Genomic DNA, 98591 nt, shown 5'->3' with positions numbered 1-98591 from the left:
GAAGGGGCCCGACCACCTGGTGGTCGGGCCCCTTCTGCGTCCCGTGCTACGCCGAGCCGGACTTGCGCTGGAAGCGTCGCTGCGACGGTCCGGCGGTCTCCGAGCCGTGCACCTGTCCGGTGTTGGCCGAGCCGTCCGCGGTGCGGTGCTGGTTCGTCTTCTTACGCTCCAGCGCCTCGCGGAACTTCGCCTTCGTGTCGTCGGTCACCGCCGCCTCCGTGGTCGCCTTGTCGTCGTCCTTGGCCATGGGCGTCTCCTTACGATGCTCCGTGTCGGCGGACGTCTGCGCCCGCGACCTGCACAGCCTTGCCGACTCGGGCGCGCGGCGCCACCTCTTCTCACGCCCGGTAGCGTCGCCCTCGTGAGCGCACCAGGTTCCGGCCCGCCCCACCGCCGCGCCGGCGGCCTGTCGTGGCCGACCGTGTCGCTCGGTCTCTGGCAGAACTTCGGCGCGACGACGCCCTTCGAGGACCAGCGCCGCCTCGTCCTGCACGCCGTCGACCGTGGCGTCGTGCACCTGGACCTCGCGAACAACTACGGCCCGCCGCCTTTCGCCGCCGAGGAGTCCGTCGGCCGACTCCTGGCCCGTGACCTGCGAGGGCGTCGCGACGAGTTGCTCGTCACGACGAAGGCCGGATACCGCGCGTGGCCCGGGCCGTACGGCGAGCACGGATCGGCGAAGTACCTGCGCGCCTCCCTGGACGAGTCGCTGCGCCGGCTCGGGCTCGAGAGCGTCGACGTGTTCTACAGCCACCGGTTCGACCCCGCGACGCCGCTCGAGGAGACGCTCGGCGCCCTCGACCGAGCCGTCCGAGCGGGCAAGGCGCGCCACGCCGGGATCTCGTCGTACTCGGCGGACCGCACGGTCGAGGCCCTCGAGGTCGCGCGCACGCTCGGCCTGCGCCTCGCCGTGCACCAGCCCGCCTACTCGCTGCTCAACCGGTGGGTGGAGCAGCCCGGCCAGGACGGCCGGTCCCTGCTCGACGTCGCCGGGGACGCGGGCATGGCCGTCGTCGCGTTCTCCCCGCTCGCGCAGGGGATGCTCAGCTCGCGCTACCTGCACGGCGTCCCGGCCGACTCGCGGGCCGCGCGCGGAGGGCCGCTGCGCACCGAGTGGCTGACCGACGAGGCGCTCGACCACGTGCGGGCGCTCGACGCGATCGCCCGCGCCGGCGGCCGGACGCTGCCCCAGCTGGCGCTCGCGTGGGTGCTGCGTGACCCACGCGTCTCGTCCGTGCTGGTCGGCGCCCGCACCACCGCGCAGCTGGACGAGAACCTCGCGGCCGTGGCGCTGCCGCCACTCACCGCCGACGAGCTCGCCGCGGTCGAGCCGCACGCCGTCGACGCCGGGATCAACCTCTGGGGCGTGCGCTCGAGCGACCGCTGACTCAGCCGCCCACGGGCAGGTGCGCGGCCCACCAGCGCAGCACGTGCTCGAACCGCACCTGCCGGTGGCGGGGGTTCCCCGAGCGTGTGAGCTCGTGCCCCTCGCCCGGGAAGAGCAGCAGCTCCGCCTCGACTCCCCGCCGCTTCAGCTCGACGAACCAGCGCTGGCCCTGCTCGACCGGGCACCGCCAGTCCTGCTCCGAGTGGATGACCAGCGTCGGCGTGCGCACCCGTCCCACGTGCGCCATCGGCGACTGGGCCGCCAGCGCCGTCGCGCCCTCCCCGTCGGCGTCGTCCCCGAGGTACTCCAGACCGAAGAACCAGCCGATGTCGCTCGACCCGACGAAGCTCACCGGGTCGAGGAACCCGCGCTCGACGATCGCCGCCACGAACCGGTCCGTGCGCGTGGTCAGCCAGGCGGTGAGGTATCCCCCGTACGAGCCACCCATGACACCCACGCGCTCCCCGTCCAGCGCAGGGTCCACCATGGCGGCACCCAGCAGGGCGAGCACGTCGTCCGTGTCCACCGTCCCGAACCCGTGCCGGATGGCGAGCCCGTGCTCCCGTCCGTAGCCCGACGACCCGCGCGGGTTCCCGAGCACGACCGCGTAGCCGGCCTCCGCCAGCACCTGCACCTCGTCGAAGAGCGCGTGCGTGTACTGCGCGAACGGGCCGCCGTGGATCATCAGGATCGTCGGGTGCGGTCCGGCGCCGTAGCGACCCTCGTCCGGAGTCACCACCCAGCCGTGCACCGCGTAGCCGTCGGGGGCCGTCGCCTCCAGCTCGGTCGGCACCCGGACTCGGCCGGTCGAGCGCAGCGAGGCACCGAGGTCCGTGCGCGACCGGGTCGCACCCGAGGCTGTGTCGACGAGAAGCACCTCGCCCGACGACTCCGGGGTCGCTGCGGTGACGGCGACGCGTCCGGTGCCCGCCGCCACGGCAGCACCGCCGACCACCTTCGTCCCGCCGACCACCGTCGCCTGCGTGCCGTCGGGCGCCACCCGGACCAGGTGCGCGGCACCGCGGCGCTCGACCACCACCAGCGGATCGCCGTCGAGCTCCACGACGACGCCGGCGAGCTGGTCCCGGTCCGGATCCGTGAGCCGCACGACCCCACCACCGGCGACGTCGCCGTCCAGCGGCAGGCGGAACAGGCCGACCTGCGCGGCGACGAAGTCGCGGCCCGCAGGGCCGAGGTCGCTGGCCAGCAGCCAGAGGCAGGAACCGTCCGAGGAGGGCAGGACGGCGTCGACGCCGAGGACGCTCCCCGCGTCCGCGTCCGTGAGCGGCACCGGTGCCACCGGATCCCCGTCCGGGGAGGCGTCGATGCGCACCACGTCGCTGCGCAGGTCCGCCTCGCGCGACGCGTGCCGGGACGAGACGCCCACGAGAGCCTCACCCGAGGGCAGCCACCGCACGCCGGCGACACCGATGTCGCCGGAGGTCAGAGGCACCGGGTCGGGCACGGTCGCCGGTCGCTCGCCGTCGGCGGGCACGTCGACCACGAACGCGTGCTGGGGGCGGTCGCGGAAGAACCCGATCCCGTCGGAGCGGTACTTCAGCTCCGTGATGTGCCGCGGGTCCTCGGAGCCCGGCTTGCCGTCAGGCTCGTACCGCCCCTCCTCGGGCACGCGTGCCAGGTAGGCGATCCGCGTGCCGTCGGGCGAGAAGCGCGGCTCGGAGGCGCCCAGAGGCGCGTCGGTCAGCCGGATCGGTTCTCCCCCGGCGGCCTCGACCACATGCACCTGCGGCTTGCCCTCAGGCTCGGCACGGACGAAGGCGACCCACCGACCGTCCGGGCTGACGTCCGGCGACGTGTCGCGGTGCCCGCGGGTGAGCGGACGGGGCGGGCTGTCGCCGTCGAGGTCGACGGACCAGAGGTGCCCGACGTACTCGTCGGCGGTCAGGTCCGGTCGGACGACCGAGACGACGGCGCGGGAACCGTCCGGAAGGATGGCGGGGGCACCGGGGACGTGGAGGAGCTCGAGATCGGTAGGAAGCACCCGACGAACCTACGTGGTGTCACCGACAGACGAGGATGCAGCGGGCGGCGTGCCGCTCAGCTGGTCCGGACGTCCTCGCCCGAGGGCTCGACCGGCTCGTCGGCGTCGCCGTCGGTCTCGGACTCGTGCTCCGCGCGCAGGACCGTGATCGCCGCCTCGAAGTCCTCCAGGGAGTCGAACGCCTGGTAGACGCTGGCGAAGCGCAGGTAGGCCACCTCGTCCAGCTCACGGAGCGGGCCGAGGATGGCGAGCCCGATCTCGTACGCGTCGATCTCGGCCGAGCCGGCGCTGCGCAGCGTCTCCTCGACCTTCTGCGCGAGCAGGGCGAGGTCGTCCTCGCTCACCGGGCGGCCCTGGCAGGCCTTGCGGACCCCGCCGGCGATCTTCTCGCGGCTGAAGGGCTCGGTGGCCCCGGAGCGCTTCACGACCGAGAGGCTGGCGGTCTCGACCGTGGTGAACCTGCGGTTGCAGTGGGGGCACTGGCGGCGCCGCCGGATGGTCGACCCGTCGTCCGACGTCCGCGAGTCGACGACCCGCGAGTCCGGGTGGCGGCAGAACGGACAGTGCACCGTGATCCCCTTCGAGCCTGACGCGTGGCGGCCGGGCGACTGCCGGCGGCGATCGCGTCGTGAACGCCTGCGTGACGCTAGGCCACGCGTCCCGGCGTCGCAAGATCGGTGCCGGGCACGCCGCGAGCGTAGTGCCGATGCGGCTGAGCGCGGGGATGCGCGAGGGGGGTCATCCACGGATGACCCCCCTCGTGGGGACGCGCCGTGCCGAGCGTGGCACCAGCGCGTCCGGCCTGCGAGCGTCTGCGCCTGACGGTGAACTTCCCCTCCGCCGCCGGGCGCCGAGCGCGCTCGCCGTCGCTCAGTCGGCCGGGAGCACGATGACCTGACCGGCCATCAGTCCGGCGTCCGGGAGCTCGTTGAGGCGGACGAGATCGAACACCACGTCGCGCACGTCCTGCGTGGGCGCCGCGATGGACTCCGCGATCTGCCAGAGCGTCTCCCCGGGCGCCACGACGTGGCGCACGACCTCCTGCGCCCCCGTGGGACCGTCGGCCGCCGCCTGCGTGCCGAGCAGGGTGATCGCCGCGATGACCACGGCGGCGAGCGCCCACAGGACGGCCCGTCCCCGCGTGGTCAACCGGAGGTGGGACGCCGACGGCACCGCGGCACGCGCGACGCGGGCAGTCGCCACGCGGCGGCTCGCCCCGTGTCCGGGCACCCGAGCCGGCACCAGGTTCGGCATCGCCGGTCCCATCACCATCGCGCTCATCACGTCTCTCGTTCCTGCTCGGCCCGGTCTCCCGGGGTACTGCCTCGGTCGATCTCGCCCGTCGAACGCCTGTTCGTCGAACGCTTGTACGATGTCTACCAGCATCCGGCGACACTGTCGAGACACGATCGAACAGATGTTTGATCTTCGGTCCCGACATCCCTAGGCTGGCGGTGCAGCACAAGCGGACCACGAGGCACTGACACGCACGCCGGGACCACCCGTCGTCGCAGGTCAGGACACCGCGACCGTGAGCTGGACGAGGCGGAGAAGGCTGAGCGTGCTGCGAGGCGGCCGCCGGACGGAGGAGGAGCGCAGTGACGGACTCACGGGACACGTCCCAGCCCGAGAAGGACCTGGCGACGATCCACACGCTCCCGGACGGGGCGCCCGGACCGGACGGTCTCACCGCGCGCCAGCGGCTCGTGCTCGACACCATCCGGTCGTCGGTCGAGTCCCGCGGCTACCCCCCGAGCATGCGCGAGATCGGGGAGGCCGTCGGCCTCACCAGCCCGTCCAGCGTGAAGCACCAGCTCATGGCCCTCGAGCGCAAGGGCTACCTGCGACGGGACCCCAACCGCCCGCGGGCCATCGAGGTCGTGCACGCGGACGACTCGCGGGGCGTCGGCACCTGGACGGCACCGGACGGCAGCCGCTCGAGCTTCCCCGACCAGGGCGACGGCGAGCGCCTGCCCGCCCCGTCCTACGTACCGGTGGTCGGCCGGATCGCGGCCGGCGGGCCGATCCTCGCCGAGCAGGTGGTGGAGGACGTGTTCCCGCTCCCCCGCCAGCTCGTCGGCGACGGCGACCTCTTCCTGCTCAAGGTCGTCGGCGACTCCATGATCGACGCCGCCATCTGCGACGGCGACTGGGTCGTGGTGCGCCGTCAGCCCGTGGCGGAGAACGGCGAGATCGTGGCCGCCATGATCGACGGCGAGGCCACGGTCAAGACCCTCAAGCGCATCGACGGCCACGTCTGGCTCATGCCGCACAACCCCGCCTACTCCCCGATCCCGGGCGACGAGTCGACGATCCTCGGCCGCGTCGTGAGCGTGCTGCGCAGCCTCTGACACGCAGATCGGGCCGCACCTCGTGGGAGGTGCGGCCCGACGCGCGTGCGGGTATCGGGTGGCGCCGGTCAGAAGCCGAACTGGCGGGCGACGGAGCGCACCGCGTCCGCCGAGCTGCGCAGCCCCGCGAGCTCCTCGTCGGAGAGCGGGACCGGGAGTCGCTCGCCGACACCGTTCGCACCGACGATCGCCGGCACCGACAGGCACACGTCGCTGATCCCGTAGTAGTCGTCGAGCAGCGACGAGACGGGCAGCACCCGGCCCTCGTCCTTCACGATCGCCTCGATGATCCGCGAGCCCGCCAGGGCGACCGCGTAGTTCGTCGCACCCTTGCCCTCGATGATCCGGTACGCGGACTCGACGACCTCCCGGGCGATCCCGTCGCGGACCTCGGCGGTGAGCGGTCCGCTGCCCCCCGTGCCCGTCCACTCGAGCAACGGGACGGACCCGATGCTCGCGGACCCCCAGAGCGGCAGCTCGGTGTCCCCGTGCTCCCCGGCGATGTACGCGTGCACGTTCTGCACCGCGACACCGGTGTGCTGGGCGATGAGGTACCGCAGCCGCGACGAGTCCAGGACGGTGCCGGACCCGAACAGCTGCGACGGTGGCAGGCCCGAGATCTGCAGCGCGGCGTACGTGACCACGTCGACGGGGTTCGTGACCATGACGTAGACCGCGTCGGGCGCCACCTCGACGACCGCCGGCAGGACCTTGCGGACGAGCCCGATGGTCGCCTCCGCGAGGTCCAGCCGCGTCTGGCCGGGCTTCTGCTTGGCGCCCGCCGTGAACATCACCACGTCCGCGTCCGCGCACACCGCGAGGTCGTCGGACCCGACCACCTGCGCCATGGGCATGAACTGGATCCCGTGGCCGAGGTCGAGGGCCTCCGCCTCGGCCTTCGCGGCGTTGATGTCGTACAGCGCGACGGAGCGAGCGGCCCCCCGCATCAACGCGGCGTAGGCCATCGTCGACCCGACGGCACCGGCTCCCACGATCGCGAGCTTCGACGTACGGCGGCCGCTCCGGGACGGGGCCATGCCGACGTCTTCCATGTCCAGGCTCTCGGTCATCTCACACACCTCTGGGTCGGGGACGGGTCGAGGCTAGCCGGACGTGGCGAGCCGCCGCAGCGCCGAGATGGCCACCGAACGGTCCGTCGTCCGCCAGAAGTCGGGCAGCGAGCGCGTCAGGAAGCTGCCGTAGCCCGCGGTCGCCAGCCGGGGGTCGAGCACGGCGACCACCCCCCGGTCCTCGCTGGTGCGGATCAGGCGGCCGGCGCCCTGGGCCAGGAGCAGCGCGGCGTGCGTGGCGGAGACGGCCAGGAAGCCGTTCCCGCCGGCCTTCTCGATCGCGTCGGACCGTGCGGAGCTGACGGGGTCGTCCGGGCGCGGGAACGGGATGCGGTCGATGATCACCAGCCGGCACGTCGCTCCGGGGACGTCGACGCCCTGCCAGAGCGACAGGGTGCCGAACAGGCAGGTCGCCTCGTCGGCGATGAACTGGGACACCAGCGTGGGCAGCTGGTCGTCGCCCTGGACGAGGATCGGGACGTCCAGGCGCTCGCGCATCGCGGCCGCAGCCGCGTTCGCCGCGCGACGCGAGGAGAAGAGCCCGAGCGTGCGCCCCCCGGCGGCCGTGACCAGGTCGGCGATCTCGTCGAGCTGGGCGTCGGTGGCGGGCTCGCGGCCGGGCTTGGGCAGGTGCCGTGCGAGGTAGAGGATCCCCTGCCTCGGGTAGTCGAACGGGCTGCCGACGTCGAGCCCGCGCCACGGCGCGCTGGACGGCGCGGGCGTCGGCTCCCYGGCCAGCGACGTGGGACCGACGGGCTCGGCGTCCGGTCGGACCTCGAGCCCCACGGCACGGGCGATGGGGTCGAACGAGCCGCCCAGCTCCAGGGTCGCGGACGTGAGCACGCCCGACCGGCCCGCCAGGAGGTGCGTCCGGATCAGCCCGTTGACGGCCAGCGGCGCCGCGTAGAGCCGGGTGAGCATGCCGCCACGGCGGTCCTCCGTCCGGGCGCACCACAGGACCGTGTGGCGGTTGTCCTCGGGGTCGGCGGCCATGCGGTCGGCCACCTCGTGCAGGGCGAGCATGGTCGCCTGGGCCATCTTGCGGCCGCCCTCCGGCGGCGCGTTCGGCCCGGTCTCGGGCTTGAGCACGCTGAGCAGGGCGCGTGTGGAGTCGCGGACGCTGGCCACCGCGTCACGGGCGGCAGGCGGCAGGCCGTCGCGGAACCGGGCCTCGGGCAGGCCGACGAGCACCGTGGCGAGCGCCTGGCTGGCGGAGTCGAGGTCGGTCGTCGGGACGCCCCCGTGCCGGCGGGCCAGGCGCGCCGCGTGCTCGATGGTCGCGACGGACAGCTCGGAGGTCGACTGGGCGGTCACCCGGTCGGTGAGCTCGTGGGCCTCGTCGACGATCAGCACCTGGTGCTCGGGCAGGACACCGGGCGATCCCGAGGCCGCGATCCCGAGCATCGCGTGGTTGGTGACGACGACGTCGGCCTCCCGTGAGGCGGCCTTCGCCTTCTCGGGGAAGCACTCGGCGAGCATCGGGCACTTGCCGCCGAGGCACTCCAGCGAGGTCACCGAGACCTGCCGCCACGCCTGTGCCGTCACACCCGGCACGAGGTCGTCACGGTCGCCCGTGCCGGTCTCGTCGGCCCACTCCCGCAGCCGGAGCACCTGCTCGCCGAGGCTCTCGGTCGGCCCGGTGACACCCTTGCGAGCGGGGGCCGGGTGCTCGGCCGCGCCCGCGTGCTCACCGAGGTCGAACAGCGTGCCGGTGTCGTCGTCGGGATACCCGCCCGCGACCTTGTGCACGCAGAGGTAGTTGTGCCAGCCCTTGAGCAGCGCGATCGACGCGGGGCGCGGCAGGTGGGGCTCGAGCGCCGTGGCGACGAGCGGCAGGTCGCGCGTGATGATCTGCCGCTGCAGCGCCAGCGTGGCGGTCGAGACCACCACGTGCTCGTTCTCCAGGACCGCGTGCCGCAGTGCCGGGACCAGGTAACCGAGGGACTTTCCCGTGCCGGTGCCGGCCTGCACCAGCAGGTGCTCGCCCTTCTCGATGGTCTCCGCCACGGCGACCGCCATCTGGTGCTGGCCGTCGCGTCGGACGCCGCCGAGCGCCTCGACCGCGAGGTCGAGGAGCTTCTCGACGGAGGGGTCGGCGTCTGGCACCGCGTCAGCCTAGTGGCGACCGCCGACGTTCAGAGACGGCTCATCGCCGTGGCTGTGCCGCAGCCTCCAGCTCCGCAGCGAGGCCGGCGTCGACCCGTGCGCGGATGGCCGTGCCCTCGCCGGTGTGATCCTCGGCCTGGATGTCGCCGTGCTCGTGCACCCGGCTGATCAGGTCGCCACGGTGGTACGGGACGACCAGGTCGACCGAGACGCCGGGGCGCGGGAGCTGGTCGGCGATCAGCGCCTGGAGCTCGTCGATGCCCTCGCCGCTGTGGGCGGAGACCACGATCGAGTGCACCTCGCGCGAGCGCAGGCGGGCGATCGCCTCGGGGGTGGCCACGTCCGCCTTGTTCAGCACGATGATCTCGGGCACGTCCATGGCACCGGGGATGTCCGCGAAGACGTGGCGCACGGCGGCGATCTGGCCCTCGGGGTCCGGGTGGGACGCGTCCACGACGTGCAGGATCAGGTCGGCGTCGGCGACCTCCTCCAGCGTGGAGCGGAAGGCCTCGACCAGCTGGTGCGGCAGCGCGCGGACGAAGCCCACGGTGTCCGCCAGCGTGTAGATCCGGCCGTCGACGGTCTCGGCCCGGCGGACCGTCGGGTCCAGCGTCGCGAACAGGGCGTTCTCCACGAGTACGCCCGCGTGCGTCAGCCGGTTGAGCAGCGAGGACTTGCCCGCGTTGGTGTAGCCGGCGATGGCGACCGACGGGATCGCGTGCTTCTTGCGCGACGCCCGCTTGGTGACCCGGCCGGGCTCCATGGCAGCGATCTCGCGGCGCAGCTTGGCCATCCGGTTGCGGATGCGCCGCCGGTCCAGCTCGATCTTCGTCTCACCGGGACCGCGGGAGCCCATGCCGGCTGCGGCGCCGCCGACCTGCCCTCCGGCCTGCCGGGACATCGAGTCGCCCCAGCCGCGCAGGCGCGGGAGCAGGTACTCCAGCTGCGCCAGCTCGACCTGTGCCTTGCCCTCCCGGGACTTGGCGTGCTGGGCGAAGATGTCGAGGATCAGCGCGGTGCGGTCGACGACCTTGACGCGGACGATGTCCTCCAGCGCGCGGCGCTGCGAGGGGGCCAGCTCGCCGTCCACGACGACGGTGTCGGCGCCGACGGCCGCGACGAGGGTGGCCAGCTCGGCGGCCTTGCCCGAGCCGAGGTAGGTACCGGGGTCCGGCTTCTGCCGGCGCTGGAGCAGCCCGTCGAGCACCTGGGAGCCGGCCGTCTCGGCCAGCTGGGCCAGCTCGCGCAGGGAGATCTCGGCGTCGGTCACGGTGCCGGAGCCCCAGACGCCGACCAGGACGACCCGCTCCAGGCGCAGCTGGCGGTACTCGACCTCGGTGACGTCCTCGAGCTCGGTGGACAGGCCGGCGACGCGGCGCAGCGACGTGCGCTCCTCGAGGTCGAGCTGGTCGCCGTCGTACGACGAGTGGACCGTGGCGCCGGCGTGCAGCGTGGACCCTGCCCGGGCGAGCACGCGGGCCACGACGTCGTCGGCCACCTCCTGCGCGGAGCGCGCCGTCGGGGTGTCCTCGGTCTGGCTGGTGGTGTGCTGCGCGTCGGTCAAGGTGCTCCTCTTCTCGTGCCGTCCTCCCAGGGTCGCACGCGGCACCGACGGCGGCCGAAGGATTTCGCTGCGGGCCGAGCCCCGCACGCTCGGTATCGTCGGCGCGTGAGCGAGCAGGACCACTACTTCACCGCGCAGCCGGCGTCCCCCGACGAGCGCAGGCTGCTGCGCGTCCACCTGGCGGGCCGGGAGGTCGAGGTGGAGACCGCGGGCGGCATCTTCTCCCCCGACCACGTCGACCTCGGGACGCGCGTGCTGCTGGACCACGTCCCCGCGCCACCGGCCACGGGCGACCTGCTGGACCTCGGCTGCGGGTGGGGGCCGGTCGCGCTCACGCTGGCGCTGGAGGCCCCCGCCGCGACGGTCTGGGCGGTGGACGTCAACGAGCGCGCGCTCGACCTCACGCGACGCAACGCCGAGCGGCTCGGTGCGACGAACGTGCGGGCCGTGCGGCCGGAGGAGTTGCCCGACGACGTGGTGTTCGCCGCCGTCTGGTCGAACCCGCCGATCCGCGTCGGCAAGGAGGCGCTGCACGCGATGCTGCGGCAGTGGCTCGGTCGCCGTGCGCAGGGTGGCGAGGCGCACCTCGTCGTCAGCAAGAACCTCGGTGCGGACTCGCTCCAGCGGTGGATCGCGGCCGAGCTCGGCGTGGACGTCGAGCGGACCGCGAGCGCCAAGGGCTTCCGCGTGCTCACCGTGCGCGACCGATGAGCGACTGGCGGTCCCTGCGCACCACCACCTGGAGCATGGTCGCGCTGATCTTCATGGTGGCGTTCGAGTCGCTCGCCGTGACCACGGTGATGCCGACCGTCTCGGACGCGCTGGACGGTGCGACCCTGTACGCGTTCGCGTTCGCCGGTCCTCTCGCCACCGGCGTCGTCGGCATGGTCGTGGCCGGTCCGTGGAGCGACCGCAGCGGACCCCGGACTCCCCTGCTGGTCGCCGTGGGGACGTTCACCGCGGGCATCCTCGTCGCGGGCGCGGCCCCCTCGATGGAGGTCCTCGTCGCGGGCCGGCTGTTCCAAGGCCTCGGTGGCGGGGCGATGACCGTCGCCGTCTACGTGGTGGTGGCTCGGCTGTACCCCGCCATGCTGCACCCGCGCGTCTTCGCCTGGTTCGCCGCGGCCTGGATCATCCCGTCGCTGGTCGGCCCCGCGGGTGCCGGTGCGGTGGCGCAGCACCTCGGGTGGCGGTGGGTGTTCCTGGGGGTCGCGCTGCTCGTGGTGCCGACCACGCTGGCTCTCGTCCCGGCGCTGCTCAAGATCGGGCCGCCCGAGACCGCCGCCGAGGTGGCGGCACGGGGTCGCTTCGCGTGGGCGGCACTCGCCGCGGCGGCCGTGCTCGGGCTCAACCTCGCGGCCCAGGTGCCCCGCCCGTGGTCGGTGGTTGTGGTGGTGGGCACCGGGGTGCTCGCCCTCGTCGCGCTCCGCGCCGTGGTGCCGGCGGGCACGATGCGCGCGGCCCGCGGGCTGCCCAGCGTCATCGCGACCCGAGGGCTCGTGTCGGGGGCGTTCCTCGGTGCGGAGGTCTACCTCCCGTACCTGCTCACCGAGCGGTACGCGTTCTCCCCGACGACCGCAGGGATCGCGTTGACGTTCGCCGGGGTGGCGTGGGCGGCGACGTCGTGGCTGCAGGGACGGCTCGGCGACCGGCTCCCGCACCGCAGGGCGGTCGTCGTCGGCTCCGCCCTGGTGGTCGTGGCCGTCGTCGGTGTCCTCTGCACCGCGGCCCTGCACCTGCCGGCGGCGGTCGCCATCTCGTTCTGGACGCTCGCCGGCGCCGGGATGGGCCTGGTGTACTCCCGGCTGACCGTGCTGGTGCTCGCGTACTCCGCCCCGGGCAGCCAGGGGGTCAACAGCTCGGCGCTCTCGATCGCGGACTCGATCGGCGCCGCCCTCGCCCTGTCGCTCACGGCGCTGGCGTTCGCCGCCGCGGACCGCAGCCCCGACGCACCGTTCACCGCCGCGCTGGCGGTCGCCGCCGTGTTCGCCGTCGGAGCTGCGCTGGTCGGCCCCCGCGTCGGTGCCGGGCGACCTCAGGCGGAGGACTCGACCGACGACGCGGCCGCCAACGCGCTGCGCAGCTGAGCGAGCGTCGGCACCCCGGAGGCGCGGCGCACCACGTCGCCACGGGCGTCCAGCACCAGGACGGTCGGCGTGACGTCGATGCCGAGCCGCTCGCCGAGCGCCAGGTGATCCGCGACGTCGAGGTCGGCGTAGGCCACCCCGTCGGTGGTCGCGACGGCGCGCTCGACGACGTACCGCGTCGAGCGGCAGGGCGCGCAGAACGTGCTCGAGAACTGGACCACGGTGGCGCGGTCGCCCAGCGGCGCACCCAGGTCGTCGGGCGTCAGGCGCACGGCGGTCAGCGTCCCGCGGTCAGCGCCGCGAGGTCCACGTCGGCCGCGGCGACGAGCACCGCCGGTCCGGCGAGCTCGACGTGCCCGTCCGGCAGGACGCTCACGCGGACCGTGCCGCCGGGCACGTCGACCAGCCACACGTCCGGGGCACCCACGCCCGCCCAGGTGCGGACGGCCAGCGCCGCGGCGCACGCACCGGTGCCGCAGGACCGGGTCTCGCCGACCCCCCGCTCGTGCACCCGCATGCGGAGCCGGCCGACGAGCGAACCGTCCACCGCCTCGTCCTCACCCAGCGGCACGACGAGCTCGACGTTGGTGCCGTGCGGAGGCACCGGGGTGACCTGAGGCGCACGCGTGAGGTCGGCGGCCGTCAGCTCGTCCTCGCCACCCAGCGCGAGGACGACGTGCGGGTTGCCGACGTCGACGCTCAGCCCGGCGCGCGCGACCTCCAGCCCGGCGACCTCGACCTCCGCGTCCGCCCCGGCGCGCACGGCCTCGGCGCCGCCGGGAAGGTGCCAGCGACCCATGTCGACGGCGTACCAGACGTCGTCGCCGATGCCGGCGGGGACCTGCACCCGCCGCACGCGCCGCACGCCCGCCCGGGTCCCCAGGGCCAGCTCGCCGTCGGCCGCGTCCCACAGGCCGAGCCGCTCGAGGTAGGCGGCGAACACGCGCACGCCGTTGCCGCACATCTCCGCGACCGACCCGTCGCCGTTGCGGTAGTCCATGAACCAGCGGGCCGACGGGTCCTCGGCCAGCGCGGCCACGCCCTCGGGCAGGAGCTCGCTGGCGACCACCCGGATGACACCGTCTCCGCCGACCCCGGCCCGCCGGTCCGCCAGCTCACGGACGAGCGTCGCGGACAGGTCGATCCGGGCCTCGCGGTCGTCGAGCAGGACGAAGTCGTTCTGCGTCCCGTGACCCTTGGTCACGTGCAGGGTCGGGGCGGCCACCACGGTCATGAGCCCAGGCTACGTCGTGGCGCCGGGTCGTCCGTGGCGAGCCCCAGCTCGCCGGCGTCGGCCGCGGCGACGAGCGCCAGCGCGTGGGCCACGAGGTCGGGATCGCGCGCGTCGAGCCAGTGCACCCGCGGGTCGCGACCGAACCAGCCCATCTGCTTGCGGGCCAGCCGGCGCGTCCCAGCAGCGATCGCGGCCTGTGCGTCGTCCGGGGTGAGCTCGCCGCGGAGCATCGCGAGCACCTCGGCATACCCCACGGCGCGCGACGCCGTCCGGCCCAGACCGTGCTCGAGCAGGTGCTCCACCTCCACCACCAGGCCGCGCCCCCACATCCGGGCGACCCGCTCGGTGATCCGCTCGTCGAGGACCGCGCGGTCGCAGTCCAGCCCGATCTGCACGGCCGGCACCTCGTAGACGTGCTGCGGCAGGCTCGCGGAGTAGGGACGGCCGGTGAGCGCGATGACCTCCAGGGCGCGCACGATCCGGCGCGCGTTGCGGGGGCCGATGCCCTCGGCGGCGACGGGGTCGGCGGCGGCGAGCTCCGCGTGCAGCGCGCGGGCGCCCTCGGCCTCCACCCGCGCCTCGAGCCGGGCACGCAGGGCCTCGTCCGTGCCGGGGAACTCCATGTGGTCGAGCAGGGCGCGGACGTAGAGGCCGGAACCGCCGACGGCGATGGCGCGATGACCGGCGCGCTCGATCGCGTCGAGCGCTGACCGCGCGCGCGCCTGGTAGTCGGCGACCGACGCGTCCTCGTGGACGTCGAGCACGTCGAGGAGGTGGTGCGGCACTCCCTGGCGCTCGTCGACGGTCAGCTTGGCCGTGCCGATGTCCATGCCGCGGTACAGCTGCATGGCGTCCGCGTTGACGATCTCGCCGCCGAGCGCGTGGGCGAGCGCGAGCCCGAGGTCGGACTTGCCCGTCGCCGTCGGGCCGACGAGCGCGACCACGAGGGTCATGCCCTCACTCCACGGTGGGTCGCGCGGGGTCGTGGTAGGCGACCGGGGTCTGCGGCTGACGGGCCACGGGCGCGGTCGGGGCGGCGTCGGGGTAGCGCTCGTCGAGCTCGGCGAAGAAGCGCAGGGCGCTGGCGATCCCGCCGGTCAGGTGCAGGTCCAGCTGCTCGTCGCTGACGCCGCTCTGGTAGTCGACGGTGTGCTCCGTGTACACGGCCACGTGCTCGTCCTCGATCCGCACGTAGATCTTGGGCCAGACCATGGTCTCGGACCACTTGTTGGCACCGAGCAGGATGGTGCCGAGCTCCGTGCCCGGCACCTGCCGCGCCCAGCGGCCACGGACCTGGAGGTACTCCTTGGTGCGGCCCATCGCGATGAACCAGAACGGGTGGCTGTCCCAGCGGCCCACCAGGTCGCCGTCGGTGTCCCGGCCGTAGACCGAGCCCCGGGCGTCGAGCCGCTGCGCGACGCGCTCGATGGTCAGCGGCGGGAGGGTGGGCTCGTGCTCGGGGGATGACATCGGGACCTCGGTGTGTCGGGGACGGACAGCGAGACCTTACCGGGCGTCCCAGAGCAGGACCGCGTGCTGCGCGCCCAGGTCCGTCGACGCCGCGAGCGTGCGCGCCCGGACGCATCCGTCGCCGGCTGCACCGACCAGGACCTGCCACGGCGCCCAGCCACGGACGGCGAGCTCGTCGGCCAGCGCKGGGTCGTCGCCGACGAGCCGGGCTCGCGCGGCCCGCCCGGCGTCGGCGAGGTCGGCCAGCACCCGCGCGTCGTGGTCGGGGGCCCGGGCGTCGTCGGCCAGCGGGGCATCCGGCCCGTGGCGTCCGCTCCCGGACCCGACGACGACCAGGCCGGTGGGCTCTGTCCCGACGAGCTCTGCGCCGAGCGCGGCGAGCCCGTCGGCGGTCGCCGTCGACGTGACCTCGACGACGCGCAGGCGGCCCGACCACCCCGTTCGCGCGAGCAGGTGGAGCGCGACGATGCCGGGGGCGCCCGGATCGTAGGACCCGACACCGTCGACCTGGACCTCGACCACCGGCCAGCGGAGCAGCCCGTCCGGGATCCCTGCGGCACCGAGCGTGGTGCGCACGGTCCCGGCGACCACCCGGTCGGTCGGACCGGGGGCCACGACGACGATCGAGCCGACCCCCGAGGCCACGACCTCGCCGACCGCACGGAGCGCCGCCTCGCGCAGCCCGGCGGCGGGGTCCGCCGAGCCGCCGGCCCCCGGTACCAGGAGCACGGTGTCCGGGACGAGCGCGGCGACGACGAGCATGCCCCGAACCTACGGGAGGTTGCACGGCACCCGAACGACGGCACCCCGGTGTGGGCCACCGCCGGTACTGTCCTGCGTATGGGGTCGCTCGGGGATCGTGCACGGCGCTGGTGGCGGGGGCGTTCCCTGCCCGCGACCGGCTCGGACACCGCGCCCGCGCTCGAGGCCGACGACGACGAGCTGCACGACCGCGTGGCGCAGCTGCTCGCCCGCGAGCTCGGTGTGGCCGAGCCTGCCGCCGACCTGCCGACGGACGTGACGCCCGCCCGCATCGCCGCCTGGATGACCAACAACCAGTTCAGCTACTTCGTGGACAACGACGGGGACCTCGGCGGCCTGTGGCGCGGTCGGCTCTTCTACTTCTTCCTGTTCGGGGAGAAGTCGGAGATCCTCCAGGTGCGCGGCCAGTGGCACCGGGAGGTCGCGATCGAGCGTCTGGAGGAGGTGCTCGACGTCTGCAACGAGTGGAACGCCGACCGCATCTGGCCCAAGGCGTACATCCGCGTCCGGGACAACGGCCGCGTGCACGTCGTCTCGGAGGTGGCCACCGACCTGGAGCACGGGGCGACCGACGCCCAGCTGAGCCAGATGCTCTTCTGCGGCCTGTCGACGGGGAGCATGTTCTTCGACGCGCTGGACGAGCGGTACCCCGACCCGGCAGGAGTCGCGCCGTGAGCGGGCCCGGGTGGCTGCTGCGGGTGCTCGGTGGCCTGCCCAAGCCCACCAAGCGACCGACGCCCGACGACGAGCCCCCGGCACCGCTGACGCGTGAGCGGATCGCGGACTACCTGGTCGGACGCGGCTACCGGTTCGTGGTCGACGACGACGGCGACCTGACCGGCACCTGGGACGGCAGCCGCTTCTGGTTCCTCCTGCTCGGCGAGCAGCAGGAGATCCTGCAGGTGCGCGGCCGGTGGCACCGCGGGCTGCAGCTCGACCAGCGTGAGGCCGCGGCCATGGCGATCAACGACTGGAACCGCGAGCGGATCTGGCCCAAGGCGTACCTGCGCGAGGAGGAAGGCGTCCTCGCCCTCTACAGCGAGGTGTCCGCCGACTTCGAGCCGGGGGTCACCGACCCGCAGCTCGCGCAGCTGCTGGCCTGCGGGCTGGGCACCGGGGTGCAGATGTTCTCGGCCATGGAGGCCGTGCTCCCGCGCGACGACGCTCCCCCGCCGGACGTGCCCGACAACTAGGCGGTCAGCGCCGCACCAGGGTCGGCAGCCCGAGCGAGACCGGACCGGTGGGACCGGGCGTGCCGCACGCGTCGGCGGCGCCGCCGTGGCTGTGCTCGTCGCCGCCGTCCTGCCGACGCTCCCACGCGTCGCCCGCGGCGGTCCGGCGGACCTCGAACGTCCCGCCGGTCACCGCGGAGTCGGCGACCAGGTGGTACGGCGCCGCGTGCGTCACCGTGACAGTCACGAGGTCGCCCGGCCGGGGTGCGTCCGCGGCCTGGACCGGCACCGCGAGGTGGACGAGCAGGTTGTCGGCGGCGCGCCCGGTGACCCGGTGCGTGGCCTCGTCCTTACGACCCTCGGCCTCGGCGACCAGCACCTGCACCGTGCGACCGACCTGCGCCTGGTTCTCCTCCTGCGAGATCCGGTCCTGCAGGGCGGTGAGGCGCAGGTAGCGCTCCTGCACCACGCTCTTCGGCAGCTGGTCCGGCAGGTCGAACGCGGCCGTGCCGGGGCGCGGCGAGTACTGGAACGTGAACGCGGACGCGAACCGCGAGGCCTCGACCACCCGGAGGGTCTCCGCGAAGTCCTCCTCGGTCTCCCCGGGGAAGCCCACGATGATGTCGGTCGTGATCGCCGCGTCGGGCATCGCGGCCCGGACGCGGTCGAGGATGCCGAGGAACTTGTCCGACCGGTACGAGCGGCGCATCGCCCGCAGGATGCGGTCGGAGCCCGACTGCAGCGGCATGTGCAGCTGCGGCATCACGGTCGGCGTCTCGGCCATCGCCGCGATGACGTCGTCCGTGAACGCCGCCGGGTGCGGGGACGTGAACCGCAGCCGTTCGAGGCCCTCGATCGCACCCGCCGCGCGCAGCAGCGAGGCGAACGCGCCTCGGTCGCCGAACTCGACGCCGTAGGAGTTCACATTCTGGCCGAGCAACGTCACCTCGATCGCGCCCTGCGAGACCAGCGCCTGGACCTCCGCCAGGATCTCGCCCGGCCGGCGGTCGCGCTCCTTGCCGCGCAGGTGCGGGACGATGCAGAAGGTGCACGTGTTGTTGCAGCCCACGCTGATGGACACCCAGCCGGCGAACACCGACTCGCGGCGGGTCGGCAGCGTGCTGGGGAAGACCTGCAGGGACTCCTCGATCTCGACCTGCGCCTCCGCGTTGTGGCGGGCGCGCTCCAGCAGGACCGGCAGCACGTCGAGGTTGTGCGTGCCGAACACCACGTCCACCCACGGCGCGCGCTCGACGATCCCGGCGCGGTCCTTCTGCGCGAGACAGCCGCCGACCGCGATCTGCATCCCCGGTCGCGCCCGCTTGGTGCCCGCGAGCCGGCCCAGGTTCCCGTACAGCTTGTCGGCGGCGTTCTCGCGGACCGCGCAGGTGTTGATCACGATGACGTCGGCATCCTCGGCGGCAGCCTCCACCGGGCTCGCGGCGACGTAGCCGGCCTGCTCGAGCATCCCCGCCATGTGCTCGGAGTCGTGCACGTTCATCTGGCAGCCGAGGGTCTTGACCAGATAGGTGCGCGGGTGCGCCGTCGGGGTCGCCGTCGACAGGTCCGGCAGGGCGGCAGGCAGGGTCGTGGACATCACCGACAAGGGTACGGCCGGTCGCGCCGAGCCCCTCACCTGGGGTTGTGCTTGACGGGTGCGTTGCCGAACCGTGACCGTCGTGGCTCGCCAGATCGGGCAAACCCCCCGTAAGTTCGTCCAATGGTGGACACCTCAGCCGCACCGCCCGCCCCGACCGACCAGACGTCCGACGCCCTCGTGGAGCTCCGGGGCGTCGACAAGCACTTCGGCCCCCTGCACGTGCTCCAGCACATCGACCTGACCGTGCGCCGCGGCGAGGTGGTCGTGATCATCGGCCCGTCCGGAAGCGGGAAGTCGACGCTCTGCCGGACGATCAACCGGCTGGAGACCATCGACTCCGGCACCATCACGCTCGACGGTCAGGCCCTGCCCGCCGAGGGTCGCGCGCTCGCCCGGCTGCGGGCCGACGTCGGGATGGTGTTCCAGTCGTTCAACCTGTTCGCGCACAAGACCGTCCTCGAGAACGTCACGCTCGGCCAGATCAAGGCCAAGGGCGTCAAGCCCGCGAAGGCCCGCGAGATCGCCTACGACCTGCTCGACCGCGTCGGGGTGCGCAACCAGGCCGACAAGCTCCCCGCGCAGCTCTCGGGCGGCCAGCAGCAGCGGGTGGCGATCGCCCGGGCGCTCGCCATGCAGCCCAAGGTCATGCTCTTCGACGAGCCGACCTCGGCACTCGACCCCGAGATGATCAACGAGGTGCTCGACGTCATGGTCGGCCTCGCCCGCGACGGCATGACGATGATCGTCGTCACCCACGAGATGGGCTTCGCCCGCAAGGCCGCCAACCGCGTGGTGTTCATGGACGGCGGCCAGATCGTCGAGGAGGCCGACCCGGAGACGTTCTTCACGGCGCCGACGAGCGATCGCGCGCGCGACTTCCTCTCGAAGATCCTCACCCACTGACCCACCCCCACCACAACCGAACCGACACCGCACACCACACGAAGGGGACACACCATGCGCAGGGGACGACTGGTACTGGCACTCGCCGCAGCGGCCACGCTCACGCTCGCAGGCTGTTCGAGCGACGGCGGCGACGACACGGACACCGACGCGGGCGCGACGAGCGAGGAGACCGAAGCCTCCGGTGGCGCCGAGGGCACCATCAAGATCGGCATCAAGTTCGACCAGCCCGGACTGGGCTTCCAGGACGGCAGCGAGTACACGGGCTTCGACGTCGACGTGGCGAAGTTCGTCGCGGGCGAGCTCGGCTACGGGGAGGACCAGATCGAGTGGGTCCAGTCCCCCTCGGCCCAGCGCGAGACGCTGCTGCAGAACGGGCAGGTGGACATGATCTTTGCCACCTACTCGATCACCGACAAGCGCAAGGAGGTCGTCTCCTTCGCAGGTCCGTACTTCGTCGCCGGCCAGGACCTGCTGGTCGCCGCGGACGACGACTCGATCACCGGCCCGCAGGACCTCGAGGGCAAGAACCTCTGCTCCGTCACCGGCTCCACGTCGGCCCAGCGCATCAAGGACGAGTACGCCGCGGGGACGAACCTGCTCGAGCAGCCGGGGTACGCCGAGTGCGTGACCGCCCTGACCGCCGGCACGGTCGACGCCGTCACCACGGACGACATCATCCTGGCCGGTCTCGCGGCCGTGCCCGCCAACGAGGGCAAGGTCAAGGTCGTCGGCAACCCGTTCTCCGAGGAGAACTACGGCGTCGGCATCCCCAAGGGGTCCGACCAGTGCGAGGCCATCAACGACGCCATCACCAAGATGATCGACGACGGCACGTGGCAGGAGCTGCTCGACAAGAACGTCGGCGCCTCCGGCTACAAGGCGAACGACGAGCTCAACCCGCCGGAGCCCGCCGCCTGCGCCTGACCCGCTGACGTTCCGGGGGCCTGCGCGGTGACCGCGCGGGCCCCCGGTCCCTCCAAGAGCTAGGAGCGTCGGTGGACGACGGTTTCCTCCAGCAGTTCCTGTCACTGTTCGATGAGTTCGACGTGCTCGCGGCGTTCTGGGTCAACATCCAGCTGACCTTCTACGCCGCGATCCTCGCGCTGATCCTGGGCACGATCCTGGCGATCATGCGGATCTCGCCCGTGCCCAGCCTGCGCTGGGCGGGCTCGACGTACGTGACGCTGCTGCGCAACACGCCCCTGACGATCATCATGGTCTTCTGCGTGCTCGGGCTCTGGGGGCAGCTGGGCCTGACGCTCTCGCCCGACTTCCAGACGAACTTCTTCCGCCTCGCCGTGCTGGGGCTGAGCGTCTACCACGCCGCCTTCGTCTGCGAGGCGCTGCGGTCCGGTGTGAACACCGTGCCCGTCGGTCAGGCGGAAGCCGCCCGGGCCATCGGGCTCTCGTTCTGGCCCGCCGCGCGGCTGATCATCCTCCCGCAGGCGTTCCGCGGGTCCGTCGCTCCCCTGGGCAACGTGCTCATCGCCCTGACCAAGAACTCCACCGTCGCGGCCGCTGCGTCGGTGGCGGAGGCGTCCGGCCTGATGAAGACCATGATCGAGTTCCGACCGGACGTGATCCTCGCGATCTTCCTGACCTTCGCGCTCGGCTTCGTCCTCATCGTCGTGCCGATCGGCCTGGCCACGACCTCGCTCTCCCGACGACTGGCGGTGTCCCGATGAGCACCCTGTTCGACGTCCCCGGTCCCGTCGCCCGGCGGCGCATGGTCTGGGTGAACATCGCCGCGACCGTCGTCGTGGCCGGCATCGGCGTCTGGGTGCTCGCGCGCCTGGGCGCGAAGGGGCAGCTCGATGCCGCCCTGTGGAAGCCGTTCCTGACCGCCAACCCGTGGGTCAACTACCTGCTGCCCGGCCTCGTCGAGACCTTGAAGGCCGCCGGCATCTCGATCGTGACCAGCGCGGTCTACGGGTTCGTGTTCGGCCTCGGGCGGTTGTCGTCCTCGAAGATCGTGCGCACCCTGAGCGGGGGCGTCGTCGAGTTCTTCCGGGCAGTGCCTGTGCTGCTCATGATGATCTTCTTCTACCTCGGTCTCGGGCAGCTGCGGATCATCGAGCCGTCCGACGTCCCCCTGGTCGCCGTCGTCCTGGGCCTCACGTTCTACAACGGCTCGGTCTTCGCGGAGCTGATCCGGTCCGGCGTGCACGGCCTGCCCAAGGGTCAGCGAGAGGCCGCGCTCGCCGTCGGGCTCYGGGACGTGCAGTCGCTGCGACTCATCGAGGTGCCTCAGGCGGTCATCGCGATGCTGCCCGCTATCGCCAGCCAGCTGGTGGTGATCCTCAAGGACACCGCGCTCGGCGTGATCATCACGTACCCGGAGCTGCTGGACGCCGCGCGCCGGTACGGGTCCGGCAACGGCAACATCCTGCAGTCGCTGGTCGTGGCGGCACTCATCTTCATCGTCATCAACTACGGGCTCACCAAGGTGGCCGAGATTCTCGCCGGACGCGTCGGCCGTCGAACCGCCGGAAAGCCGCAGGCGGAGGCACCCACCCTGGTGACCGCCCTCGGGAAGGACTAACCGGCGGTCGCGCTCGCCCGGATCTCGCGGACGACCGTCACGGTGATCTCGCCGGGGTAGGCCAGGTCGGCCTCGATGTGGCGCGCGATGGCCACGGCCAGCTGCGGCAGGGCGTAGTCGTCGACCTCGGACGGCTCGACCACGACCCGCACCTCCCGGCCTGCGGACATGGCCAGAGCGCGGCGCACCCCCGCGTGCGCGGCGACGAGCTGCTCGAGCTTGTCGATGCGCTCCACGTACTGGTCCAGCTCTTCGCGGCGGGCGCCCGGGCGGGCGGCGGAGATCGCGTCCGCCACCTGGACGAGCACGGCCTCGACCGTCTCGGTGGGGACCTCGTCGTGGTGCGCGGCGATCGCGTTGACCACGGTCGCCGACTCGCCGTGACGACGGGCGAGGTCTGCCCCGACCGCGGCGTGCGTGCCGGGCACCTCCGCGGTGAGCGCCTTGCCGAGGTCGTGCAGGAACGCGCCCCGGCGGGTCACCTCGACGTCCGCGCCGATCTCGGCGGCGAGGGCGGCGGCCAGCTGGGCGGTCTCCACGAGGTGCTCGAGGACGTTCTGCCCGTAGGACGTGCGCAGGCGCAGACGACCGAGCGTGCGGATGAGGGTCGGCGGCAGCGCGCCCACACCGGCGCGCTCGGCGGCATCGTGGCCGGCTGCGTCGGTCCGCTCGTCCGCACCGGCCAGCGCCTCGGCGTAGGCCTGCTCGATGCGCTGCGGGTGGATGCGGCCGTCCGCCATGAGCGCCTCGAGAGCCACCTGGGCGACCTCGCGGCGTTCGGTGTCGAAGCACGAGAGGACGACGGCGTCGGGCTGGTCGTCGACCAGGACGTTCACCCCGGTCAGCGCCTCGAAGGACCGGATGTTGCGGCCCTCTTTGCCGATGATCCGGCCCTTCATCTCGTCCGACGGGAGCGGCAGCACCGTGAGCGGGGACTGCGTGCTGGTCGGGACGGCGAGGCGCTGCACGGCCGTGGTGACGATCCGGCGCGCGCGCGCCTCCGCGGTCCGTCGCGCCTGGGCCTCCGCGCGGCGGACCTGGGCCGCGGCGTCGTTCTGGGCCTGCTCGACCACCCGCCGGGTCAGCTCGGCGCGGGCGTCCTCGGCCGTCAGGCCGGTGACCGACTCGAGCTCGGCGAGCGCCGCGCGCTCGGCGTCCGTCGCGCGCTGTGCGGCGGCGCGCTCGGCCTCCTCGAGAGTGCGCGTGCCGGCCCGCTTGGCCTCGGCCGCGTTCTCGGCGTCCGCACGGGCGCGCCGCTCGAGCTCGTCGACCTCGGTGCGATCGGCCGCGACGCTCTGCTCCCGCTCGGTCAGCCGCCGCTCACGGCGCTCGACGTCGGCGAGCATCGCCCGCGCGTCGTCCTTGATCGAGGCGACGTCCTCCTCGGCCCGGGCGCGCTGGACGCCGGCTTCACGCCGGGCGACCAGGACGAGCACCAGCGCGACGAGACATGCGCCGAGCAGCCCCACGATCGTGGCGATGGCGCCTGCGTCCACGTCATCCTCCTGGTCGGGCCGCGCACGACGCGCACCGGTGCCGGTGCGCGGGTCTGGGCCATTGTCGCTCACACCCGGCCGCGTCCGGGCCGTTCGCCACCCCGACGGGCGGCAGAGTGTGCGGAGTTGTGCCGGACGTCACGGACCGGGATCGAACCCGTCGAGCTCGTCCGTGCCCTCGGCGCCCTGCTGGGCGAGCTCCTCGCGCAGGAGCCGAGCCACCAGGCCCGGCGGGTACCCCTTGCGTCCCAGCGCCGCGAGCGTGCGCCGCGACCGCGTCTGCGCGTCCAGCCCGGACGTCGAGGCAAGCTTGCGCCGCACGAGCCGCCGCGCGGCCTCGTCCTCGTCGTCCGAGTCGACCTGCTCGAGCGCGTCGCCGGCGGTCTCGTCGTCGATCCCGCGGCGGCGCAGCTCCACCGCGATCGCCCGCCGGGAGAGCCCGCGCTCCGAGTGCCGCGTCCGGACGAGCATGCGCGCGTACTCGGCATCGTCGATCAGCCCGACCTCCGTGAACCGGTCGAGCACCCGGTCCGCGACCTCGTCGGGGACACCCTTGCGGGCCATCGCCTCGGCGAGCTGCCCCCGGCTGCGCGCCGAGGAGGTCAGGAGCCGCAGCGCGATCGCTCGCGCCACGGACTCCTGGTCCGGCTCGACATCTTGCGCAGCCGCACCCGTCGAGGGCGGCTCGGTCCCGAACCGCCCTCGACGTCGGTTGCTGCTGGTCATGCGACTGCTCAGAAGTCGACGACCGGCACGGCGTCGGCCGGCGCGTCGACCCGTGCGCCGATGCCGAGCTTCTCCTTGATCTTCTTGTCCAGCTCGACGGCCAGGTCCGGGTTGTCCCGCAGGAAGGCGCGGGCGTTCTCCTTGCCCTGACCCAGCTGGTCGCCCTCGTACGTGTACCAGGCGCCGGACTTGCGCACGAAGCCGTGCTCCACACCCATGTCGATCAGGCTGCCCTCGCGGGAGATGCCGACCCCGTAGAGGATGTCGAACTCCGCCTGCTTGAAGGGCGGCGCCATCTTGTTCTTGACCACCTTCACGCGGGTCCGGTTGCCGACCGCCTCGGTGCCCTCCTTGAGGGTCTCGATGCGCCGGATGTCCAGGCGCACCGACGCGTAGAACTTCAGCGCCTTGCCACCCGTGGTCGTCTCGGGCGACCCGAACATCACGCCGATCTTCTCGCGGAGCTGGTTGATGAAGATGGCCGTGGTGCCGGACGAGTTGAGCGCGCCGGTGATCTTGCGCAGCGCCTGGGACATGAGCCGAGCCTGCAGGCCGACGTGGCTGTCACCCATCTCGCCCTCGATCTCGGCCTTCGGCACGAGCGCGGCGACCGAGTCGACCACGACGATGTCGATGGCGCCGGAGCGGATCAGCATGTCCATGATCTCCAGCGCCTGCTCGCCGGTGTCCGGCTGGGAGACGAGGAGCGCGTCGGTGTCCACGCCGAGCTTCTTGGCGTACTCGGGGTCCAGCGCGTGCTCGGCGTCGATGAAGGCGGCGATGCCGCCGGCCTTCTGCGCGTTGGCGACCGCGTGCAGCGCGAGCGTGGTCTTGCCCGAGGACTCCGGACCGTAGATCTCCACGACGCGGCCCCGCGGCAGCCCTCCGATGCCGAGTGCGACGTCCAGGGCGATGGAGCCCGTGGGGATGACCTCGACGGGGGCGCGGCCGTCGTCGCCGAGCCGCATGATCGACCCCTTGCCGAACTGGCGGTCGATCTGGCTGAGCGCGGCCTCGAGGGCCTTCTCGCGATCCTTCGGTGCGGGCATGTCGACCTCGTCTGTCTCGAGCAGCTGCTGCTGCGGTACGGGGGCTGGTCTTGTTGCGAGCGACGCTATGTCCGACCACCGACATACCGACCGCGCCACCCGTGCCCCGGGGATCCGGCGTGTGCCGGAGGGGGCTGTGGGAGGCTCGGTCGCTCACCCGCAGGACCACCCTAGCCGAACAGGTGTTCGATGTGCGCGACACGCCGTCAGCGTGTCGGGGTCACCGCGAGCTGCTCCCCCGGCGCCAGGACGTGCACGCGCACCCCCGGCGCGAGACGTGCCGCCGCGTGCGCGAACGCCGGCCCGGCGCGGTCCATCCAGCCCGGCGGCAGTCGACGCGAGACGGGGGCGTGCAGCGTGCCCCAGTGGATCGGCACGGCCTCGCGGGCGCCGACGGCCCTGCACGCCCGCGCGGCCTGGGCCGGGTCCATGTGCCCGCCGGACAGGCGAGGCCCCCACCCGCCGACCGGCACGAGCGCCAGGTCGACGGGGCCGCCCGCGAGCACCGGGAGGATCGACATGCTCGCGTACGGCGCTGTGTCTCCCGCGAACCAGATCCGGACGTCGTCGGTCGCCACCACGAAGCCGTGCGTCGAGTTCGGGCGGTGCGGCATCTGCCGGTGCTCGTGCACCGCCGGGACGAGCCGCAGCCGGACGTCCGAGCCCGGCACCGTCCACCACTCGAGGTCGGTGAGCCCGTGCCCCGACGGCACCCCGTGGCCACGCAGCCAGCGGGCGTTCGCGGGCGCGGAGAGCACCGGGACGTCCCCGACCAGGCGCAACGAGCCCAGCTCGGCGTGGTCGTGGTGCAGGTGCGAGAGCAGGACCGCGTCGGCGCCCTGCCAGTACTCGGGGCGCGGGGCGGCCCCCCGGCGGCGCAGCAGCCCGGCGTGCCGGAGCAGCAGCGGGTCCGTGAGCAGCCGGACGCCGCCGACGTCGAGCACGGTGCTCGCATGGCCCAGCCACCGGACGTGCACGGTCATGGCCGCAGCCCCGCGGCGTCGGCCCAGCGGACCAGCTGCTCGTGCACCGCCTCGGCGCCCACCAGGATCTCGTGGTCACCGACGGCCTCCCGGAGCTCGTCGGCGACCGTCCAGCGCGTGGGGTGCAGCAGGAAGGCGTGGTTCTGCGCACCGCCGATCCCACCGTGCGAGCCCACCTGTCCCTCGAAGGCGTGGATGTGCCCGCGGTCCGTGACCGTGGAGACCAGCAGCAGGTCGCCGGTGTGCGGCAGCCGGGCCGCGCGCAGCAGGTCGGCACGCCCGCGCGGTCCGTACGGGGCGAGCGGGTCCTCCCCCTCCGGCTCCGCGTCGGGCTGTTCCAGCAGGACGAGGCCGCGCGGGCCGATCGCGACGAGGCCACGTGCCTGCGTGTCGACGACGACGACCCCGACGCCGGGCCGGGCGGCGAGCCCGGTCACCATGCCCGGCCAGCGCTCCTGCAGCTCCTCGAGCGACAGCCGGTGCGGCACCTGCGGGAACCAGACGAGGCCGAGGTTCCCCGAGCCCACGGTGACCACGTCGGGCACGTCGGCTCCGGTCGCGGGGTGCTTGGGACGTCCCTGGTCGGGACCCAGGACGGCCGAGCCCCGCGACAGGTTCAGCGCGCTGTTGACCAGCGCGTTCAGCTGGCCCCAGTCCTCGCCCGTGCTGCTCTCGACGCCGTCGGCGGCGGGCTCCGCCATGTGCGCGCGCACCGAGTCCAGCAGGGTCTCGCCGCCGAGCTGCTCGTAGGTGGCACCGAGGGCCTGCCCGTGGTCGGAGAGCACCACGATCTCGTAGTCGCGCGGCGCCACCGCCGCCACGCGCTCGAGGGTGCCGAGCACGCGGTCGAGACCCTCCAGCGAGCGCAGCGACTCGGGCCGGGTGGGACCGGCGTGGTGCGCGATCTCGTCGTAGTCCACGAGGTCGACGTAGATCGAGGGGTCGCCGCGGAGGAGGGCCTCGGCGACCAACGACGTGTTCAGGTCGCGCAGGAGCACGTTGGTGATCCCCCGCAGGACGACGTACCAGCCGCCGCGCGAGATCCGCGGCTCGACGTCGCGCACCCGCTGACGGTGCGCCTGGTAGAGCTCCTTGATCATCTCCCCCGCGGACACGCTCACGGCGCGGGCCAGCACGAACGGGCTGGCGAAGAAGCGCACGTACGCGGGACCCGGTCCGAGCCCGCCGTCCGGACCCTTGGTGCGGGACTTGCTCATCACCACGAAGCTGGTCGCGGCGTCGCCGGAGAACATCGTCGAGATCGCCGTCCCCCCGCCCGCGAGCAGCCCCTTGCCCGTGGTGAGCCGCTGCTCGACCAGTGCGGCGTCCTCGGGGTGGTTGGTGACGACCAGCCGACCGAGGTCCCGGTCCCACCAGCGGAACGCGGGGATCTGGGAGGAGTCGCCGTGCAGCAGGCCCGCCTGGCTCGCCGGCGTCGTCGACGGGATCCGGGCCCACCAGGACTCCAGACTGTGGCTGCCTGTGGTCATCCACCGCTGCACGGTCGGCGCCAGCCCCGCCTCGATGGCCTCGCGGAGCACGGGGGCCGCGACACCGTCCAGCTGCACCACGAGCAGCCCGGCCTCGCGCGCCTCGCCGGCCACCCGCGGACGGATCCCCTCGCGGCGCGCCTGCCGCCGCGCGCGACGCACGAGGTCGGACACGACGTAGTCGCTGTTGCTCGCGCCGATCAGCCACCGCCCGACGGCCATGACGATCGCGGTGAGCACGAGGACCGCGAGCACGGACCAGACCGTGTCCACCGTGAAGCCCGGCACCACGGTGAGCGCCAACCACAGCACGGCGACCTGCGCGAGCAGGCCGAGCCCGAGCGCGAGCACAGCGCTGCCGCGGCGGGCGAGGAACCGCAGGGGTGCCCGAAGAACGAGGTCGCCGACCGCCACGACGAGGGCCGCGAGTGCGATGGCCCCCACGTCGTCGGCGCGGACGCCGCGGCTGAGCGCGACGGCGACGGCGAGCCCGACGCCGGTGGCGACGAGGGTCAGGGCCGCCTCACCGACGTCGCGCACGCTCGGCGCCCAGGTGGTGGTGGGCGTGCCGGTCCGGGACGTCATGAGGCAGTCTCCTAGGCGCGTGGGGGCGCCGGGCGGCGCGCGTCCGCTCCCCAGCGGTCGTTCTCCGAGATCTCGAGCTCGTCGCAGAGCGCGTGCCACACGGTGCGCGGCTCGACGTCGTCGTCGAGCGCCTGCATCGCTGTGCGCTGGTCGAGCCCGCGGAGCACGAGCTCACGCGTCAGCTCGCGGCCGTGCGCGCTGCCGAGGACCTCGTCCACCAGCAGCCAGAACTCTCGAAGCCTCACGGGTGACAGCCTGCCATCCCCCGGGGTGCGCGCGTGTCGGTGCGGGCCGACACAATGGCCAGGTGGTGCTCGACCGCTTCTCCGACCCGACCAGGACCTGGTTCACGGGCGCCTTCGCCGAGCCCACCACCGCGCAGCTCGGGGCATGGACCGCAGTCGCCGGCGGGGACCACGCGCTCGTCGTCGCACCGACGGGATCCGGCAAGACGCTCGCCGCGTTCCTGTGGGCGCTCGACGGGCTCCTGACGGGCGAGCGGTCCGACGATCCCGTCGAGCGGTGCCGCGTTCTCTACGTCTCCCCGCTCAAGGCGCTCGCCACGGACGTCGAGCGCAACCTGCGCTCCCCCCTCGTCGGCATCCGGCAGGCCGCGACCCGGCTGGGCCTCGAGCTGCCGGACGTCACGGTCGGCATCCGGACCGGCGACACGCCCCCGAACGAGCGCCGGGCCTTCGCGACGAAGCCGCCGGACATCCTCATCACCACGCCCGAGTCGCTCTACCTGGTGCTCACGTCGGGCGCGCGGGCCGGGCTCGCCGGGGTGCGCACGGTGATCGTCGACGAGATCCACGCGGTCGCCGGCACCAAGCGCGGCGCGCACCTGGCCCTCTCGCTCGAACGGCTCGACGCGCTGCTGGACCACCCCGGCGGTCCTGGTCCGGTGCAGCGCATCGGCTTGTCCGCCACTGTGCGGCCGGTCGACGCGGTCGCGGAGTTCCTCGGCGGGGCGCGCTCGACCGCGGACGGGGGTCGGCCGGTCGTCGTGGTGCAGCCGCCGTCGACCAAGAAGATCGTGGTCGACGTCGTCGTGCCCGTGCCTGACCTGTCCGACCTGCGCGGCACCGAGGTGACGCCGGACGACCTCGACCTGTCCGGCGCCGCGGCCGGACCGCTGCCCCGCCCGTCGATCTGGCCGCACGTCGAGGAGCGCGTCGTCGACCTCGTGGCCCAGCACCGGTCCACCCTCGTGTTCACCAACTCGCGCCGCGGCGCCGAGCGGCTGACGGCCAGGATGAACGAGGTCTGGGCCGAGCGCTCGGGCGAGGACGTGCCGGATCCCGCGACGCTGCGGGCGGCCGCGGTGCCCGCGCAGTCCGGGACGGCGGTCGGCGTCGACACCCGGGACGCCACCACGATCCTCGCGCGAGCGCACCACGGCTCGATGAGCCGCGCCGAGCGGACCCGGACCGAGTCCGAGCTCAAGGCCGGGCTGCTGCCCGCGGTGGTCGCGACGAGCTCGCTGGAGCTCGGGATCGACATGGGCGCCATCGACCTGGTGGTGCAGGTAGGCTCGCCGCCCTCGGTGGCCAGCGGGCTGCAGCGCGTCGGCCGGGCCGGGCACCAGGTGGGTGCGGTGTCCCGGGGCATCGTCTTCCCGACGTTCCGGGGGGAGCTGGTCCCGGCGGCGGTCACCGCGCAGCGGATGCGGGACGGGTCGCTCGAGGCGATTCGGATCCCGCGCAACCCGCTCGACGTGCTCGCGCAGCAGATCGTGGCGATGGTCGCGGTCGAGGACTGGTCGCTCGAGGAGCTGGCGGTCGTGGTGCGGCGCGCGTCGCCGTTCTCCGGGCTGGGCGACGCGACGCTGCGCGCGGTGCTCGACATGCTGGCCGGGCGGTACCCGAGCGAGGAGTTCGCAGAGCTGCGCCCTCGGCTCGTGTGGGACCGGGTGCGCGACGTCCTCAGCGGCCGCCCGGGCGCGCTGCGGCTCGCGGTCACCAGCGGCGGCACCATCCCGGACCGCGGCCTGTTCGGCGTGTTCCTGGCCGGCAGCGCGACCACGAGCGACGTCCCGGTCGACGCGGAGCGTTCCGGCGGCACGGTCCGCGGCGGCAAGCGCGTCGGCGAGCTCGACGAGGAGATGGTCTACGAGTCGCGGGTCGGCGACATGTTCACCCTCGGCTCCAGCACGTGGCGGATCGACGACATCACCCCCGACCGCGTGCTGGTCACGCCGGCGCCGGGCGTCCCCGGCAGGCTCCCGTTCTGGAAGGGCGACTCCCAGGGCCGGCCCGCCGAGCTGGGGCAGGCGATGGGGGGCTGGGTCCGCGAGCTCGGCGCGCTCTCCGACGACGATGCCCGCGCGCGCGTCGAGGCGGCCGGCCTGGACCCGTGGGCCGCCGACAACCTGCTCACCTACCTGCGCGAGCAGCGCGAGGCGACGGGCGAGGTCCCCACCGACGTCGTGCTCGTGGTCGAGCGGTTCCGCGACGAGCTGGGCGACTGGCGCGTGGTGCTGCACTCCCCGTACGGCGCGCGCGTGCATGCCCCGTGGGCGATCGTCATCGGCGCGCGGCTGCGGGAGCGGTACGGCGTGGACGCGGCCGCGATGCACTCGGACGACGGGATCGTCCTGCGCCTGCCCGACATGCTGGACGGGGGCCTGGACGCGGGGTTCGGCGTCGACGACCCGTGGGCGGAGCAGACCGGCCCCGCGATCGACCTGGCGTCGCTCTTCCTCGACCCCGACGAGGTGCTCGGCTCGGTGCAGGCCGAGCTCGGCTCCTCGGCCATGTTCGGTGCGCGCTTCCGCGAGGCCGCGAGCCGAGCCCTGCTGCTCCCCCGGCGGCGCCCCGACCGCCGCCAGCCGCTCTGGCAGCAGCGGCAGCGCTCGGCGCAGCTGCTCTCGGTCGCCTCCGCGTACCCCGACTTCCCGATCCTCCTGGAGGCGGTCCGGGAGTGCCTCCAGGACGACTTCGACACCGAGGCGCTGACCACGCTCATGCGGGACGTCGCCTCCCGGAAGATCCGGGTCGTCGAGGTGACCACCACCCAGCCGTCGCCCTTCGCGCAGTCTCTGCTGTTCGGATACACCGCCCAGTTCCTGTACGACGGCGACGCGCCGCTGGCCGAGCGCCGCGCCGCCGCCCTCACGCTCGACCCCACGCTGCTGGCCGAGCTCCTGGGCCAGGGCGGGGAGTCTCAGCTGGCCGACCTGCTCGACCCGGACGCCGTCCTGCGGACCGAGGCCGAGCTCAGCGGTCGCGCGCCGGAGCGCCAGGCGGGCACGCTCGAACAGCTGGCCGACGCCGTCCGGCGGCACGGACCGCTCACCGCCGGCGAGCTGGCCGAGCGCACGAGGCCGGAGGTCCGCGAGCAGGTACCGGCCTGGTTGACCGACCTGGAGGGCGCCCGGCGGCTCATCCGGGTGCGTCTTGGTGGCGTGGCCCCCGAGCGGGCGGAGCAGTGGGCAGCCGTCGAGGATGCCGGGCGCCTGCGCGACGCCCTCGGGGTCGCCCTGCCGGTCGGGGTGCCCGAGGTGTTCACCGAGGTGGTGCCGGACCCCGTGGGCGACCTGCTGCGCCGGCACGCCCGGACGCACGGGCCCTTCACGGCGGCCCAGGCGGCCACCCGGTTCGGGTGGGGTGTCGCGGTCGTCGCCGAGACGCTGCGACGGCTCGAGGGCCTCGGCGTGCTGGTCCAGGGGCGTCTCCGACCGGACGTGCTCGGGGGCACCGGCGACGAGTTCTGCGACGCGGACGTGCTGCGGACGTTGCGGCGCCGGTCGCTCGCTGCTCTCCGGGCAGAGGTCGAGCCGGTCGACCCGCAGGCGCTCGGGGTGTTCCTGCCGCGCTGGCAGGGCGTCCAGCCGGTCGGTCGGTCCGGCCGCGGCTCGGCCACCGGCACGCTGCGGGGCGTCGACGGCGTCGCGCGCGTGGTCGAACAGCTCGCCGGCGCGGTCATGCCCGCATCCGCGCTCGAGACCCACGTCCTGCCGGCGCGCGTGATCGACTACACCCCGGCGATGCTCGACGAGCTGACCGCCGCGGGCGAGGTCGTCTGGGCGGGCCACGGGTCGCTCGCCGGGCACGACGGGCTGGTCTCGCTGCATCCCGCCGCGGTCGCGGACCTCACGCTCCCGGCGGCCGAGGCAGCGCCCGACTCCCCCCTGCACGCGGCGATCCTCGAGGCGCTGGGCGGCGGCGGAGCCTGGTTCCTCGGCGCGCTGGCCGAGCGCGTCCGCCAGCTGCGCCCCGACGAGGCGTCGCCGTCGCAGGCCGACGTGGCGACCGCGGTGTGGGACCTCGTCTGGACCGGCCACGTGACCAACGACGGACTCGCCCCCCTGCGCGCCTGGCTGGGCACGGGGAGCACCGCCCACCGCACGAGGTCGGCCGCGCCGCGCGGCCGGCCGCTGCGCCCTCGCCTGGGCCTGCGCGCAGCCGTTCAGCTGGCCGGCGACCCCGGCACCCGGTCGAGCGCGCTCGGGCTCAACGGAGCCGCGAGCGGCGGCCGTTGGTCGCTCCTGCCCGCGCGCGAGCCCGACCCGACCTTGCGCGCGCACGCCCTGGCCGCGCAGCTGCTCGACCGGCACGGCATCCTCACCCGCGCGGTCGCCCCGGCCGAGGGGATCGGCGCCCGGTTCGCCGACGTCTACCGCGTGCTCTCGGCGCTGGAGCAGGGCGGGCAGGTGCGCCGTGGCTACTTCGTCGAGCGACTCGGGGGCTCCCAGTTCGCGCTGCCGGGCGCGGTCGACCGTCTACGCGTCGACGCCCAGGTGGTCGAGCGGTCCGCCGACCAGGACGGTCCCACCGATCTGCAGGTCGTCGTGCTCGCGGCGACCGACCCCGCCAACCCGTACGGCGCGTCGCTGCCGTGGCCGGTCGCCGGACCGGACACCACCGACAACGGCGCAGGCCGGCACCGTCCCGGTCGCAAGGGAGGCGCGCTCGTCGTGCTCGTCGACGGCGCACTCGTGCTCTACCTGGAGCGTGGCGGCCGGACCGTGCTGTCGTTCACGTCCGACACGGGGGTGCTGGAGGCCGCCGCCGAGGGGCTCGCGACGACGGCCCGGACGCGGCACACCGGGCGGCTCACGATCGTGCGGGTCGACGGGGTCGACGTCCTCGAGGGTGCCCTGCACAGCCCGCTCGGCAAGGCGCTCGCCGCCGCCGGGTTCGCCACGACCCCGCGCGGTCTGCGCCTGCGGCAGTCGTGAGGGCCTGTGCCTGAGGGCGACATCCTGCGCCGCACCGCGGACCGGTTCCAGCTCGCGATCGGCGGACAGGTGCTGGTGCGGTCCGACCTGCGCTGGCCGACCGCCGCGACGGTGGACCTCGTCGGGCGGACCGTGCTGGAGACCCGGTCGTACGGGAAGCACCTGCTCACCCGGTTCGACGACGGCCGCACCCTGCGCACGCACCTGCGCATGGAGGGGTACTGGCGCATCGCCCGCACCGGCTCGCCCGAGGCGGGCGCCCGGTCCCCGCAGGTCCGCGCGGTGCTGGCCACGGCGGACTGGACCACGGTCGGGTACCACCTGGGCATGCTCGACGTGGTGCGCACCCGCGACGAGCACACCCTGATCGGGCACCTCGGGCCGGACATGCTGGCGGAGGCGTTCGACCTCGACGAGGCGCTGCGGCGGTGGGCGGCCCGTGGCTCGACGCCGGCGGCGGAGGTGCTGCTGGACCAGACGGTCACCGCGGGCATCGGCACGATCTTCGCGGCCGAGTCGCTGTTCGCCGAGCGGCTGTGGCCGTGGACGCCTGCCGACGCGGTCGCGGAGCCCGGTCGGCTGCTCTCGGTCGCTCGTCACCAGCTGCAACGGGCGGTCGCCGACGGGAGGCCACCCGGGCACGTGCACGGCAGGGCGCGACAGCCGTGCCACCGCTGCGGGAGACCGATCGCCGTGGGGCAGGCGCGCAAACCGCCGATGGAGCGCCCGATCTTCTACTGCCCGCGATGCCAGGCGAACCCGGGCTGACCCCGGAACGCGCAACGGTCCGCGGGCGGGTGCCCACGGACCGTGCAGGAGGACGAGCAGACATCGCTGTCCGTCGTCGCGGGCGCCCGGAGACGACCCGTCGACCGGACGGATCTCCCGCCCGATCATTCACGAACTACCTCAGCTGATGGCGGCGAGCTCCGACCGCGACCGCGCCCACCCGAAGTCGGTGGCACTGGCCACCGACGCCGCGAGGTCCGCAGGCACCGTGTCGGGGATCAGCAGACCCTCGGCGACGGCCACACGGTCACTGACCTCGCGCAGGACGAGCGACATCGGGACGTCGAGCGCCTCGCAGATGCTGTTGAGCAGCTCCGAGGACGCCTCCTTCTGGCCCCGCTCCACCTCGCTCAGGTACCCGAGCGACACGCGGGCTGCCGACGACACCTCGCGCAGGGTGCGCCCCTGGCGCTGTCGCGCATCCCGCAGCACATCGCCGATCTCTCGACGGAGTACAACCATCCGGGCTCCCCCTCTCGCGTCACGTGCCACATCTCCACCGGGAACCGAGGTCCGCTGGGGACCCGGAACCACTGAACCTGGAACCCCAGAGATCTTCGCCGGGAGGATTCCACCGTACCTTGCACCGCCGACACGCGACGGCATGCGCCGTGCCGGGGGTCGAGTGCTCATCACGGTCGTTCCAACGATGCGACACGTCGGAGTGTTCCCGCTCGATCGACCCATAGCCCGTCGCCGCGCCCAGGTTCACCCCGAACGGCCCACGAATTCCACCCCCAGCGCCAGCACGGCGTCCACCGTCTGCGCCCTGACGGCTGCCCGGGACCCGACGAGCTGGAGCGATCGCACGCGGGTGCCCTCCGGCGTCGCGACCGCGACGTGGACCGTCCCGGGCGGGTTCCCGTCCTGCGGGTCGGGGCCGGCGACGCCGGTGGTCGCCAGGCCGACGTCGGCGCCGAGCCGTTCCCGCACCCCGACCGCCATGGCGCGGGCGACGTCCGGGTCGACCGCACCCCTGGCCTCGAGCAGTCCGCGGTCCACGTCGAGCAGAGCACCCTTGAGGTCGGTGGCGTAGGCAACGACGGCCCCGCGCAGGACCGCCGAGGCCCCGGGCACGTCGACGAGCGCGGCCGACACGAGCCCACCGGTCAGCGACTCGGCGACGCCCAGCGACCAGCCGCGAGCGCCGAGGGCCGCGAGGAGGTCGGCCGCGAGCGACACGTCACAGCCCTGGGGCGGGCGGGTGGCTGGCGGTCCGGCGGATCTGCAGGCCCGTCCGCGCGTAGTCCAGGCCGGTCACCACGGTCACCACCAGTGCCGCGCCCATGACGATCGCCGCGACGACCTCGACGAACCCGGGCAGCACGTCGAGCGGCAGGAGGTAGAGGCCGATCGCCACGGACTGCAGCACGGTCTTCAGCTTGCCGCCGCGGGAGGCGGGCAGCACCACGTACCGCAGGAGGAAGAACCGCATCGCCGTGATGCCGAGCTCCCGCACGAGGATGACCACCGTGACCCACCACGGCAGGTCGCCGAGCCATGACAGCAGGACGAGCGCGGTGCCGATGAGCACCTTGTCCGCGATGGGATCCAGGAGCTTGCCCAGATCCGTGACCTGGCCGGAGCGGCGGGCGAGCCAGCCGTCGACCCGGTCGGTCGCGGCCGCCACCACGAAGAGAGCGGTCGCGATCAGCCGGCCGGTGGTGGTGTGCCCGCCGTCGACGAGGAGAGCCCAGGCGAAGAACGGCACCAGCGCGATGCGCAGCACCGTGACTACGTTCGCCAGGTTCCAGGCGGAGGGTACGGCGTCGACCACCCGGACAGCCTAGAGGGGCGCAGGACATGCCCCGTTCACCGATTAGAGTCCGCGTGTGACTCGCCACGCCCGCGCCGGACGTCGTTCTCCCGTCGTGGCGGGCCTCGCGCTCCTCCTGCTGCTCGTCGTGGCTCTCGGTGCGGTGGCGGCCGCGCTGCGCCCCTCGCGCCCGCCGGTCACCGCAGCGCCGTCCGCCACGTCGTCACAGAGCCCCGACGGCTCGCCGACGCCCACCCCGACGCCCACCGCCGACCCCGACGCGGAGTTCTCGATCGTCGCCGCCGGAGACGTGCTCCCCCACCTGCCGGTGCTCTCGAGCGCCCGCACCGCCGACGGCTACGACTTCGGCCCGGTGCTCGGCCCGATGAACCCGTGGATCCAGGGCGCCGACCTCGCTCTGTGCCACCTCGAGGTCGCCGTCACGCCGCCCGGCACCGCGCCCAGCGGCTACCCGCTGTTCGGCACTCCCCCCCAGATCGCGAGCTCCTTGCAGGCCCAGGGGTGGGACGGCTGCTCGACGGCGTCGAACCACTCGGTCGACCGCGGGTTCGCCGGGGTGACCGCGACCCTGGACGCGCTCGACGCGGCGGGTCTGGGCCACGTCGGTACCGCCAGGAACGCGGTCGAGCAGGCGCAGCCGCAGCTGTACCGGCTCGAGCGCGGCGGGCGCACGATCACGGTGGCCCACGTCGCCGCGACCTACGGCACCAACGGCATGCCCGTCGACGCGGACAAGCCGTGGTCGGTGAACGTCGTCGACGTCCCGGCGATGGTGGCGCAGGCGACGGCAGCGCGCGCCGCCGGCGCCGACCTGGTGATCGCCAGCGTCCACTGTTGCGTCGAGTACCAGACGGAGCCGACGCCCGAGCAGGTGGCGATCGACCAGCAGCTGGCCGACTCGGGCGTGTTCGACCTGGTCATCGGCCACCACGCGCACGTTCCGCAGCCGGTCGCGCAGCTGAGCGGCGGGCCACGCGGCGAGGGCATGTGGGTGGCGTACGGCCTCGGCAACTACGTCTCGAACCAGGACGGTGAGTGCTGCTCGCCGAAGACCTCCTCCGGCCTCCTGCTCACCGCGCACGTCGAGGCAACCGGTGCGTTCCCGGCCGAGGGACGGCCTGCCGGCCCGGCGCGGGTCACCGGTGTGGAGTGGACCCCCATCACCGTCGACCGGCTGGGCGGCCACCAGGTGCACGCCCTCGTCGACATCCCGGGTGGCACCAGCACCCTGACCGCCGCGCAGGTGGCGGACCGGACCGCGGACGTGCTCGAGGCTGCGGGCACCGAGGCGCCGGAGCGCAGGGCGCCGACCACGCCGACCGGCCGCGCGCCGGTGGTGGTCCCGCGCGTCAGCGGCTGATGTCCCCCGGCTGCGCGCTGCCGTACAGCCAGCCCTGCCCGTAGCGCCAGCCGTTGCGGTGCAGGTACTCGGCCTGCTCCTCGTGCTCGATGCCCTCGGCGATGGTCACCATCGCCAGCTCGCGCGCCAGCGCACCGAGCGCCCGGGCGACCTTGCCGGCGGTGGGGTCCTCGGGGATCCCGGAGGTGAACGACATGTCGAGCTTCACCCCGGCCACCGGCAGGTCCCGCAGGTAGGACAGCGGCGAGACGCCGGTGCCGAAGTCGTCGAGCAGGATGGGCACGCCCGCCGCGGACAGCTGCGTGAGCTCGTGCCGGATGCGGGTGCCGGACGCCACCAGCGACGACTCGGTGAGCTCGACGACGATCCGGCCCGCGGTGAGCCGGTGCCGGGAGATCTCCGCCAGCAGGGTCGTCGCGAACTCCCCGTCCCCCAGCTGGTCGGCCGAGACGTTCACCGACACCCAGCGCGTCCGGTCGTGGATGGAGGCGACGAACTCGACGACGCGCGTGGCCACCAGCTGCCCGAGCGCGACCGACATCCCCGCTTCCTGGATGAGCGACAGGAAGGAGGCCGGCAGCAGGAGACCGCGCTGCGGGTGCTCCCACCGCACGAGCGCCTCGTAGCCGACGACCCGCGCGTCGGACAGGTCGACGATCGGTTGGTAGTGGACCACCAGCTGGTCCTCGGCGATCGCCGCCGCGAGCTCGCGGTGCAGCTCGGAGGCCGACCCCATCGTCATCGAGGACTCGTAGACCTCCGTGCGACCGCGACCTGAGCCCTTGGCCCGGTAGAGCGCGGCGTCGGCGGCGGCGAGCAGACCCGGGGCGCCCCCCTCGATCGACTCGGGGTCGGCGATCGCGATGCCGATGCTCGCCGCGACGTTCAGCCGGCGCCGGCCCACCCGGACCGCCTCCTGGAGCCCGGCGTGGATGGCGGTGGCCACCTCGAACACGGCACGCGGGCCGTCGAGGTCCTGCACGACGACCACGAACTCGTCGCCCCCGAGCCGCGCGACCGTGCCGCGGCGGGCGGTCGCGGCGCGCAGCACGCCGGCCACGTGCACCAGCACCTCGTCGCCCGCCGCGTGCCCAAACCGGTCGTTGATCTCCTTGAACCCGTCCAGGTCGCAGGCCAGCACGGCCACGCGGTCGACCACCCCGGGCTGCTCCAGCACGGCCTGCAGCACCTCCTGGAGCAGCGTGCGGTTGGCCAGCCCGGTCAAGGGGTCGTGCATGGCGCGGTGCGTGAGCATCTCGGCCTGCAGCCGGGACTCGGTGGAGTCGCGCACCTGGACGACGAAGTGGTCGGGGGCACCGGTCGGTGTCCGCACCAGTGCGGCGTCGAGCGCGACCCAGACCTCATGGCCGTCGGCCCGCTGGTACCGCTTCTCGAGGGAGAACCGGTGCTGCCCGCCGCCGAGCAGCCGATCGACCTCGAGGCGCTCCGCAGGGCGACCCTCGGGGGTGCTGAGGTCCTCCATCCGGTACCCGCGCAGGGCTCCGACGCTCGTGCCCAGCAGCTCGGCGAACGCGGCGTTCGCCTCGACGATCCGCCACTCGACGTCCACGAGCGCCATGCCGATCGGCGCGTTCTCCATCGCGACCCGGAACTGCATCTCGCTGCGCGACAGGGCCGCCTCGACCTCGCGCCTGCCGGTGACGTCGACCAGCGTGGTCAGCACCGCCGCCGCGTCCCCGTCGCCGGCCGGTACCAGCTGGCTGGCCACCTGCACCATGCGCGCCTGGGTGGTGTCGGTCCCGGGCAGCGCGACGCCGACGAGCTCGGAGTCCACGGTCCACCCCGCGCGCGCGACGCCGGAGCGGTGCCCCAGGACCGCCGCGGGGTTCATGGCCAGACCCATCTCGTTGACGAGGACGACGGGCAGGTCGCCCACCGACCGGCCCACGGACGAGGCGGCATCGATGCCGAGGATCGCCGCCGCGCGCTCGGAGATGTCCAGCACGCGGCCGGACAACGACTGGACGAGGACGCCCTCCTTGGTCACGGCCTGCAGGGCGTCGTACCGGTGCCGCAGCTCCCGGGACAGCTCCAGCAGCTCGTTCGCGCGGCGGACCTGGGCGCGCTGCCGGGCCAGCAGGATGAGGACGGCGACGAGCGCCACGATCGCGACGATCGCGATCACCGTGCTGACGACCCCCCAGGGGCCGGAGAAGGGGCTGGTCACCGACCCCCGCCGGACCACTGCCCGGCGTCGTCCTCCTCCGCGCCGTCGAAGTAGTCGGTCGCCACCGGCGGCTCGCCCGGCAGGGATCCGTCCGCGCCCATCGCGTACCGGTCGTCCTCCTCCTCGCCGGGCGCGCCCCGCAGCATGGCGAGCGTCCCCGGCAGGTCGTCCGCCTGGACCAGCACCTCGCGCGCCTTGGAGCCCTCCGACGGCCCGACGATCTCGCGCGACTCGAGCAGGTCCATCAGGCGGCCCGCCTTGGCGAAGCCGACCCGCAGCTTGCGCTGGAGCATCGACGTCGACCCGAACTGCGTCGTGACCACCAGCTCGGCGGCCTGGAGCAGCAGGTCGAGGTCGTCGCCGATGTCCTCGTCGACCGTCTTCTTCACCGCCGCCACCGTCACGTCCTGGCGGTACGACGGCTTGAGCTGCTTCTTCACGTGCTCGACGACCGCGTGGATCTCCGACTCGGACACCCAGGCGCCCTGCGTACGCATCGGCTTGGCCGCACCCATCGGCAGGAACAGCGCGTCACCCTGCCCGATGAGCTTCTCGGCGCCGGGCTGGTCCAGCACCACGCGCGAGTCGGTCAGGGAGCTGGTCGCGAAGGCCAGTCGGGACGGCACGTTCGCCTTGATCAGGCCGGTCACCACGTCGACGCTCGGGCGCTGCGTGGCGAGCACCAGGTGGATGCCGGCCGCACGGGCCAGCTGCGTGATGCGCTGGATCGACGCCTCGACGTCGCGCGGGGCCACCATCATCAGGTCGGCGAGCTCGTCGACGACCACCAGCAGGTACGGGTACGTGGCGATCTTGCGCTCGGACCCCGGCAGCGGCTTGACCTTGCCCGCGCGGACGGCGGTGTTGAAGTCGTCGATGTGCTTGAACCCGAAGTTCGCGAGGTCGTCGTAGCGCGCCTCCATCTCGCGCACCACCCACTCGAGCGCCTCCGCGGCCTTCTTGGGGTTGGTGATGATCGGGGTGATCAGGTGCGGGATGCCCTCGTAGACCGTCAGCTCGACGCGCTTCGGGTCGACGAGCACCATGCGCACCTCGTCGGGCGTGGCGCGCATGAGGATCGAGACGATCATCGAGTTGACGAAGCTGGACTTGCCCGCGCCGGTGGCGCCGGCGACCAGCAGGTGGGGCATCTTGGCCAGGTTGGCCGTGACGTACCCGCCCTCGACGTCCTTGCCGACGCCGATCACCATCGGGTGCTCGGTGCGCTTGGCCGCGCTGGAGCGCAGCACGTCGCCGAGCGACACGGTCTCGCGGTCGGTGTTGGGGATCTCGATGCCGATGGCCGACTTGCCGGGGATCGGCGACAGGATGCGGACGTCCGCGCTGGCGACCGCGTAGGCGATGTTCTTGCTCAGCGCGGTGACCCGCTCGACCTTGACGGACCGGCCCAGCTCGACCTCGTACCGCGTGACGGTCGGACCGCGCGTGAAGCCCGTGACCTGGGCGTCGATCTCGAACGCCTCGAGCACGGATGTGAGCGATTCGACGACGCGGTCGTTGGCGGCCGAGCGCACCTTGTGCGGCGCGCCCTTGGCCAGGGCGTCCTCCGCGGGGAGCGTGTAGAGCACGTCGCCGCCGAGCATCGGCTGCTCGCCGCGCGGGACGGGCGTGGTCTGGGGTGCGACGAGCGGGGACTTGGCGACGACCGTCGTCGGCACCGTGTCCGGCGCGGCGTCGCGTGCGAGCTGCGCCTCGGCCTCTGCCTCGGCGGCCGCGACGATGGCCGCGCGGGCGAACGCCTCGTCGCCGTCGTAGCCGTCCAGCCGCGTGTCCTCGGGCTCGTCCACCTGGTCGGCCCGCGCGCGCTTGCGCCCGAGCAGCCCGCGCTTCTTCGCGGGCGCCTCGATCTCGGGGACGGCGGTGTGCAGGGCGTTGATGACCAGGGGTGCGTCGTCCTCGGCCTCGGTCTCCGCGGCGGGGTCGCGGTGGTTGCCGGTGAGCTTGTCGTACACGCCGCGCAGCCGCGGGATCACCTGGTGCACCGGCGTCGCGGTGACGACGAGGACCCCGAAGAACGCCAGGAGGATCAGCAGCGCGACCGCCACACCGGGGGTGATCAGGCTGGCCAGCGGTGTGCCGACCAGGAACCCGACCATGCCGCCCGCCAGGCGCAGCGCGGGGAAGTCGTCCGTGTTCGGCAGGCCGGAGGCGATCTGCACGAGCCCGCACACCGCGAGCGTGATCGCGCCGAGGCCGATCACGATGCGCCCGTTGGCCTCGACCCGCTCCGGGTGCCGCATCAGCCGGATGGCCAGCCCGAGCAGGACGAGCGGGACGACGACGCCGACCTTGCCGAAGGTCCCGGCCACGACGTTGTGCACGACCGTGCCGGCGGTGCCGGACAGGTCCCACCACTCGCGCGCGGCGATGACGATGGCCAGCCCGAGGAGCGTGAACGCGAGGCCGTCGCGGCGGTGCGAGGGGTCGAGGTCGCGAGCACCCTTGCCGACGCGGCGCGCGGTGCCGCCGACGAGGTGCGCGGTGCCCATGAACACGCCCTTGACGATGCGCACCGGCAGGGCCGGCCGGGACGGCGGCGGAGCCGGCCTGCGCCCCTGCGGGCGGGACGATCCGGCCGCCTTGCCGGTGGGCTTGCCGGTGGCGCGCGACGTCGCCGGCGCACCGGAGCGGGCGCGAGGGGTGGACGTACGAGTCGCCATGGTCCTCAAACTAGCCGGGCGACCGGCGAGACGGGCGCGCCCGGGCGCGTGTCGGCCGGACGATCACCCGAGCAGCAGCCCGACGCCCAGCGTCACGACCCCCGCGGCAAGCAGGACGGCCCCGACCCCGAGGAGCACCACGGCCCTGTTCGGCGTCTCACGTCCCCGTCCCATGGCGGAGAAGAAGAACCCGGCGGACATCACGATCGCCGCGAGCAGCACCCCCGTCTGAGCCAGCCAGCGCCAGAACCCGTCCAGGGACGTGGCCTCCCCCAGCAGCAGGCAGACCAGCCCGAGGGTGACCAGTACCCCGGCGTGCGCGTGGCCGGCCCGGTAGAAGCTCTTCTGGAACGCGGTCGCCTGCTCCTTCCCCGTGGCGACGCGCAGCAGGAAGGCGCCTCCGGACTCGATCGCGACCACCGAGAGCGCCACGGCCCCGGCGGTGATCCTCGCGGCGTCGGTGAGCTCGATCATCAGGGTCTCCTCGTTTGTGAACACTGTTATAGAACAGCGTTCTCAGACGAGCGTCAACCCCCTAGACTCGCCGGATGGCCCGCCCACGCGTGCACGACGACGCCCTGCGCACCCGCCTCCTGGAGGAGGCGTCGGCGGTCGTCGCGACCGCAGGAGCGGGTGCGCTCACCGTCCGTGAGCTCGCCGCCCGTGCCGGCACGTCGGCGTCCGCGGTCTACTCGCTGTTCGGCAGCCGGCAGGAGCTGGTGCGTGCGGTCGGCGACGAGGCGTTCGCGCGGTTCGCCGAGCGTCTCGAGGCCGTCCCCCGCACGGACGACCCGGCGGCCGACCTGCTCGGGCTCGGGCTCGCGTACCGCGCGAACGCGCTCGACGGCCCGCACTTCTACCGCGTGATGTTCGGCGCCACGGGCGCCGGGCTCCAGGACGGGACCCGGGGTCCGGCCACGGCGAGTGCGACGTTCACCGTGCTGCGCGACGCCGTCGCCCGCGTGCTGGGGGTGGAGCCCACCGCCGCGCAGGAGCCGGCGCTCGGGCTGTGGGCGCTGGTGCACGGGCTGGTCGAGCTCGAGCTGGACGGGATGCTGCCCGACGGCGCCGCCGAGCGGTACACCCGCGTGCTCCGCGCCGCCGGACCGGGGATCCTCGGCGGCTGACCTGCTCCTGTCAGTGCCTCGTGCCACGGTGGAGCCATGTCCGTGACCCGCGAGAAGGTCCTCCGGTACCGCGTGCACGCGCAGCAGCTGGACCGGCCGGTCAGCAGCCGACGCCGCCCCGACGACGCCGCGATCCTGGACCACGGCGTGCAGCACACCGGTCCGGACGGCGCGCTGTGGGCCCTGGCCGTGCGTGGTGTCCCCGTCTCGGCGCGCGACTGGCCGCACGAGCTCGCTCTGGCGTGGACGCTGCGGGGCGCACCGCACGCCTACCGTCGGTCGGACCTGAAGGCGGTCGAGAAGGCGTTGCGCCCGTACTCCGAGGCCGACGCCGCGAAGCGCGTGATCAACGCCTCGGCCCCCCTCGCGGCCGCGGACATCCCGGTGCTCGACGCGCTCGCCACCGTCTCTCGGACCATGCGCGAGGTCGTGGACGAGCCGATGGCCAAGGGAGCGCTGTCCACCCTGATGACCGCGGAGCTGCCCGACCCCTACCTGCGCTGGTGCGAGGGCTGCGGCGCCACGCACATGTACGAGATGACGTTCCGGCTCGCCGCCCTGCACGCCGGTCTCGAGCTCGAGCCCGGTACGTCTCCCCCGGTCGTGAGGCGCATCCCCCGGTGGCCGGCCGGTCAGGTGGGCGTGCTCGACAGGCCGGCCGACGGTGACGACGGTCCGCTCGACGTGCTGCGCAGCCTCCTGCACCTGCTGGGTCCACTGACCCGCAAGCAGGCCGCGGTCTACCTCGACTCGACGCTCCGGGACGTGTCCGCACGATGGCCCGACGACGCGGTCGAGGTGGACGTCGAGGGGACGCCCGCCGAGCTCCTCGAAGGAGACCTCCCGGCCCTCCAGGACCCGCCCGACGACCCGCTCGTGCGCCTGCTCGGCCCGTACGACCTCTTCCTGCAGGGCCGCGACCGCGAGCTCCTGGTCCCGGACACGGCCCGCCACAAGGCGCTCTGGCCCACCATCGGCCGGCCCGGAGCGGTCCTGGCGGACGGTGAGGTGGTCGGCACCTGGCGGCCACGCGCGAAGGGCGCGACGCTCGCGCTCCAGCTCGACGAGTGGGTGCCGTGGTCGTCGCGCACGAAGGAGGCCGTCCAGGTCGAGCACGAGCGTCTCGCGACGTTCCGTGGCGCCGCCCCGGGATGATCGGGTCCTCCTCGAGCACGCGCTCCACCTCGCCCCGGGTCGCGCTGGCGGGCCGACCTCGGGCAGGCGTGTCAGGGGTCGGTCCTACGGTGGCACCATGCGTTCCCGTTCCTGCGCGGTGCCCACGTGAGCCGCCGCGGCTGGCTCCTCCTGGTCGCCGTCGGCGTCATCTGGGGCATCCCGTACCTGCTCATCAAGATCGCCGTCACCGACGTCACGCCGGTCATGGTGGTGTTCGTGCGCACGGCTCTGGGCGCCCTGCTGCTCCTGCCCTTCGCGGTGCGCGGCGGTGGCCTGCGGGTGCTGCGCGGACACTGGCCCGCGGTCCTCGGCTTCGCGGTGCTGGAGATCGTCCTGCCGTGGATCCTGCTCTCGAACGCCGAGCGCACCCTGTCGAGCTCGACCACCGGGCTGCTCGTCGCGACCGTGCCGATCGCTGCGGTGGTGCTGGGAAGGCTGGTCGGCGACCGGCGTCCCGTGGCGCTGATCCGCTGGATCGGTCTGCTCGTGGGCCTCGGCGGCGTCGCCCTGCTGCTCGGACCCGGTGCCGCCGGGGGTGATCCGTGGGCCGTCACCCAGGTGCTGCTCGCGGCGCTCGGGTACGCCACCGCGCCGATCATCGCCGACCGGGCGCTGCGGGACGTCCCCGCGATCCCCCTGACGGCCACGTGCCTCGGCCTCACCGCGCTGGCGTACGCACCCGTGGTGCTCGTGACCGGGCCGCACCCGTGGCCGCCCGTCGACGCCGTGCTCGCCCTCGTCGGTCTCGGCGCCCTGTGCACCGCCCTCGCGTTCGTCCTGTTCTTCCGGCTGATCGTCGAGGTGGGTGCGGCCCGCTCCACGCTCGTCGCCTACCTGAACCCCGTCGTCGCCGTCGCGCTGGGCGCCCTCGTGCTCGACGAGGCGATCACGGCCGGCGTGCTCGGCGCGACCGCGCTGATCCTGCTCGGCTCGGCGGCAGCCTCGCGGCGACCGCGCGAGCCGGACGTCCTGTCGCCGCCCGACGAGAACGTCACCGCCGACGAGGTCACCCGGGTCACGCCGACCTGAGACGGGGTTGACGACGACGGCCCCGCCCTGGCGAGCAGGGCGGGGCCGTCGTGGATCGAGCAGGTCAGGCCTCGACGACCACCGGGATGATCATCGGGCGGCGGCGCAGGCGGTTGGACACCCAGCGGCCGACCACCCGACGCATCACCTGCTGCAGCACGTGCGCGTCGGAGTTCCCGTTGCGCGCCGACTCCTCGAGGGCCGCGGTCAGCTCCGGGAGGATGTCGTCGAACACGGCGTCCTGCTCGGCGAACCCGCGGGCGTGGATCTGCGGGCCGGCCAGCACCTTGCCGTCGGCCGAGCTGACCACCGCGAAGATCGAGATGAACCCCTCGTCCCCGAGGATCCGGCGGTCCTTGAGCTCGACCTCGGTGATCTCCCCGACGCTCGACCCGTCGACGTACACGTACCCGCAGGGCACGGCACCGACGATCCTGGCGCGCCCGTCGACCAGGTCGACCACCACGCCGTCCTCGGCGAGCACCACGCGGTCGGCGGGGATGCCGGTCTGCACCGCGAGCGCCGCGTTGGCCACGAGGTGCCGGATCTCGCCGTGCACGGGCATGACGTTGCGCGGCTTGAGGATGTTGTAGCAGTAGAGGAGCTCGCCGGCGCTGGCGTGCCCGGACACGTGCACCTTCGCGTTGCCGGAGTGCACGACGCGCGCGCCGAGGCGGGTCAGGCCGTTGATCACGCGGAAGACGGCGTTCTCGTTCCCCGGGATCAGCGACGACGCCATGATCACGGTGTCGCCGGGGCCGACCGAGACCTTGTGGTCGTTGTTGGCGATCCGGGACAGCGCGGCCATCGGCTCACCCTGCGACCCGGTGCACATGAGGACGATCTCGTCGTCGCGCAGGGTGTCGACCTGCTTCTGGTCGATGAGCACGCCCTCGGGCACCTTGAGGTAGCCCAGGTCCGCGGCGATGCCCATGTTGCGCACCATCGAGCGACCGACGAGCGCGACCCGGCGGTTGTGCGTGTAGGCGGCGTCGAGCACCTGCTGGACGCGGTGCACGTGCGACGCGAACGACGCGACGATGATCCGCTTGGTCGAGTCGGCGAACACCTGGTCGAGCACGGGCCCGATCCCGCGCTCCTGCGCGACGAACCCAGGCACCTCGGCGTTGGTGGAGTCGACCATGAACAGGTCGACACCCTTCTCGCCGAGCCGCGCGAACGCCCGCAGGTCGGTGATGCGGCCGTCGAGCGGCAGCTGGTCCATCTTGAAGTCGCCGGTGTGCAGCACGGTGCCGGCGGCGGTGTGCACCGCGACCGCGAGCGCGTCCGGGATCGAGTGGTTCACCGCGATGAACTCGCACTCGAACCCGCCGAACGTCGCGGTCTGGCCCTCGCGCACCTCGCGCAGGACAGGCTGGATGCGGTGCTCCTTGAGCTTGGCGTCGATGAACGCCAGCGTGAGCTTGGAGCCGACCAGCGGGATGTTCTTGCGCAGCCGCAGCAGGTACGGGACGGCGCCGATGTGGTCCTCGTGGCCGTGCGTGAGGATGATCGCCTCGATGTCGTCCAGGCGGTCCTTGATGTACTCGAAGTCCGGCAGGATCAGGTCGACGCCGGGCTGGTGGTCCTCGGGGAACAGGACGCCGCAGTCGATGACGAGCAGGCGGCCGTCGTGCTCGAGGACGGCCATGTTGCGGCCGACCTCTCCGAGCCCGCCCAGTGCGACGACGCGCAGGGCGCCGGCGGCGAGAGCCGGGGGCAGGGTGAGCTCGGGATGCGGGTGACTCATGGGGCTCCTGGTGGGATCAGATGCGGTCAGCCGACGTCAAACCGAGCAGCCCGGCGGCCCGCAGGCCGTCGCGGATCAGCGCGAGCTCGTCGTCGGACGCGGGGACGAGCGGGAGGCGCACCGAGCGCTCGGGCAGGACGCCCAGCACCTGGAGCGCGGCCTTAGCGGCGACGGCCTGGAAGCCGGCGCCGTTGAGTGCGTCGATCGCGGGGATGATCGATCGGAAGATGCGGAGGGCCTCGGCGTGGTCGCCGGCGTCGAAGGCGGCGACGATGCCGGCCAGCTGCGGGCCGACGACGTGCCCGGCGACGCTGACGATGCCCGCGGCGCCGTGCGCCAGCAGGGACAGCAGCGCGCTGTCGTCCCCGGAGTACCACCCCAGCCCCGTGGCGGCGATGGCCTTGGCGGCGGCGTAGGTGTCGCCGCCCGCGTCCTTCATGGCCACCACGCGGTCGTGTCCGGCGAGCGCCTCGATCGTGGCGGGCGCGAACCGCACACCGGTGCGGCCAGGGACGTCGTAGAGCATGACGGGCAGGTCGGTGGCGTCCGCGATGGACTCGACGTGCCGGCGCACACCCTCCTGCGAGGGGCGCGAGTAGTAGGGGCTCACGACGAGCAGCCCGTGGGCGCCCGCCTCCGCCGCCTGCTCGGCCATCCGCACGGCGTGCGCGGTGTCGTTGGACCCTGCGCCGGCGAGGATCCACGCGTCCTGGCCGACGGCCTCGACGACGGCCTGGACCAGCTCCGCCTTCTCGGGCGCGTGCGTCGTGGAGGCCTCGCCCGTGGTGCCGTTGAGCACGAGCCCGTCGTTGCCGTGCTCCACCAGGCGCGTGGCCAGCTGCACGGCCCGGGCGAGGTCGACCGCGCCGTCCGCCGTCATCGGCGTGACCATCGCGGTGAGCACGGACCCGAACGGGCGCGTGGGCGTGGAGGTGCGCGGCATGGGGCCACGGTACCGCCCCACGCCTGCCCGCCGTCGTGGGGTCCGCGCGTCAGGCGCGCAGGTACGTCTCGAAGCGGTACCGCGTGCCGCCGGCCGTCGACACGTGCCAGCCGTGGTCGGGGTCCGTGCCGGCGCGCCGCCACGTCGACGGGTCGAGCGCCGGTGCACGGGTGTCGCCGCCGACGTCGAGGGACACGACCGTGACCTCGACGCGCTGGGCCTGCGGCAGGAGCGCGGCGTACACCTCTCCCCCACCGATGACCCAGGCCTCGCGGTCGCCGACCAGCCGCAGCGCCTCGTCGATCCCGCGCACGACCAGCGCACCCGCAGGCTCGAACCCCGGGGTCCGGGACAGGACGATGTTGTCCCGGCCGGGCAGCGGGCGGAAGCGCGGCGGCAGCGAGGCCCAGGTCGCGCGGCCCATGAGCACCGGGTGGCCGCGCGTGAGCTCGCGGAAGTGGGCCATGTCCTCGGGCACGTGCCAGGGCAGGGTGCCGTCGCGGCCGATGACTCCGGTGGGTGTCTGGGCCCAGATGAGCGACAGGCTCACACGGCTACCGGGGCCTTGATCGCCGGGTGGTACTGGTAGTCGACCACCTGCACGTCGTCGAACGTGTAGTCGAACAGGGAGGCGGCCTTGCGCAGCTCGAGCCGCGGTGCGGGGTACGGGGTCCGGCTCAGCTGCTCGCGCACCTGGTCGACGTGGTTGTCGTAGATGTGGCAGTCGCCGCCGGTCCAGACGAAGTCGCCGACGTCGAGCCCGACCTGCTGGGCGACCATGTGGGTGAGCAGTGCGTACGACGCGATGTTGAAGGGCACGCCGAGGAACAGGTCGGCGGAGCGCTGGTACAGCTGGCAGCTCAGCCGGCCGTCCGCGACGTAGAACTGGAAGAACGCGTGGCACGGGGCCAGCGCCATCGAGGGGATGTCCGCGACGTTCCAGGCGGACACGATGTGCCGGCGCGAGTCGGGGTCGCGGCGCAGGTTCTCCAGCAGCTGGGAGATCTGGTCGATGTGGCCGCCGTCGGGCGTCGGCCAGCTGCGCCACTGCACGCCGTACACGGGTCCGAGCTCGCCGTCGGGGCCGGCCCACTCGTCCCAGATGGTGACGTTGTTGTCGCGCAGGTACGCGACGTTGGACTCCCCGCGCAGGAACCAGAGGAGCTCGTGGACGATCGAGCGCAGGTGCACGCGCTTCGTCGTGACCAGCGGGAACCCGGCCGACAGGTCGAACCGCATCTGGTGACCGAACACGCTGCGGGTACCGGTGCCGGTGCGGTCCGCCTTCGGGGTGCCGGTCTCGAGCACGAGCCGCAGGAGGTCCTCGTAGGGGGAAGGCACAGGCGCGTCCGTCATGGCGTCATCGTAGGTCGCGGGCGGACCGAGATCCGTGCGCCAGCGCGGCGTGGACGCGATACTCCTCGGTATGACGCCGCCGTCGCTGCCCCCCACCGTCGCCGCCCACGTCCCCACCGGGGTCCTGATCGACGGGGCCTGGCGCCCCGCGAGCACCGGTCGGACGTTCGAGGTCGCCGACCCCGCCACCACCGAGACGTTGTTCGACGTGGCCGACGGTGGCGAGCAGGACGCGCTCGACGCCCTGACCGCGGCGGACGGTGCGTTCCCCGAGTGGCGAGCGACGGCACCACGGGTGCGGGCCGAGCTGCTGCGGGCGGTCTTCGAGACCCTCACCGCGCGCACCGAGGACATCGCCGCCCTGGTGACGGCCGAGGGCGGGAAGCCGCTCGCCGAGTCCCGCGCCGAGGTGGCCTACGGCGCCGACTACGTCCGGTGGTACTCCGAGCAGGCCGTCCGCTTCGAGGGTCTCGCCCGACGCGCCCCCTCCGGCGCCAACCACCAGCTCGTCCTGCGCCGCCCGGTCGGCCCCGCCCTGCTGATCACGCCGTGGAACTTCCCGATCGCGATGATCGCGCGCAAGGTCGCCCCGGCACTGGCGGCGGGGTGCACGGTCGTCATCAAGCCCGCCCAGCTGACCCCGCTGACCACGGCGTACGTCGCCGAGATCATCCGCGAGGAGCTGGACGGCCGCGGACTGCCGACGGGCGTGATCAACGTGGTGCCGTCGGCGTCGGCCCGGACGATCTCCGGCCCTCTGCTGGCGGACCCGCGGCTGCGCAAGCTCTCGTTCACCGGGTCGACCGAGGTCGGCGCCGCGCTGCTCAAGGCGTCGGCGGACACCATCCTGCGCACCTCGATGGAGCTCGGCGGCAACGCGCCGTTCCTGGTCTTCGAGGACGCCGACATCCCGGCCGCCGTGCAGGGCGCCGTGCAGGCCAAGATGCGCAACGCCGGGCAGACCTGCGTCGCCGCCAACCGGTTCCTCGTGCACGCGTCGGTCGCCGAGGAGTTCACCGCCGGGCTCACGGAGGCGTTCGACAAGCTCGTCGTCGGGCACGGTGCCGACGAGGGCACGACGGTCGGTCCGCTGATCGAGGCCTCCGCCGTCGACCGGGTCGAGGAGGTCGTCGCCGAGGCGGTCGACGCCGGCGCGCGCGTCCGCATCGGTGGTGACCGACCGAACCGGCGGGGCTACTTCTACGCGCCGACCGTCCTCGACCGCGTGTCCGCCGACCTGCGCGTGATCACCGAGGAGACCTTCGGCCCCGTCGCCCCCGTGGTGACGTTCGGCTCGGAGGAGGAGGGCGTCGCGCTCGCCAACTCCACGCCGTTCGGACTGGTGGCGTACGCCTACACGCGGGACATCTCCCGGGTCATGCGGCTGGCGGAGTCCGTGGAGACCGGGATGCTCGGCGTCAACCGCGGCCTCGTGTCGGACGCGAGCGCGCCCTTCGGCGGCGTGAAGTCCTCCGGGCTGGGACGCGAGGGCGGCGAGGCAGGGCTCGAGGAGTATCTCGACAGCGTGTACGTGGCGATCTAGACGGCGGTCCCTGTGTCACAGTGGCCCGCGTGACACGGGACGACGAGGGACGGGCAGCCGTCCGGCAGGCCGTCTCGGTGTCGCTGGCCACCGGCCTGTACGGCGTCTCGTTCGGCGCCCTGGCCGTCGCTGCCGGGCTCTCCGTGCCGCAGGCGATGGCCCTCAGCCTGCTCATGTTCTCGGGCGGCTCGCAGTTCGCGTTCATCGGCGTCGTCGGTGCCGGCGGGCTCGCGGGCGCGGCCATCGCGACCGCCGGGCTGCTCGGCGTGCGCAACGGGCTGTACGGGCCGCAGGTCGCGCCCCTGATCGACTCCCGCGGCTGGCGCCGGCCGCTGGCCGCGCAGCTGACCATCGACGAGTCCACCGCCGTCGCGACCGCGCACAAGGCGCCGCACGCGGCTCAGTTCGGCTTCTGGTGGACCGGCGTGGGCGTGTTCGTGCTCTGGAACATCTTCACCTTCGTCGGCGCGGTGGCGGGCGACCGCATGGGCGACCCGGCGAAGTACGGCCTCGACGCGGCCGCCGCCGCCGCGTTCCTCGGCCTGGTGTGGCCACGGGTCACGGGTGCCGGGTCCGGGCTGGCGCAGACGGTGGCCGTCGGAGCCGTCGTCGTCGCGCTCGCGCTCACCCCCCTCGTGCCGGCGGGCATCCCCGTGCTGCTCGCCGCGGTGGTCGCCATCGTCGCGGGCCTCCTCGCGCGCGAGCCGGAGCCGGTCGCATGAGCTCCGTCGGGACATGGATCGCGCTCCTGGCGGCCAGCGCCGTCGTGTTCGCCCTCAAGCTGGCCGGCCACCTGGCGCCCAAGCACTGGCTCGCCGAGCCGCGCGTCGCGCGCACCGCCGCCCTGGTCACCGTGGCGTTGCTGTCCGCGCTGGTCGCCGTCCAGACCGCCACCCGCGGGAACGAGCTCGTGCTCGACGCCCGCCTGCCCGCGCTCGTCGTCGCCGCGATCGCGCTCGCCCTGAAGGCGCCGTTCATCGTCGTCGTCCTGCTCGCCGCGGTCACCGCGGCGGTGCTCCGCGCCCTGGGCATGCCGTGAGACTCGCGGGCACGATCGGCGACACTTGACCGTGGGGTGTCCGACCACCCCCGCCGGCGCAGCGGTCCGCGCGCCCGGCACGCACACGTCTCGGAGGACCCGTGGCCACTCCCGCCCAGCGCAGCTCGCTCGGCTCGCCCATGCTGATTCCCGCCCTCCCGGCCGCCGCGACCCGTGAGATGGTCACCGTCTGATGCCCCTGTTCAGTGAGAACGCCGACGTCTCCGTCCGGCCCGCGGTCCGGGGCGACGAGCACGCGATCGCCCACCTCCAGGTCGAGGCGTGGCGGGTGTCGCACGCCGAGGTCCTGGGGCTGGGCGCGCTCGACCAGCTCGACACGTCGGCGATCGAGGCGCAGTGGGCGGCCGCGGTCACCGCCCCGCCCGGCGCGGGCTACCGCGTGCTGGTCGCCTGCGACGGTCCGACGGTCGTCGGCGTCGTCTCGGTCGCGCCGGTCCCGACGACGGAGGACCGACCGTTCGACGCTCCGGGCGGCGCGATCCTCGCGCTGGAGGTCGAGCCCGCGCACCAGCGGGTGGGTCACGGGTCGAGGCTGCTCGCCGCCGCGGTCGACACGCTCCGCGAGGACGGCGCCGACCAGGTGCACACGTGGGTGCTGGACGGCGACGAGGCTCGCGCCCGGTTCTTGTCGTCGGCCGGCCTCGGACCCGACGACGTCGCGCGTGAGCTCGTCTCCGGGCGCATGCCCGACGGCTCCACGCGCACGGTGACCGAGCACCGCTGGTCGGCCTCGATCTAGCCCCGGTGCAGGCGGCTGGCCGTGCGCAACGACTCGCGCGCGCGTCGCCGGTCCCCCGCCGCGTCGTACGCGAACGCCAGGTGGTACCAGGAGCGCCAGTCGTCCGGCTCGGCCTCGGCGAGCTCGCGGGCCGGCTCGAACGCCTCGCGCGCGGCCGCGCGGTCGATGCGCCCGCCGGGTGAGCGCGGCAGGTCGTCGATCGGCAGCTCGTCGGCCGCGGCGAGCTCGTCGGCCATCCGCTGCACGTCGATAGCCAGCCGCCACTCCCGAGCCACCAGCCAGATCACCAGCGGCGGCAGGATCCAGAACGCGATCCCCAGACCGACGCCCACGGGCTCCCCGGTGCGGACCAGGGCCGTCGCCCGGGTGGCGACCAGCCACACGTACAGGCCCAGCAGGCCGGTGAGGGCCACGGCGCCGGCGAGGGACGCCCAGCGGAGCCGGCTCGAGCGCGCTGCCACGATCAGGCCAGGTCGAGCAGGTGGTCGAGCCCGACGGTGAGCCCCGGCCGCGAGCCCACCTGGCGGACGGCCAGCAGGACACCGGGCATGAAGCTCACGCGGTCGAACGAGTCGTGCCGGATGGTCAGCTGCTCGCCCGCGTTGCCCAGCAGGATCTCCTCGTGCGCGACCAGCCCCCGGAGGCGCACGGCGTGCACCCGGACACCGTCGACGTCCGCGCCCCGCGCCCCCTCGAGCGTCTGCGTGGTGGCGTCCGGCACGGGCCCGAGACCCGCGGCCGCGCGGGCCGCCGCGATCGCCGTCGCGGTGTGCCGCGCGGTGCCCGAGGGCGCGTCGACCTTGTCCGGGTGGTGCAGCTCGATCACCTCGACGGACTCGAACCAGCGCGCCGCCTTCGCCGCGAACGCCATGGCCAGGACGGCGCCGAGCGCGAAGTTCGGGGCGACCAGCACACCGACGCCGGGGCGGTCGGCCAGATGGTCCCGCACGCGCGAGAGCGACTCATCGTCCCACCCGGTGGTGCCGACGACCAGGTGCACCCCGGCATCGACGAGCGCGTGCACGTTGCCCTCGGTGACGGCGGGGACCGTGAAGTCGACGGCGACCTGCGCGCCCGCGTCGACGACTGCGGACAGGTCCCCGTCGGCGTCGACGGTGGCGACGAGGTCGAGGTCAGGGGCGTCCTCGACGGCCCGGACGACGGTCGCTCCCATGCGTCCCGCCGCGCCCAGCACGGCCACCCTGATGCGCTCGCTCACGAGGAGAAACCCTAACGTCAGGCGGCGACCCCGAGCGCCGCGGCGATGCCCTCCTCCAGGCGTCGCAGCTCCACGTGCGTCAGCCCCGTGAACCGCTCCACCTCCCGCGGCGGGTAGCCGGCGCGCAGATACCACCGCAGGACGGCCAGCGCGTCGCCCGGTCGCACCGGACCAGGACCGACCGCATCCCGCACGAACGCCGAGAACCGGACCGCGGCCAGGAACGCCTCCGGGGTGATGCCGAGCGTCTGCTCCACCTCCCGGTAGAGGACCCCGACCGCGAGGTCGGCCTCGCGCGCGAGGTCCGACGCCCGGACGAGGCCGCGCTGGGCGATCACGCTGCGCAGCACCGGCGCGATCGCGTCGAGCGGCGAGCCGAGGAGGGGAACCACCGCGTGGGCCGCCACCGCAGCGCCCAGCAGAGCAGCTGCGTCGGCGTCGCGCCCCTGCTCGAGGGCGGCGACGCACTCGTCCTGCACGTGGGCGCCCAGCACGGAGGACACCGAGACGGGATCGTGGGCCGGTGCGCGCACGCCCATCCGTGCGAGCGCGACCGGGTCCAGCTGCGCACCGAGCCGGACGGCGGGGCCGACCTGCTCGCGGACGAACGCCCGGTCGGCGAGCCCGCGGATGCCGCTGCTGTCGGGCGTGCGCGCGAGCGTGTGGGGGTCGATGTGCTCACCGGGCGTGCCGACTGCCACCGTGACGAGCCCGTGCCCGTCGGGCAGCAGCACCTCCCGCTCGACGGCGCCCTCGGCGAGGCGCACCACCCAGAGGTGCTCGACGATCCCGTGCGCGCTCGGCGGAGGCGGGTACCGGTGGTAGACGACCTGGTCGGGGGCCATGCCTCATCATCGCGCGTCAGGGCTCGCGCCACGCGGGTCGGGCGCACTCAAGTGCGGCGACGCGGATCCCGATGACCTTGCACGTGCCTCTCATGCCCTTCCCTGGTCCTGGGCGTCACGTCGCCGTCCGGACGCTGGGGATGGTCGGTGCGGGAGTCCTCGCCACCGCCCTCGCCCTGCTCCGGTGGTACGACGCGCTGGATCAGGCGGCCTACGACGGGACGTGGCCTCCGCTGACGCTGGCGGAGCTCCTCGGCAGCTCGGCGCGGTGGGCGCTGTCGGTGACGATCTGGTGCGCGGTCTGCTGGGTCGCGGTCGTCGCCACCCGGCCACCCCGACGCGGGCTCACCACCACGGTCGCGGTCTCGGTCGTCGTCGCCTGGACCGCGCTCGGTGCCCGCTCCGCGTTCGGCGACGGTTCCGGCTGGTGGTTGCCGTGGTGGCCGGGACCGGTCAGTCCGACGCGCACGATCCCCGATCTCGCACGACCCGCAATCGACGCGGTCGTCGTCGCCCCCGGCGTCCTCATGCCGGTCGTCCTGCTCGCGGCCGTCGCGGCGACGTGCATGGTCGCCGCCCGGCAGCCCGGCCCGGCGGTGGTGCGCCCACGGCGGCCCGCCCGGGCGTGGGGCCTCGCCGCCTTCGCCCTGGGACTGCCCGCGACGAGCATCGTCGCTCTGAGCCTGTATCCCACGATCGCGACGGACGACGGCCTGCCGCTGTCGCAGCGGGTCGGCTCCGCGGTCATCGACCCTGGCGCCGCACTGCTCGTGGCGGCGGTCGCGGCCGCTCTGCTCGTCGGGCGGGGGCCTGGCGGGACCCTGGTCGCGGTCGCCGTCGGGCTGTCGGTGACGGCACCACGCGCGGTCGACTGGTACAGAGGCGGCGACGACTATCTGCTGGCGACCGCGGCGCTCGGGGCGTTGGCGATCGCCGTGGCCGGGCTCGTCGGCCCGACGGCCGCGGCGCTCACCCGGCTCGACGCCGGGCGACGACCGACCGTCCCGGCGTACGGCGGGTCAGTCGCCGAAGGGGCCGACGCGGACGATCGAGCGCGGACGTGACGCCAGCTCGGCGGCCAGCTCCTGCACGTCCTGGACGGTGACCGAGCGGATCAGGTCGAGCGACTCGTCGATGCTCAGCAGCGACCCGTGCACCAGCTCGGACTTGCCGAGCCGGCTCATGCGCGAGCCCGAGTCCTCCATGCCGAGCACCAGCCCGCCGGAGAGCTGGCCCATGGACCGCTCCAGCTCGGCCTGCGTGATCGGCGCGTCGGCCATCCGCTCCCACTCCGCGACCATGAGGGCGACGACCTCGTCGACCTTGCCGGGCGTGCACCCGGCGTAGAGGCCGAAGACACCAGTGTCGGCGTGCCCGGAGGCGAAGGAGTACGTGGAGTAGGCCAGCCCGCGGCGCTCGCGGATCTCCTGGAACAGCCGCGACGACATGCCGCCGCCGAGCACCGCGTTGAGCACCGACAGGGTGAACCGCTTCGGGTCCGTGGCCGTGAGCGACGTCCCGCCGATGATGACGTTGGCCTGCTCGGTCTGCCGGCGGATCGTCAGCTCGACGCCCTCCGCCGGGATGCCGTCGTGCCCGGCCTGCACGGCGACGTCGGTGAGGACGCGCCGGCTGCGCGGCTCGGCACCGGCGTCGAGCGGCCAGCCACCGGTGGTCAGCGCCTCCTCGACCTGCGCGCACAGCACGTCGTGGTCGACTCCCCCGGCGGCCGTGACGACCAGCGTCGAGGGGCGGTAGTGCTCGCGGTAGTGCTCCCACACCGCGTCGCGCGGGACGGCGCGGATGGTCTCGGGGGTGCCGCCGATGGGCCGGCCGAGCGCGTGGGCGCCCAGCACCGCGGCGGCGAACTGCTCGTGCACGACGTCGCTGGGGTCGTCGTCGTTCATGGCGAGCTCTTCGAGGATCACGCCGCGCTCGGTCTCGAGCTCGTCGGTGTCCAGGCGCGCGGAGGTGACCATGTCCGCGATGACGTCGACCGCCATCGGGAGGTCCGTGTCGAGCACCCGTGCGTAGTAGCAGGTGTGCTCCTTGCCGGTGGCGGCGTTGGCCTCACCACCGACGGCGTCGAACGCCTCCGCGATGTCCATCGCGGTGCGGCGCGCGGTGCCCTTGAACAGCAGGTGCTCGAGGAAGTGCGTCGAGCCGTGGTGACCGTCGGACTCGTCGCGCGAGCCGACCCCCACCCACGCGCCCACGGTCGCCGAGCGCAGGCCCGGCATGTGCTCCGTGAGCACGCGGACCCCGCCGGGCAGGACGGAACGACGCACGATGGCGTCGCCGTCCTGCCCGACGGACTGCTCGGCCCCGGGCTGACCCGGGCGGACGAGCGGGAGGTCCAGGGGCATCGTCAGGCGTCGACCGGCTCGGAGGCGTCCTCGGCCGGAGCGTCGGCCTGCTCACCCTCGATGACCGCGTGCAGCGACAGCTTGCCGCGCGGGTCGATCTCGCCGATCTCGACCTGGACCTTCTGGCCCACGGCCAGGACGTCCTCGACGTTCTCGACGCGACGACCACCGACGAGCTTGCGGATCTGCGAGATGTGCAGCAGACCGTCCTTGCCCGGCGAGAGCGAGATGAACGCGCCGAACGTCGTGGTCTTGACGACCGTGCCGACGAAGCGCTCCCCGATCTCGGGCATGTGCGGGTTGGCGATCGCGTTGATCGCCGCACGCGCGGCCTCCGCCGACGGACCGTCGGTGGCGCCGATGTAGACCGTGCCGTCGTCCTCGATGGAGATGTCGGCGCCGGTCTCCTCCTGGATCTGGTTGATCATCTTGCCCTTCGGCCCGATGACCTCGCCGATCTTGTCGACCGGGACCTTCACCGTGATGACGCGAGGAGCGAACGGGCTCATCTCGTCGGGCACGTCGATCGCCTCGGCGATGACGTCGAGGATCGCCAGGCGAGCCTCCTTCGCCTGCGTCAGCGCGCCGGCCAGCACCGAGGCGGGGATGCCCTCGAGCTTGGTGTCGAGCTGGATGGCCGTGACGAACTCGCGGGTACCGGCGACCTTGAAGTCCATGTCACCGAACGCGTCCTCCGCACCGAGGATGTCCGTGAGGGCGGCATAGCGCGTCTCACCGTTCACCGTGTCGGAGACGAGGCCCATCGCGATGCCGGCGACCGGGGCGCGCAGCGGCACACCGGCGTTGAGCAGCGACAGGGTCGACGCGCAGACCGAGCCCATCGACGTCGACCCGTTGGAGCTCAGCGCCTCGGAGACCTGGCGGATGGCGTAGGGGAACTCCTCGCGGCTGGGCAGGACCGGCATGAGCGCGCGCTCGGCGAGCGCCCCGTGGCCGATCTCGCGACGCTTCGGCGAACCGACGCGACCCGTCTCGCCCGTGGAGTAGGGCGGGAAGTTGTAGTTGTGCATGTAGCGCTTGCGCGTCTCCGGGGAGAGCGTGTCGAGCTGCTGCTCCATCCGGAGCATGTTCAGCGTGGTGACGCCCAGGATCTGGGTCTCGCCGCGCTCGAAGATCGCCGAGCCGTGCACGCGAGGCAGGACCTCGACCTCGGCCGAGAGCGTGCGGATGTCCCGCAGGCCACGGCCGTCGATGCGGAAGCCGTCCGTGAGGATGCGCTGGCGGATGAGCTTCTTCTGCACCGAGCGGTACGCGGCGGAGAGCTCCTTCTCGCGACCCTCGAACTGCTCGGAGAGCTGCGCGACGACCTCGGCCTTGATCTCGTCGAGGCGGTTCTCGCGGTTCTGCTTGTCCGCGATGCCCAGCGCGTCGCTCAGCGACTGCGTCGAGGCAGCCTCGACGGCTGCGTAGGCGTCGTCCTGGTAGTCCGGGAACGTCGGGAACGCCTGGGTCTCCTTGGCGGCCTTCGACGCCAGCTCCTGCTGGGCCTGGACGAGCACCTTGATGAAGGGCTTCGCCGCCTCGATGCCCTGCGACACGATCTCCTCCGTGGGGGCGGTGCCACCCTCGAACTTGATGATGTTCCAGGACTTCTCGGGCGCCTCGGCCTCGATCATGGCGATCGCGACGTCGTCACCCACGACGCGGCCGGCGACGACCATGTCGAACGTCGCGCGCTCGCGCTCGGAGTACCGCGGGAACGCGACCCACTGGCCCTCGACGAGCGCGACGCGCACACCGGCGACCGGGCCGGAGAACGGCAGGCCCGACAGCTGCGTCGAGATGGACGCGGCGTTGATGGCGAGCGTGTCGTACGAGTCGTCCGGGTGGATCGACAGGACGGTGATGACGACCTGGACCTCGTTGCGCAGGCCCTTGACGAACAGGGGACGCAGCGGGCGGTCGATCAGACGGCACGCGAGGATGGCCTCGGTGCTCGGGCGACCCTCACGGCGGAAGAACGAGCCGGGGATCTTGCCGGCGGCGTACGACCGCTCCTCGACGTCGATCGTCAGCGGGAAGAAGTCGAACTGCTCCTTCGGGTGCTTGCCGGCCGTGGTGGCGGCGAGCAGCGTCGTCTCGCCGTCCAGGTAGGCGACGGCGGCACCGGCGGCCTGCTTGGCGATGCGGCCGGTCTCGAAGCGGACGGTGCGGGTGCCGAAGCGACCGTTGTCGATCAGTGCCTCAGCGAACTGGATCTCGGGACCCTCCATGGGTGCCCTCCTCTTTCTAGAAGGCGCCGGCCGTCCGCGAGCGATCTTCGATCGAGGCCACCGGACGCGCCGTGCGGAGCTTCCGGAAGCCACTACCGAGGACCGGACCGAGCGGACCGACGCGGTGTGTACTGCTGGTCGTGCGGGTCGTGCCGTGGGGCAGCGTGCCGTGACGACACACCAGCCCGGACCCATCAGCGGGTCCGGGCTGGTGCGAGGCGTTATCGGCGCAGGCCGAGCTTCTCGATGAGGCTGCGGTAGCGGTTGATGTCGACCTTCTGGAGGTAACCCAGCAGGCGACGACGCTTGCCGACGAGAAGCAGCAGGCCGCGGCGGCTGTGGTGGTCGTGCTTGTGGGTCTTGAGGTGCTCCGTGAGGTCCTTGATGCGCTGCGTGAGCATCGCGATCTGGACCTCGGGGGAACCGGTGTCACCCTCGTGGGTGGCGTGTTCGGTCATGATGGACTGCTTGACGGCACTTTCGAGCGGCACGGTTCTCCAGGTTGTCTCGTTGCGCGGTGCGCCGGGGCATGTCCACCCGGGCTCTCTCGTTCCGCGGCCGTTCGTACGGCGCACACAGACTATCAGGCTGCGGGCGCGCTCCCTGCATCGGGCGGCGTGACGCCGGCCCCGTCGAGGATCCGCCGCACCTGCGTGACGTCGTCCCCCATCTGCACGAGCAGCTCGTCGATCGACTCGAAGCGCAGCGTCGGCCGGAGCCGCTCGACCAGCTCGAGCACCACCACCTCGTCGTAGAGCTCGAGGTCGGTGCGGTCCAGCACGTATGCCTCGACGCGACGCTGCACGCCGTCGAACGTGGGGTTGGTGCCGATGGACACGGCCGCCGGGAGCACGCGGTCCGGGTCCGCGGCGTCCACGACGGCGCCGTCGGCGCGGAGCACGCGGCGCAGCCAGCCCGCGTAGACGCCGTCGGCGGGCACCATGCCCTCGGCGTCCTGGCTGAGGTTCGCCGTCGGGAAGCCGAGGTCGCGGCCGCGGGCGTCGCCGTGCACGACGACGCCGCGCACGCGGTGCGGCCGCCCCAGCACGCGGGCGGCCTGGACCACGTCTCCTGCGTCGAGCAGCTCGCGCACCCAGGTCGACGACCAGCGACGCCGCAGCGGGTCCGCCGCGCGGTCCTCGGCGCTCCCCGGGTCCGCCGACTGGGCGGGCGTCACGTCCTCGATCACCTCGACGTCGAACCCGTGCTGGCGCCCGAGACCGACCATCGTGGACAGGTCGCCGGAGTTGTCGCGGCCGAACCGCACGTCCCGCCCGACCACCACCGTCTGCGCGTGCAGGATGTCCACCAGATAGCGCCGCACGAACTCCTCGGGCGTCTGCCGGGCGAACTCGAGCGTGTACTCGAGCAGCAGGACGGCGTCGAGCCCGGTCTGCTCCAGCAGCTCGAGGCGGTCCGCGTCACCGGTGAGCAGCGGCGGAGCGGTATCGGGCCGGTGCACCTGCTGCGGGTGCGGGCTGAACGTCACCGCGACCGCCTGGGCGCCCGCGGCGCGCGCGTCGGCGCACATCCGGCGCAGCACGCTCACGTGCCCCCGGTGGACACCGTCGAAGTTGCCGATCGTGACCACCGACGGACCGAAGTCCGCGGGCACCTCGGACAGCTCCCTCCAGACCTGCACACCTGCTCCTCGTCGTCCGTCCCCGTCCCGAGATCGGGGCCCGACGGACAAGCCTGCCATCCCCGCCACCCCACGCCCGCCACCGGGCGGTCAGGCGGGCGCGAACACCAGCGCCGGACGCACCTTGCCGCCGCGCTCCTCGAGCAGTGCGACCAGCTCTCCGTCCGGTGCGATGCCCGCCACCGTCGCCGCGGGCTGGGGCCCGGCGACGTCGATCGACTGGCCGTACGACAGAGCCCTGGCCTCGTCGGCCGTCAGCTCGCGGACCGGGAACGTGGCCCGCGCGGAGTCCGCGAGGGACACGACGTCGATGGGTGCGTCCATCGGCAGGGCCCCGAGGTCGTCCAGCGACCGGGCGACGTCGAGGCCGTAGCCGCCGACGCGGGTCCGGCGCAGCGCCGTGAGGTGTCCCCCTACCCCGAGCGTGGTGCCGAGGTCGCGGGCGAGCGCGCGGACGTAGGTGCCGGACGACACCACCACCGTGACGTCGACGTCCAGCACCGGGGAGCCGTCGTCGGTGCGTCCCGGCCGCACCTCGTGCACGTCGAACCGGCTCACGGTCACCGGGCGCGCGGCGAGCTCGACGTCCTCGCCCGCCCGGACCCGGGCGTAGGCCCGCTGACCGTCGACCTTGATCGCGGACACCGCGCTGGGCACCTGCTGGATCGCTCCCGTCAGGCCGGCGACGGCCGCCTCGACGTCCGCCGCGGTGACGTGGGAGGCGTCGACGACCGTGAGCGTCTCCCCCTCGACGTCGTCCGTCGTGGTCGACACCCCGAGCCGGACTGTCGCCGTGTACTCCTTGTCCGCGCCCACGATGTACGTGAGCAGCCGGGTCGCGCGGCCGATGCCGATGACCAGCACCCCCGTCGCCATGGGGTCCAGGGTCCCGGCATGGCCGACCTTGCGGGTGCTCGCCAGCCGGCGCATGCGGGCGACGACGTCGTGGCTGGTCCAGTCGGCGGGCTTGTCCACGACGACGACGCCGTCCGCCGCGGTGGGCCGTCTCTCGCGTGGCTGTCGGTCGGCCGCGCCCCGCGTCACGCGGTGCGCCGGTCGGCGATGTCGTCCTGGACGCACTGCACCAGGGCGTCCAGCCCGGCGTCCTCGCCGGCGTGCGCGGGCGCGTCGACGGCGAGCAGCACGTTGATGAGCATGCCCTGCGCGACGAACAGGCGGGCAGCCTGCTCGTCCTCACCCGAGCGCTCCTGGAACAGCCGGAACGCCTCACCGAGGGTGTGCCGCGCCACGCGCCCGACCTCCTCGTCCGCACCGGCGATGAAGCCGTGCATGACCATCCGCAGCAGGTCGCGGTCCGCGAGCAGACCGATGTAGGCGTCGCCCATCCGCATGGCCGCGTCCGGCCCCGCGGGGACGGCCGTCAGGGCCTCGACGATCTGCGCGCTGGCCACCTTGTAGGCCTCGAGGAACAACTCGCGCTTGGTGCCGAACAGCCGCACGACGTAGGGCTGCGACACCCCCGCCGCGCGTGCCACCTCGTCGGTGCTCGCGGCGTAGCCGCGCTCGGCGAACACCGTGCGCGCCGCGACGAGGATCTCCTCGCGCCGCTGGGCGCCGGACATGCGCTGGGAAGGCTTCTTCGCCGCCAGCTCCGCGATCTGGTCGAGAGACATGGTTGACATGTTATCAGCCGATGCCTACGGTCGTCGTTGTTAGTAATCAATCAATGCCAACAAGGAGCTCCCGTGACCGTCACGATGCCGGCACCCGCACAGGTACCCGTCGCGCCGCCCTCTTCCGGGCGCCGCCGGGGCACCGCGATCGCCCTGATCGCGGCCTCCGTCCCGATGTTCATGGCCACGCTCGACAACCTGGTCATGACGACCGCGCTCCCTGTCCTGCGCACCGAGCTCTCGGCCTCGCTCGAGCAGCTGCAGTGGATGGTGAACGCCTACACGCTCAGCTTCGCGACCCTGATGATCGCGGCCTCCACGCTCGGCGACCGCTGGGGCCGCCGCCGGGTGTTCGTGGCCGGGATCGCCGTCTTCGCGCTCGCGTCGATCGCGTCCGCCCTGTCCACCAGCGCGGAGATGCTCATCGCCGCGCGCGCCCTGCAGGGGGCCGGCGCCGCCGCGATCATGCCGCTGTCGCTCACCCTGCTCGCCGCCGCCGTGCCCGCCTCCCGCCGCGCCATGGCGATCGGGATCTGGGGAGCCACGTCCGGCCTCGGTGTCGCGCTCGGCCCGGTGATCGGCGGCGCGGTCGTGGACGGCATCTCGTGGGAGGCGATCTTCTGGATCAACGTCCCCGTCGCGGTGGTGGCCATCCCGCTCGTGCTCTGGGCGCTGCCCGAGTCGCGCGGCCGACGCCAGCCGCTCGACCTGGCCGGCCTCGTCCTGGCCGGGTCCGGCATCCTCGCGCTGGTCTGGTCGATCGTGCGCGGCAACGACGACGGCTGGGGCTCCGCCCGGGTGGTCGGCGGCCTGGTCCTCGGCGTCCTCCTGCTCGGTGGTTTCCTTGTGCGAGAGTCGCGCACCGACCACCCGCTCGTCCCGCTGCACCTGTTCCGCGTCCGGTCCTTCGCGGTGGCCAACGGCAGTGCGCTGGCCTTCTCGTTCGGGGTGTTCGGGCTGGTCTTCCTGCTCGCGCAGTACCTGCAGATCGGGATGGGCTTCACGCCGCTGGAGGCCGGCATCCGGACCCTGCCCTGGACGGCTGCGCCCATGATCTTCGCGCCGATCGCCGGCATGCTGGCTCCCCGGATCGGAGTCCGCCCGCTGCTCACCGCGGGGCTCGCGCTCCAGGCCGCCGGACTGGCCTGGCAGGGTCTGATCGTCAGCACCGACGGGCTCGTCTACGCCGACCTGGTGCCCGGGCTCGCCCTGGCGGGGATCGGCATGGGACTCACCTTCGCCCCGAGCGCCACGGCCGTCCTCTTCGACATGGCGCCGGACGACCACGGCACCGCCAGCTCGGTGAACGCCACGATCCGGGAGATCGGCGGGGCGCTGGGCGTGGCCGCGCTGGTCGCGGTGTTCACCGCGTCGGGCGGCACCCTCTCCCCTGACGGCTACGTCGCCGGACTCCAGCCGGCCGCTCTGGTGGCGGCCGCGGTCACCGCGGCCGGCGCCCTCATGGTGCTCCTGTGGATGCCGCGGGAGACCGGACGCGAGAGCACCTGAGCACACGACGACGCCCCCGAGGAGATCTCCTCGGGGGCGTCGTCGTGCCTGCGCCGGTCGTCAGTCGTCGACTGCGTCCTCGTCGGCCTTCTTGTACGGGTCCGCGTCACCGGCGAAGCTCGCCTGCGCGGCCAGCGCGGCCACCTCGCGATCGCGTCGAGCGGCCTCGAGCAGCGCCGCGTCCAGCTGCGCGGACGTGTCCGGCAGCGCGTCGAGGTGGAAGTCCAGCGACGGGGTCAGCCGGATCCCGGTCTGCTTGCCGACCTCGGACCGGATGATCCCCTTCGCGCTCTCGAGCGCGGCGGCGGTGTCGGTGCGCGCGGCGTCGTCGCCCAGCACCGTGTAGAAGACGTCGGCGTGCTGGAGGTCACCGGTGACGCGCACGTCGGTGACGGTGACGAAGCCCAGGCGCGGGTCCTTGATCCGGGTGTCGAGCATCTGCGCGACGACCTGCTGGATGCGCTCGCTGAGCTTGCGGGCGCGGGCTGTGTCCGCCATGAGGCATTCCTTTCTCGGGAGCAGGCCATGGCCTGGGAGAACAACAGGGCGGGCGAGGAGGATTCCTCGCCCGCCCCGCGGGCGTGATCACTGGGGTCAGGCGCGAGGCTTCTCGCGCATCTCCCAGGTCTCGATGGTGTCGCCGATCTCGACGTCGTTGAACGAGCCGAGGCCGATACCGCACTCGAAGCCCTCGCGGACCTCCGTGGCGTCGTCCTTGAACCGCTTGAGCGACTCGATCGTCAGGTTGTCGCCGACGACCTTGCCGCCACGCGTGACGCGCGCCTTCGTGTTCCGTCGGATGAGGCCCGACCGGACGATCGAGCCGGCGATGTTGCCGAACTTCGACGACCGGAAGACCTCGCGCACCTCGGCGGAACCGAGCTGCACCTCCTCGTACTCCGGCTTGAGCATGCCCTTGAGGGCCGCCTCGACGTCGTCGATCGCCTGGTAGATGACCGAGTAGAAGCGCACGTCGACGCCCTCGCGGTCCGCCAGCTCCTCGACGCGCTCCGCGTACTTGACGTTGAAGCCGATGATGATCGCCGAGTCGACGGTGGCCAGGTTGACGTCGTTCTGCGTGATGGCACCCACCCCACGGTGGATGACGCGCAGCTCGACCTCCTCGCCCACGTCGATCTTGAGCAGGGCGTCCTCGAGCGCCTCGACGGCACCGGAGACATCGCCCTTGAGGACCAGGTTGAGGGTCTCGACCTTGCCCTGCTGGAGCGCCTGCGTGAAGTCCTCGAGGCTGATGCGCTTGCGACGCTTGGCCAGGAGGGCGGCACGCTCGGCCGCCTCGCGCTTCTCGCCGATCTGACGCGCGGTGCGGTCGTCCGGAGCCACGATGAACGTGTCGCCGGCGCGGGGCACCGAGGTCAGGCCGAGCACCTGGACGGGGCGCGACGGACCGGCCACGAGGACCGGCTCACCGTGCTCGTCGAACATCGCGCGGACACGGCCGTACGCCGTACCGGCGACGATCGAGTCGCCGACGTTCAGCGTGCCGGACTGCACGAGCACCGTCGCGACGGCACCGCGGCCCTTGTCGAGGTTCGCCTCGATGGCGACGCCACGAGCGTCCTTGTCGGCGTTGGCCCGCAGGTCGAGGGCCGCGTCCGCCGTGAGGAGGACCGCCTCGAGCAGCTGGTCGATGCCGACGTTCTGCTTCGCGGAGACGTCGACGAACATCGTGTCGCCGCCGTACTCCTCGGCCACCAAGTTGTACTCGGTGAGCTGCTGGCGGATCTTGTCGGGGTTGGCCCCCTCCTTGTCCACCTTGTTGACCGCGACCACGATCGGGACGCCGGCCGCCTGGGCGTGGTTGAGCGCCTCGATGGTCTGGGGCATCACGCCGTCGTCGGCCGCGACCACGAGGATCGCGATGTCGGTCACCTGCGCACCACGGGCACGCATGGCGGTGAACGCCTCGTGGCCCGGGGTGTCGATGAACGTGACGGCACGGTCGGTGCCCTCGTGCACGGTGTGCACCTGGTAGGCACCGATGTGCTGGGTGATCCCGCCGGCCTCGCCCGCGACGACGTCCGTCTGACGGATGGCGTCGAGGAGCTTGGTCTTTCCGTGGTCGACGTGACCCATGACGGTGACGACCGGCGGACGCGCCGTCAGGTCGTCGTCGCCCTCGGCCTCGAGCTCGGCGTCCAGGTCGATGTCGAAGGCCCCGAGCAGCTCGCGGTCCTCCTCCTCGGCCGACACCATCTCGATGATGTAGCCGAGCTCCTCGGCCAGCGTGCCGAACGTGTCCTCGTCCAGCGACTGCGTCGCCGTGGCCATCTCACCGAGGTGGAACAGCACGGTGACCAGCGCGGCCGGGTTGGCGTCGATCTTGTCGGCGAAGTCGTTCAGCGACGAGCCGTGGCGCAGGCGGACGACGGTCTTGCCGTTGCCGCGAGGAACCTGCACGCCACCCAGAGAGGGGGCCTGCATCTGCTCGAACTCTTGACGCTTCGCACGCTTCGACTTGCGGCCACGGACGGGACGACCGCCCGCACGACCGAAGGCACCCTGCGTGCTGCCGCGACCGGCACCGCCGGGACGACCGCCACCGCCACCGGGACGACCGGCGAAACCGCCGCCGCCACCGGGGGCGCCACCGGGCGCACCGCCACCGCCACCGGGACGACCGGCGTAGCCGCCGCGCGCACCGCCACCGGCACCGCCGGGTCCGCCGCGGCCACCGGGGCCGGCCGGACGCTCGCCGGGACGACCGACGCCGCTCGACGTGCGGCCCGGCATCATGCCGGGGTTGGGGCGCGGACCGCCCGGACGGGGACCACCGGGACGGGGACCGCCCGGACGCTCGCCGGCCGAGGCGGCCGGAGCACCCTCGGCGGCGGGACGACGGTCACGGTCGCCCGGACGCGGCATGCCCTGCGAGGGCGCGAACGGGTTGTTGCCCGGACGCGGCGGACGCGGGCCGCCACCACCGGGGCGCTCGCCCTGACGAGGCATGCCCTGGGACGGCGCGAAGGGGTTGTTGCCCGGGCGTGCGGCAGGCGGGGCCTGACGCGGTCCGGGACGCACCGCCGGGCTGGCCGGAGCCGACGCGGCGGGAGCCTGCGCGGCGGCCGGAGCCGGACGCGCGGGAGCCGGAGCAGCCGGTGCCGGGGTCGCCGGAGCCGGTGCGGGTGCCGCCGGGGCAGCGGGGGCCGCAGCCGCAGGCGCGGGGCGTGTGGCCTCGACCGGTGCGGCAGGTGCGGGTGCTGAGGGCGCAGCGGCGGCCGGAGCGGGCGCCGGGCGTGCCGGTGCCTTCGGGGCAGGCGCAGCTGCGGGGGTGGAACCTCCGCCACCGACCGGGTAGGTGTCCCGCAGCTTGCGGACGACCGGCGGTTCGATGGTCGAGGATGCCGAGCGGACGAATTCACCGAACTCGTTCAGCTTGGTCATGATGGTCTTGCTGTCGACCCCGAGCTCTTTGGCGAGCTCGTAGACGCGGACCTTGGCCACATCTCTCCTGTCTCGGTCCGCCCGGACAGGGTCGGACCGTCGTTAGTGCTGGGTACTCATCGCTGGGTACTCATCGGTGCGTGCTCATCGGGCAGCCATCGGCTTCCAACCCGCTTTCCGTATCGACGATCGGCCTCGCCGCCGGGAACTACCCGACGACGTCCTGCTCCTGCTGCTCGAGGTGGCGGTGGACCGCGCTCACGTCGGGCTGCCCTGCAACTCGCAGGGCGCGCCCGAACGCACGCCGGCGTTCGGCCTTCTCGAGACATCCAGGATCGGGGTGCAGCCATGCCCCCCTGCCCGGCATCCGGCGGTCCACGTCCACGAGAAGAACAGCGGAAACGGCCGCTGCACTCTCTTGACGAACAACCACCCTCAGCAGGGCTGACCTCGGGCCGGTGGCTCGGCACCCCACGCACGTGCGCACCGGACCCATGCCAGAGACATCTTTCGGTGTCAGTGGGGTCCGCCGGCTCGACGGGAGGAGCCGGACATCCGGCCCAGCCGCAGCAAGTCTACCGCGCCGTGGCTCCGGCGGCGTCACTCGTGAGGTCACTCACTGCCGTCCGCACCGTCATGAGCACCGTGGGCGCCCTGCGACACGCTCTCCCCCGGAACCTCCGCGTCGGACCTGATGTCGATCCGCCAGCCGGTCAGCTTCGCGGCGAGGCGGGCGTTCTGGCCCTCCTTGCCGATGGCGAGCGACAGCTGGTAGTCCGGCACGACGACGCGGGCCGCGCGGGCCACGGGGTCCACCACCGTGACGGACAGCACGCGGGCCGGCGAGAGGGCGTGGGCGATCATCTCGGCGGGGTCGTCCGCGTGGTCGACGATGTCGATCTTCTCGCCGTGCAGCTCCGCCATGACGGCACGCACGCGGCCACCCATCGGGCCGATGCACGCGCCCTTGGCGTTGACGCCCGGCACGGTCGCACGGACGGACATCTTGGTGCGGTGGCCCGCCTCGCGCGCCATGGCGGTGATCTCGACGGTGCCGTCGGCGACCTCGGGCACCTCGAGCTCGAACAGCTTGCGCACCAGGTTCGGGTGGGTGCGGGACAGGGTCACCTGGGGTCCGCGCTGGCCCCGGGCGACCTCGAGCACGTAGCCGCGGATGCGGTCCCCGTGCACGTACTCCTCACCGGGCACCTGCTCGTGCGCGGGCAGGACGGCCTCGGTGCCGCCGACGTCGATGAGCACCGTGCGGGGGTCGCGGCCCTGCTGGATGACGCCGCCGAGGACCTCGCCCTCCTTGCCGCGGAACGCCCCGAGCACCTGGTCGTCCTCGGCGTCACGCAGGCGCTGCACGATGACCTGGCGCGCCGTCGCCGTCGCGATGCGGCCGAAGCCGTCGGGGGTGTCGTCGTACTCGGGACCGTCGGGACCGGGCGGCGGCATGATGCCCTCGTCGTCGGGCTCCCCCAGAGGCGCGGCCTCGCGGGCCCAGACGGTCACGTGACCGGTCTTGCGGTCCACCTCGACCCGCGCCTTCGCCTGGGCGCCGGGCGTCCGGTGGTAGGCGGACAGCAGCGCCTGCTCGATCGCGGAGACCAGCACGTCGAGGCTGATCTCCCGTTCGCGCTCGAGCAGCCGCAACGCCTGCATGTCGATGTCCATCTCAGCTCTCCTCGCCGGCGTCGTCGCGCGCGGCCTCGTCGTCGTCCACAGGGCCCAGCCCCGACAGGTCCACCTCGACGTGCGCCTCGCGCACGTCGCTCAGCTGCACTCGGACCGGTTCGCCCACCACCGGCTTGCGGCCCTTGCGGCCGGGCGTCACGGGCACCACGACGACGGCGTCGTCGGGCTGCGACCGGTCCACCTCGGTCAGCCGGCCGGCCAGCTTGGTGCCGTCCGTCAGGGTCACCGTGAGCATGCGCCCGACGGCGCGCGTGAAGTGGCGGCGCTCGGTGAGCGGGCGGTAGACCCCGGGGCTCATCACGTCGAGCGTGTACTCGCCGACGATGACGTCTGCCGCGTCGAGGGCGTCGGAGACCGCGCGGGTCGCCTCGGCCACGCGCTCCAAGTCGAGACCACCCTCGTCGTCCTCCGTCACGTCGACGACGACCTCGACCACCGATCGCGCCCCGGACTTGCGCACCGTGACGTCCTCGAGCACGAGACCCCCGGCCACGACGGCGGGCTCCACGACGTGCCGGACCCGTTCTGCGTGTGCTGGCGCGACCATGTCAGCCTCCTGTCGGTCCAGCGGGTCGTCGGCGAGCGACGTTGCGACCCTGTGATGTTGTGGGACCACAGTAACGAGTCCGGGCGTGCCCGACGGCCGCGCCTGCGCGGCGTGGCAGGATCACCGGCGATGAGCACGGACCAGGACCTCCCGGCGCGGCACGATCGCGCGCGCCCTCTGACGCGGCTGGTCGCTGCGGCCGTGATGGTTCTCACGCTCGCTGCGTGCGGGCTGCGGGCCGAGACCCCGCCTCCGGTCGAGCCCAGCCCGGACGCGATCGAGCAGGTGCGTGCCCGGACCGTCGCCGACTCGCTCGCCCTCTCGGCCGCCGCGTCGGCGGCCGCTGCGCTCCCCGACGGCGCGGTCGATCCGGTCGCTCCTGTCCTCGCCGACGTCGCCCGGTACTCCGACCAGCACGCGGACCAGCTCGGCGGGGTGTATGTCTCCGGCCTGCCCGCCCCCACGGACTCCCCCACCACGAGCCCTCCGACCACGCAGTCCGTCGCCGAGGTGCTCGAGGAGCTGGCGGCATCGACCCGGACGGCCCTCGCCGACGCGGACGCGGTGGCCGACGGCCCCCTCGCGCGGCTGATCGCGTCGATCGCCACCTCCCGCGCCGAGCTCACCCAGCGTCTGGCCGCCGCCACCGGCGCCGAGGTGCCGTCGCTCGAGCCCGACGAGGCGCCCGCTCCGACCGACCCGTCACCGAGCCCGTCGGACACCGCGGCGACGTCGGGTGTCGACGGCCTCACCACCGGCGACGTGGCCGTGCTGGCGCTCGTGCACGACGAGGCCGGCTACGGGTTCGAGGTGATCGCCGCCAAGCTCGCGGGCGACCAGCGCTCCGCCGCTCGCGCCACCGCCGCCGCGCACCGGGCCAGGAGCGAGGACTGGGCGGCCGCGGCGGGGATCGACGGCTCCGCGCAGGACCCTCGCCGCGCGGCCTACGCGCTGCCCGCCGGGCTCGACGACCCGACGGTGTCCTCCGCGCTCGCGCGCACGCTCGAGACCGCCGTCGCCGACGCGTACGCCGACGCCGTGGCGCAGGCCGATCCCGGGAGCCGGTCGGCACTGATCGCGGGCCTGCGCCGCGCGACCGCCGACGCGGCCGCCTGGGACGCGACGCACGTCCCGTTCCCGGGCCTGCCGGAACGGGCGCAGGAGCCCACGGGCTGACCCGTCAGACGGCCAGCAGCGCGTCGACCAGGGCTTTGACGCGGTCGGCCGCCTCGGCGACCGGCACCTGCTCGGCGGTGCCGCCGACACGCGGACGCACCTCGACGACGCCCTCGGCCAGCCCGCGGCCGACGACGACCACCAGCGGGACGCCCAGGAGCTCCGCGTCGGCGAACTTCACGCCGGGCGAGACCTTGCCCGGGCGGTCGTCGTACAGCACCTCGACCCCGCGCGACGAGAGCTCGGTGGCGAGCGCGTCGGCGGCCTCGAACACCGCCGGGTCCTTGCCCGTGGCGACCACGTGCACGTGCGCGGGTGCGACGTTCGCCGGCCACGCCAGCCCGCGCTCGTCGTTGTTGGCCTCGGCGAGCGCGGCGAGCACACGGGTGACACCGACGCCGTAGGAGCCCATCGTCACCACCTGCGCCTTGCCGTTCTGGTCCAGCACGGTGAGGCCGAGCGCCTGCGCGTACTTGCGCCCGAGGGCGAAGATGTGGCCGATCTCGATGCCGCGCGCCAGCTCGAGCGGGCCGGAGCCGTCCGGTGCGGGGTCGCCGGCGCGGACCTCGGCCGCCTCGACCGTGCCGTCGGCGGTGAAGTCGCGGCCGGCCACCAGGTCGAACACGTGCTTGCCGTGCTCGTTGGCCCCGGTGATCCACCGGGTGCCCGCCACGACGCGCGGGTCGAGCAGGTACCGGACCGCGGTGCGCTCGGCGCCGTCCGCCACGGGGACGTTCGGACCCACGGCACCCGGGCCGAGGTAACCGCGGATCAGCTCCGGGTGCGCGGCGAAGTCGGCGTCGCCGGCAGCCTCGACCTCGGCTGGGGCGACTGCGGCCTCGAGGCGCTTGAGGTCGACCTCGCGGTCACCGGGCAGGCCGACGACGAGCAGCTCGCGCTCGCCGGTCGGGTGCACGAGCGCGAGGACCACGTTCTTGAGCGTGTCGGCGGCGGCCCAGGGGCGGTCGGGACGCGCGAACCGCTCGTTGGCGACCGCGACCAGCGTGTCGATGGTCGGCGTGTCCGGCGTGTCCTCGACATGCGCCGCGGGGGCGTCGTCGAACGGGATCGCGTCGGGGACGACCGTGGTGACCGCCTCGACGTTCGCCGCGTAGCCGCCCGGCGAGCGAACGAACGTGTCCTCGCCGATCGCGGTGGGCGTGAGGAACTCCTCGGAGCGCGAGCCACCCATGGCGCCCGACGTGGCGGCGACGATGACGTACTCGAGGCCGAGCCGGTCGAAGATCCGCTGGTAGGCGTCGCGCTGCGCCTGGTAGGAGGCAGCCAACCCCTCGTCGTCGACGTCGAACGAGTAGGCGTCCTTCATGATGAATTCGCGGCCGCGGATGAGCCCTGCCCGCGGACGCGCCTCGTCGCGGTACTTCGTCTGGATCTGGAAGAGCGCCAGCGGCAGGTCCTTGTACGACGAGTACAGGTCCTTGACCAGGAGCGTGAACATCTCCTCGTGCGTGGGCGCGAGCAGGTAGTCGCCGCCCTTGCGGTCCTTGAGCCGGAAGATGTTCGGGCCGTACTCCGTCCAGCGGCCGGTCGCCTCGTAGGGCTCCTTCGGCAGCAGCGCCGGGAAGTGCACCTCCTGCGCACCGGCGGCGGCCATCTCCTCGCGGACGACCTGCTCCACCTTGCCCAGCACCCGAAGGCCGAGCGGCAGCCAGGTGTAGATGCCGGGGGCGGCGCGACGGATGTAGCCCGCACGCACGAGCAGTCGGTGGCTGGCGACCTCGGCGTCGACCGGGTCCTCGCGCAGCGTGCGGAAGAAGAGCTGGGACAGGCGGATGAGCATGCAGGGAGCCTAGTTGCCCGAGATCCATGGGCCGTACGTGATTCCGTGGGGTTGGATGGTGCACGTGCCGGAGCTGCCCGAGGTCGAGGCGCTCGCGCAGTTCCTGCGCGGGCGGATGGTCGACCGCACCGTGACCGAGGTCTCGATCGGCGCCATCAGCGCGCTCAAGACGTTCCGACCGGCGCCCGACGCCCTCGTCGGCGGCACCGTGGTGGACGCACAGCGGCACGGGAAGTGGCTGGACGTCATGGTCGCCACGCCGACCGGCGAGCCGCTGCACCTCGTCTGGCACCTGTCCCGGGCCGGCTGGGTGCGGTGGTCGGAGCAGCTGTCCACGAACCCGGTCCGGCCCGGCAAGTCACCTCTCGCGCTGCGGGTGCGGCTCGACGACGGGTCCGGGTTCGACCTGACCGAGGCCGGCACGCGCAAGCGCCTCGCGGTGCACGTGGTCGAGGACCCGTCCGACGTCCCGCAGATCGCCACCCTCGGCGTCGAGCCGCTGTCCGACGAGTTCACGGAGGACCGCCTGGCGGAGCTGCTCGCGGCACGCAACCAGCAGGTCAAGGGCCTGCTGCGCGACCAGGGCACGATCGCGGGGATCGGCAACGCCTACTCCGACGAGATCCTGCTCGCGGCCCGGATGAGCCCGTTCGCGATGACGAGGTCGTTCGACGCCGACCGCACCCGCACCCTCTGGGAGGCGATCCGGGAGGTCCTCACCGGCGCCGTGGGGTCGGCCTCGGGCAAGCCTGCCGCCGAGCTCAAGGACGCCAAGCGCCGAGGCATGAAGGTGCACGGCCGCACGGGTCAGCCGTGCCCGGGCTGGAACGACGTGCCGTGCGGCGACACGGTGCACGAGGTGTCGTTCGCGGACTCGTCGCTGCAGTACTGCCCCACGTGCCAGACGGGCGGCAAGCCGCTGGCCGACCGGCGGATGTCGCGGCTGCTGCGCTAGAAGAGGACCGTCGCGTACGTGCCGACCTGCCGGAAGCCCACCGCGCGGTAGGCCGCGAGAGCCCGCTCGTTGTAGCTGTTCACGTAGAGCGACACGAGCGGCGCCACCTCGCCGCGGGCGATCTGCACCACCGCGGCCATCCCGGACTCCGACAGTCGCTCGCCGCGCCGGTCGGGGGTCACCCACACGCCCTGCACCTGCGCCACTCCCCCGGCGACGGCCCCGAGCTCGGCCTTGAACACCACGCCCCCGGAAGACCGGTGGGTCGGGCTGCCGTGGGCCGGGTCGATGCGCACGAACGACCGTCCCTGCGCGATCAGGCCGTGCACCCGCGTCTCGTACGGCCCGCCGGGACCGCTGACCGGCGAGTAGCCGACCTCCTCGGTGAACATCCGGACGCAGGCGGGGAGCACGACGTCGAACTCCTCCGGCCGTGAGCGTCGCACCCGCGGGTCGGCCGTGACCAGCGGCGCGTGCTCGATCACCATCGACGGCTGGTCGTCGCGGATCTCGCGGGCCGCCGGCCAGGAGGAGCGCAGCCGTCCCCACAGGCCGAGCACGGCGTCGGCCGGGCCGACGATCGACGAGCACCGCCTGCCCTGCCCGCGCGCGAGCCGGGCGAACGCGTCGAGCGCCCGGTTCAGCACCTGCGGGTCGTCCACCGGGACGACGGGGACCATGTTCGCGCCCGCGAAGCAGACCGCGAGGAGCTCACCGTCCTCCTCGTAGCCCCACAACGTCCCGCCGGCGGCACGCAAGGTCCGTCCGACGGCCTGCTCGAGCCGCGCTGTCGCGAGCACGGAACCGACCGCGTCCCGCGCGCACACGGTCAGCGCAGCGGCGAGGTCGACATCTCCGAGGACACGACCTCCGGCCCGACCGTCGAGCAGAGCCGCGCGGCGTTGCACCATGGGTAGATCCTGCACCACGGGCGTCCGGTTCACCCGATCTCCGACACGCCGATCGAGTGAACCGGGGTGCTGCGACCTCAGCCGACCGTGACGACCGGGGCGCCGTCCCCGGACTCGACCGGGTCCATGCTCTCGGCGAGGCGCATGGCCTCCTCGATGAGGGTCTCGACGATGAGCGCCTCGGGCACGGTCTTGATGACCTGGCCCTTGACGAAGATCTGACCCTTGCCGTTGCCGGACGCCACGCCGAGGTCTGCCTCGCGCGCCTCGCCGGGCCCGTTGACGACGCAGCCCATGACGGCGACGCGCAGCGGCACCTCCATGCCCTCGAGACCCGCGGTGACGCGCTCGGCCAACGAGTAGACGTCGACCTGCGCGCGGCCGCACGAGGGGCAGGACACGATCTCGAGCTTGCGCGGACGCAGGTTGAGCGACTGCAGGATCTGGATGCCGACCTTGACCTCCTCGACCGGCGGCGCGGACAGGGACACGCGGATGGTGTCGCCGATGCCCTTGCTCAGCAGCGCGCCGAACGCGGTGGCGGACTTGATCGTGCCCTGGAACGCCGGGCCGGCCTCGGTCACGCCGAGGTGCAGCGGCCAGTCGCCGCGCTCGGAGAGCAGCTCGTACGCCCGCACCATGACCACGGGGTCGTTGTGCTTGACGGAGATCTTGAAGTCGCGGAACCCGTGCTCCTCGAACAATGACGCCTCCCAGACGGCGGACTCGACGAGCGCCTCCGGGGTGGCCTTGCCGTACTTGGCGAGCAGCCGCGGGTCCAGCGACCCGGCGTTGACGCCGATCCGGATCGACGTGCCGGCCTCGGTCGCCGCGCGGGCGATCTCCTTGACCTGGTCGTCGAACTTGCGGATGTTGCCAGGATTCACGCGGACGGCGGCGCAGCCGGCGTCGATCGCCGCGAACACGTACTTCGGCTGGAAGTGGATGTCCGCGATCACGGGGATCTGCGACTTGTGCGCGATGGCGGGCAGCGCGTCGGCGTCGTCCTGCGTCGGCACGGCCACGCGCACGATGTCGCAGCCGGCCGCGGTCAGCTCGGCGATCTGCTGGAGCGTCGAGTTGATGTCCGTGGTCTGCGTCGTGCACATGGACTGGACGCTGACCGGGGCGTCGCCGCCGACCTCGATCTTGCCGACCTTGATCTTGCGGGTCTTGCGCCGGGGTGCCAGGACCAGGGGGGGCGCCTCCGGCATGCCGAGGCTGATCGGGATGCTCACGTGGCCATCATCGCACCCGGCGGCTGGCGCGCCCGCCCGCAGGGGCCGGTGTGCACGAGATCACTCCAGCGCGCTCACAGGTCAGATCTGCACCGGGTTGACGATGTCGGCGTAGATCAGCAGCAGGCCCACGGCACCGAGCACGATGAAGACCGAGTACGCCAGGGGCACTAGCTTGGCGGAGTCGAACGGGCCCGGCCTCGGCAGTCCGCGCACGCGCGCCACCTGCCGCCGGGCGCCCTCCCACAGGGCCGCCATGACGTGCCCGCCGTCGAGCGGCGGGAGCGGGATGAGGTTGAAGACGAACAGCGCGATGTTCAGGGCGGCGAGCATCTGGAGCAGCGAGGCCGCCTTGATCTGCCAGTCGAGGCCGTCCGTGGAGGCGATCTCCCCCGCGAACCGACCGATGCCGACCACGCCGACGATGCTGTTCACGTCGCGCGGCGTGTCGTTCACCTGAGACTGGACCAGGTCGACGACGCGGGCGGGCAGCGTGGCGACGACCGTGGCGGTCTGCCAGGTGGTGTCCGCCACCACGCCGGGAACCGAGAGCAGGGACTGCCGGACCATCTCGCGCGAGGGCGTGATGCCGAGGAACCCGACCGGCTCGGTGACCGGGTCACCGGCGGCGTCGAGGAGCAGCTCGTCGTTCGCGTCGTACACCGGCCGCTCGGCGACGATCGGGGTGATGGTCAGGTCCACCAGCTCGCCGTCGCGCTCGACGACGAGCGGGACGGCCTCCTCGCCGGTGCCGCGGATGAGACCGGAGAGCTGGTCCCAGGAGGTGATCTCGGTGCCGTCGTAGGAGACGACGGTGTCGCCCGGCTCGATGCCGGCGGCCGCTGCCGGGGCGGCGACGTCCGAGGGGAGGCAGTCGCGCGCCTGGTCGGCGTCGGCGGGGATGACGCACTGGGACACGCTGGTCAGGGTCGTCGTGGTCTGCGGCATGCCGAAACCGACCAGCACGATCGCCATGAGGAAGAACGCGATCACGAGGTTCATCACCGGGCCGCCGAGCATCACGATCAGCTTCTTGGGCGTCGACAGGTGATAGAAGGCGCGGGCGTCCTGGCCGGGCAGGATCTCCTCGGCGCTGGCCTGCCGGGCGTCGCGCGCGAGCCGGCCGAGCCAGGTGCGCGCGGGGGGGTTGCCGACCGCGGCGTCGGGCGGGTACATGCCGACCAGCCGCACGTAGCCGCCGAGCGGGATCGCCTTGAGGCCGTACTCGGTCTCGCCCTTGGTGCGGGACCAGAGCGTGGGTCCGAAGCCGACCATGTAGTGGCTCACGCGCACGCCGAAGCGCTTGGCGGGCACCATGTGCCCGACCTCGTGCAGCCCGATGGACAGCAGGAGCACCACCACCACGACCAGAACAGCGCCCAGGTACTCCATCGACCCCTCCGTCACGAACCTGCGCGCACGCGCCAGGGCGGTGTCGCAGCCGACACCCGCGGGTCCATCTTCCCCCGCGTCCCTGGGAAGCCGCTGACAGCGCGCCGAAAGCACCCGGTCGGTGGTACCTCGTCGTCGGCGGATTTCGTCGCGCCATGCTTTCCCGAGCACGAGATCGGCACTAGCGTCCCCTCATGGCCACCGTTTCCACCCCTGTTCCCTCGCTCGAGCAGCGCCGCGTCCTGCGCACGCCGATCCCCGGTCCGCACTCGGTCGCTCTTGGTGCGCGCCGTGCGGCCACCGTCGCAGCCGGCGTCTCGTCGACCCTGCCCGTCTACGTGGCACGTGCCTCCGGGGCGGTCATCGAGGACGTCGACGGCAACGTGCTGATCGACCTGGGGTCCGGCATCGCGGTGACGTCGGTGGGGGCCAGCGCGCCGGAGGTGACCGCGGCGGTCGCCGCGCAGGCGGCCGACTTCACGCACACCTGCTTCATGATCAGCCCGTACGAGGAGTACGTCGCCGTCTGCGAGGGGCTCGCGCGCGTGACGCCGGGCAGCCACGACAAGCGGTCCGTGCTGGTCAACTCCGGCGCGGAGGCGGTCGAGAACGCCGTGAAGATCGCCCGTCGCGCCACCGGTCGCCCCGCGGTCCTCGTGCTCGACCACGCGTACCACGGGCGCACGAACCTGACGATGGCGATGACCGCGCGTGCCATGCCCTACAAGACGGGGTTCGGGCCGTTCGCGGGCGAGGTGTACCGGATCCCCGCGTCCTACCCGCTGCGCGACCCCGAGGGCATGACCGGCGAGCAGGCGGCGCTCCGCGCCATCGACGTGGCCGAGCGGCAGGTGGGCGCCGACCAGGTGGCCGCGCTGGTGGTCGAGCCGATCCTCGGTGAGGGCGGGTTCGTCGTCCCCGCGCCGGGGTTCCTGCCGACGCTCGCCGCGTGGGCGGCCGACCGCGGGATCGTGCTGGTGGCCGACGAGGTGCAGACCGGCTTCGCCCGGACGGGCGCCATGTTCGCGATGGAGCACGAGGGAGTCGTCCCCGACCTCGTCGCCCTGGCCAAGGGCATCGCCGGCGGTCTGCCGCTCGGCGCCGTCACCGGCCGCGCGGAGCTGCTCGACGCGGTGCACGCGGGCGGGCTCGGCGGCACGTTCGGCGGCAACCCGCTCGCGTGCGCGGCCGCGTTGGCGTCGCTCGAGATCTACGAGCGCGACGACCTGGCGGCAGCGGCCCGCGCCATCGAGGCAGCGGTCCTCCCCCGGCTCACCGCGCTCCGCGACGACGTCCCCGCGGTCGCGGACGTGCGCGGCCGCGGCGCCATGCTCGCCCTCGAGCTGGTCCGGCCGGGCACGCTCGAGCCTGACAAGCCCGCCGCACAGCGGGTCGCGGCGGCGTGCGCCGCTCAGGGCGTGCTCGTGCTCACGTGCGGGACCTGGGGGAACGTCCTTCGTCTGCTCCCACCGCTGGTCATCGGGCACGACCTGCTGGACGAGGCCCTGACCGTCCTCGAGGACGAGGTCCGGGCCCTCTAGGCCGAGGGGACCCGCTCCTCGAGGCCCCACGGCGAGCCGTAGCCCTCGGGGGTCGGCGCGGCGAGCAGCTCGAGGAACGGCACCGCGTCGAACGCCTCGGGGCCGAGCACGCCCGTCCCGGTCCAGGTGCCGGCGGCCAGGAGCTCGAGCGCCACCACGGGGTTCACGGCGGTCTGCCACACGACGCACTGCGCGCCGTACTCGGCCATCGACGAGGCGTTGTCGACCAGGTGGTACAGGTACACCTCCCGCGGGTTGCCGTCCGTGCCGGTGCCCGTGACCAGCAGTCCCGCGCAGGTGGACCCGGTCATCCGCGGACCGATCGTCGCGGGGTCCGGGAGGCTGGCCGCGACGACGTCTCGCGGGCTGACCTGCACGCCACGGACGGTCACGGGCTCGGTCTTGTCCAGGCCGAGCCGGTGCAGGGTCTGCAGCACCCCGATGAACTCCTCGCCCAGCCCGTACTTGAACGTCACCTTCCGGGCACCCACCCAGCGGGGCATGAGGAGCACCTCCTCGTGCTCGACGTGCACGCACTCGACGTCGCCGATCGGGTCCGGGAACCGGAACACCTCCGGCTCGTGGAACGGCGCCACGGTGAACCAGCCGTCCTCGAGACCCGACCCGGCCTCGGCGCGGTCCGCCGACCAGATGACCGGCGGGTTGAGGCACTCCTCGATGGTGGTCCAGATGGAGAACGAGGGCGCGAAGATGGGCTCGCCGTCGTCGCCGAGCACCTCGAGGTTGGCGCCGTCGCGCACCCCGAGCTCGTCGATCGCGGAGAACAGGTGGTCCGCGGCGTACCGCGCGAAGACGTCCGAGAGCCCGGGCTCGACGCCGATGCCGACCAGCGCCAGCTGACCGTCGGACCGCCACTGGTCGGCCTGCGCGAACTGCTCGTCGCCGAGCTTGACCCCGGGGAGCTCGTACGGCCGCTCCGGGTGCGCGCGGGACAGGGACATCGCCATGTCCAGGTAGTGCGCACCGGCCGCGTGCACCCCCTCGAAGATCGGCAGCACGAACCGCGGGTCCACCGCGTTGAGCACGTGGGTCGCCCCGTGCTCGCGCACCAGCGCCTCCACGGCGGCAGCGCTCGAGGCGTCGACCACCGCCGCCGCGAACCGGCCGCCCACCACGTCGTGCGCGCTCGCGGCCTCGAGCGTCCGCTGCGCCCGCCCGAGGTCCACGTCCGCCACGACGAGGCGCTCGAAGAACCGCCGCCGGGCCGCGATCCGGGCCACCGCGTCGCCCACCCCACCACTTCCGACCACCAGGATCCGCACGAGCCCTGCCTCCGCCTTCACCGGGTCCGGAGCCGCTTGCTCCGGGCGTAGCCGAGCACCTGGACCAGCACGACGATGACCAGGGCCAGGACGAACATGAACGAGCTGATCACGTTGGCCTGCGGCGGGATGCCGCGGGTGGCCGAGACGTACACGAACTTGGGGAACGTCGTGTACGAGCCGGACGTGAAGTTGGTGACGATGAAGTCGTCGAAGCTCAGGCTGAACGCCAGCAGCGCCGCCGCGGCGATGCCCGGGATCAGGAGCGGGAACGTCACGCGCCAGAACGCCTGCCACGGCGACGCGTACAGGTCGGCGGCGGCCTCCTCGAGCGCGGGGTCCAGGCTCGACACGCGGGCCTTGACCGTCACGACGACGAAGCTGATGCAGAACAGGACGTGCGCGGCGACGACCGTGCCGAACCCGAGCGGGACCCGCAGCGTGAGGAACTGCGCGAGGAGCGCGGCGCCGAGCACGACCTCCGGCGTCGACATCGGCAGGAAGATCAGCAGGTTGGTCGCTGCGCGCCCCCGGAACCGGAACCGGACCAGGGCGATGGCCACGAGCGTGCCGAGCGCGGTCGCGATCAGGGTCGAGATGACACCGACCTGCAGCGAGTTGGCGAACGCCTCGCACACCTGCGGCGCGGCGCACGGGTTCTGCCAGTTCTCCAGCGTGAAGCCCTGCCACACGAGGTTCGTCTTGCCGGCGTCGTTGAACGAGAACATGACTGTGTAGGCGACCGGCACCATCAGGTACACGAACGCGAGGGCGGCGAACACCGGGACGATCATGTCCCCGAGTCGCCGGCGGCGGCGGCGGCGGGCCGGCGGTGCCGTGGTCGTCCGCTCGACGCGGTCGAGCACGGCGGTCACAGCAGGTCCTCCGTCCCGGCCCGCCGGATGTACGCCCCGACGAGCAGCAGGATCGCGACCATGAGCACCACGGACAGCGACGCGGCCGTCGGGTAGTCGAGCACCTTGAAGAACCGGGCGTCGATGACCTGTCCGATCATCGCGGTGTTCGTGTTGTTGCCCAGCAGGGACGCGTTCACGTAGTCGCCCGCCGCGGGGATGAACACCAGCAGCGTGCCCGCCACGACCCCGGGCATGGACAGCGGCCACGTGACCGTGCGGAACGTCGTGGTCGGCGACGCGTACAGGTCGGCGCCGGCCTCGAGGAGGCGCGAGTCCAGCCGCTCCAGCGCGGCGAAGATCGGGAGCACCATGAACGGCAGGAAGTTGTAGGTCAGGCCGCTGACCACGGCGAACGGCGTGGCGGTCAGGCGCTCGTCCGCGGGCAGCAGGTGCAGCCAGTGCAGCAGGGTCACCACGAGCGCGTCGTCGGCGAGGATCTGCTTCCAGGCGATCGTGCGCAGGATGAAGCTGGTGAAGAACGGAGCCACGACGAGCACCAGGAGCAGCCCCTGCAGCAGCTTGCGACCCTGGGCGCGCACGGCGATGGCGTAGGCCATCGGGTAGCCGATCACCAGCGCGGCGACGGTGGCCAGGAACGCGAACCAGAACGAGCGCAGGATCGCGGGCCAGAACTGGGCGATCGCGTCGGTGTAGTTCTGCCAGTGCAGCGCGGGCTGGTACTCCCCCACGTCGCCGCCGGGCACCGGCACGTACAGCGAGGTGGCCAGCAGCGCACCGACGGGCACGACGAAGAAGAGCACCAGGTAGACCAGGCCCGGCCCGAGCAGGAGGAGGTGGGCGCGCTGCGCGGTCCGTCGCGGCGGTGGCGCGGTGTCGCCCGACGCGCTCTCGCCGAGGACCGCGGTGATGCTCACGGCTCGTCGTCCAGGTCGACCGTGCCCTCGTCGCGAGCCTGCGCCCCGTCGAGCCCGAACGTGAAGTCGATCGCCCAGGCCAACCGCACCGCGGACCCGACCGTGACGGTCGCGCCGCCGAGCAGGTTCTGCGCGAAGACGCCGAACGTGCCCAGGCCGGGAACCTCCACCTGGTACTGCGTGCTCACGCCCATGAACGAGACGTCCGTGACGACCCCGGGTCCGAGGACGTTCTCGCCGCGCGCCGGAGCCTGGTCGCCGACCAGCAGCCGCATCTTCTCGGGCCGGGCCCCGACGAGCACAGCACCCTCCGTCCGCACCGCGCGCCCCAACGGGACCAGCACCCGCGTGCCGCGGACGTCCACCCCGAGCAGTCCTCGCTTGGTGAGCCGCTCGGTCACGGTGCCGGCGACGAGGTTGGACTGGCCGAGGAAGTTGGCGACGAACACGGTCTGCGGCAGCTCGTACAGGTCCGCGGGGGCGCCCAGCTGCTCGATCCGCCCGCGGTTCATCACGGCCACCGTGTCGGCCATGGTCATGGCCTCCTCCTGGTCGTGCGTGACGTGCACGAAGGTGAGCCCGACCTCGGTCTGGATGCGCTTGAGCTCCAGCTGCATCTGGCGCCGAAGCTTGAGGTCGAGCGCGCCCAGCGGCTCGTCCAGGAGCAGGAGCGCCGGGCGGTTCACCAGCGCACGGGCGAGCGCGACCCGCTGCTGCTGACCGCCGGAGAGCTGGGCGGGCTTGCGGTCGGCCAGGTGCCCGAGCTCCACCAGGTCGAGCCCGTCGGCCACGCGCCCCGGGATGTTGCTCGCACGCGAGCGCTTGAGCCCGAACGCCACGTTCTCCCGCACGGTCAGGTGCGGGAACAGGGCGTAGCTCTGGAACACGGTGTTCACCGGCCGCTGGTGCGCCCGCGTGCCGGTCACGTCCCTGCCGCCGATCGAGATCGTCCCCGCGCTCGGCTGCTCCAGGCCGGCCACCATCCGCAGGGTCGTCGTCTTGCCGCACCCCGACGGCCCGAGGAGCGCGAAGAACGACCCGGACGGGATGGTGAGCGTGAGGTCGTCGACCGCGACGAACGCTCCGAACGCCTTGGTCACGCCCTCGATCTCGAGCGCCGCACCCCCCGAGCCGGTCGCGTCCGCCGTGGGGGCGGAGGCGGTCGTCGTCATGCGCCGATCACGGTGAGGAACTCGCCGTTGTAGCGCTCCTCCTCGTCCGGGCTGAGCGTCCGGAACACGCTGACCTTCGACAGGATCTCGTCCGTCGGGAAGATCATGGGGTCCTCGGCCAGCTCCGGGTCGATGGCGACCATGGCCTCCTGGGCGCCCTGCACCGGGGTGATGTAGTTGACCCAGGCCGCCACCTGCGCCGCGACCTCGGGGTCGTAGTAGTAGTTCATGAGGTCCTCGGCGTTGCCCAGGTGCGGGGAGCCGATGGGCACCATCATGTTGTCGCTCCAGAGCGTGCCGCCGGACTCGGGGATCGCGAACTCGAACCTGCCGTCCGCCTCGTAGTTCAGCGACGTGATGTCGCCCGACCAGCCGATGACCGCGATCGCGTCGCCGGAGGCCAGGTCCTGCGTGTACGCGTTGCCGCGGACCTGCCGGATGTGGCCCGAGTCGATCTTCTCCCTGAGCACCTCGAGCGCGGAGTAGAAGTCGGTGTCGCTCCAGTCCCCCGCGGGGTCGACACCCTGGTCGAGCATGATCAGGCCCACCGTGTCGCGCATCTCGCTGAGCACCTCGACCCGGCCGGCCAGCTCCGGAGCCCACAGGTCCGCGAGGGTGTGCAGACCGCCCGGCACCTTCTCCTTGTCCCAGGCCAGCCCGGCGAACCCCGACTGCCACGTCAGGGACTGCGAACGGCCCGGGTCGAAGTCGACGTTCGCGAGGCTGGACAGGATGTTGTCCGCGTTGGGCATCCGCTCCTTGTCCAGCGTCTGGGTGTACCCGAGCCGGATCATCCGCGCGGCCATCCAGTCGGTCAGCGTGATGATGTCGTAGCCGATGTCCTGGCCGTTCTTCAGCTGGCCCGACACCTTGCCGTAGAACGCGTCGTTGTCGTCGATGTCCTCGGCGTACTCGACCGTGAGGCCCGACAGCTCCTCGAACGCGAGCAGCGACGGGTAGCTGGTCCCGTCGTCGTCCTGGTCGAGGTACTGCGTCCAGTTGGCCCAGCGGACCAGCTTGTCGCTGCCGGACAGGTCCTCGGCGCTCGAGCCGGCCGCCGACGGCGAGCCCGTCCCGCACGCGGCCAGCACGGCCGCCGCTCCGGCGGTGCCGAGCGCGGCGACCAGGAACGAGCGCCGCGACAGGTTCGCCGAGCGGCCTCGGTTCGACGCCTGTGCGACGAGCGCGCGGACGCGCGGGTCGGCGGGGGCAGGGCGGCGGTGGGGGCTCATGAGGCTCCTAGGGTGCCGGAGGGTGCCGCCGAGGACGACGGGTCGTCGGATCTTCGCAAACAGACGGCCGTCCAGCAAGGAATCCGTCGCGTAAGCACCCGCTCGCAACGAAAATGTTGCACGGATGGAACAATCGACCCCCGGATCCGTCGGCTCAGGCGTCGAAAGCGGACATCACGTGCTTGATGCGCGTGTAGTCCTCGAACCCGTACATCGACAGGTCCTTGCCGTACCCGGAGTGCTTGAACCCGCCGTGCGGCATCTCGGCGACGAACGGGATGTGGGTGTTGATCCACACGACCCCGAAGTCCAGCGCCCGGGACACCCGCAGCGCCCGGCCGTGGTTCTGCGTCCACACGGAGCTGGACAGGCCGTAGCGCACGCCGTTGGCCAGCGTGATGGCCTCGTCCTCGTCGGTGAACGTCTGGACCGTGATGACCGGGCCGAAGATCTCGTCCTGCACGGCCTCGTCGTCCTGCTTCAGGCCGGACACCACGGTGGCCTCGACGAAGTAGCCGACGTCGCCCACCCGGTGCCCGCCGGTCACGATCGACGCGTGGTCGGGCAGCCGGTCGAGGAAGCCGGTGACGCGGTCCAGCTGCAGCGCGTTGTTGACCGGGCCGAACGCCACGTCGGGGTCGCTCGGCACGCCGGTGCGCTGCCCCTTGGCCGCCTCGGCGAGGGCCGCCACGAAGTCGTCGTGCACCGACGCGTGCACGAGCACGCGGGTGGCGGCCGTGCAGTCCTGCCCGGCGTTGTAGTACCCGGCGCCGGCGATGCCCTCGGCCGCCCCCGCGAGGTCCGCGTCGGCGAACACGATCACCGGCGCCTTGCCGCCAAGCTCGAGGTGCACGCGCTTGACGTTGGCCGCGGCCGCCTCCGCCACCTGCGAGCCCGCGCGCACCGAGCCGGTGATCGCGACCATGTCGGGGCGCTGGTGGGAGACCAGGGCGCGGCCGGTGTCCCGGTCGCCGCACACGACGTTGAGCACTCCCGGGGGCAGCACCTCGTTGGCCACCTGGCCGAGCAGCAGCGTCGAGGCCGGCGTGGTGTCCGACGGCTTGAGGACGATCGTGTTCCCGGCCGCGAGCGCGGGCGCGATCTTCCAGATGGCCATCATCAGTGGGTAGTTCCACGGCGTGACCTGGCCGACCACCCCGACCGGCTCGCGTCGCACCCAGGAGGTGTGCCCCGCCATGTACTCCCCCGCGCTCAGCCCGTCGAGCACGCGGGCGGCACCGGCGAAGAACCGCAGCTGGTCCACGCACGGCGGCACCTCGTCCGTGGCGGTCAGGTGCAGGGGCTTGCCAGTGTTCCGGGACTCGACCGCGACGAACTCGTCGGCCCGCTGCTCGATCGCGTCGGCCAGGCGCAGGAGCGCGAGCTGGCGCTCGGCCGGCGTGGTGCGGCCCCACGTGGTGAACGCGTCCGAGGCCGCGCGGTAGGCCGCGTCGACGTCCTCGGCCCCCGACAGCGGCGCCCGGGCGTACTCGGTGCCGGTCGACGGGTCGATCACGGCCGTCGTGCGGCCGTCCGCGGCGGGCCGCTGGGCGCCCCCGATCACGTTGTGCAGCTCGAGGGTCTGGTCGGTGGCCTGGCTCACAGCAGTTCTCCTCACGGTCGGTGCGTGGCACGCTACGCCGGTCGAGGTCCTTTCGGGAGGCCGCACGGGGGCATTCGACCAGTCCGGGGGTCGCGAACGCCGAAATCAGAAGTTCACACGGCCTGTCGCGACGGATTCCTTGCATTGCGCCCCTCTGCCCACCACCATCGGCGGGTGGGCACACGCAGACCAGCACCCGGGCACCCGGCTCTCGACGACGTCTCCAAGGCCATCGTCGAGCAGCTCCAGGAGGACGGCCGGCGACCCTATGCGGCGATCGGCAAGGCGATCGGGCTGTCGGAGGCCGCGGTACGCCAGCGCGTGCAGCGCCTCACCGACTCCGGGGTGATGCAGATCGTCGCGGTGACCGACCCGCTGCAGGTCGGCTTCACGCGCCAGGCGATGATCGGCCTGAAGTGCGAGGGCGACCTGTCGCTGGTCGCGGACGCGCTCGCCGAGCTGCCCGAGGTCGACTACGTGGTGATCACCGCGGGCGGCTTCGACCTGCTGTGCGAGGTGGTGTGCGAGGACGACGACCACCTGCTCGAGGTGCTCAACCAGAAGATCCGCTCGCTGCCCGGGGTGCGGACCACCGAGACGTTCGTCTACCTGAAGCTGCGCAAGCAGCTCTACAACTGGGGGACCCGATGAGCACGACACCTCGTGGAACGGACCGTTCCCAGGCCGCCAAGGCCCACCTCTGGGGCCACTTCACGCGGCAGAGCGCCTGGGACCACGGCGTCCCGACGATCGTGCGCGGCCAGGGGCACCACATCTGGGACGACCAGGGCCGCAAGTACATCGACGGGCTCTCCGGACTGTTCGTCGTGCAGGCCGGCCATGGTCGCACCGAGCTGGCCGAGGCGGCACGGGTGCAGGCCGAGCAGCTGGCGTTCTTCCCGCTGTGGTCCTATGCGCACCCGCAGGCGATCGACCTCGCGGAGCGGCTGGCGGCCTACGCCCCGGGCGACCTCAACCACGTCTTCTTCACCACGGGCGGCGGCGAGGCCGTCGAGACCGCCTGGAAGCTGGCCAAGAACTACTTCAAGCTCACCGGCAAGCCGAACAAGTACAAGGTGATCTCCCGGTCCATCGCCTACCACGGCACCACCCACGGAGCCCTGTCCATCACGGGTCTGCCGACGCTGAAGCAGCAGTTCGAGCCGCTGGTGCCGGGCGCGCACAAGGTGCCGAACACCAACGAGTACCGCGCACCCGAGCACCTGCGCGACGACCCGAAGGCGTTCGGCCGGTGGGCCGCGGACCGCATCGGCGACGCCATCGAGATGGAAGGTCCGGACTCGGTCGCCGCGGTGTTCCTGGAGCCGGTGCAGAACGCCGGCGGGTGCTTCCCTCCGCCGCCGGGCTACTTCGAGCGGGTGCGCGAGATCTGCGACCAGTACGACGTGCTGCTGGTGTCCGACGAGGTCATCTGCGCGTTCGGGCGCATCGGGTCGATCTTCGCGTGCGACGACTTCGGCTACGTCCCGGACATGATCACCTGCGCCAAGGGCATGACCTCGGGCTACTCCCCCATCGGCGCCCTGATCGCCTCCGACAAGCTCTACGAGCCGTTCAAGACGGGCAACGCGTCGTTCGCGCACGGCTACACGTTCGGCGGCCACCCGGTGTCCGCGGCGGTGGCCAACGCGAACCTCGACCTGTTCGAGCGCGAGGGCATCACCGCGCACGTGAAGGAGTCGGCACCGGCGTTCCGGCGCACCCTCGAGGGTCTGCTGGACCTGCCGATCGTGGGCGACGTGCGCGGCGAGGGCTTCTTCTACGGGATCGAGCTGGTCAAGGACAAGTCGACCCGGGAGACGTTCGACGACGACGAGAGCGAGCGCCTGCTGCGCGGGTTCCTGTCGGGCGCCCTGTACGACGCCGGGCTGTACTGCCGCGCCGACGACCGCGGTGACCCGGTCATCCAGCTCGCCCCTCCGCTCACCTGCGGGCAGGCCGAGTTCGACGAGATCACCGGCATCCTGCGGGGCGTGCTGACCGAGGCCTGGGCGCGCCTGTGAGCGTGTCGCTCTGGTTCGACCAGCTGCCCGACCTCGCCCCGCTCGACCCTCTTGACGGGGACACCCAGGCGGACGTCGTCGTGGTCGGGGCCGGTCTGACCGGCTTGTGGACCGCGTACTACCTGCTCGAGGCGGACCCGTCGCTCGACGTGCTGGTGGTCGAGGCCGAGGTGGCGGGGTTCGGCGCGAGCGGGCGCAACGGCGGCTGGTGCTCGGCTCTCCTGCCGGTCTCCGGCGACGAGCTGGCGCGTCTGCACGGGCACGAGGCCGCCGCGGCGATGCGCGCCGCCATGCGGGACACCGTCGTCGAGGTCGGCGGGGTGGCGGCGGCCGAGCAGATCGAGTGCGGGTTCGCGTTCGGCGGCACCGTCACGCTCGCCCGCAACCGCCCGCAGCTGGAGCGCGTCGCCGAGGGAGTGGCCACCGACGCGCGCTGGGGAGACGAGTCGCACCTGCTCGGCGCCGACGGGGTCGAGGAGCACGTCCGCGCGACCAGCGTGGTGGGCGGCTCGTACACCCCGGACTGCGCCCGGATCCAGCCGCTGCGCCTGGTGCGTGGGCTGCTCGACGTGGTGCTCTCCCGCGGAGCCCGGGTGGCCGAGGGGACGCGCGCGCTGCGGCTGTCCCCGCGCGCGGTCGTGACCGACCACGGCATCGTGCGGGCACGCTGGGTGGTTCGCGCGACCGAGGCGTGGAGCTCGCAGCTGCCCGGGTCCGGCCGGGAGGTCGCCCCGGTGTACTCACACGTGATCGCGACCGAGCCGCTGCCGCCCGAGGTCTGGGCCGAGATCGGTCTCGACCGTGCCGAGACGTTCGCCGACGCGCGGAACCTCATCGTGTACGGCCAGCGCACCACGGACGACCGGATCGTGTTCGGCGGTCGCGGTGCGCCGTACCACGCCGGCTCCGCGATCCGTCCCGAGTACGACCAGGCGCGATCCACGGCCTCCCACCTCGCGCAGGCGCTGGTCGACCTGTTCCCGGTGCTCGACCGGGCCGAGATCACCCACCACTGGGGCGGGCCGCTGGGCGTGCACCGCGACTGGCACCCGTCGGTCGGGCTGGACGACGACGGGATCGGCTGGGCCGGCGGCTACGTGGGCGACGGCGTCGCGATGACCAACCTGGCGGGCCGCACGCTCGCGGACCTGATCACCGGGTCGGACAGCGCGCTCACGCGGCTGCCGTGGGTGGGCCACCGCTCCCCCGCGTGGGAGCCGGAACCCCTGCGCTGGGCGGGCATCACCGCCACGCGCAAGGCGACCACCTGGGCGGACCGGACCGAGGCCCGCACGGGTCACGCGAGCCGGTGGAGCGGACTGCTCGAGCACGTGCTCGGGCACTGACTCACGCGCGCGCCAGGAGCTCCTGCGCGCGGGCGCGGGCCCAGACCTCGGCAGCCAGCACCGCGTCCAGCGTGAGGGCGTCGGGCGTGGTGCCGTCGTGCTCGCCCAGGACGCGCTCGACCGTGGTGACGATGTCCAGGAACCCGATCCGCCCGGCCAGGAACGCCTCGACGCACTCCTCGTTGGCCGCGTTGTAGACCGCGGGGTGGGTGGCGGACGCCGCGACGGCCTCGCGCGCCAGGCGCACCGCGCCGAAGACGTCCTCGTCGAGCGGCTCGAACGTCCAGGCGGTGGCCTGCGTCCAGTCGCACGGCGGCGCCACCTCGGGGACCCGGTCCGGCCACGACAGCCCGAGCGCGATCGGCAGCCGCATGTCCGGCGGCGACGCCTGGGCCAGCGTCGAGCCGTCCACGAACTCGACCATGGAGTGCACCACCGACTGCGGGTGCACCACGACAGTGATGTCCGCGACGGGCACGTCGAACAGCAGGTGCGCCTCGATGAGCTCCAGGCCCTTGTTCATCAAGGTCGAGGAGTTGATCGTCACCACCGGACCCATCGACCAGGTCGGGTGGGCGAGCGCCTGCTGCGGCGTCACCGCCTTGACGTCGTCGTGCGACCACCCGCGGAACGGACCGCCCGAGGCCGTGAGGATCAGCCGCCGTACCTCGGGGTGCGTGCCACCGCGCAGTGCCTGGGCGATCGCCGAGTGCTCGGAGTCCACGGGCACGATCTGGTCGGGCCGTTGCCGCGCGGCGTGCACCAGCCGGCCGCCCACCACCAGCGACTCCTTGTTGGCCAGCGCCAGGGTGCTGCCCGCCTCCAGCGCGGCGAGGGTCGGCCCCAGCCCGACCGAGCCGGTGACGCCGTTGAGCACGACGTCGGCCCCGCGGCCGGCCAGCTCCGTGGACGCCTGCGGGCCGACGAGCACCTCGATGCCGTCGCCGAGGGCCTCGCGCAGGGGTGCCTCCGCGCGCGGGTCGGCGACCGCGACCGCAGACACGCCGAGCTCGCGCGCCTGCCGGGCCAGCAGGGAGACGTCACCACCACCGGCGGACAGGCCCACCACCGAGAACCGGTCGGGGTTACGGGTGACGACGTCGACGGCCTGGGTACCGATCGAGCCCGTGGACCCGAGGAGGACGACGCTGCGCTGTGTCACGCTGCCCATCTTCGTGCATCGCCCGTGGCAGGATCGCCGCATGCCCGCTCCCGCGACACCTCCGGGGTCCGCGACGCGCCTGCTCGTGCTCGGCTGCGTGCGGATCTTCCAGCCCGTGCACGGCTACTTCCTGCGCCGGGAGCTGGTCAGCTGGGAGATCGACCGGTGGGCGCACGTCCACCCGGGATCCATCTACAACGCCCTGAAGTCGCTGACCCGGTCGGGCCTGCTCGAGGAGGTCGGCGTCGCAGCCACCGGTCCCCGGCCACCGCGGACGACCTATCGCCTCACGGACGCGGGCGAGGGCGAGTTCCTGGGCCTGGTGCGCGCGGGCCTGCTCACTCTCGACGACCCCACCCTCCTGCTCACGGCCGTGAACATGGCCTTCGCGCTCCCCCGGGACGAGGTCGTCCGGACCATCGAGGCCCGGACCGAGCTCCTCAAGGGCGAGCTGACCGTGCTCGCGACGCAGATCGAGCAGATGCTCGCCGCCCGGGACACGCCCGACACCGCGACGGAGGTGGCGCGGCTGACCAGCGCACGCATCCGCGGGGAGCTCGAGTGGGCCCGCGAGTACCTCGAGCGCGTGAACGGCGGCGCCTACGCCTTCCACGGCGAGCCGCCCGCGTGGACGCCCACGGCCGAGCAGATCGAGATCGCGCGAGCAGCGGGGGTCGGCCCGGGCGTGGTCCTCGCGCTGGCGGAGGAGAACACGTAATAGTCAAGGTTGACGAGTAATAGTCCATCTTGAATACTGGGTCCTCCACCGAAGGAGGACCCCGCATGATCCATGCCCGCGGCCTGGCCCGCACCTACCGCACACGTCGAGGGGACGTCGATGCCGTGCGCGGCGTCGACCTCGACGTCGAGGCCGGCGAGATCGTCGGCTTCCTCGGCCCGAACGGGGCGGGCAAGACGACCACGCTCCGCATGCTCACCACTCTCCTGCGCCCCACCCGCGGCGACGCGACCGTCGCCGGCGCCGACCTGCGCAAGGACCCCGGCGCCGTCCGCCGCCGCATCGGGTACGTCGCGCAGTCCGGGTCGACCTCGGGCGAGGCCCGTGCCGGCGAGGAGGTGATCGACCACGCCCTGCTGTACGGCGTCGAGCGCGCGGTCGCCGCCGTCCGGGGCCGCGAGCTGTTCGACCAGCTCGAGCTCGACGGCCTGTGGGACCGCAAGTGCTCCTCGCTGTCCGGCGGCCAGCGCCGCCGGCTCGACATCGCCATGGGCCTGATCCACACCCCCCGGCTCGTGTTCCTCGACGAGCCGACCACGGGCCTCGACCCGCAGGCGCGCGCCAACCTCTGGACGCACGTGCGCGGGCTGCGCGACGAGCGCGGCAGCACGGTGTTCCTCACCACGCACTACCTGGACGAGGCCGACGCCCTGTGCGACCGCATCCTCGTCATCGACCACGGCGCGATCGTCGCGGAGGGCTCCCCCGAGGAGCTCAAGCAGCGGGTGAGCGGTGACGCGGTCCTGCTCAGTGCGTCGCAGGCCACCGACGTCACCCGCATCGCGGCCGTCGCCGCGCAGCTGCCCGGCGCGGACGTGCCGACGATCGACGGCTCGCTGGTCGAGGTCCGGGTGCCGCAGGGCCGCACGCTGCTCGCCGGTCTGCTCCGCTCGCTCGACGCGGAGGGCCTCGAGCTGGACGGCGTCGAGCTGCGCCGTCCGACGCTCGACGACGTCTTCCTCACCCTCACGGGTCGCTCCCTGCGCGACGGCGAGAGCGCGACCGAGTCCACCGACGGAGCCGCAGCATGAGCACCACCACCTCCTCCCCGCGCACGTTCACCGACGAGCAGTCCGGCCGCAGCACGTTCGTCCGCGACACCCTCACGGTGTTCCGCCGTGCCATGCGCATCTCGCTGCGCAACCCCGTGTGGTCCGTCATGGGCCTGCTCCAGCCGGTGCTCTACCTCTCGCTGTTCGGACCGCTGCTGGAGCCGCTGGCGCCCCAGCTGGGTGCGACCAACGCCTACCAGCTGTTCGTCCCCGGGCTGCTGGTGCAGCTCGGCATGTTCGGCGCGCTGTTCGTCGGCTTCGGGCTGATCGGCGAGTGGCGCGACGGCGTCATCGAGGCCGAGCGTGTGAGCCCCGCACCCCGGTCCGCGCTCGTGCTCGGCCGGGTGCTGCGGGACGTCATCGTCGTCGCGGTGCAGGGCGTCGTGCTCGTGTCCGTGGCGTTCCTGTTCGGGCTCGAGGCGCCGTTCTGGGGCATCGTGCTCGGCATCGTCACCGCCGCGCTGCTCGCGGCCGCGTTCGCGTCGGCGTCCTACGCGGTCGCGCTCACCCTCAAGAGCGAGGATGCGCTCGCGCCCCTGATGAACGGCGTCGCGCTGCCCCTGCTGCTGCTGTCGGGCATCCTGCTGCCCATCACGGCGGCGTCGGCGCCGGCGTGGCTCAACACGCTGTCCAACCTCAACCCGATCAAGCACGTGGTGTCCGGCATCCGCGCGCAGTTCGACGGCGACATCGGCAGCGCGACGGCCCTGTGGGGCTCGGTGCTGACGATCGTGCTCGCCGGCCTCGGGCTCTGGTTCGGCGCCCGGACCTTCAGGCGCGAGGACGGCTGAGACGACGACGGCCGCGCTCCTGGCAGGGAGCGCGGCCGTCCGATCGTCGTCCGGTCACTCGACGCCGAGCAGCACCTCGACCGCGCGCGCCAGGAAGGCGTCGACCGGTCCCTCGGCGTACGCGTTGCGGCCCTTGCGGCGTCGGAAGGTCGCGGACCGCACCTCGGCGGCCGACAGCGGCGTGCCCTTGTCGAAGTACGCGACCAGGCGCTGGCACAGCTCGTCCACGTCGGCGGGCTCGTAGCCCTGCTGCCGGCCGTCAGGCGCGGCGAACCGGTCGCCGTCGGGGCGCCCCAGCCGGCCGTACAGGGTGCGGGCCTGCTCGCTCAGGCGGTTCATCCACGCCTGCTGGCCCTGGGTGGCGATGTACTCCGCGCGGGACCGGGCGACGAACGCGGCCTCGAGCCGGTCGAGCGCCGCATCGACCGCGGCCGTGACGTACCCGCCCCGCACCATGTCGAACGCCACGCCACGCACGTCCTTGCTGGCCAGCGCGGCAGCCGGGCCCGTCTCATAGACCGCCCGGGCGTGCGCGAAGAAGTCGTCGACCTCGTCCGGGTCGTATCCCTGCCTCACGCCCGAGACGGTCCGGAACATCCCGTCGCTCACTCGTCCTCCTCCGCTGCGAGCTGCCCGCAGGCGCCGTCGATCTCACTGCCGCGGGTGTCCCGGATGGTGGTCGGGATCCCGTGCGCACGCAAGCGTGCCACGAACTCCTGCTCCACCCGGGGATCGCTCGCCGTCCACTTCGAGCCCGGCGTCGGGTTCAGCGGGATGGGGTTGCAGTGCACCCAGCCGCGACCGCGGGCGTTGAGCTTCTCGCCGAGCAGGTCCGCGCGCCAGGCGTGGTCGTTGATGTCCCGGATCAGCGCGTACTCGATGGAGACACGACGGCCGGTGACCTCGAAGTAGCGGTGCGCGGAGTCGATCGCCTCGTCGACGCTCCACCGCGTGTTCACGGGCACCAGCTCGCTGCGCAGCTCGTCGTCCGGTGCGTGCAGTGACAGCGCGAGCGTGACGGGGATCCCCTCCTTGGCCAGCCGGTCCATCGCCGGCACCATGCCCACGGTCGACACGGTGACGTTACGCGCGGACATGCCCAGCCCGTCGGGCGCCGGAGCCACGAGACGCCGGACCGTCTCCATGACCGACTTGTAGTTGGCCAGCGGCTCGCCCATGCCCATGAACACCACGTTGGACAGCCGCGTCGGACCGCCCGGGACCTCGCCGTCGGCCAGCGACCGCGCCGCGGCGCGCACCTGCTCGACGATCTCCGCCGTCGACAGGTTCCGCGTCAGGCCCAGCTGGCCGGTGGCGCAGAACGAGCACGCGAGGCCGCAGCCGGCCTGGCTCGAAACGCACAGGGTGGTGCGGTTGGCGTACCGCATGAGGACCGACTCGACCTTGGCACCGTCGAACAGGTGCCACAGCGTCTTGACGGTGGTGCCCTTGTCCGCGGTCTGGGTGCGGTGGGCGGTGAGCAGCTGCGGGAACAGCCCCTCGACGAGCTTGTCGCGCGTGGCCTTCGGCAGGTCGGTCATCTGCGCGGGGTCGTTGGTCAGGTGGGTGAAGTAGTGCGTCGCCAGCTGCTTGGCGCGGAACGGCTTCTCCCCGAGCTCGGTGACGGCATCGATCCGCTGCTCGGGCGTGAGGTCGACGAAGTGCTTGGGCGGCTTGCCACGAGGTCCCCGGCTGGGCGAGGACAGGTCGAGGCGCACGGGTGTACCGGTCATTGCTGGTACCCCCCTTCAGTGAGATCAGGCGGGCTGGAGGACCGTGAGGACCACGTACACGGCGGGGGCGGTGAGCAGGAGCGAGTCGAGCCGGTCCAGGAGCCCGCCGTGGCCAGGCACCAGCCGGCCCATGTCCTTGAGCTCGAGGTCGCGCTTGAGCATCGACTCGGCGAGGTCGCCGAGCGTCGCGGTCACGACGGTGGCCAGGCCGAGGAACACCCCGACCAGCGGCTCGCCGCCGAACGCCACCTGGACGCCGACCACACCCACGACACACGCGAGGATGACGGAGCCGGCAAGGCCTTCCCACGTCTTCTTCGGGCTCACCGACGGGGCGAGCGGGTGCCGGCCGAGCAGCACGCCGACGGTGTAGCCGCCCGTGTCGCTGGCCACGCAGAGCAGGATGAAGAGCATCACGCGGGATGCGCCGTCGGGCTCGGCGAGCAGGAGCATGACGAAGCCGCCGAGGAACGGCAGGTACGCGGCGGCGAACGCGCCGGCCGTGGCGTCGCGCAGCGCGGGCTGGCCGCTCCCGTCGAGCACGCGCCAGACGACGACGCCGCCGACCGTCAGCATGAACGCGACGAACAGCGCCTCCGGTCCGGCGGTGAACGCCGAGACGAGGATGCCGATGGCACCGACCAGCAGCGGGAGCAGCGGGAGGTGGATGTTCCGGCGGGTGAACGCCTGCGCGAGCTCCCAGAGACCGGCGCACACGCACACGACGGCGACGACCGCGAAGGCCTCCTTGCGGATGAACAGCGACGCGACCACCGCCACGAGCATGGCGACGCCGACGACGATCGCGACCGGGAGGTCACGACCGGGGCGGGGGGTCCGGGTGGCGGCGATGGCAGTCTGGCTCATCAGACCTCGAGGAGCTCGTTCTCCTTGGACGCGAGCAGGTGGTCGATGAGATCCACGTGCTTCTTCGTCAGGGACTCGAGCTCCTTCTCCGCACGACCGACCTCGTCCTCGCCGGCCTCGCCGTCCTTGACGATCCGGTCCAGCTCCTCCTTGGCGCGGCGGCGCACGTTGCGCACCGAGACGCGCGCGTCCTCGGCCTTCGACTTGGCGAGCTTCACGAAGTCCTTGCGGCGCTCCTGCGTCAGGGCGGGCAGCACGATGCGGATGACGTTGCCGTCGTTCGTCGGGTTGACGCCCAGGTCCGAGTCGCGCAGCGCCTTCTCGATCGCGGCGGTCGACGACTTGTCGAACGGCGAGACGAGGATGGTGCGCGCCTCGGTGACGTTGAACGACGCGAGCTGCTGCAGAGGGGTCGGGCTGCCGTAGTAGTCGACGAACACCTTGGAGAACATCGCCGCGTTCGCCCGACCGGTGCGGATCGTCGAGAAGTCCTCCTTGGCGACCTCGACGGCCTTGTCCATCTTCTCTTCAGCCTCGAAGAGGGTCTCGTCGATCACCGGAGCTCCTTCGTGATGTCGTGTGGTGCGGGTGGCCGATCAACTGGCGGTGATCAGCGTGCCGATCTTCTCACCCCGGAGCGCGCGCGTGACGTTGCCGGCCTCCTCCAGGCCGAACACGCGCATGCGCACGTCGTTGTCGCGGCACAGGCTGAGCGCCGAGCCGTCCATCACGCCCAGGTCGTTGACCAGCGCGTCGGTGTACGTCAGGTGGTCGAGCTTCACCGCGTCCGGGTTGGTCCGCGGGTCTGCCGAGTACACGCCGTCGACGCCGTTCTTGCCCATGAGGACCTCGTGGCAGTGCGTCTCGAGCGCGCGCTGGACGCTCACCGTGTCCGTCGAGAAGTACGGCAGCCCGGCGCCGGCGCCGAAGATGACGACGCGGCCCTTCTCCAGGTGCCGGATGGCGCGCAGCGGGATGTACGGCTCGGCCACCTGACCCATCGTGATCGCGGTCTGCACGCGCGTGCTCACGCCGGCCTGCTCGAGGAAGTCCTGCAGGGCCAGGCAGTTCATCACCGTGCCGAGCATGCCCATGTAGTCGGCACGCGCACGGTCCAGCCCGCGCTGCGAGAGCTCGGCACCGCGGAAGAAGTTGCCACCACCGACGACGATGGCGACCTGCACACCTTCCCGGACCGCGACGGCGATCTCCGCGGCGACGCGCTGGACGACGTCGGCCGCGAGGCCCACGTCACCGCCACCGAACGTCTCGCCGGAGAGCTTGAGCAGGACGCGCCGGTCAGGCACGACCCCGCGTGTCGACTCGGGGTCCTGGGTCACGGTGCCTCCACGAGAGTTGGTCGGGCTGGTTGCGCCGGTGGCCCCGACCCCGTAGGGCCGGGGCCACCGTCGATTCCCTGAGGGTCAGGCTCCCACGCGGTAACGGACGAAGCCCGTCAGCGTGCCGCCGGCCTCGGTGAGGACCTGGCCGACCGTCTTCTTGTTGTCCTTGGCGAACGCCTGCTCGAGCAGGACGTTCTCCTTGAAGAAGCCGTTCAGGCGGCCCTCGATGATCTTCGGCAGCGCAGCCTCGGGCTTGCCCTCGTTGCGGGCCGTCTCCTCGGCGATGTGGCGCTCGTTCGCGACGACGTCGGCCGAGACCTCCTCGCGCGAGAGGTAGGTGGGCGAGAACGCCGCGATGTGCGTCGCGATGTCCCGGGCCACGCCGGCGCCGGCCGCGTCGGTCGCGACGAGCACGCCGACCTGCGGGGGCAGGTCCTTGCTGACCTTGTGGAGGTAGACCTCGACGTGCTCGCCGGCCACGCGGGCCAGGCGACGCACGACCACGCGCTCACCGAGGGTGGCGGCGGTCTCGTCGACGATGGACTGCACGCTGGAGCCGTCGACCTCGGCGGCCAGCAGCGCGTCCGCGTCGCGGGCCGGGGAGTCCACGGCAGCCGCGAGCACCCGGGCGGCGAGCGCCACGAAGTTCGGGCTCTTCGCGACGAAGTCCGTCTCCGAGTTGATCTCGACGAGCACGCCGGTCTGACCCTCGCCGTCGGCCGTCGGGCCGACGTGAGCGACGACCAGGCCGTCGGAGGCCGCGCGGCCCTCACGCTTGCCGACGCCCTTGAGGCCCTTCACCCGGATGATCTCGAGCGCCTTGTCGGAGTCGCCGTCGGCCTCCTCGAGCGCCTTCTTGACGTCCATCATGCCGGCACCGGTCTTCTCGCGCAGCGCCTTGATGTCTGCGAGCGAGTAGTTCGCCATCAGTCGTGTCCGTTCTACGTGTGTGTCGTGATGTTCGTGCGAGGCCTGGGCAGGCCGGTGACGTGCTGCGGTGCCGGCGACCCGTCGAGGGCCGCCGGCACCGGCAGGGTCACTTGGACTCGGCGTCGCC

General features: G+C 72.9%; 91 protein-coding genes. 31 read left to right on the top strand and 60 right to left on the bottom strand.

Features of this window, described 5'->3' with window-relative positions:
* Positions 1 to 46: 46 nt before the first annotated feature.
* Positions 47 to 247 carry a DUF5302 domain-containing protein gene (locus AC1DXT_RS19695; RefSeq protein WP_477062981.1) on the bottom strand — a complete coding sequence of 67 codons (201 nt, stop codon included), beginning with the start codon at positions 245 to 247 and terminating at the stop codon, positions 47 to 49.
* Positions 248 to 361: 114 nt separating this feature from the next.
* Between AC1DXT_RS19695 and AC1DXT_RS19690 the strand changes: the two genes are divergently transcribed.
* Positions 362 to 1387 (top strand): aldo/keto reductase, encoded by a 1026-nt coding sequence (locus AC1DXT_RS19690; RefSeq protein ID WP_477062980.1) that lies wholly within the window; start codon positions 362 to 364, stop codon positions 1385 to 1387.
* A gap of 1 nt (position 1388) precedes the next feature.
* Here the strand turns inward: AC1DXT_RS19690 and AC1DXT_RS19685 are convergent, their stop codons facing one another.
* The 3 genes from AC1DXT_RS19685 to AC1DXT_RS19675 form a co-directional block, all read right to left on the bottom strand.
* Positions 1389 to 3389 (bottom strand): S9 family peptidase, encoded by a 2001-nt coding sequence (locus AC1DXT_RS19685; protein ID WP_477062979.1) that lies wholly within the window; start codon positions 3387 to 3389, stop codon positions 1389 to 1391.
* A 56-nt stretch (positions 3390 to 3445) separates the two neighbouring features.
* The gene (gene nrdR, locus AC1DXT_RS19680) at positions 3446 to 3958 is read right to left on the bottom strand and encodes a transcriptional regulator NrdR (protein ID WP_477062978.1); all 513 of its coding nucleotides are present in this window, start codon (positions 3956 to 3958) and stop codon (positions 3446 to 3448) included.
* Between the two features lie 301 nt (positions 3959 to 4259).
* Positions 4260 to 4670 carry a LysM peptidoglycan-binding domain-containing protein gene (locus AC1DXT_RS19675; RefSeq protein ID WP_477062977.1) on the bottom strand — a complete coding sequence of 137 codons (411 nt, stop codon included), beginning with the start codon at positions 4668 to 4670 and terminating at the stop codon, positions 4260 to 4262.
* A gap of 317 nt (positions 4671 to 4987) precedes the next feature.
* Here AC1DXT_RS19675 and lexA point away from each other — a divergent pair, with 317 nt between their 5' ends.
* On the top strand, positions 4988 to 5740 hold the full coding sequence (gene lexA, locus AC1DXT_RS19670; RefSeq protein ID WP_421741872.1) for a transcriptional repressor LexA: 753 nt from the start codon (positions 4988 to 4990) through the stop codon (positions 5738 to 5740).
* A 68-nt stretch (positions 5741 to 5808) separates the two neighbouring features.
* On the opposite strand, the gene AC1DXT_RS19665 is transcribed toward lexA, so the two are convergent.
* From AC1DXT_RS19665 to hflX, 3 genes are read right to left on the bottom strand one after another with little or no spacing between them, the layout of a single operon-like run.
* Positions 5809 to 6810, bottom strand: coding sequence for an L-lactate dehydrogenase (locus AC1DXT_RS19665; RefSeq protein ID WP_477062976.1), 1002 nt, complete (start codon positions 6808 to 6810; stop codon positions 5809 to 5811).
* Positions 6811 to 6843: 33 nt separating this feature from the next.
* Positions 6844 to 8916, bottom strand: coding sequence for an ATP-dependent DNA helicase (locus AC1DXT_RS19660; RefSeq protein ID WP_477062975.1), 2073 nt, complete (start codon positions 8914 to 8916; stop codon positions 6844 to 6846).
* 40 nt (positions 8917 to 8956) lie between these two features.
* On the bottom strand, positions 8957 to 10480 hold the full coding sequence (gene hflX / locus AC1DXT_RS19655; protein WP_477062974.1) for a GTPase HflX: 1524 nt from the start codon (positions 10478 to 10480) through the stop codon (positions 8957 to 8959).
* A 105-nt stretch (positions 10481 to 10585) separates the two neighbouring features.
* Here hflX and AC1DXT_RS19650 point away from each other — a divergent pair, with 105 nt between their 5' ends.
* Together AC1DXT_RS19650 and AC1DXT_RS19645 are read left to right on the top strand one after the other, a co-directional pair.
* Positions 10586 to 11191: a class I SAM-dependent methyltransferase gene (locus AC1DXT_RS19650; protein WP_477062973.1), complete on the top strand. Its 606-nt coding sequence runs from the start codon at positions 10586 to 10588 to the stop codon at positions 11189 to 11191.
* Positions 11188 to 12567, top strand: a complete 1380-nt coding sequence (locus AC1DXT_RS19645; protein WP_477062972.1) for an MFS transporter — start codon at positions 11188 to 11190, stop codon at positions 12565 to 12567. Before AC1DXT_RS19650 ends, AC1DXT_RS19645 begins: the two co-directional genes overlap by 4 nt.
* Here the strand turns inward: AC1DXT_RS19645 and AC1DXT_RS19640 are convergent.
* From AC1DXT_RS19640 to AC1DXT_RS19620, 5 genes are read right to left on the bottom strand one after another with little or no spacing between them, the layout of a single operon-like run.
* The gene (locus AC1DXT_RS19640; RefSeq protein ID WP_477062971.1) at positions 12516 to 12839 is read right to left on the bottom strand and encodes a thioredoxin family protein; all 324 of its coding nucleotides are present in this window, start codon (positions 12837 to 12839) and stop codon (positions 12516 to 12518) included. The genes AC1DXT_RS19645 and AC1DXT_RS19640 overlap by 52 nt on opposite strands.
* Positions 12840 to 12844: 5 nt before the next feature.
* Complete coding sequence (dapF, locus tag AC1DXT_RS19635; protein ID WP_477062970.1) at positions 12845 to 13801, bottom strand: diaminopimelate epimerase; 957 nt, start codon at positions 13799 to 13801, stop codon at positions 12845 to 12847.
* Positions 13798 to 14754 (bottom strand): tRNA (adenosine(37)-N6)-dimethylallyltransferase MiaA, encoded by a 957-nt coding sequence (miaA, locus tag AC1DXT_RS19630; RefSeq protein WP_477062969.1) that lies wholly within the window; start codon positions 14752 to 14754, stop codon positions 13798 to 13800. Before miaA ends, dapF begins: the two co-directional genes overlap by 4 nt.
* A gap of 4 nt (positions 14755 to 14758) precedes the next feature.
* On the bottom strand, positions 14759 to 15271 hold the full coding sequence (locus tag AC1DXT_RS19625; protein ID WP_477062968.1) for a type III secretion system chaperone family protein: 513 nt from the start codon (positions 15269 to 15271) through the stop codon (positions 14759 to 14761).
* A 36-nt stretch (positions 15272 to 15307) separates the two neighbouring features.
* Complete coding sequence (locus tag AC1DXT_RS19620) at positions 15308 to 16033, bottom strand: class III extradiol ring-cleavage dioxygenase family protein (RefSeq protein ID WP_477062967.1); 726 nt, start codon at positions 16031 to 16033, stop codon at positions 15308 to 15310.
* Positions 16034 to 16111: 78 nt separating this feature from the next.
* Here AC1DXT_RS19620 and AC1DXT_RS19615 point away from each other — a divergent pair, with 78 nt between their 5' ends.
* Positions 16112 to 16708 (top strand): type III secretion system chaperone family protein, encoded by a 597-nt coding sequence (locus tag AC1DXT_RS19615; RefSeq protein WP_477062966.1) that lies wholly within the window; start codon positions 16112 to 16114, stop codon positions 16706 to 16708.
* Positions 16705 to 17226, top strand: coding sequence for a type III secretion system chaperone family protein (locus tag AC1DXT_RS19610; RefSeq protein ID WP_056093310.1), 522 nt, complete (start codon positions 16705 to 16707; stop codon positions 17224 to 17226). Before AC1DXT_RS19615 ends, AC1DXT_RS19610 begins: the two co-directional genes overlap by 4 nt.
* 4 nt (positions 17227 to 17230) lie before the next feature.
* On the opposite strand, the gene miaB is transcribed toward AC1DXT_RS19610, so the two are convergent.
* Entirely contained in the window at positions 17231 to 18802 is a 1572-nt protein-coding gene (gene miaB / locus AC1DXT_RS19605) for a tRNA (N6-isopentenyl adenosine(37)-C2)-methylthiotransferase MiaB (protein ID WP_477062965.1), read from the bottom strand.
* Between the two features lie 123 nt (positions 18803 to 18925).
* Here miaB and AC1DXT_RS19600 point away from each other — a divergent pair, with 123 nt between their 5' ends.
* The 4 genes from AC1DXT_RS19600 (at position 18926) to AC1DXT_RS19585 (ending at position 22253) form a co-directional block, all read left to right on the top strand.
* Positions 18926 to 19708 (top strand): amino acid ABC transporter ATP-binding protein, encoded by a 783-nt coding sequence (locus AC1DXT_RS19600; RefSeq protein WP_477062964.1) that lies wholly within the window; start codon positions 18926 to 18928, stop codon positions 19706 to 19708.
* A 54-nt stretch (positions 19709 to 19762) separates the two neighbouring features.
* The gene (locus AC1DXT_RS19595; RefSeq protein WP_477062963.1) at positions 19763 to 20635 is read left to right on the top strand and encodes a glutamate ABC transporter substrate-binding protein; all 873 of its coding nucleotides are present in this window, start codon (positions 19763 to 19765) and stop codon (positions 20633 to 20635) included.
* A gap of 71 nt (positions 20636 to 20706) precedes the next feature.
* Complete coding sequence (locus AC1DXT_RS19590) at positions 20707 to 21396, top strand: amino acid ABC transporter permease (protein ID WP_477062962.1); 690 nt, start codon at positions 20707 to 20709, stop codon at positions 21394 to 21396.
* The gene (locus AC1DXT_RS19585) at positions 21393 to 22253 is read left to right on the top strand and encodes an amino acid ABC transporter permease (RefSeq protein ID WP_477062961.1); all 861 of its coding nucleotides are present in this window, start codon (positions 21393 to 21395) and stop codon (positions 22251 to 22253) included. The genes AC1DXT_RS19590 and AC1DXT_RS19585 overlap by 4 nt, the downstream gene beginning before the upstream one ends.
* Here AC1DXT_RS19585 and rny read toward each other — a convergent pair.
* The 6 genes from rny to AC1DXT_RS19555 form a co-directional block, all read right to left on the bottom strand.
* Positions 22250 to 23749, bottom strand: coding sequence for a ribonuclease Y (rny, locus tag AC1DXT_RS19580; RefSeq protein ID WP_477062960.1), 1500 nt, complete (start codon positions 23747 to 23749; stop codon positions 22250 to 22252). The two genes, AC1DXT_RS19585 and rny, sit on opposite strands and share 4 nt — an antisense overlap.
* 138 nt (positions 23750 to 23887) lie before the next feature.
* Positions 23888 to 24475 carry a regulatory protein RecX gene (locus AC1DXT_RS19575; RefSeq protein ID WP_477062959.1) on the bottom strand — a complete coding sequence of 196 codons (588 nt, stop codon included), beginning with the start codon at positions 24473 to 24475 and terminating at the stop codon, positions 23888 to 23890.
* Between the two features lie 8 nt (positions 24476 to 24483).
* Positions 24484 to 25524, bottom strand: coding sequence for a recombinase RecA (gene recA, locus AC1DXT_RS19570; RefSeq protein WP_477062958.1), 1041 nt, complete (start codon positions 25522 to 25524; stop codon positions 24484 to 24486).
* Between the two features lie 206 nt (positions 25525 to 25730).
* Entirely contained in the window at positions 25731 to 26507 is a 777-nt protein-coding gene (locus AC1DXT_RS19565; RefSeq protein WP_477062957.1) for an MBL fold metallo-hydrolase, read from the bottom strand.
* Positions 26504 to 28582: an alkaline phosphatase family protein gene (locus AC1DXT_RS19560; RefSeq protein ID WP_477062956.1), complete on the bottom strand. Its 2079-nt coding sequence runs from the start codon at positions 28580 to 28582 to the stop codon at positions 26504 to 26506. The genes AC1DXT_RS19565 and AC1DXT_RS19560 overlap by 4 nt, the downstream gene beginning before the upstream one ends.
* Positions 28583 to 28593: 11 nt before the next feature.
* Entirely contained in the window at positions 28594 to 28827 is a 234-nt protein-coding gene (locus AC1DXT_RS19555; protein WP_421741892.1) for a DUF3046 domain-containing protein, read from the bottom strand.
* 62 nt (positions 28828 to 28889) lie between these two features.
* On the opposite strand from AC1DXT_RS19555, the gene AC1DXT_RS19550 reads away from it, so the two are divergent.
* Positions 28890 to 33764 carry an ATP-dependent helicase gene (locus tag AC1DXT_RS19550; protein WP_477062955.1) on the top strand — a complete coding sequence of 1625 codons (4875 nt, stop codon included), beginning with the start codon at positions 28890 to 28892 and terminating at the stop codon, positions 33762 to 33764.
* 6 nt (positions 33765 to 33770) lie between these two features.
* Positions 33771 to 34532 (top strand): DNA-formamidopyrimidine glycosylase family protein, encoded by a 762-nt coding sequence (locus AC1DXT_RS19545; protein ID WP_477062954.1) that lies wholly within the window; start codon positions 33771 to 33773, stop codon positions 34530 to 34532.
* A 141-nt stretch (positions 34533 to 34673) separates the two neighbouring features.
* On the opposite strand, the gene AC1DXT_RS19540 is transcribed toward AC1DXT_RS19545, so the two are convergent.
* From AC1DXT_RS19540 to pgsA, 3 genes are all read right to left on the bottom strand, one after another.
* A complete protein-coding gene (locus tag AC1DXT_RS19540; RefSeq protein ID WP_056093268.1) occupies positions 34674 to 35015 on the bottom strand; it encodes a helix-turn-helix domain-containing protein in 342 nt (113 codons plus the stop codon).
* Between the two features lie 246 nt (positions 35016 to 35261).
* Positions 35262 to 35735, bottom strand: a complete 474-nt coding sequence (locus AC1DXT_RS19535; RefSeq protein WP_477062953.1) for a CinA family protein — start codon at positions 35733 to 35735, stop codon at positions 35262 to 35264.
* Position 35736: 1 nt separating this feature from the next.
* Positions 35737 to 36330 carry a CDP-diacylglycerol--glycerol-3-phosphate 3-phosphatidyltransferase gene (gene pgsA, locus AC1DXT_RS19530; RefSeq protein ID WP_477062952.1) on the bottom strand — a complete coding sequence of 198 codons (594 nt, stop codon included), beginning with the start codon at positions 36328 to 36330 and terminating at the stop codon, positions 35737 to 35739.
* A 55-nt stretch (positions 36331 to 36385) separates the two neighbouring features.
* On the opposite strand from pgsA, the gene AC1DXT_RS19525 reads away from it, so the two are divergent.
* On the top strand, positions 36386 to 37690 hold the full coding sequence (locus tag AC1DXT_RS19525; RefSeq protein ID WP_477062951.1) for a CapA family protein: 1305 nt from the start codon (positions 36386 to 36388) through the stop codon (positions 37688 to 37690).
* On the opposite strand, the gene AC1DXT_RS19520 is transcribed toward AC1DXT_RS19525, so the two are convergent.
* The 3 genes from AC1DXT_RS19520 to AC1DXT_RS19510 form a co-directional block, all read right to left on the bottom strand.
* A complete protein-coding gene (locus AC1DXT_RS19520; RefSeq protein WP_477062950.1) occupies positions 37680 to 39878 on the bottom strand; it encodes a putative bifunctional diguanylate cyclase/phosphodiesterase in 2199 nt (732 codons plus the stop codon). The genes AC1DXT_RS19525 and AC1DXT_RS19520 overlap by 11 nt on opposite strands.
* Positions 39875 to 42559 carry an FtsK/SpoIIIE family DNA translocase gene (locus AC1DXT_RS19515; RefSeq protein ID WP_477062949.1) on the bottom strand — a complete coding sequence of 895 codons (2685 nt, stop codon included), beginning with the start codon at positions 42557 to 42559 and terminating at the stop codon, positions 39875 to 39877. The genes AC1DXT_RS19520 and AC1DXT_RS19515 overlap by 4 nt, the downstream gene beginning before the upstream one ends.
* Positions 42560 to 42622: 63 nt before the next feature.
* A complete protein-coding gene (locus tag AC1DXT_RS19510; protein ID WP_477062948.1) occupies positions 42623 to 43033 on the bottom strand; it encodes a hypothetical protein in 411 nt (136 codons plus the stop codon).
* A 74-nt stretch (positions 43034 to 43107) separates the two neighbouring features.
* On the opposite strand from AC1DXT_RS19510, the gene AC1DXT_RS19505 reads away from it, so the two are divergent.
* The 3 genes from AC1DXT_RS19505 (at position 43108) to AC1DXT_RS19495 (ending at position 45891) form a co-directional block, all read left to right on the top strand.
* Positions 43108 to 43686 carry a TetR/AcrR family transcriptional regulator gene (locus tag AC1DXT_RS19505; protein ID WP_477062947.1) on the top strand — a complete coding sequence of 193 codons (579 nt, stop codon included), beginning with the start codon at positions 43108 to 43110 and terminating at the stop codon, positions 43684 to 43686.
* A gap of 36 nt (positions 43687 to 43722) precedes the next feature.
* A complete protein-coding gene (locus tag AC1DXT_RS19500) occupies positions 43723 to 44841 on the top strand; it encodes a winged helix DNA-binding domain-containing protein (protein ID WP_477062946.1) in 1119 nt (372 codons plus the stop codon).
* Positions 44842 to 44967: 126 nt separating this feature from the next.
* Positions 44968 to 45891: a DMT family transporter gene (locus AC1DXT_RS19495; protein WP_477062945.1), complete on the top strand. Its 924-nt coding sequence runs from the start codon at positions 44968 to 44970 to the stop codon at positions 45889 to 45891.
* A gap of 64 nt (positions 45892 to 45955) precedes the next feature.
* On the opposite strand, the gene AC1DXT_RS19490 is transcribed toward AC1DXT_RS19495, so the two are convergent.
* Genes AC1DXT_RS19490 through AC1DXT_RS19475 form a run of 4 tightly spaced genes read right to left on the bottom strand, consistent with a single transcriptional unit; the run spans position 45956 to position 49940 of the window.
* The gene (locus AC1DXT_RS19490) at positions 45956 to 47641 is read right to left on the bottom strand and encodes a ribonuclease J (protein WP_421741904.1); all 1686 of its coding nucleotides are present in this window, start codon (positions 47639 to 47641) and stop codon (positions 45956 to 45958) included.
* Between the two features lie 16 nt (positions 47642 to 47657).
* Complete coding sequence (gene dapA, locus AC1DXT_RS19485) at positions 47658 to 48584, bottom strand: 4-hydroxy-tetrahydrodipicolinate synthase (protein ID WP_477062944.1); 927 nt, start codon at positions 48582 to 48584, stop codon at positions 47658 to 47660.
* Positions 48585 to 48633: 49 nt separating this feature from the next.
* Positions 48634 to 49134, bottom strand: a complete 501-nt coding sequence (locus AC1DXT_RS19480) for a dihydrofolate reductase (protein ID WP_477062943.1) — start codon at positions 49132 to 49134, stop codon at positions 48634 to 48636.
* The gene (locus AC1DXT_RS19475; protein WP_477062942.1) at positions 49131 to 49940 is read right to left on the bottom strand and encodes a thymidylate synthase; all 810 of its coding nucleotides are present in this window, start codon (positions 49938 to 49940) and stop codon (positions 49131 to 49133) included. Before AC1DXT_RS19475 ends, AC1DXT_RS19480 begins: the two co-directional genes overlap by 4 nt.
* A 70-nt stretch (positions 49941 to 50010) precedes the next feature.
* Between AC1DXT_RS19475 and AC1DXT_RS19470 the strand changes: the two genes are divergently transcribed.
* The 4 genes from AC1DXT_RS19470 to AC1DXT_RS19455 all read left to right on the top strand — a co-directional run bounded on the left by AC1DXT_RS19470 (position 50011) and on the right by AC1DXT_RS19455 (position 53282).
* Entirely contained in the window at positions 50011 to 51483 is a 1473-nt protein-coding gene (locus AC1DXT_RS19470; RefSeq protein ID WP_477062941.1) for an NAD-dependent succinate-semialdehyde dehydrogenase, read from the top strand.
* A gap of 29 nt (positions 51484 to 51512) precedes the next feature.
* Positions 51513 to 52205 (top strand): AzlC family ABC transporter permease, encoded by a 693-nt coding sequence (locus AC1DXT_RS19465; protein ID WP_477062940.1) that lies wholly within the window; start codon positions 51513 to 51515, stop codon positions 52203 to 52205.
* Complete coding sequence (locus AC1DXT_RS19460) at positions 52202 to 52522, top strand: AzlD domain-containing protein (protein WP_477062939.1); 321 nt, start codon at positions 52202 to 52204, stop codon at positions 52520 to 52522. Before AC1DXT_RS19465 ends, AC1DXT_RS19460 begins: the two co-directional genes overlap by 4 nt.
* A gap of 193 nt (positions 52523 to 52715) precedes the next feature.
* Entirely contained in the window at positions 52716 to 53282 is a 567-nt protein-coding gene (locus tag AC1DXT_RS19455; RefSeq protein ID WP_477062938.1) for an N-acetyltransferase family protein, read from the top strand.
* On the opposite strand, the gene AC1DXT_RS19450 is transcribed toward AC1DXT_RS19455, so the two are convergent.
* From AC1DXT_RS19450 to AC1DXT_RS19440, 3 genes are read right to left on the bottom strand one after another with little or no spacing between them, the layout of a single operon-like run.
* The gene (locus AC1DXT_RS19450; RefSeq protein WP_477062937.1) at positions 53279 to 53743 is read right to left on the bottom strand and encodes a hypothetical protein; all 465 of its coding nucleotides are present in this window, start codon (positions 53741 to 53743) and stop codon (positions 53279 to 53281) included. The two genes, AC1DXT_RS19455 and AC1DXT_RS19450, sit on opposite strands and share 4 nt — an antisense overlap.
* Before the next feature lie 2 nt (positions 53744 to 53745).
* Positions 53746 to 54501, bottom strand: a complete 756-nt coding sequence (dapB, locus tag AC1DXT_RS19445) for a 4-hydroxy-tetrahydrodipicolinate reductase (RefSeq protein ID WP_477062936.1) — start codon at positions 54499 to 54501, stop codon at positions 53746 to 53748.
* Between the two features lie 17 nt (positions 54502 to 54518).
* A complete protein-coding gene (locus tag AC1DXT_RS19440; protein ID WP_477062935.1) occupies positions 54519 to 55346 on the bottom strand; it encodes a hypothetical protein in 828 nt (275 codons plus the stop codon).
* A gap of 92 nt (positions 55347 to 55438) precedes the next feature.
* Between AC1DXT_RS19440 and AC1DXT_RS19435 the strand changes: the two genes are divergently transcribed.
* Positions 55439 to 56410 (top strand): hypothetical protein, encoded by a 972-nt coding sequence (locus tag AC1DXT_RS19435; protein WP_477062934.1) that lies wholly within the window; start codon positions 55439 to 55441, stop codon positions 56408 to 56410.
* On the opposite strand, the gene AC1DXT_RS19430 is transcribed toward AC1DXT_RS19435, so the two are convergent.
* The 6 genes from AC1DXT_RS19430 to AC1DXT_RS19405 all read right to left on the bottom strand — a co-directional run bounded on the left by AC1DXT_RS19430 (position 56366) and on the right by AC1DXT_RS19405 (position 63222).
* Positions 56366 to 57712, bottom strand: coding sequence for a M16 family metallopeptidase (locus tag AC1DXT_RS19430; RefSeq protein ID WP_477062933.1), 1347 nt, complete (start codon positions 57710 to 57712; stop codon positions 56366 to 56368). The two genes, AC1DXT_RS19435 and AC1DXT_RS19430, sit on opposite strands and share 45 nt — an antisense overlap.
* Positions 57713 to 57714: 2 nt before the next feature.
* The gene (locus AC1DXT_RS19425) at positions 57715 to 59946 is read right to left on the bottom strand and encodes a polyribonucleotide nucleotidyltransferase (RefSeq protein WP_477062932.1); all 2232 of its coding nucleotides are present in this window, start codon (positions 59944 to 59946) and stop codon (positions 57715 to 57717) included.
* Between the two features lie 221 nt (positions 59947 to 60167).
* Positions 60168 to 60437: a 30S ribosomal protein S15 gene (gene rpsO, locus AC1DXT_RS19420; RefSeq protein WP_055922151.1), complete on the bottom strand. Its 270-nt coding sequence runs from the start codon at positions 60435 to 60437 to the stop codon at positions 60168 to 60170.
* Between the two features lie 92 nt (positions 60438 to 60529).
* The gene (locus AC1DXT_RS19415; RefSeq protein WP_477062931.1) at positions 60530 to 61588 is read right to left on the bottom strand and encodes a bifunctional riboflavin kinase/FAD synthetase; all 1059 of its coding nucleotides are present in this window, start codon (positions 61586 to 61588) and stop codon (positions 60530 to 60532) included.
* Between the two features lie 90 nt (positions 61589 to 61678).
* A complete protein-coding gene (gene truB / locus AC1DXT_RS19410) occupies positions 61679 to 62632 on the bottom strand; it encodes a tRNA pseudouridine(55) synthase TruB (protein WP_477062930.1) in 954 nt (317 codons plus the stop codon).
* Positions 62629 to 63222, bottom strand: a complete 594-nt coding sequence (locus tag AC1DXT_RS19405) for a TetR/AcrR family transcriptional regulator (protein ID WP_477062929.1) — start codon at positions 63220 to 63222, stop codon at positions 62629 to 62631. The genes truB and AC1DXT_RS19405 overlap by 4 nt, the downstream gene beginning before the upstream one ends.
* A gap of 72 nt (positions 63223 to 63294) precedes the next feature.
* Between AC1DXT_RS19405 and AC1DXT_RS19400 the strand changes: the two genes are divergently transcribed.
* Positions 63295 to 64731, top strand: a complete 1437-nt coding sequence (locus AC1DXT_RS19400) for an MFS transporter (RefSeq protein ID WP_477062928.1) — start codon at positions 63295 to 63297, stop codon at positions 64729 to 64731.
* 60 nt (positions 64732 to 64791) lie between these two features.
* Here the strand turns inward: AC1DXT_RS19400 and rbfA are convergent, their stop codons facing one another.
* The 5 genes from rbfA to AC1DXT_RS19375 form a co-directional block, all read right to left on the bottom strand.
* Complete coding sequence (gene rbfA / locus AC1DXT_RS19395) at positions 64792 to 65229, bottom strand: 30S ribosome-binding factor RbfA (protein WP_477062927.1); 438 nt, start codon at positions 65227 to 65229, stop codon at positions 64792 to 64794.
* Positions 65230 to 65325: 96 nt separating this feature from the next.
* Complete coding sequence (gene infB, locus AC1DXT_RS19390) at positions 65326 to 68196, bottom strand: translation initiation factor IF-2 (protein WP_477062926.1); 2871 nt, start codon at positions 68194 to 68196, stop codon at positions 65326 to 65328.
* 148 nt (positions 68197 to 68344) lie between these two features.
* Positions 68345 to 68632, bottom strand: a complete 288-nt coding sequence (locus AC1DXT_RS19385) for a YlxR family protein (protein ID WP_477062925.1) — start codon at positions 68630 to 68632, stop codon at positions 68345 to 68347.
* 116 nt (positions 68633 to 68748) lie between these two features.
* A complete protein-coding gene (gene nusA, locus AC1DXT_RS19380) occupies positions 68749 to 69813 on the bottom strand; it encodes a transcription termination factor NusA (RefSeq protein WP_477062924.1) in 1065 nt (354 codons plus the stop codon).
* Between the two features lies 1 nt (position 69814).
* On the bottom strand, positions 69815 to 70381 hold the full coding sequence (locus tag AC1DXT_RS19375; protein ID WP_477062923.1) for a ribosome maturation factor RimP: 567 nt from the start codon (positions 70379 to 70381) through the stop codon (positions 69815 to 69817).
* Between the two features lie 129 nt (positions 70382 to 70510).
* Here AC1DXT_RS19375 and AC1DXT_RS19370 point away from each other — a divergent pair, with 129 nt between their 5' ends.
* On the top strand, positions 70511 to 71557 hold the full coding sequence (locus tag AC1DXT_RS19370; RefSeq protein ID WP_477062922.1) for a DUF4439 domain-containing protein: 1047 nt from the start codon (positions 70511 to 70513) through the stop codon (positions 71555 to 71557).
* Positions 71558 to 71561: 4 nt separating this feature from the next.
* Here the strand turns inward: AC1DXT_RS19370 and AC1DXT_RS19365 are convergent, their stop codons facing one another.
* Entirely contained in the window at positions 71562 to 73358 is a 1797-nt protein-coding gene (locus AC1DXT_RS19365; RefSeq protein WP_477062921.1) for a proline--tRNA ligase, read from the bottom strand.
* 64 nt (positions 73359 to 73422) lie between these two features.
* Between AC1DXT_RS19365 and AC1DXT_RS19360 the strand changes: the two genes are divergently transcribed.
* Complete coding sequence (locus AC1DXT_RS19360) at positions 73423 to 74313, top strand: Fpg/Nei family DNA glycosylase (protein ID WP_477062984.1); 891 nt, start codon at positions 73423 to 73425, stop codon at positions 74311 to 74313.
* Here the strand turns inward: AC1DXT_RS19360 and AC1DXT_RS19355 are convergent.
* From AC1DXT_RS19355 to AC1DXT_RS19345, 3 genes are all read right to left on the bottom strand, one after another.
* Entirely contained in the window at positions 74310 to 75224 is a 915-nt protein-coding gene (locus AC1DXT_RS19355) for a GNAT family N-acetyltransferase (RefSeq protein WP_477062920.1), read from the bottom strand. The two genes, AC1DXT_RS19360 and AC1DXT_RS19355, sit on opposite strands and share 4 nt — an antisense overlap.
* 77 nt (positions 75225 to 75301) lie before the next feature.
* Positions 75302 to 76462, bottom strand: coding sequence for a flavodoxin-dependent (E)-4-hydroxy-3-methylbut-2-enyl-diphosphate synthase (ispG, locus tag AC1DXT_RS19350; protein WP_477062919.1), 1161 nt, complete (start codon positions 76460 to 76462; stop codon positions 75302 to 75304).
* An 81-nt stretch (positions 76463 to 76543) separates the two neighbouring features.
* On the bottom strand, positions 76544 to 77854 hold the full coding sequence (locus AC1DXT_RS19345; RefSeq protein ID WP_477062918.1) for a M50 family metallopeptidase: 1311 nt from the start codon (positions 77852 to 77854) through the stop codon (positions 76544 to 76546).
* A 194-nt stretch (positions 77855 to 78048) separates the two neighbouring features.
* Here AC1DXT_RS19345 and gabT point away from each other — a divergent pair, with 194 nt between their 5' ends.
* Positions 78049 to 79395: a 4-aminobutyrate--2-oxoglutarate transaminase gene (gabT, locus tag AC1DXT_RS19340; RefSeq protein WP_477062917.1), complete on the top strand. Its 1347-nt coding sequence runs from the start codon at positions 78049 to 78051 to the stop codon at positions 79393 to 79395.
* Here the strand turns inward: gabT and AC1DXT_RS19335 are convergent.
* The 6 genes from AC1DXT_RS19335 to AC1DXT_RS19310 form a co-directional block, all read right to left on the bottom strand.
* Positions 79392 to 80678: a saccharopine dehydrogenase family protein gene (locus AC1DXT_RS19335; protein WP_477062983.1), complete on the bottom strand. Its 1287-nt coding sequence runs from the start codon at positions 80676 to 80678 to the stop codon at positions 79392 to 79394. The two genes, gabT and AC1DXT_RS19335, sit on opposite strands and share 4 nt — an antisense overlap.
* A gap of 17 nt (positions 80679 to 80695) precedes the next feature.
* Entirely contained in the window at positions 80696 to 81472 is a 777-nt protein-coding gene (locus tag AC1DXT_RS19330) for an ABC transporter permease (RefSeq protein ID WP_477062982.1), read from the bottom strand.
* Between the two features lie 77 nt (positions 81473 to 81549).
* Entirely contained in the window at positions 81550 to 82470 is a 921-nt protein-coding gene (locus AC1DXT_RS19325) for an ABC transporter permease (RefSeq protein WP_477062916.1), read from the bottom strand.
* Entirely contained in the window at positions 82467 to 83642 is a 1176-nt protein-coding gene (locus AC1DXT_RS19320) for an ABC transporter ATP-binding protein (protein WP_477062915.1), read from the bottom strand. Before AC1DXT_RS19320 ends, AC1DXT_RS19325 begins: the two co-directional genes overlap by 4 nt.
* On the bottom strand, positions 83639 to 84874 hold the full coding sequence (locus AC1DXT_RS19315; RefSeq protein ID WP_477062914.1) for an ABC transporter substrate-binding protein: 1236 nt from the start codon (positions 84872 to 84874) through the stop codon (positions 83639 to 83641). The genes AC1DXT_RS19320 and AC1DXT_RS19315 overlap by 4 nt, the downstream gene beginning before the upstream one ends.
* Positions 84875 to 85028: 154 nt before the next feature.
* Positions 85029 to 86477 (bottom strand): gamma-aminobutyraldehyde dehydrogenase, encoded by a 1449-nt coding sequence (locus AC1DXT_RS19310; protein ID WP_477062913.1) that lies wholly within the window; start codon positions 86475 to 86477, stop codon positions 85029 to 85031.
* A gap of 174 nt (positions 86478 to 86651) precedes the next feature.
* Between AC1DXT_RS19310 and AC1DXT_RS19305 the strand changes: the two genes are divergently transcribed.
* Genes AC1DXT_RS19305 through AC1DXT_RS19295 form a run of 3 tightly spaced genes read left to right on the top strand, consistent with a single transcriptional unit; the run spans position 86652 to position 89847 of the window.
* A complete protein-coding gene (locus AC1DXT_RS19305) occupies positions 86652 to 87128 on the top strand; it encodes an Lrp/AsnC family transcriptional regulator (RefSeq protein WP_477062912.1) in 477 nt (158 codons plus the stop codon).
* Complete coding sequence (locus tag AC1DXT_RS19300) at positions 87125 to 88501, top strand: aspartate aminotransferase family protein (protein WP_477062911.1); 1377 nt, start codon at positions 87125 to 87127, stop codon at positions 88499 to 88501. The genes AC1DXT_RS19305 and AC1DXT_RS19300 overlap by 4 nt, the downstream gene beginning before the upstream one ends.
* Positions 88498 to 89847, top strand: a complete 1350-nt coding sequence (locus tag AC1DXT_RS19295) for an NAD(P)/FAD-dependent oxidoreductase (protein ID WP_477062910.1) — start codon at positions 88498 to 88500, stop codon at positions 89845 to 89847. Before AC1DXT_RS19300 ends, AC1DXT_RS19295 begins: the two co-directional genes overlap by 4 nt.
* 1 nt (position 89848) lies before the next feature.
* Here the strand turns inward: AC1DXT_RS19295 and dxr are convergent, their stop codons facing one another.
* The gene (dxr, locus tag AC1DXT_RS19290) at positions 89849 to 91009 is read right to left on the bottom strand and encodes a 1-deoxy-D-xylulose-5-phosphate reductoisomerase (protein WP_477062909.1); all 1161 of its coding nucleotides are present in this window, start codon (positions 91007 to 91009) and stop codon (positions 89849 to 89851) included.
* A 40-nt stretch (positions 91010 to 91049) separates the two neighbouring features.
* Between dxr and AC1DXT_RS19285 the strand changes: the two genes are divergently transcribed.
* The 3 genes from AC1DXT_RS19285 (at position 91050) to AC1DXT_RS19275 (ending at position 93591) form a co-directional block, all read left to right on the top strand.
* On the top strand, positions 91050 to 91727 hold the full coding sequence (locus AC1DXT_RS19285) for a PadR family transcriptional regulator (protein WP_477062908.1): 678 nt from the start codon (positions 91050 to 91052) through the stop codon (positions 91725 to 91727).
* Between the two features lie 65 nt (positions 91728 to 91792).
* Positions 91793 to 92779: an ATP-binding cassette domain-containing protein gene (locus AC1DXT_RS19280; protein ID WP_477062907.1), complete on the top strand. Its 987-nt coding sequence runs from the start codon at positions 91793 to 91795 to the stop codon at positions 92777 to 92779.
* Positions 92776 to 93591, top strand: a complete 816-nt coding sequence (locus AC1DXT_RS19275) for an ABC transporter permease (RefSeq protein WP_477062906.1) — start codon at positions 92776 to 92778, stop codon at positions 93589 to 93591. Before AC1DXT_RS19280 ends, AC1DXT_RS19275 begins: the two co-directional genes overlap by 4 nt.
* A 54-nt stretch (positions 93592 to 93645) precedes the next feature.
* On the opposite strand, the gene AC1DXT_RS19270 is transcribed toward AC1DXT_RS19275, so the two are convergent.
* The 6 genes from AC1DXT_RS19270 to tsf all read right to left on the bottom strand — a co-directional run bounded on the left by AC1DXT_RS19270 (position 93646) and on the right by tsf (position 98461).
* Positions 93646 to 94200 carry a DivIVA domain-containing protein gene (locus AC1DXT_RS19270; protein ID WP_477062905.1) on the bottom strand — a complete coding sequence of 185 codons (555 nt, stop codon included), beginning with the start codon at positions 94198 to 94200 and terminating at the stop codon, positions 93646 to 93648.
* A complete protein-coding gene (rlmN, locus tag AC1DXT_RS19265; RefSeq protein ID WP_056093144.1) occupies positions 94197 to 95324 on the bottom strand; it encodes a dual-specificity RNA methyltransferase RlmN in 1128 nt (375 codons plus the stop codon). The genes AC1DXT_RS19270 and rlmN overlap by 4 nt, the downstream gene beginning before the upstream one ends.
* A 24-nt stretch (positions 95325 to 95348) precedes the next feature.
* A complete protein-coding gene (locus AC1DXT_RS19260; RefSeq protein ID WP_477062904.1) occupies positions 95349 to 96191 on the bottom strand; it encodes a phosphatidate cytidylyltransferase in 843 nt (280 codons plus the stop codon).
* Positions 96191 to 96748 carry a ribosome recycling factor gene (gene frr / locus AC1DXT_RS19255; RefSeq protein WP_056093138.1) on the bottom strand — a complete coding sequence of 186 codons (558 nt, stop codon included), beginning with the start codon at positions 96746 to 96748 and terminating at the stop codon, positions 96191 to 96193. Before frr ends, AC1DXT_RS19260 begins: the two co-directional genes overlap by 1 nt.
* Before the next feature lie 39 nt (positions 96749 to 96787).
* The gene (gene pyrH / locus AC1DXT_RS19250) at positions 96788 to 97531 is read right to left on the bottom strand and encodes a UMP kinase (protein ID WP_477062903.1); all 744 of its coding nucleotides are present in this window, start codon (positions 97529 to 97531) and stop codon (positions 96788 to 96790) included.
* 84 nt (positions 97532 to 97615) lie between these two features.
* The gene (tsf, locus tag AC1DXT_RS19245; RefSeq protein WP_477062902.1) at positions 97616 to 98461 is read right to left on the bottom strand and encodes a translation elongation factor Ts; all 846 of its coding nucleotides are present in this window, start codon (positions 98459 to 98461) and stop codon (positions 97616 to 97618) included.
* Positions 98462 to 98591: the final 130 nt, after the last annotated feature.

The sequence above is a fragment of the Cellulomonas sp. P1_G12_2 genome (genome assembly GCF_056405535.1).
The sequence above is the reverse complement of the archived record's forward strand: the minus strand, read 5'-3'. Positions and strand labels throughout refer to the sequence as shown.

Excerpts from the sequence above, each read along its gene's own strand:
- AC1DXT_RS19695 (WP_477062981.1), bottom strand. The coding sequence starts at position 247 with ATGGCCAAGGACGACGACAAGGCGACCACGGAGGCGGCGGTGACCGAC.
- AC1DXT_RS19675 (WP_477062977.1), bottom strand. The coding sequence starts at position 4,670 with ATGAGCGCGATGGTGATGGGACCGGCGATGCCGAACCTGGTGCCGGCT.
- AC1DXT_RS19665 (WP_477062976.1), bottom strand. The coding sequence starts at position 6,810 with ATGACCGAGAGCCTGGACATGGAAGACGTCGGCATGGCCCCGTCCCGG.
- AC1DXT_RS19645 (WP_477062972.1), top strand. The coding sequence starts at position 11,188 with ATGAGCGACTGGCGGTCCCTGCGCACCACCACCTGGAGCATGGTCGCG.
- dapF (WP_477062970.1), bottom strand. The coding sequence starts at position 13,801 with ATGACCGTGGTGGCCGCCCCGACCCTGCACGTGACCAAGGGTCACGGG.
- miaA (WP_477062969.1), bottom strand. The coding sequence starts at position 14,754 with ATGACCCTCGTGGTCGCGCTCGTCGGCCCGACGGCGACGGGCAAGTCC.
- AC1DXT_RS19625 (WP_477062968.1), bottom strand. The coding sequence starts at position 15,271 with ATGTCATCCCCCGAGCACGAGCCCACCCTCCCGCCGCTGACCATCGAG.
- AC1DXT_RS19615 (WP_477062966.1), top strand. The coding sequence starts at position 16,112 with ATGGGGTCGCTCGGGGATCGTGCACGGCGCTGGTGGCGGGGGCGTTCC.
- miaB (WP_477062965.1), bottom strand. The coding sequence starts at position 18,802 with ATGTCCACGACCCTGCCTGCCGCCCTGCCGGACCTGTCGACGGCGACC.
- AC1DXT_RS19600 (WP_477062964.1), top strand. The coding sequence starts at position 18,926 with ATGGTGGACACCTCAGCCGCACCGCCCGCCCCGACCGACCAGACGTCC.
- AC1DXT_RS19595 (WP_477062963.1), top strand. The coding sequence starts at position 19,763 with ATGCGCAGGGGACGACTGGTACTGGCACTCGCCGCAGCGGCCACGCTC.
- AC1DXT_RS19575 (WP_477062959.1), bottom strand. The coding sequence starts at position 24,475 with ATGACCAGCAGCAACCGACGTCGAGGGCGGTTCGGGACCGAGCCGCCC.
- recA (WP_477062958.1), bottom strand. The coding sequence starts at position 25,524 with ATGCCCGCACCGAAGGATCGCGAGAAGGCCCTCGAGGCCGCGCTCAGC.
- AC1DXT_RS19565 (WP_477062957.1), bottom strand. The coding sequence starts at position 26,507 with ATGACCGTGCACGTCCGGTGGCTGGGCCATGCGAGCACCGTGCTCGAC.
- AC1DXT_RS19560 (WP_477062956.1), bottom strand. The coding sequence starts at position 28,582 with ATGACGTCCCGGACCGGCACGCCCACCACCACCTGGGCGCCGAGCGTG.
- AC1DXT_RS19540 (WP_056093268.1), bottom strand. The coding sequence starts at position 35,015 with ATGGTTGTACTCCGTCGAGAGATCGGCGATGTGCTGCGGGATGCGCGA.
- AC1DXT_RS19515 (WP_477062949.1), bottom strand. The coding sequence starts at position 42,559 with ATGGCGACTCGTACGTCCACCCCTCGCGCCCGCTCCGGTGCGCCGGCG.
- AC1DXT_RS19510 (WP_477062948.1), bottom strand. The coding sequence starts at position 43,033 with ATGATCGAGCTCACCGACGCCGCGAGGATCACCGCCGGGGCCGTGGCG.
- AC1DXT_RS19505 (WP_477062947.1), top strand. The coding sequence starts at position 43,108 with ATGGCCCGCCCACGCGTGCACGACGACGCCCTGCGCACCCGCCTCCTG.
- AC1DXT_RS19500 (WP_477062946.1), top strand. The coding sequence starts at position 43,723 with ATGTCCGTGACCCGCGAGAAGGTCCTCCGGTACCGCGTGCACGCGCAG.
- AC1DXT_RS19490 (WP_421741904.1), bottom strand. The coding sequence starts at position 47,641 with ATGAGTCACCCGCATCCCGAGCTCACCCTGCCCCCGGCTCTCGCCGCC.
- dapA (WP_477062944.1), bottom strand. The coding sequence starts at position 48,584 with ATGCCGCGCACCTCCACGCCCACGCGCCCGTTCGGGTCCGTGCTCACC.
- AC1DXT_RS19475 (WP_477062942.1), bottom strand. The coding sequence starts at position 49,940 with ATGACGGACGCGCCTGTGCCTTCCCCCTACGAGGACCTCCTGCGGCTC.
- AC1DXT_RS19470 (WP_477062941.1), top strand. The coding sequence starts at position 50,011 with ATGACGCCGCCGTCGCTGCCCCCCACCGTCGCCGCCCACGTCCCCACC.
- AC1DXT_RS19460 (WP_477062939.1), top strand. The coding sequence starts at position 52,202 with ATGAGCTCCGTCGGGACATGGATCGCGCTCCTGGCGGCCAGCGCCGTC.
- AC1DXT_RS19455 (WP_477062938.1), top strand. The coding sequence starts at position 52,716 with ATGCCCCTGTTCAGTGAGAACGCCGACGTCTCCGTCCGGCCCGCGGTC.
- AC1DXT_RS19440 (WP_477062935.1), bottom strand. The coding sequence starts at position 55,346 with ATGGCCCCCGACCAGGTCGTCTACCACCGGTACCCGCCTCCGCCGAGC.
- AC1DXT_RS19435 (WP_477062934.1), top strand. The coding sequence starts at position 55,439 with ATGCCCTTCCCTGGTCCTGGGCGTCACGTCGCCGTCCGGACGCTGGGG.
- AC1DXT_RS19430 (WP_477062933.1), bottom strand. The coding sequence starts at position 57,712 with ATGCCCCTGGACCTCCCGCTCGTCCGCCCGGGTCAGCCCGGGGCCGAG.
- AC1DXT_RS19425 (WP_477062932.1), bottom strand. The coding sequence starts at position 59,946 with ATGGAGGGTCCCGAGATCCAGTTCGCTGAGGCACTGATCGACAACGGT.
- AC1DXT_RS19405 (WP_477062929.1), bottom strand. The coding sequence starts at position 63,222 with ATGTCTCTCGACCAGATCGCGGAGCTGGCGGCGAAGAAGCCTTCCCAG.
- rbfA (WP_477062927.1), bottom strand. The coding sequence starts at position 65,229 with ATGGCGGACACAGCCCGCGCCCGCAAGCTCAGCGAGCGCATCCAGCAG.
- AC1DXT_RS19385 (WP_477062925.1), bottom strand. The coding sequence starts at position 68,632 with ATGGGTCCGGTGCGCACGTGCGTGGGGTGCCGAGCCACCGGCCCGAGG.
- nusA (WP_477062924.1), bottom strand. The coding sequence starts at position 69,813 with ATGGACATCGACATGCAGGCGTTGCGGCTGCTCGAGCGCGAACGGGAG.
- AC1DXT_RS19375 (WP_477062923.1), bottom strand. The coding sequence starts at position 70,381 with ATGGTCGCGCCAGCACACGCAGAACGGGTCCGGCACGTCGTGGAGCCC.
- AC1DXT_RS19370 (WP_477062922.1), top strand. The coding sequence starts at position 70,511 with ATGAGCACGGACCAGGACCTCCCGGCGCGGCACGATCGCGCGCGCCCT.
- AC1DXT_RS19365 (WP_477062921.1), bottom strand. The coding sequence starts at position 73,358 with ATGCTCATCCGCCTGTCCCAGCTCTTCTTCCGCACGCTGCGCGAGGAC.
- AC1DXT_RS19355 (WP_477062920.1), bottom strand. The coding sequence starts at position 75,224 with ATGGTGCAACGCCGCGCGGCTCTGCTCGACGGTCGGGCCGGAGGTCGT.
- AC1DXT_RS19345 (WP_477062918.1), bottom strand. The coding sequence starts at position 77,854 with ATGGAGTACCTGGGCGCTGTTCTGGTCGTGGTGGTGGTGCTCCTGCTG.
- gabT (WP_477062917.1), top strand. The coding sequence starts at position 78,049 with ATGGCCACCGTTTCCACCCCTGTTCCCTCGCTCGAGCAGCGCCGCGTC.
- AC1DXT_RS19330 (WP_477062982.1), bottom strand. The coding sequence starts at position 81,472 with ATGATCGTCCCGGTGTTCGCCGCCCTCGCGTTCGTGTACCTGATGGTG.
- AC1DXT_RS19320 (WP_477062915.1), bottom strand. The coding sequence starts at position 83,642 with ATGACGACGACCGCCTCCGCCCCCACGGCGGACGCGACCGGCTCGGGG.
- AC1DXT_RS19315 (WP_477062914.1), bottom strand. The coding sequence starts at position 84,874 with ATGAGCCCCCACCGCCGCCCTGCCCCCGCCGACCCGCGCGTCCGCGCG.
- AC1DXT_RS19300 (WP_477062911.1), top strand. The coding sequence starts at position 87,125 with ATGAGCACGACACCTCGTGGAACGGACCGTTCCCAGGCCGCCAAGGCC.
- AC1DXT_RS19285 (WP_477062908.1), top strand. The coding sequence starts at position 91,050 with ATGCCCGCTCCCGCGACACCTCCGGGGTCCGCGACGCGCCTGCTCGTG.
- AC1DXT_RS19280 (WP_477062907.1), top strand. The coding sequence starts at position 91,793 with ATGATCCATGCCCGCGGCCTGGCCCGCACCTACCGCACACGTCGAGGG.
- AC1DXT_RS19275 (WP_477062906.1), top strand. The coding sequence starts at position 92,776 with ATGAGCACCACCACCTCCTCCCCGCGCACGTTCACCGACGAGCAGTCC.
- rlmN (WP_056093144.1), bottom strand. The coding sequence starts at position 95,324 with ATGACCGGTACACCCGTGCGCCTCGACCTGTCCTCGCCCAGCCGGGGA.
- AC1DXT_RS19260 (WP_477062904.1), bottom strand. The coding sequence starts at position 96,191 with ATGAGCCAGACTGCCATCGCCGCCACCCGGACCCCCCGCCCCGGTCGT.
- tsf (WP_477062902.1), bottom strand. The coding sequence starts at position 98,461 with ATGGCGAACTACTCGCTCGCAGACATCAAGGCGCTGCGCGAGAAGACC.